This window comes from Paraburkholderia sediminicola (genome assembly GCF_046026855.1).
GTDB lineage: Bacteria > Pseudomonadota > Gammaproteobacteria > Burkholderiales > Burkholderiaceae > Paraburkholderia > Paraburkholderia sediminicola_A.
Window position 1 is genome coordinate 1 of sequence record NZ_JAQQET010000040.1, and the last position, 90,354, is coordinate 90,354.

The 90,354-nt window shown below is 61.2% G+C and carries 83 protein-coding genes and 4 pseudogenes; 38 read left to right on the forward strand and 49 right to left on the reverse strand.

What is annotated here, in order from left to right:
* From PQR40_RS32745 to PQR40_RS32775, 7 genes and pseudogenes are all read right to left on the reverse strand, one after another.
* Positions 1–934 (reverse strand): threonine aldolase family protein (locus tag PQR40_RS32745; protein WP_408510683.1); only part of this gene is annotated, 934 nt, incomplete at its 3' end.
* Positions 935–1,043: 109 nt separating this feature from the next.
* Positions 1,044–1,439 carry a helix-turn-helix transcriptional regulator gene (locus PQR40_RS32750; RefSeq protein WP_408510722.1) on the reverse strand — a complete coding sequence of 132 codons (396 nt, stop codon included), beginning with the start codon at positions 1,437–1,439 and terminating at the stop codon, positions 1,044–1,046.
* Positions 1,422–1,853 (reverse strand): annotated as a pseudogene (locus PQR40_RS32755) (AraC family ligand binding domain-containing protein); the annotation flags it as partial. The gene PQR40_RS32750 and the pseudogene PQR40_RS32755, both read right to left, overlap by 18 nt.
* Before the next feature lie 35 nt (positions 1,854–1,888).
* Complete coding sequence (locus PQR40_RS32760) at positions 1,889–2,227, reverse strand: Rid family hydrolase (protein ID WP_408510684.1); 339 nt, start codon at positions 2,225–2,227, stop codon at positions 1,889–1,891.
* Positions 2,228–2,406: 179 nt separating this feature from the next.
* Positions 2,407–3,414, reverse strand: a complete 1,008-nt coding sequence (gene lhpH, locus PQR40_RS32765; protein WP_408510685.1) for a trans-3-hydroxy-L-proline dehydratase — start codon at positions 3,412–3,414, stop codon at positions 2,407–2,409.
* Positions 3,415–3,511: 97 nt separating this feature from the next.
* Positions 3,512–4,249, reverse strand: coding sequence for a peptide-methionine (S)-S-oxide reductase MsrA (gene msrA / locus PQR40_RS32770; RefSeq protein WP_408232843.1), 738 nt, complete (start codon positions 4,247–4,249; stop codon positions 3,512–3,514).
* 47 nt (positions 4,250–4,296) lie between these two features.
* Positions 4,297–6,192, reverse strand: a complete 1,896-nt coding sequence (locus PQR40_RS32775) for a cytochrome c biogenesis protein DipZ (protein ID WP_408510686.1) — start codon at positions 6,190–6,192, stop codon at positions 4,297–4,299.
* A 206-nt stretch (positions 6,193–6,398) separates the two neighbouring features.
* On the opposite strand from PQR40_RS32775, the gene PQR40_RS32780 reads away from it, so the two are divergent.
* Complete coding sequence (locus tag PQR40_RS32780; protein ID WP_408510687.1) at positions 6,399–7,151, forward strand: response regulator transcription factor; 753 nt, start codon at positions 6,399–6,401, stop codon at positions 7,149–7,151.
* Positions 7,148–8,641, forward strand: coding sequence for a HAMP domain-containing sensor histidine kinase (locus tag PQR40_RS32785; protein WP_408232852.1), 1,494 nt, complete (start codon positions 7,148–7,150; stop codon positions 8,639–8,641). Before PQR40_RS32780 ends, PQR40_RS32785 begins: the two co-directional genes overlap by 4 nt.
* A gap of 52 nt (positions 8,642–8,693) precedes the next feature.
* Here the strand turns inward: PQR40_RS32785 and PQR40_RS32790 are convergent, their stop codons facing one another.
* Positions 8,694–9,353, reverse strand: coding sequence for a M24 family metallopeptidase (locus PQR40_RS32790; RefSeq protein WP_408232855.1), 660 nt, complete (start codon positions 9,351–9,353; stop codon positions 8,694–8,696).
* A gap of 428 nt (positions 9,354–9,781) precedes the next feature.
* Here PQR40_RS32790 and PQR40_RS32795 point away from each other — a divergent pair, with 428 nt between their 5' ends.
* Complete coding sequence (locus tag PQR40_RS32795; protein ID WP_408232858.1) at positions 9,782–10,945, forward strand: porin; 1,164 nt, start codon at positions 9,782–9,784, stop codon at positions 10,943–10,945.
* 165 nt (positions 10,946–11,110) lie between these two features.
* Here the strand turns inward: PQR40_RS32795 and PQR40_RS32800 are convergent, their stop codons facing one another.
* Genes PQR40_RS32800 through PQR40_RS32825 form a run of 6 tightly spaced genes read right to left on the reverse strand, consistent with a single transcriptional unit; the run spans position 11,111 to position 17,417 of the window.
* Complete coding sequence (locus tag PQR40_RS32800) at positions 11,111–11,692, reverse strand: c-type cytochrome (RefSeq protein WP_408389249.1); 582 nt, start codon at positions 11,690–11,692, stop codon at positions 11,111–11,113.
* A complete protein-coding gene (gene soxC / locus PQR40_RS32805; RefSeq protein WP_408233076.1) occupies positions 11,685–12,935 on the reverse strand; it encodes a sulfite dehydrogenase in 1,251 nt (416 codons plus the stop codon). Before soxC ends, PQR40_RS32800 begins: the two co-directional genes overlap by 8 nt.
* A 23-nt stretch (positions 12,936–12,958) precedes the next feature.
* Entirely contained in the window at positions 12,959–13,987 is a 1,029-nt protein-coding gene (locus tag PQR40_RS32810) for an ABC transporter substrate-binding protein (protein WP_408510688.1), read from the reverse strand.
* A 41-nt stretch (positions 13,988–14,028) separates the two neighbouring features.
* Positions 14,029–14,859, reverse strand: coding sequence for an ABC transporter ATP-binding protein (locus PQR40_RS32815; RefSeq protein ID WP_408232867.1), 831 nt, complete (start codon positions 14,857–14,859; stop codon positions 14,029–14,031).
* Entirely contained in the window at positions 14,853–15,911 is a 1,059-nt protein-coding gene (locus PQR40_RS32820) for an ABC transporter permease (RefSeq protein ID WP_408510689.1), read from the reverse strand. The genes PQR40_RS32815 and PQR40_RS32820 overlap by 7 nt, the downstream gene beginning before the upstream one ends.
* 57 nt (positions 15,912–15,968) lie before the next feature.
* A complete protein-coding gene (locus PQR40_RS32825) occupies positions 15,969–17,417 on the reverse strand; it encodes a SidA/IucD/PvdA family monooxygenase (protein ID WP_408510690.1) in 1,449 nt (482 codons plus the stop codon).
* A 313-nt stretch (positions 17,418–17,730) separates the two neighbouring features.
* Between PQR40_RS32825 and PQR40_RS32830 the strand changes: the two genes are divergently transcribed.
* From PQR40_RS32830 to PQR40_RS32870, 9 genes are all read left to right on the forward strand, one after another.
* Positions 17,731–18,798, forward strand: a complete 1,068-nt coding sequence (locus PQR40_RS32830) for an ABC transporter substrate-binding protein (RefSeq protein ID WP_408510691.1) — start codon at positions 17,731–17,733, stop codon at positions 18,796–18,798.
* Positions 18,799–18,814: 16 nt separating this feature from the next.
* Positions 18,815–19,675: an ABC transporter permease gene (locus PQR40_RS32835; RefSeq protein WP_408232879.1), complete on the forward strand. Its 861-nt coding sequence runs from the start codon at positions 18,815–18,817 to the stop codon at positions 19,673–19,675.
* A gap of 37 nt (positions 19,676–19,712) precedes the next feature.
* Entirely contained in the window at positions 19,713–20,582 is an 870-nt protein-coding gene (locus tag PQR40_RS32840) for an ABC transporter permease (protein ID WP_408232882.1), read from the forward strand.
* 49 nt (positions 20,583–20,631) lie between these two features.
* Entirely contained in the window at positions 20,632–21,498 is an 867-nt protein-coding gene (locus tag PQR40_RS32845) for an ABC transporter ATP-binding protein (protein ID WP_408389235.1), read from the forward strand.
* Between the two features lie 46 nt (positions 21,499–21,544).
* Complete coding sequence (locus PQR40_RS32850; protein ID WP_408389233.1) at positions 21,545–22,921, forward strand: LLM class flavin-dependent oxidoreductase; 1,377 nt, start codon at positions 21,545–21,547, stop codon at positions 22,919–22,921.
* A 30-nt stretch (positions 22,922–22,951) separates the two neighbouring features.
* On the forward strand, positions 22,952–23,899 hold the full coding sequence (locus PQR40_RS32855) for a TauD/TfdA dioxygenase family protein (RefSeq protein WP_408337991.1): 948 nt from the start codon (positions 22,952–22,954) through the stop codon (positions 23,897–23,899).
* A 101-nt stretch (positions 23,900–24,000) separates the two neighbouring features.
* Positions 24,001–25,221, forward strand: coding sequence for an LLM class flavin-dependent oxidoreductase (locus PQR40_RS32860; RefSeq protein ID WP_408232894.1), 1,221 nt, complete (start codon positions 24,001–24,003; stop codon positions 25,219–25,221).
* 13 nt (positions 25,222–25,234) lie between these two features.
* Entirely contained in the window at positions 25,235–26,854 is a 1,620-nt protein-coding gene (locus PQR40_RS32865; RefSeq protein WP_408510692.1) for an ABC transporter substrate-binding protein, read from the forward strand.
* 38 nt (positions 26,855–26,892) lie between these two features.
* Positions 26,893–27,939 (forward strand): aldo/keto reductase, encoded by a 1,047-nt coding sequence (locus PQR40_RS32870; protein ID WP_408510693.1) that lies wholly within the window; start codon positions 26,893–26,895, stop codon positions 27,937–27,939.
* 75 nt (positions 27,940–28,014) lie between these two features.
* Here the strand turns inward: PQR40_RS32870 and PQR40_RS32875 are convergent, their stop codons facing one another.
* From PQR40_RS32875 to PQR40_RS32895, 5 genes are all read right to left on the reverse strand, one after another.
* Entirely contained in the window at positions 28,015–29,730 is a 1,716-nt protein-coding gene (locus tag PQR40_RS32875; protein WP_408232903.1) for an ABC transporter ATP-binding protein, read from the reverse strand.
* A gap of 62 nt (positions 29,731–29,792) precedes the next feature.
* Positions 29,793–30,764, reverse strand: a complete 972-nt coding sequence (locus PQR40_RS32880) for an ABC transporter permease (protein ID WP_408510694.1) — start codon at positions 30,762–30,764, stop codon at positions 29,793–29,795.
* A 45-nt stretch (positions 30,765–30,809) separates the two neighbouring features.
* Positions 30,810–31,790, reverse strand: a complete 981-nt coding sequence (locus tag PQR40_RS32885; protein ID WP_408510695.1) for an ABC transporter permease — start codon at positions 31,788–31,790, stop codon at positions 30,810–30,812.
* Positions 31,791–31,803: 13 nt separating this feature from the next.
* Positions 31,804–33,408: an ABC transporter substrate-binding protein gene (locus tag PQR40_RS32890; RefSeq protein WP_408510696.1), complete on the reverse strand. Its 1,605-nt coding sequence runs from the start codon at positions 33,406–33,408 to the stop codon at positions 31,804–31,806.
* Between the two features lie 188 nt (positions 33,409–33,596).
* On the reverse strand, positions 33,597–35,231 hold the full coding sequence (locus tag PQR40_RS32895; protein ID WP_408510697.1) for an ABC transporter substrate-binding protein: 1,635 nt from the start codon (positions 35,229–35,231) through the stop codon (positions 33,597–33,599).
* Between the two features lie 312 nt (positions 35,232–35,543).
* On the opposite strand from PQR40_RS32895, the gene PQR40_RS32900 reads away from it, so the two are divergent.
* Positions 35,544–36,773 carry a porin gene (locus PQR40_RS32900; RefSeq protein ID WP_408232918.1) on the forward strand — a complete coding sequence of 410 codons (1,230 nt, stop codon included), beginning with the start codon at positions 35,544–35,546 and terminating at the stop codon, positions 36,771–36,773.
* Between the two features lie 140 nt (positions 36,774–36,913).
* On the opposite strand, the gene PQR40_RS32905 is transcribed toward PQR40_RS32900, so the two are convergent.
* Positions 36,914–38,131 (reverse strand): acyl-CoA dehydrogenase family protein, encoded by a 1,218-nt coding sequence (locus tag PQR40_RS32905; protein ID WP_408510698.1) that lies wholly within the window; start codon positions 38,129–38,131, stop codon positions 36,914–36,916.
* Positions 38,132–38,424: 293 nt separating this feature from the next.
* Between PQR40_RS32905 and PQR40_RS32910 the strand changes: the two genes are divergently transcribed.
* Together PQR40_RS32910 and groL are read left to right on the forward strand one after the other, a co-directional pair.
* Positions 38,425–38,715 carry a co-chaperone GroES gene (locus PQR40_RS32910; RefSeq protein ID WP_408232924.1) on the forward strand — a complete coding sequence of 97 codons (291 nt, stop codon included), beginning with the start codon at positions 38,425–38,427 and terminating at the stop codon, positions 38,713–38,715.
* 18 nt (positions 38,716–38,733) lie between these two features.
* Complete coding sequence (gene groL, locus PQR40_RS32915; RefSeq protein WP_408232927.1) at positions 38,734–40,374, forward strand: chaperonin GroEL; 1,641 nt, start codon at positions 38,734–38,736, stop codon at positions 40,372–40,374.
* Positions 40,375–40,495: 121 nt separating this feature from the next.
* Here groL and PQR40_RS32920 read toward each other — a convergent pair whose 3' ends face one another.
* From PQR40_RS32920 to PQR40_RS32930, 3 genes and pseudogenes are all read right to left on the reverse strand, one after another.
* Entirely contained in the window at positions 40,496–40,813 is a 318-nt protein-coding gene (locus PQR40_RS32920; protein ID WP_408232930.1) for a 4Fe-4S binding protein, read from the reverse strand.
* The gene (locus tag PQR40_RS32925; protein WP_408510699.1) at positions 40,810–42,459 is read right to left on the reverse strand and encodes an FAD-dependent oxidoreductase; all 1,650 of its coding nucleotides are present in this window, start codon (positions 42,457–42,459) and stop codon (positions 40,810–40,812) included. The genes PQR40_RS32920 and PQR40_RS32925 overlap by 4 nt, the downstream gene beginning before the upstream one ends.
* A 10-nt stretch (positions 42,460–42,469) precedes the next feature.
* Positions 42,470–42,607 (reverse strand): annotated as a pseudogene (locus tag PQR40_RS32930) (ATP-binding cassette domain-containing protein); the annotation flags it as partial.
* A gap of 421 nt (positions 42,608–43,028) precedes the next feature.
* Here PQR40_RS32930 and PQR40_RS32935 point away from each other — a divergent pair.
* The 4 genes from PQR40_RS32935 to PQR40_RS32950 are packed head-to-tail and all read left to right on the forward strand — an operon-like array spanning position 43,029 to position 46,296.
* Positions 43,029–43,886: a transporter substrate-binding domain-containing protein gene (locus tag PQR40_RS32935; protein ID WP_408232936.1), complete on the forward strand. Its 858-nt coding sequence runs from the start codon at positions 43,029–43,031 to the stop codon at positions 43,884–43,886.
* The gene (locus tag PQR40_RS32940) at positions 43,883–44,644 is read left to right on the forward strand and encodes an amino acid ABC transporter permease (protein WP_408232939.1); all 762 of its coding nucleotides are present in this window, start codon (positions 43,883–43,885) and stop codon (positions 44,642–44,644) included. The genes PQR40_RS32935 and PQR40_RS32940 overlap by 4 nt, the downstream gene beginning before the upstream one ends.
* Positions 44,634–45,440 carry an amino acid ABC transporter permease gene (locus PQR40_RS32945; protein WP_408232942.1) on the forward strand — a complete coding sequence of 269 codons (807 nt, stop codon included), beginning with the start codon at positions 44,634–44,636 and terminating at the stop codon, positions 45,438–45,440. Before PQR40_RS32940 ends, PQR40_RS32945 begins: the two co-directional genes overlap by 11 nt.
* On the forward strand, positions 45,427–46,296 hold the full coding sequence (locus PQR40_RS32950; protein WP_408510700.1) for an amino acid ABC transporter ATP-binding protein: 870 nt from the start codon (positions 45,427–45,429) through the stop codon (positions 46,294–46,296). Before PQR40_RS32945 ends, PQR40_RS32950 begins: the two co-directional genes overlap by 14 nt.
* A 98-nt stretch (positions 46,297–46,394) precedes the next feature.
* Here PQR40_RS32950 and PQR40_RS32955 read toward each other — a convergent pair whose 3' ends face one another.
* The 5 genes and pseudogenes from PQR40_RS32955 to PQR40_RS32975 all read right to left on the reverse strand — a co-directional run bounded on the left by PQR40_RS32955 (position 46,395) and on the right by PQR40_RS32975 (position 52,454).
* On the reverse strand, positions 46,395–47,723 hold the full coding sequence (locus PQR40_RS32955) for an LLM class flavin-dependent oxidoreductase (RefSeq protein WP_408510701.1): 1,329 nt from the start codon (positions 47,721–47,723) through the stop codon (positions 46,395–46,397).
* On the reverse strand, positions 47,720–49,093 hold the full coding sequence (locus PQR40_RS32960; protein WP_408510702.1) for an MmgE/PrpD family protein: 1,374 nt from the start codon (positions 49,091–49,093) through the stop codon (positions 47,720–47,722). The genes PQR40_RS32955 and PQR40_RS32960 overlap by 4 nt, the downstream gene beginning before the upstream one ends.
* 227 nt (positions 49,094–49,320) lie before the next feature.
* Positions 49,321–49,476, reverse strand: a pseudogene (locus PQR40_RS32965) (CmcJ/NvfI family oxidoreductase); the annotation flags it as partial.
* 5 nt (positions 49,477–49,481) lie between these two features.
* Positions 49,482–50,828, reverse strand: a complete 1,347-nt coding sequence (locus PQR40_RS32970) for an LLM class flavin-dependent oxidoreductase (protein WP_408510703.1) — start codon at positions 50,826–50,828, stop codon at positions 49,482–49,484.
* A 303-nt stretch (positions 50,829–51,131) separates the two neighbouring features.
* The gene (locus PQR40_RS32975; RefSeq protein ID WP_408232957.1) at positions 51,132–52,454 is read right to left on the reverse strand and encodes an LLM class flavin-dependent oxidoreductase; all 1,323 of its coding nucleotides are present in this window, start codon (positions 52,452–52,454) and stop codon (positions 51,132–51,134) included.
* A gap of 238 nt (positions 52,455–52,692) precedes the next feature.
* On the opposite strand from PQR40_RS32975, the gene PQR40_RS32980 reads away from it, so the two are divergent.
* From PQR40_RS32980 to PQR40_RS33015, 8 genes are all read left to right on the forward strand, one after another.
* Entirely contained in the window at positions 52,693–53,472 is a 780-nt protein-coding gene (locus tag PQR40_RS32980; protein WP_408510704.1) for a GntR family transcriptional regulator, read from the forward strand.
* Positions 53,469–55,202 carry a fumarate reductase/succinate dehydrogenase flavoprotein subunit gene (locus tag PQR40_RS32985; protein ID WP_408232963.1) on the forward strand — a complete coding sequence of 578 codons (1,734 nt, stop codon included), beginning with the start codon at positions 53,469–53,471 and terminating at the stop codon, positions 55,200–55,202. The genes PQR40_RS32980 and PQR40_RS32985 overlap by 4 nt, the downstream gene beginning before the upstream one ends.
* A 17-nt stretch (positions 55,203–55,219) precedes the next feature.
* Positions 55,220–55,465 carry a 4Fe-4S dicluster domain-containing protein gene (locus tag PQR40_RS32990; protein ID WP_030102639.1) on the forward strand — a complete coding sequence of 82 codons (246 nt, stop codon included), beginning with the start codon at positions 55,220–55,222 and terminating at the stop codon, positions 55,463–55,465.
* 53 nt (positions 55,466–55,518) lie between these two features.
* The gene (locus PQR40_RS32995; protein WP_408510705.1) at positions 55,519–56,949 is read left to right on the forward strand and encodes an ABC transporter substrate-binding protein; all 1,431 of its coding nucleotides are present in this window, start codon (positions 55,519–55,521) and stop codon (positions 56,947–56,949) included.
* 40 nt (positions 56,950–56,989) lie between these two features.
* Complete coding sequence (locus tag PQR40_RS33000; RefSeq protein ID WP_408389201.1) at positions 56,990–57,844, forward strand: ABC transporter permease; 855 nt, start codon at positions 56,990–56,992, stop codon at positions 57,842–57,844.
* A complete protein-coding gene (locus tag PQR40_RS33005; protein ID WP_408510706.1) occupies positions 57,841–58,629 on the forward strand; it encodes an ABC transporter ATP-binding protein in 789 nt (262 codons plus the stop codon). Before PQR40_RS33000 ends, PQR40_RS33005 begins: the two co-directional genes overlap by 4 nt.
* Positions 58,630–58,702: 73 nt before the next feature.
* Complete coding sequence (locus tag PQR40_RS33010; RefSeq protein WP_408233079.1) at positions 58,703–59,698, forward strand: HEAT repeat domain-containing protein; 996 nt, start codon at positions 58,703–58,705, stop codon at positions 59,696–59,698.
* Positions 59,695–59,976 (forward strand): DUF971 domain-containing protein, encoded by a 282-nt coding sequence (locus PQR40_RS33015; RefSeq protein ID WP_408232975.1) that lies wholly within the window; start codon positions 59,695–59,697, stop codon positions 59,974–59,976. The genes PQR40_RS33010 and PQR40_RS33015 overlap by 4 nt, the downstream gene beginning before the upstream one ends.
* A gap of 46 nt (positions 59,977–60,022) precedes the next feature.
* Here PQR40_RS33015 and PQR40_RS33020 read toward each other — a convergent pair whose 3' ends face one another.
* The 16 genes from PQR40_RS33020 to PQR40_RS33095 form a co-directional block, all read right to left on the reverse strand.
* Positions 60,023–62,092 carry a family 2A encapsulin nanocompartment cargo protein cysteine desulfurase gene (locus PQR40_RS33020; RefSeq protein ID WP_408510707.1) on the reverse strand — a complete coding sequence of 690 codons (2,070 nt, stop codon included), beginning with the start codon at positions 62,090–62,092 and terminating at the stop codon, positions 60,023–60,025.
* Positions 62,067–62,999 carry a family 2A encapsulin nanocompartment shell protein gene (locus tag PQR40_RS33025; protein WP_154560115.1) on the reverse strand — a complete coding sequence of 311 codons (933 nt, stop codon included), beginning with the start codon at positions 62,997–62,999 and terminating at the stop codon, positions 62,067–62,069. The genes PQR40_RS33020 and PQR40_RS33025 overlap by 26 nt, the downstream gene beginning before the upstream one ends.
* Positions 63,000–63,107: 108 nt before the next feature.
* Positions 63,108–63,383 (reverse strand): helix-turn-helix domain-containing protein, encoded by a 276-nt coding sequence (locus PQR40_RS33030; RefSeq protein WP_408510708.1) that lies wholly within the window; start codon positions 63,381–63,383, stop codon positions 63,108–63,110.
* The gene (gene epsC / locus PQR40_RS33035) at positions 63,380–64,357 is read right to left on the reverse strand and encodes a serine O-acetyltransferase EpsC (protein WP_408232984.1); all 978 of its coding nucleotides are present in this window, start codon (positions 64,355–64,357) and stop codon (positions 63,380–63,382) included. Before epsC ends, PQR40_RS33030 begins: the two co-directional genes overlap by 4 nt.
* Before the next feature lie 42 nt (positions 64,358–64,399).
* Positions 64,400–64,867 (reverse strand): rhodanese-like domain-containing protein, encoded by a 468-nt coding sequence (locus tag PQR40_RS33040; RefSeq protein WP_408510709.1) that lies wholly within the window; start codon positions 64,865–64,867, stop codon positions 64,400–64,402.
* A gap of 220 nt (positions 64,868–65,087) precedes the next feature.
* On the reverse strand, positions 65,088–65,339 hold the full coding sequence (locus PQR40_RS33045) for a hypothetical protein (RefSeq protein WP_408510710.1): 252 nt from the start codon (positions 65,337–65,339) through the stop codon (positions 65,088–65,090).
* Positions 65,340–65,533: 194 nt separating this feature from the next.
* Positions 65,534–67,126 (reverse strand): carboxylesterase/lipase family protein, encoded by a 1,593-nt coding sequence (locus tag PQR40_RS33050; RefSeq protein ID WP_408510711.1) that lies wholly within the window; start codon positions 67,124–67,126, stop codon positions 65,534–65,536.
* Between the two features lie 121 nt (positions 67,127–67,247).
* Positions 67,248–68,357, reverse strand: a complete 1,110-nt coding sequence (locus PQR40_RS33055) for a porin (RefSeq protein WP_408232997.1) — start codon at positions 68,355–68,357, stop codon at positions 67,248–67,250.
* A gap of 125 nt (positions 68,358–68,482) precedes the next feature.
* Positions 68,483–69,289: a COG4705 family protein gene (locus tag PQR40_RS33060; RefSeq protein ID WP_408510712.1), complete on the reverse strand. Its 807-nt coding sequence runs from the start codon at positions 69,287–69,289 to the stop codon at positions 68,483–68,485.
* Between the two features lie 132 nt (positions 69,290–69,421).
* On the reverse strand, positions 69,422–70,552 hold the full coding sequence (locus tag PQR40_RS33065) for a YncE family protein (protein WP_408510713.1): 1,131 nt from the start codon (positions 70,550–70,552) through the stop codon (positions 69,422–69,424).
* Positions 70,553–70,620: 68 nt separating this feature from the next.
* Positions 70,621–71,727 carry a porin gene (locus PQR40_RS33070; protein ID WP_408510714.1) on the reverse strand — a complete coding sequence of 369 codons (1,107 nt, stop codon included), beginning with the start codon at positions 71,725–71,727 and terminating at the stop codon, positions 70,621–70,623.
* 123 nt (positions 71,728–71,850) lie between these two features.
* Positions 71,851–72,957 (reverse strand): hypothetical protein, encoded by a 1,107-nt coding sequence (locus tag PQR40_RS33075; protein WP_408233000.1) that lies wholly within the window; start codon positions 72,955–72,957, stop codon positions 71,851–71,853.
* On the reverse strand, positions 72,944–74,263 hold the full coding sequence (locus PQR40_RS33080) for an MFS transporter (protein ID WP_408233003.1): 1,320 nt from the start codon (positions 74,261–74,263) through the stop codon (positions 72,944–72,946). The genes PQR40_RS33075 and PQR40_RS33080 overlap by 14 nt, the downstream gene beginning before the upstream one ends.
* 83 nt (positions 74,264–74,346) lie before the next feature.
* Positions 74,347–75,498, reverse strand: a complete 1,152-nt coding sequence (locus tag PQR40_RS33085) for a DUF5624 domain-containing protein (protein ID WP_408389182.1) — start codon at positions 75,496–75,498, stop codon at positions 74,347–74,349.
* Between the two features lie 51 nt (positions 75,499–75,549).
* Entirely contained in the window at positions 75,550–76,428 is an 879-nt protein-coding gene (locus PQR40_RS33090; RefSeq protein WP_408510715.1) for an amidohydrolase family protein, read from the reverse strand.
* 22 nt (positions 76,429–76,450) lie between these two features.
* Positions 76,451–77,227, reverse strand: a complete 777-nt coding sequence (locus PQR40_RS33095) for an HpcH/HpaI aldolase family protein (protein WP_408389178.1) — start codon at positions 77,225–77,227, stop codon at positions 76,451–76,453.
* 97 nt (positions 77,228–77,324) lie between these two features.
* Between PQR40_RS33095 and PQR40_RS33100 the strand changes: the two genes are divergently transcribed.
* Together PQR40_RS33100 and PQR40_RS33105 are read left to right on the forward strand one after the other, a co-directional pair.
* A complete protein-coding gene (locus PQR40_RS33100) occupies positions 77,325–78,233 on the forward strand; it encodes a LysR family transcriptional regulator (protein WP_408233015.1) in 909 nt (302 codons plus the stop codon).
* Between the two features lie 31 nt (positions 78,234–78,264).
* Positions 78,265–78,804: pseudogene (locus tag PQR40_RS33105) on the forward strand (ketopantoate reductase family protein); the annotation flags it as partial.
* A gap of 136 nt (positions 78,805–78,940) precedes the next feature.
* Here PQR40_RS33105 and PQR40_RS33110 read toward each other — a convergent pair.
* Positions 78,941–79,963: a LysR family transcriptional regulator gene (locus tag PQR40_RS33110; protein ID WP_408510716.1), complete on the reverse strand. Its 1,023-nt coding sequence runs from the start codon at positions 79,961–79,963 to the stop codon at positions 78,941–78,943.
* Between the two features lie 162 nt (positions 79,964–80,125).
* Between PQR40_RS33110 and PQR40_RS33115 the strand changes: the two genes are divergently transcribed.
* The 7 genes from PQR40_RS33115 to PQR40_RS33145 all read left to right on the forward strand — a co-directional run bounded on the left by PQR40_RS33115 (position 80,126) and on the right by PQR40_RS33145 (position 85,701).
* The gene (locus tag PQR40_RS33115) at positions 80,126–81,091 is read left to right on the forward strand and encodes an agmatinase (protein ID WP_408233021.1); all 966 of its coding nucleotides are present in this window, start codon (positions 80,126–80,128) and stop codon (positions 81,089–81,091) included.
* A 38-nt stretch (positions 81,092–81,129) separates the two neighbouring features.
* Positions 81,130–81,984 (forward strand): transporter substrate-binding domain-containing protein, encoded by an 855-nt coding sequence (locus tag PQR40_RS33120; protein ID WP_408389174.1) that lies wholly within the window; start codon positions 81,130–81,132, stop codon positions 81,982–81,984.
* 21 nt (positions 81,985–82,005) lie between these two features.
* The gene (locus PQR40_RS33125) at positions 82,006–82,662 is read left to right on the forward strand and encodes an amino acid ABC transporter permease (RefSeq protein ID WP_408233027.1); all 657 of its coding nucleotides are present in this window, start codon (positions 82,006–82,008) and stop codon (positions 82,660–82,662) included.
* A gap of 22 nt (positions 82,663–82,684) precedes the next feature.
* Positions 82,685–83,407, forward strand: coding sequence for an amino acid ABC transporter permease (locus tag PQR40_RS33130; protein WP_408510717.1), 723 nt, complete (start codon positions 82,685–82,687; stop codon positions 83,405–83,407).
* A gap of 59 nt (positions 83,408–83,466) precedes the next feature.
* Complete coding sequence (locus PQR40_RS33135) at positions 83,467–84,216, forward strand: amino acid ABC transporter ATP-binding protein (RefSeq protein WP_408233033.1); 750 nt, start codon at positions 83,467–83,469, stop codon at positions 84,214–84,216.
* 4 nt (positions 84,217–84,220) lie between these two features.
* The gene (locus tag PQR40_RS33140) at positions 84,221–85,240 is read left to right on the forward strand and encodes an arginase family protein (protein ID WP_408510718.1); all 1,020 of its coding nucleotides are present in this window, start codon (positions 84,221–84,223) and stop codon (positions 85,238–85,240) included.
* Positions 85,241–85,410: 170 nt separating this feature from the next.
* Complete coding sequence (locus tag PQR40_RS33145; RefSeq protein WP_408510719.1) at positions 85,411–85,701, forward strand: hypothetical protein; 291 nt, start codon at positions 85,411–85,413, stop codon at positions 85,699–85,701.
* 115 nt (positions 85,702–85,816) lie between these two features.
* Here the strand turns inward: PQR40_RS33145 and PQR40_RS33150 are convergent, their stop codons facing one another.
* The 4 genes from PQR40_RS33150 to PQR40_RS33165 all read right to left on the reverse strand — a co-directional run bounded on the left by PQR40_RS33150 (position 85,817) and on the right by PQR40_RS33165 (position 88,249).
* Positions 85,817–86,527, reverse strand: coding sequence for a lysophospholipid acyltransferase family protein (locus PQR40_RS33150; protein ID WP_408233040.1), 711 nt, complete (start codon positions 86,525–86,527; stop codon positions 85,817–85,819).
* A 732-nt stretch (positions 86,528–87,259) separates the two neighbouring features.
* Positions 87,260–87,427 carry a DUF2934 domain-containing protein gene (locus tag PQR40_RS33155; RefSeq protein WP_408233043.1) on the reverse strand — a complete coding sequence of 56 codons (168 nt, stop codon included), beginning with the start codon at positions 87,425–87,427 and terminating at the stop codon, positions 87,260–87,262.
* 143 nt (positions 87,428–87,570) lie between these two features.
* A complete protein-coding gene (locus PQR40_RS33160) occupies positions 87,571–87,930 on the reverse strand; it encodes a superinfection immunity protein (protein WP_408510720.1) in 360 nt (119 codons plus the stop codon).
* Between the two features lie 43 nt (positions 87,931–87,973).
* Positions 87,974–88,249 (reverse strand): hypothetical protein, encoded by a 276-nt coding sequence (locus PQR40_RS33165; protein ID WP_408389160.1) that lies wholly within the window; start codon positions 88,247–88,249, stop codon positions 87,974–87,976.
* A gap of 269 nt (positions 88,250–88,518) precedes the next feature.
* Here PQR40_RS33165 and PQR40_RS33170 point away from each other — a divergent pair, with 269 nt between their 5' ends.
* Together PQR40_RS33170 and PQR40_RS33175 are read left to right on the forward strand one after the other, a co-directional pair.
* A complete protein-coding gene (locus PQR40_RS33170; protein WP_408233052.1) occupies positions 88,519–89,403 on the forward strand; it encodes an SDR family oxidoreductase in 885 nt (294 codons plus the stop codon).
* Positions 89,404–89,502: 99 nt separating this feature from the next.
* On the forward strand, positions 89,503–90,201 hold the full coding sequence (locus tag PQR40_RS33175; protein WP_408510721.1) for an SDR family NAD(P)-dependent oxidoreductase: 699 nt from the start codon (positions 89,503–89,505) through the stop codon (positions 90,199–90,201).
* The last annotated feature ends 153 nt before the right edge of the window (positions 90,202–90,354 follow it).

Consider the following 90,354-nt stretch of genomic DNA (forward strand, 5'->3'; position numbering starts at 1 on the left):
AAACGTAGAAAGCAAAGTCTTGCTTCAAAGCGGAAATGACAGAATCGGGCAGTACAGGAAATACTTGATTCGTCGCCGTTTCCGCCTCGAGCACGTAACCGCTGGACACGATCCCTGAGGCGAGCTTTGCTGCCACGGCATTGGCGTGCTTTGCATTTTCGAAGAAGAGATTGTTGACGCCAAATAATTCCTGAAACTGGATACCCAGTAGCCGCCCCTTGGCCAACATGCCGCCGCGTTGCTTGACATGAAATGCAAAATCCTCCGTCAACGCCGGATTGCAAACAACAATGGCTTCACCCAGAAGCGCGCCTGCCTTGGTGCCACCGATCCAGAAAATGTCAACGAGGGAAGCAATATCGGCCAATGTCGCGTCGTTCCTGCTTGACGCCAATGCCGCGCCCAACCGCGCGCCATCGAGAAATAGAATCAGGCCTTGTTGCCTCGCGAGCGCCGATATCTCTCGCAGTTCCGCAAGGGAGTAGATGGTGCCTGTTTCGGTTGCATTCGACAGATAGATAAGCCGGGGCTTTGCCATGTGCGGAAAATGAGCATTGCTGGCAAGCGCGGCCTCAATACTGGCGGGCGTGAGCTTCCCGTCCACAGGGGCAACGACGATGAGCTTGTGGCCAGTTGCCTCAATCGCACCGGCCTCCCTGACGACGATATGTCCCGAACTCACGGCAATGACGGCTTCATGCGGACGCAGGCAGCTCGATATCGAAACGATGTTGGCCATGGTCCCGCTTGCGACGTAGTGGATCGTTCCGTCGAACGTGTCCCCCAAGCGAGCTCTGATTTGCGTCGTTGCCTCGATAGAGTACGAGTCTTCCCCGTAGGCTGCCTGTTGGACGTAGTTGGATTCCGTCAGGGCGCGCAGAATGTCTGGATGTGCGCCTTCGCTGTAGTCGTCAAGAAAGCTGAAAGTAGTCATTCGGTGCTTCTGCCTTAGAGGGAGGCCGCCCAGGATGGGCGCGAGGCCAAAAACCGAAGACTACCGATCTGTTACCACAACGCCTTGTAAAAAATTGCCACCCCAGCGGTCAGAAGCGCGCGGGCGTCACGCCGTACGCCTCGCGAAACGCCCGCGTGAAATGGCTTTGATCAAAGAAGCCGACGGCGTGCGCAATTTCAGTGATCGGCATGTTCCTGTTCGCGTTGATCAACGCCACTGCCTTTTCCAGCCGCATGCGCAGTAACCAGGCGTGAGGCGTCATGCCGATCGTGCGTTTAAACAGTTTCAAGAATCGGAATCGAGCGAGACCAACCAGCAGGGACAGGTCTTCCAGTACGATTTTATCGGCAATATGTGCCTCGACGAATTCCCGAACCAGTCGCAACTGCTGGGACGATAAGGCTCCGGCGATAGTTTGGGGGAAGGGTTGCTTCAACCGGGCGAACAGTGACTCCAGCAATTCCAGAACGTAGGTTTCGTTCATGATCGGATCGTTCATGCCCTGCCGAAGGGTTGAGTGCATGCAGAGCAACTGATCTGCGAGGCGGCTATCTTGCAGCACCACTGCGGCCTGTGAAGGGAAATAGTGCTTGCCCGTGATTTCCTCGCCGAAGCCATTCAGCAGCGCGGGTGAAAGTCGAAACGTTTGAAGCGTGTACGACTCGTCAGCATCGGCAACCCCGTCGTGAACCTAACCCGCAGGCATAAGCTGAATTGCGCCACGTGTGAGCAGCAGCGATTCCCCACGGAACGATTGACGTTGCACCCCGCTGGCAATGAGTGCGATATGGCAGTCGAGATGATAGTGCGGCTCAAAGCGAAACTCGGCAAACCGAGCGGTGCCAAGGGTCAAACCGGGGACGTCGGCTGAGTGACTATATTGGACTTCTTCGGGCATAACTCACCTCCGGTTCGCCGCCGACGCCTTGGAGACTAGCCCCAAAAGTTGCGCTGTGAGGCCTTCAGGGCGATCACATTGCTGTCGGGCCTTGCTTCATTGCCACGCACTTGATCCTCACCAGCAAGCCCGGACACACTGATTGCGGTCCATGCGCAGGTACTGCGTGGAAACACCCGATTCTTCACCTCACGGAATACAGACCTATGCGTGCTCATTTGCACATGGTACGTGGTCGTATCGACAACGTCCGCAAAAGTACGACCAACCGCGTCCAGCACATCCCACAGATTTTGCCAGCACGCCACAAATTGCGTTTCAGGATCGGTGATGACCTCTTTCGCAAAGCCGATGCCAGGCTTCCGGAATCGCATTAGGGGGCGAACCGGGTGAGCTGGCGAAGAAGGACATTCTGGTTTTCCTGCTACTGACGGGTCCACACGAAGGGACTGTTGAACGCGACGATGCCAGGACATCTCCCCGAGCACGTGTCGCTCATCAATTTCGCGCGAGGGCGGATCATCTGTGACGATGCACGGCGCGCGAGCCCTGCTCAACGTACCAGGAATCCATACTTGAGTGGATCGCGCTCGTCGATGATCCAGTTGGCGAATCCGCACACATGAGCCGAACCTTCAATCTCGGGGATCACGGCCGGAAACTTGCCAAGTTGCGTTTCAGCTACAACGCGTGCGCGAAACACGGTGCCAATCACCGATTCATTCACGAGCACGTCGTCTCGCCCGATCTCGCCACGCAGATACAGTTGCGCCACACGGCCTGCGGTGCCTGAACCCGTCGGAGAACGGTCCACCTCCCGATCCGCGAAAATGCAACAGTTCGCCTGAGTCGATTCGGGAAATCTTGGCACGCCGTGAATGATCGTGCCGTAAATATGGTTGATTTCCGGAATCTCCGGGTGCACGAGCGGGAACGCCTGATTGGCGGCAATCTTGACTTCCGCACCGAACTGTTTGAGCGCATCGACCGATGACTCGCGAATGGTGAGGCCATGCGGCGCGCCGTCTGTGTAGAAATAAAACGCCCCGCCGAATGCGATGTCGCCTGTCACGGTCCCGTAGGTCGGCGTCTCGACGCTCACGTCGCGCCGGTAAATGAACGAGGGCACGTTAATGAATCGCACACCGTTGGCGTGCATGCCGTCCCACTTGACGAATGCTTCAATAAAACCACACGGTGCGTCGATGCCGACACGCGTCTCGGGCGATTCGCGCTGCACCCAGCCGAGTTCCACCGCGGCCGTTGCCAGTGCGATCACGCCATGTCCGCAGTGGTCGCTATATCCTTCGTTGTGCAGGAAGATCACGCCGAAATCAGCCGTGGGTGAAACGGGCGGCGTGAGATAGCCCCCGTACATGTCCGCGTGTCCGCGGGGTTCGAACATCAGGGCCTGACGAATATTGTCCGCATGTTCGCGTACCCAGGCACGGCGCTCCACAATCGAGTTGCCCTGCAGGCGCGGAAGGCCCGACGTGACGATCCGGAACGGCTCGCCGCCGGTATGCACTTCAACGGTACTGATTGTGCGGCTGACCTGCATATCCGTATCTCCTCTGGATGGTGTCTGCGCACCATTATGGACGCCATGCGACGTGCCGCGTGCCGCGACGGGCTCAACCCTCTTTTCGTGCGAGACACTACGCGCTCACTTTCAGCAACACAGGATCATTACGATACAGATCGGGAAACATCCGCTTCAGTTCGCTCACCTTCGGCAGATCGTTAATCGCGATGTACGGGGAGTCGGGATGGAGAGCGAGGAAATTCTGGTGGTAGTTTTCCGCCGGATAGAAACCCTTGAAGTCCTCCACGCGAGTAACGATAGGCCCTGAAAATACGCGCGCTTTGCCAAGCTGCGCGATATACGCTTGCGCAACAACGCGCTGCTGAGGGTTGGCCGGGAAAATCGCTGAACGGTATTGCGTCCCGTGGTCGGGTCCCTGATAGTTCAGCTCGGTGGGGTCGTGCGCCACCGAGAAGAAAATCTGCAACAACCGTCCGTAGGTGATCTGAGTCGGGTCGTAGGTAATCTGCACCGACTCCGCGTGTCCCGTGTCGCCTTCGCTGACGGTTTCGTATTGCGCGGTGCCGGCCGCCCCGCCTGTGTAGCCCGAAGCAACCTGCTTCACGCCGCGCACGTGTTCGAATACACCCTGGACACCCCAGAAGCAGCCGCCCGCGAACACGGCCGTTTCACTATGCGTCGCACCAACTTTTTCATCCTGGGCAGGCGGTGGAATCCTGATCGCTGCTTCAGCCGAATTCGCGATGCGCTGCGCGGCGAAAACACTCGCCGCGATAGCAACGCAACCGGCAAGTCTGGCAAAGGCCGAACGCTTGCTTCGGGAAGTCTGACGGGTAGAAGTCGTGTGCATGACATCGGTCCTTCAAAGAGTAGTTGATTCACGCCGCCCGGCCCGGATTAGCCGAACGTAAATGCATACGCCTGCACGCCGGGATCCAGAAACTCGATCGAGAACGTGTGATCCGCGACATCGCCGGTTTGCCGCACGAGCTGGTAAAGACGCTGCTCCGTTACGGTGCCGCTGCCGTTGGCGGCAACGTCGGTACCATGTGCGGCGCCCGGTGCGGCGCCATCGACGCTCACGCGGAAGCGAACCGGCTTGCCGTCCTTGCCCGGACCCAGCACGAGGTGCAGATCGCGAGCATGAAAGCGATAGACGATGCGCCCCGACGCAGCCGCGAGCGTCGCATGTTCGGCGCCGACCTTCCATGCGCCGGCCAGTCCCCAATCATTGACGGCGGGCTGTGACGGCGCCGAATAGGTGTGCACCTTGTCCTGCGCCTCACCGCCGGGCGAAGCGAAATTCTCCGCACGTTGATAGCCGATATAGGTTTCCGGCGACTGCATATCGGCGTTGTCGGCCGCGGCCTGTACACCTTGTGCGCTGGTACTCGTGATGCCGAGCGCGACCTTCGACGCGCTTGCATGCCCCGCTTCCGCCAGCAGTTGCTGAATCACCTTTTCGGATTCCGCATAATCGCCTTCGCCAAAATGGTGATAGCGAATCTGCCCTTTCGCGTCGACGAAATAGTGCGCCGGCCAGTACTGATTGTTCAGCGCGCGCCAGATCGCATAGTTGTTGTCGATGGCAACGGGATACTCGACGCCGAGATCGTGAGTGGCCTTCTTCACGTTGTCGATATTGCGTTCGAACGCGAATTCCGGTGCATGCACGCCAATCACCACCAGGCCTTGATCCTTATATTTCTGCGCCCACGCCTTGACGTACGGCAGCGAACGCAGGCAGTTGATGCACGAGTACGTCCAGAAGTCGATCAGCACAACCTTGCCGCGCAGGCCCTGGACCGTCAGTGGCGGCGAATTCAACCATTGGACGGCGCCATCCAGCGTCGGCAATACGCCTTCGACCGGCAACGGAGCCGCGCCGCCCGGCATGCCTTGCGCGGCGCGCATCATCGCACCGGAGTCGGCAGAGGCGCTGGCGTCGGCGGCGGGGTTGGCCGTCATCACGGCATTGTTGTTCGCTGCATTGGCCGGCGCGTTAGACGCTGCATTGGCCACCGTATTGGCTGCACGAGCTGCTGCCACCCCATTGGCCGGCATCGCGCCGGGCGAAAGCTTGTCCACCAGTTTCTGTTCGATGCCTCCGGTGGCAATAGTCGATATGCGCGTCAACACCCCCGTGTCGAGGCCCAGCGCAATCGCCACCACGCCGCATAGCATCGCCGCACCGATCCCGCGGCGAATCCATTCGCCTGCCCCCAGCGAGCGCTTCATTGCCATGAACACGCGTCCACCGATCAGCAGCGCCACCGCAAGCGAAGTCGCGGCGCCGGCCGCATAGGCCACCAGCAACAGCGTGGTGCCGACACTGGCGCCTCGCAGTGCCGCGCCGGTCAGCACCAGACCAAGAATCGGGCCGGCACACGGCGCCCACAACAGACCCGTCGCAATGCCCAACAGAAATGACGAACCCGGGCGAACCTGCTGACCATCGCTCTGGGCGAAGTTCGACAGGCGATTGCCGGCGCTCACCAGCGGCCGCATCAGATGATCGGCGAAGCGTGGCAGCAACAGCGTCAGTCCGAAGACGGCAAGCAATACAATCGCGAGCCAACGGCCATACTGGTTGGCCTGGGTGACCCAGCCGCCACCCACGGCGGCAAGGGTCGCGACGATGGCGAACGTAAGGGCCATGCCCGCGAGCAAAGGCAGCCCGCTGCGCACGAACGGCTGATCGGCGCGCGCGAAAACAAACGGCAGCACCGGCAGGATGCACGGACTGAGAATCGTAAGGGCGCCGCCAAGATAGGCAAGAACGATAAGTAGCATGTCGGTTCCGGACGTGGGTGCAGGAATCTGCGGAAAGTGGCCCCATCCTAAAGCGCGGAGGATGTCGAAGTCCTCACGGAAAGTTAAATTAAATGTGATAACTCGCCACCCGAAAATTCTGCACAATGGCGCAACGGCCCGCTTTTGCCGGAGCGCGTTCTTTCCACCGTTCTGAACCACGCCCTAGCCCGCGTCTAAAGCCCTCCATGGACCACTCGAAGCGCATCCTGATCGTCGAAGACGACGTCGACATCGCCAACGTGCTGAGCCTTCATCTTCGCGACGAACGTTACGAAGTCGTGCACAGCGCGGACGGCAACGAAGGGCTGCGATTACTGGAGCAAGGCGGCTGGGACGCACTGATCCTCGACCTGATGCTGCCGGGCGTAGACGGCCTGGAAATCTGCCGGCGCGCCCGTGCAATGACGCGCTATACGCCGATCATCATCACCAGTGCGCGTTCGAGCGAAGTACACCGGATTCTCGGCCTCGAACTCGGCGCCGACGACTACCTGGCCAAGCCGTTCTCGGTGCTCGAACTGGTTGCACGCGTCAAGGCGTTGCTGCGGCGCGTCGAAGCCATGGCGAAAGACTCGCGAATCGACGCGGGCAGTCTGCAGATTGCCGGCCTGACGATCGATCCGCTCACCCGCGAGGCCGCCGTCGAGGGCAAGGCCATCGAACTGACGCCGCGTGAATTCGACCTGCTCTATTACTTCGCGCAGCATTCCGGCAAAGTGTTCTCGCGAATGGACCTGCTCAATGCCGTGTGGGGTTATCAGCACGAGGGCTATGAACACACGGTCAACACCCATATCAACCGGTTGCGCGCCAAGATCGAAGCCGATCCCGCCCAGCCCGAGCGCATCCTGACCGTCTGGGGACGCGGCTACAAGCTGGCTGTGCCAGGTCCAGGCGACGGGCCTGCGCCCGGCGGCGCACATCAGGACGCGCCGTGAACCTGACACTGACCCAGCGACTCTTGCTTGTTTTCGCCGCGCTCCTGCTGGCGTGCTGCGGCGCGTCGGCGTGGCTGCAGATCCGTTCGAGCGACCTGCACGAAAAGGAAGTCGTGCAGAGCCTGTCGCGCAGCCTCGCCGACCATATCGCGCACCGCACCACCCTGATGGATGCGAACGGCTTAAGGCCCGACGCAGTGCGCCAACTGTTCGGCCAGTTGATGATGGTGAATCCGAGCGTCGAGGTATACCTGCTCGATAACCGCGGGCGCATCCAGGGCGACGACGCTCCTGCGGGCCACGTCAAACGCGAGCAGGTGAATCTCGCGCCGATCCGGCAATTCATTGCTGGAGACGCATTACCGATCCTCGGCGACGACCCGCGCAGCCTCGACGGAAAAAAGGTGTTCAGCGCCGCACCGCTGCAGTTGAGCGGGCAGCAACCCTCCGGCTATATCTATGTCGTTCTGCTCGGCGAGGAGCACGACGCACTGGCTGCACGCGTCGCCGCCAGCTCGGTGCTGCGCACTACGCTGTGGTCGATGGCGCTGGTCGCGCTGCTCGGTTTGCTCGCGGGCCTGACGGCCTTCGGCCTGATCACGCGGCCGCTGCGCCGCCTGACCGACGCCATGCGCCGCTTCGACGCCGACGGCGAGCCCGACACGCAACCGGCCGTGCCGCGCTCGGCGCCGGCCGGACAGCGCGATGAAATCGCGGTGCTCGAAGCAACGTTTGCGCAGATGGCGAACCGCATCGGCGAGCAGTGGCGTGCGCTGACGAGACAGGACCAGCAACGGCGCGAGCTGATCGCCAATATTTCGCACGACCTGCGCACCCCACTCACTTCCTTGCACGGCTACCTCGAGACGCTATCGCTCAAGGCCGACACGCTCGGCGAAACAGAGCGCAAACGCTATCTCGCGATTGCGCTCGCACAAAGCGTCAAGGTCGGGCGGCTCGCACAAGCGCTATTCGAATTGGCCCGGCTCGAACACGGCAACGTGCAACTCGCACTCGAGCAATTCTCGCTGGTCGATCTGGTCCAGGACGTCTTCCAGAAATTCGAGTTGCCGGCCGAGGCACGGCACATCCGGCTGCGAGCCGGTATTCCGCCTCGGCTGCCAAACGTCTGCGCCGATCTCGGCATGATCGAGCGTGTCCTGACGAACCTGCTCGATAACGCGATTCGCCACACGCCCGCCAACGGGGTAATCGACGTCGATCTCGCGCACAAGGACGACCGCGTATCGGTCACGGTGAGCGACACCGGTCCCGGCATTCCAGCGGAGCAGCGCGCGGGATTGTTCGAACGTCCATTCAGCTCAGGCGGCGCGCATCGCGGCGGCGGACTCGGCTTACTGATCGTGCAGCGCATGCTGCAATTGCATCACAGCCAGATACGCCTGCTCGAACATGCGGGACCCGGCACGACATTCCGCTTCGACCTGCCGACAAACGAGAAGCCGACTGTCGCCAGCATTCCGCTCTGATCGAGCGTCTGGCGCGGCACCGGGGTGACGGGTTGCCGCGTAAGGAGCGCGATCAGATCAGCAAGTCCTCATAGAACGAGCCGAACGGCCGGGTCGGATGGGCGAGCTGGATTTCAAGAATCCAGAGGCCGGTGTCCGGACAATCCGCGAAATCGCCCAGATCGCCCGCCTTATAGATGGCGTGCGGAAAGTCGCTGACGCGATGACCCTTGATGTCGAGGTTCAGACGCCACCCGAGCGCCGTCGCACGCCGTTCGGCAAAGTCATACAACGCTTTACCGCCCGCGCGCGTCGACCGCCAATGCTGCTCCACTTCGTCGAACACGGTCTTCGCGGCATCCGCGCAGGCCTTCATCTGCGCATCGTTGCCGACCACAAAGGTCGCGCCCGCATCGCCCTCATGCTGATCCCAGACCACGCCCAGATCGACGAAGAAAATATCGTCGTCCTTGAGTTGCGGGTCGCCGTCCGATCGCTCCTTGAAAGTCTTCAGCGTGTTCTCGCCGAAGCGCACCAGCATCGGATGCCAGATACGGTCCATGCCCAACTCGTTCAGCACAGTCTTGCATAAGGCCGTCGCCTCCGACTCAAGCATGCCGGGCTGGATCCGCTCTGCCAATCGGTCCACCACTTCCCATGTTTTGCCCCGAGCGTATTTCATCGACTCGAGCACGTATTTGCTTCCGACCGCCTGCTTTGCCACGCTGTCCATCCATCCTCTCCGGTTATATCCCTTTGAATATAGCGAGAGGGAGGTCCGGTGTCCACGGCGCACCTCGGCTTACTGTGTGTCATAAAGACTACAACTTCATGCAAACTTGTTTACGGATAGACAACGGGCCGATATATTTCGAAATATATAACGGAATAAGACGTCGCGGTTCGCCCGAAACGCTTATACGCCTGACAGATTCGTCGTTGCTCCGACGCTTTTGTCGCCAGGCGGCGAGTACCGTCCACAACGCGGTTTTCGTCCCGCCCCCGTTCAATCGCATCCTCCAGACATTGATCTCTTTCCTGCGCGGCCTCGTGCGGCTTTGCCGTGGGTGCTCGATCAATGCCTGTATCGCTTGCCAACCTGGTTCGCGTAGCGCGTGACAACCACGCACCGCGCGGCCACCCTAAAAGAAGAAGGAAAAAATGAAAAAGACCCTCCTCGCCACCGCAGTTCTCGGAAGCGTCACGCTCAGCGCCCATGCACAGAGCAGCGTCACGCTCTACGGCCTGATCGATGCGGGTATCAGCTACGTGAACAACGCGCGTGCCGGCACGGGCCATGGCAGCCTCGTCAAATACGACGACGGCGTCGCATCGGGCAGCCGCTGGGGCCTGCGTGGCACGGAAGATCTCGGTGGCGGCCTGAAGGCGCTGTTCGTGCTGGAAAGCGGCTTTAACAGCGGCAACGGCACGCTCGGCCAGGGTGGTGCGATGTTCGGCCGCCAGGCCTTCGTGGGCCTGTCGCAGAACGGTGTCGGTTCGCTGACGTTCGGTCGCCAGTACTCGTTTTCGACGGATTACCTGGGCGGCACGTATTCGACCGGTAGCCAGACCGTTGCAGGTAACTACGCCTATCACATCAACGATGTCGATCAACTGACTTCCAGCCGCATCAACAACGCGGTCAAGTTCAGCAGCGCGAACTTCTCGGGTTTCACGTTCGGCGCGTTGTACGGCTTCTCGAATCAGGCTGGCGCATTCGCCGGCTCGCCGGCTAGCGGCACGACCGCTGCACCGGTCGCGGGTTCGTCGCGCGCCTACAGCTTCGGCGCAAACTACGCGAACGGCCCGATCAGCGTCGGCGCAGCGTACACGGACATTCGTTACCCGAGCCAGGCTGTGCCGACCTTCTCGAGCACGATCGCCAACGTGTCGGCAGGCAATGTGCGCGACCTGCGCACGTACGGTATCGGCGGACGCTACGCGATCGGCGCGGCCACGCTGTGGGCCCTGTACACCAATACGCGTTTCGAAACGCTGACGGGTGCTGCGACGACGTTCACGGCCTATGACGCAGGCGCAAAGTACGCATTCACTGCGGCGTTGACCGTCGGTGCCGGCTATACGTATATGCATCTGGGCAACGCAAACAAGGGCCACTGGAATCAGGGCGACCTGAGCGTCGACTACGCGCTGAGCAAGCGTACCGACGTGTACGCACTGGGCATTTATCAGATCGCTTCGGGTCGCAACGGTACGCAGGACGTGCAGGCCCAGATCGGTTCCAGCACGAGCTTCTTCGGTCCGTCCGGTTCAGGTGCGGACAACCAGTTGGCATTCCGTCTCGGCGTGCGTCACCGTTTCTAAAAGTCGGATTTCTGGCGACAGCACGCTGCGTTCGGATTTGAGCAGCGCGTTGCGTTGAAACTGAAAACATGCCGGCCGCCTGATCCTCGGCCGGCATGTCGTTCAAACCGGCCTGCCAGGCCGTCAATGATCGGGCACGAGATGCGGCGACCCCGCGCGCACGCCTCACAGTCGTCCCGGACGCGGATCAATCACGAAACCACCACGATTAGGCATCACTACACGCGGCAGCGAGGCCTCGTCGAGCGTCGTATTCGCCGGCACGATGCCGTTCCGGTTGAGCAGAAATGCGCTGACCGCGTACACCTCATCGGCGGAAAGCGATTCGGGCGCGTTGTAAGGCATCGCGCGGCGGATATAGTCGAACAGCGTCGTCGCATAGGGCCAGTAGCTGCCCACCGTTCGCTTCGGTTTCGCGCCCGTCAGCGTACCCTGTCCACCTACCAGTTGATCGCCAAGACCGCCCTCGCCCTGCGCCCCATGGCACGCCGAGCATTTCGCGGCGAATACGTGCGCGCCGGTCGCAACATCGCCGCTGCCCGCAGGCAGGCCACGGCCATCGGGTGCGACGTCGATATTCCACGCCGTGAGGTCCTGCTCCGTGAGCGGCGTGCCGATGTCGTGGGACACCTCCGTGTCCTGGCCGCCCGGCGCGATCGTTGAACATGATGCCAGCGCCGCGAGCGACAGCAGCGCGATCAGTGCCACTCGCGCTCGCATGCGTATCGGCGACCGGCCATCACGCATTGCGCACCTCGCCGCTGGCGTCGACACGCCATTGCTGGATCGCGTTGTAGTGGTACTGCGAATTCAGGCCGCGCGCGGCAACGAGTTCGGCACGCGTCGGTTGCACATAGCCGGTCGAATCGGTGGCGCGCGAGAGAATCGCGGCAGCGCCGCCGTCCCAGCGCCAGTCCGCCTGAAAACGCGTGAGCGCGCGATCGTGGATGGCGCCGTCCAGACGCGCGGGGCGCCACGTTGCACCGCCGTCGGTCGACACGTCCACCTTGCGGATCGTCCCGCGTCCTGACCAGGCCAGACCGGTGATCGGGTAATAACCGTGCGTCGTGAGGCGATGTCCCGGCGACGGCCGCGTAATCACCGACTTCGCGTCCATCTCGAACGCAAACTGACGCGCGGTGCCGTTCGCGAGCAGGCTGGTGTATTTCGACGTTTCTTCGCGCGTTTGCAATGGCGCATCGACCACTTTCAACCGACGCAGCCACTTGACGTTCGTATTGCCCTCGAAACCCGGAACGATCAGACGCAGCGGGTAGCCGTTTTCCGGGCGCAAGCGTTCGCCGTTTTGCGCGTAGACCACGAGCGCGCGATCGAGTATCCGTTCGAGCGGCAAACTGCGCGTCATCGCAGCGGCGTCCGCGCCTTCCGCCAGCAACCAGCCCCCGCCCGTTGTGTTACCGGATGCCGCGACGCCCCCCACCTCCTCCAGCAAAGTCGACAAACGCACGCCGGTCCATTCGCAGCACGACAGCAGCCCATGCGTGAGTTGCACCGGCATGCCGCTCGGGCCATTCCATTCGTTGCCGGTATTACCGGAGCATTCGAGAAAATGAATCCGCGATTCCGACGGCAGGCGCAGCAGGTCGTCCATCGTGAATAGCTTCGGGGTACGTACGAGGCCATGAATGGCCAGCCGATGCTGATCGGGATCGATGTCGGGCACGCCGCCGTGATGACGTTCGTAGACCAGCCCGTTGGGCGTGAGCGTGCCGTGCAGATCGGCGAGCGGCGTCATGGACGAAGCCGCGCCGGGCAACGGCCACGTGCGTGCACTCCGGCGTACTACATCGGCCTCGTGCGGCGACGGCACACCGTAGGGATGCTCGAGGATGGGCGCACCCGGCACGCGGCTCGATTGCGCCACCGCGAGCGGCTTAAGCAGTTCACTTGCCGTCGCGGCTTGCGAAGCAACGAGGCCGCCGGCCGCAAGGCGGCCAAGCAGCCGACGACGGCCGGGCGACGGCGGCATATCCACCGGGGAATGACGCACGCTCACGCCAGCACGTTGGAGAACACCCGATCCGCCAGACGGTTCGAATCGGTTCCGCTGTTGAGCACGCCAACCGCCTTCAGATCGTCGGCATACAGCGAGATCTCCTTCTTGAACGCATCGCCGACCGGATGATGGCGATCGGTATGGCTCTTGAGCATCGCCGTCAATTGGCCCACATCTGCGGACGGCGTATAGACCGAGAAAATGGCCGCCGCGTCGGCCGGATGATTGGCGGTCCACTCGGTCGCTTCAAGCAGCGCCTGCGTCAACGCCTGCGCGGTAGCGCGATCTTTTCGCACCAGCGAACCGCGCACGCCAAGCACACAGCATGAACGCGTCTGGTATTCGCCGCATAGATTGTTCGACACCTCATACAGGTGGTCGGACTCGCGGATCGACCAGATGGTCGGATCGCCATCCGCGATGGCCTGCACTTCGCCCTTCTTCAGCGCTTCGCCCAACAGGTTCGCCGGATACTGACGCCAGTTCACATCGCGCTCCGGATCGACGCCGATTTTCTTCAACACGATGGCAAAGAAATTCTTGGTCGGACTCGCCATATCGCTGACGCCGATCGTGCGGCCCTTCAGTCCGGCCACGTCGACGATGCCCGACGCGCGCGTGGCGAGCAAACGCATGCAGCCACCGTGAATCCCGGCGGTCAGTTTCACATCGAAGCCCTGCTCCAGCGGCTTGATCCAGCGCAGCGCCATACCGACGCCCGCGTCGGATTTGCCCGTCGCGATTGCCTCGAGCAACTGGTCGGTCGATCCCGAAAAATTCACGAGTTCCACCTGCAAACCGTGCCGCTCGAAAAAGCCCTGCTTCACCGCAACGGCCACAGGCGCAGTACAGATCGCGCCCGCGTTCCAGGAAAGCTTCAGCGGCTTGAGCGGCGTTTGAGCGAACGCGAGCGCCCCAGGCATCAGCGACGCACCACCGAGCGCCGCCGCTCCCGCAGTCCAGGCCGTCCTGCGCAACCACGCGCGGCGGGCCGGGCTCGGCGGAGATTCATCGTAGGGATTCATGGTTGACTATTCCTCAGGTCGTTATCGATTGTTTTAATCGTTCAGGTGTCGAGTCCGAGCTGGGCAAGCACCTCGCGGCGCAGCGCCACCAGTTTCGGATCGTCGCGATGGCGCGGATACGGCGCGTCGTTACGCACCTCGGCGACCACGCGCGCCGGCCGTTCACTGAAAACGATCACGCGATCGGCGAGCAACAGCGCCTCTTCCACGTCGTGTGTCACCAGCAGCACGGAAAAGCGGGCGTCCTGCCAGAGCCGCGCCAATTCACCCTGCATGCGGATACGCGTGAGGGAGTCGAGCTTGCCGAACGGTTCGTCCAGCACCAGCAGCGCCGGATCGTTGACGAGCGCGCGGGCCAGCGCGACCCGCTGCGCCATGCCACCCGACAATTGATGCGGAAACGCTTCCGCAAAATCACTCAGACCGACCAGTTCCAGCGCCGCGTCGATCCGTTGCTGCCCCCGTTCCTCTTGCGGACCGCTGCGCCGGGCGAAGCGTTTGCGCTGCGCCTGCGGACCGATTCCGACATTGCCGCGCACCGTACGCCACGGGTACAAGGTCGGATCCTGGAACACCACCACGCGCGACGGATCGGGGCCCGTGATCGCGGCGCCGTCCGCCTGCACGGTGCCCTGCGTCGGCGTGTCGAGGCCGGCGACGAGCCGCAGCAAGGTCGACTTGCCACAACCGCTAGGCCCGAGCAGCGCAACGAACTCGCCCGGCTCGACCGCGAAGCTGACGTCATGCAGTACCGGCAACGCCGCGCCGCGGAGCGCGAATTGATGACTGACATGGCGCACGTCGATGCGCGCGCCGTCACGAACCGCAGCCGCAGCGGCGGTCTGATTCAGCACTTCGGGTACGGCTACCATTTGAGTAATCCTTTTTGCCACGCCAGCAAGCGATCACGCAGGCGGAACAGCAACGTGATCAGACCCGAGCACATCAGCGCCATCACCAGCAACGCGGCATACATATTCGAATACGCGGCCCAGCCCTGCGCCCATTGCAGATACCAGCCGAGCCCCGCCTTCACGCCCATCATTTCCGCGACAATCAGCACGGAGAACGAAGCGCCAAGACCCATGAACAGCCCGACGAACACCGACGGCAGCGCCGCCGGAATCGCAACGCGCAGGATCAGAAAACCGGGTCTCGCGCCGAGCGTGCGTGCGATGTCGTAATAGGCCGGGTTGACGCCGGCCACACCCGACCAGGTCAGCACGGCAACCGGAAAGGCGGTCGCCAGCGCGATCAGGAACACACTGGCGCTGAAACTCGAGGGAAAGAAGAAGAACGCCAGCGGCAACCACGCGGTAGCCGGTAGCGGTCCGATCAGCCGCAGGACCGGATGGACCCAGTAGCTCACGGCCTGCGACCAGCCGATACTCACGCCCGTCACAAAACCCGCAGCCGCGCCCAATACATAGCCATAGGCGAGTAGTCCAAACGAATGCACGACGCTCGAACCGAGTCGCGGATAGTCTTCGGCGAATACACCGATCAGTGCTTGCGGTGGTGCGAAAAAGGGCCGTGGCAGCCATTCGAGTTGCGCCGTGACCGCTTCCCATGCGCTCACGCCGAGCGCCAGCGCGAGCAGCCACGGCATGGCCCCAAGCCATGCGTCGGTGCGCGTGGGCGTCGTCGCCTGGCTGGACGTGCTGCGCCATCCCGCGACGGCCGTCGCGACAGCGAATGCAGCGAGCACCAGTTTGAGCGCGATGAATTCTTTCGTATACGGCCAGTCGTCCAGACTCGGCCACCATTCGGTCAGCGCCGCGCTGCCGAACCACGCTATGGCAGCGAGGCCCGCAATCAGGACGCCACGTGAAAGCCCACGCTGTGTTACGGCACGCTTGACGCCGCCGGTTTCCGCGCCGATGGCCGGTGCTCGTGTCGCGATCGATACGAACTGAGTGGACATAACGGTTCCTGCCTCCTGCCTTGTTGACTTAGCGTGACGGCTTGCCTGAAGCCCATTTCATGCGACGTCGACCTTGTCGCGCTGCCAGACGCTGTGTGCGTAGACCGATTCGTCGAAATCGGCGGCGATGTCGCCATGAATACGTGTTTCATGCGCGTCCAGATCGGCGAGGAACAGATCGCGGCTGATTCGCTGCACTACTGCGGGAATGTCGCGCTTCATGCTCGGCACGTCGCCGACCGGCAGACCGAAACTGACGAAGGCCGCCGGGTTATAGACGTGGATATGCTTCAGGTAAGGCGCGTCGCCCTCCACCTTCTCGAGGTATTCGAGCGCGGCGCCGAGATACGGATGCGCACCAAGCGCATCGTCGCTATCGCTTGCGGCGGGCACGTATTGATCGCGCCACAGGCGAATATGCCCGGCGATCTGCGCCAGTTCCGGCCGCAGCGCGGGATCGACGACGTAGCCCGTGCCGGCAATCACGAAATCGAATGCAAACGACTCACCCGCCACGTCGGTCTCGACGTGCTCGTCCCTGACGCTGGCATGTGTCCACGACGTGCCGGGATGCAGAAGAAAGTTCGGAAAGCGTGTGACGCGCTCCACGGCATCGAGCGGCGGCGTCGAACCGGCGCGGCGGAAGCGTCGCGCTTGCGACCAGCGGATCGCGTCGGGTAAATGAAAATAGTTGTCATACGCACCGGGATAGGCGCGTGTGCGGGTCACCGGCACGGAAGCAATCCGTTCACGTCGTGCGAACAGATGCACCTGCCTTGCTCCGGCTTCGAGGGCCGTGGCCGCGGCATCGAATGCCGATGCCGCGCTGCCGATCACCGCCACGGATTTGCCGCTCAGTGCCGCGAAGTCGATTGCCTCGGAGGTGTGGGCAAGAAGCGTCGGCGGAAGGTTTTTCAGCACCGCGGGAATGTTCGGTCCGCCATTGCCCGCCACACCATTGCCGAGGACGATCTTGCGTGCCGTCTCCACGACGTTCCGGACCGTGGCGCCGTCGCGCACTTCCAGATGCAAACGAAAATGCTCACCCACGGGTTCAATCCGTGTGAGACGGGTGCCGTAGCGAATCGGAATCTCGAGGAAATGCCGGTACCACGCGAGGTATTCTGCCCAGCGCGTGCGAGGAATCCGGTCGATCTCCGCGTACGACGCGGCACCGAAGCGCGCCTCATACCACGCCTGAAAGCTCAGTCCGGGCAAGCCCGCCTCCGGACCAGCCAACGACTTCGGTGTACGCAATTTATTCATGCGGGCGCGATTCAACCAGACACCCGATTGGCCTTCGTCGGATGCGGCGTCGATCACACTAACCTGACCGATCCCTGCGCGTCTCAGAGCGAACGCGAACGCCGTGCCGGTTTGCCCGCCACCGACAATCACGACGTTATGGTCGATGCCATCGCGCGGCGGAACCCAGTTCTCGGGCGACGGACCGATCAGCCGTAATGTATCTAGCGCATGTTGATCGGGGTGGATGGATTGCGTCATGGTGTCGGGGTCAGCCAGGATATTGGTAAGCAGGCGTATACGTCGAAATCGGATGGCACGGCCATCGGACAATCAAGTATCCCGGTGCCACCGGCTTACCCAAACCAACAAATTTCGCTTTGCTTATTTGTTTTTCCAGGGTGTCACGATTGCGCCCTCATAGCCAGCCAGATGGCAGGTTCGAACTCCCGCAGATTTTCTTATCAGCAATGATTGGTTGGATTCGAACGCACGCGAATCTAACGTGTAGTGCCAGCTATCGGCTCATCCGAGCATTTGCACCTCGTTCCCTCCCCTCGATTGGACTTGCCGCATGCGCTATTTCCGTTTGCTGAAATCTTTCGTCGCTGTGGCGACCCTGTCGCTCGCTGCGGTTCACGCCTACGCCGACAAACCGGCAGTGATACGCATCGGTGTTGCGCAGCAAGGTACGGGCGATCCTCCCACCTTTGGCGGATCACCCGCAGCAACCGTGCAATTGCAGCAGTCGCTCGAAAAAGAATTCGCCGCCGACGGTATCAAGGTCGAATGGCTGTTCTTCAAAGGCGCCGGCCCCGCAGTCAACGAAGCAATCGCCGACAAGTCGCTCGACTTCGCCTATCAGGGCGATCTGCCCGCCGTGCTCGGGCGCGCCAACGGCCTGAAAACGCGCCTGCTGCTCGCCTCGGGTGTCCGCGCCGGCGTCAAGATCGCCGTTCCTGCAGATTCGGACATTCGTTCGATCAAAGACCTGAAGGGCCGGCGCGTGTCGATCTTTCGCGGCACCAATCTGCAACTCGTCACCGACAATGCGCTCGCCGCCAATCAACTCGACGAGCGGGATCTGCGTGTGATCAATCTCGACTCCGCGAGCTCGCTTGCCGCGCTGGCGTCCAAAGGGATTGATGCATCGGTCAACGATTACCACCTGTACAAACTGCGCGACCAGGGTCTCGCGAAAATCGTCTACGAATCGCAGAACGACGGCCCGCAATTCACACGTGAGGCGCATCTGTTAGTACTCGACGACTTCGATCGCGCGCATCCGGATATCGTGCAACGCGTCGTCAACGTGCTCGTCAAAGGTGCGCAATGGTCGTCCGATGAGACGAACCGCGACGCGCTCTTCAAGCTGTGGGCCCAAAGCGGTGTGTCCTATTCCTCGTGGCAGGCCGAGTTTGCGAATCAAAGCCTGAAAGACCGCAATTCGCCGTTGATCGACCCGTTCATCGTCGCGCGCTACAAGGCCGTCGCGGCGGATGCGCTGAAACTCAAACTGATCCGTCAGCCCGTCGAGGTCGATAACTGGTTCGAGACGAAATATCTCGACAACGCGCTGCGCACACAAAAACTCGACCATTACTGGACGCGCTACGACGCCGCCGGCAAGCCGCTCAGCTAAAACCGGAGCAATCACGATGAGCGAAACCGCATTTCCGGTCGAGAGCGAACAGCTCGGCCACGCCGCCGCGCCCGAGGTGCCTGAGGCGCCGCTGCATCGCAATCCTCGGCTGCGCGCACTCGCCTGGCAGCTCGCGCCATGGGTATTGCCGGCCGTACTGCTCCTCTTATGGATGACGGGTTGCGAGCGCGGCTGGATCGCGCCGCAAATTCTGCCGCCGCCCGAGCGCGTGTTCGACACCTTCATCGAACTGGCGAAGAGCGGCGATCTCGTGAGCAACACGCTGATCAGTCTGCAACGGGTGCTGCTCGGCTTCGGTGCCGGCACGCTACTCGGCTTCGTGCTCGGCGCGGCGCTCGGCCTGTCACGCACGTTTGAAGCCTATGTATTGCCGAGCTTCAATGCGCTCGTGCAGATTCCGGTACTCGGCTGGCTGCCGTTTCTGTTGCTGCTCGTCGGCGTTGGGGAGCCGCTCAAATACATTCTGATCGCGCATGCCGCGCTTGTTCCGGTGACCTTGAGCACGCTGCAAGGATTCCGGCAGACACCTGCCACGCTCGATGAGGTCGCGCGCGTATTCCAATACAACGGCTGGCAACGGATCGTCTATCTCGTTCTGCCCGCTGCCGTGCCGACGCTCGCCACCGGCGTACGGCTCGCATTCACCAAAGCCTGGCTCGCACTGGTGGTCGTCGAACTGGTGGCGTCGTCCGAAGGGCTCGGCTATCTGATCGTCTACGGCCGCCAACTGTTTCAGCTCGACCTGGTGATGGCGTCGGTGGTCGTGGTGGGAGCCATTGGTTACGCGGTGAACCGTTCGCTGGACGCACTCGAAGCGCGCTTGCGGCGCGGACAGCCCTCGGCGTTTCGCGAGTGACCGCGCCCACTGCTACGCCGCACATGAGGAATCTACGATGAGTCTCTTCTCCTTCCACCAGTCGAAGCCGCCCGCCGACACGTCCTGCGATTGCAACGTGCCCGCCGCCTTCCGCCGCGCGGCGCAACCGCGCCGGCCGCTGCTCACGCGCGTCGACTGGCGCGGCGCCGTATTGCCGCTCATCGCGATTGCGATCTGGTGGGCCGTCTCGGAGGCGCACGTCGTCAAAAGCGGTTTGCTGGTGAGTCCCGCACAAGTGCTCACCACAGCGTGGCAACAGATTGTCAGCGGCGCGCTTTTCAAGGCCCTCTCCGCGTCGCTCGTGCGTGAAGCGAGCGGTTTTGTGATCGGCACACTGGGTGGCCTGCTGCTCGGCAGTGTGCTGGGTTTCTCGCGGCTCGCCACACGCATGATCGGTCCGAGCTTCGACACCTTCAAGCAGATTTCGCTGTTCGCATGGATCCCCTTGATCTCGGTGTGGTTCGGTCTTGGCGATGTGGCAAAAGTCGTATTCCTGTCGCTCGCCGCGTTGCTGCCGGTCGCCGCTCACACGTGCGACGGCATCCACGCGGTGCCGCGCGCCTATATCGAAGTCGCGCGCGCCTTCCGCTACACGCGATGGCAACTCATCAGCACCGTCATTCTGCCGGCCGCGTTGCCGTCGATTTTCACCGGTATCTACCTCGCGCTGATCTATTCGTGGCTCGCCACACTCGGTGCCGAATATCTGCTGGTGGCCGGCAGCGGCATCGGTAACACGCTGATCGACGGCAGCGAGCAGTTCCGCATGGATCTGGTGCTGTTCGGCGTGATCGTGGTCGGTCTGACCGGCTGGGCGCTGAACGCGTTGGCACGCGCCGTGGAGCGTGCGGTTTTTGCACGCCGTTCCCCTGCCGCCGCACGATAAACATGCACTGAATACGCACCGGACACGAACGAAAAGGACAGGACCGCACATGACATCTTCCACGCTTTCCGAAAGCATCGACATTCTCCGTGTCAGCAAGCGCTATGCACAGCAGGACGGCACGCCACTCGCGGTGCTCGACGACATCAGCCTGCGCGTGCGTCCCGGCGAGTTTGTCAGCGTGGTCGGCTCCAGCGGCTGCGGCAAATCAACGTTGCTGAGGCTGATCGCGGGACTGGACACGGACTACACGGGCGACATCGTCGTCGCGGGCGAAAAGGTGCGCGACACGTCGCTCGAACGAGGGATCGTGTTTCAGGACCACCGCCTGTTCCCGTGGCTCACGGCGTCGCAAAACATTCTCGCTGCGTTGCGTAATGCTCCACTGTCAGCGCTCGAAAAGCGTGACGCCGTTGCGCAACATATCGCGCTCGTCGGCCTGAACGGCTTTGAACATGCGTATCCACACCAGCTCTCGGGCGGTATGGCGCAACGTGTCGCGATTGCACGCGGTCTCGTGAACCGTCCACGCGTACTCCTGCTCGACGAACCGTTCGGCGCGCTGGACGCGCTCACACGCGGCCGCTTGCAAAACGAATTGCAACGCATCTGGGAACGCGAACGCATCACGATGATTCTCGTGACGCACGACGTCGACGAAGCACTCTATCTCGGCGATCGGGTTGTCACGATGGCGCCGCGCCCGGGACGCATCAAACGGATCGTCGACGTCGCTTTGCCGCGTCCACGCGAACGTAACGATCCCCGTTTCATCCGTTTGCGCGACGAGGTGCTGGCCGATTTCGCGGAGCAGGATGGCGAGCGCCGCGAACCTCACGGAGACGATACGCCCGACGGTGGTACGCGAATCCCAGTGGCTAGTCCGCCGATCACCGAATGGCGGCTCGCATGGTGATGCGCACGGCTTCCCGCCAACACACAAAACATTTACGGAGCGCACGATGAGCAGTGAAAACCGGCAGAAGCGGCAGATCAGACTGGGCGCGTTCCTGATGGAGACAGGCCATCATATCGCCGCATGGCGGCATCCGGATGCGCACGCGAGCGGCGGACTCGACTTCGCGCACTACGCGGAACTTGCGCAGATCGCCGAACGCGCCAAATTCGACGCAGTGTTTTTTGCCGACAGCGTGAGCGTGCGCGACAGCAATCTGCCATCGCTATCGCGCACCGCGCGCGCCGATCATTTCGAGCCGTTGACGCTGCTGTCGGCGCTGTCGGTCGTGACGAAACACGTCGGCCTGATCGCGACCGTCTCCACGACGTTCAACGAACCGTACAACCTGGCGCGCAAGTTCGCGTCGCTCGATCATCTGAGCGGTGGACGCTCGGGCTGGAATCTCGTCACGTCGAGCACCGAGTCCGAGGCGCTCAATTTCAGCTTCGACCGGCACCCGGATCACGCGATCCGCTACGAGCGCGCGCGCGAGTTCTACGACGTGGTGGCAGGCCTGTGGGATAGCTGGGAAGACGACGCATTTATCCGCGACAAGGAAAGTGGCGTCTATTTCGACCCGGACAAGCTGCACGTGTTGGGCCACACCGGCAAGCACTTCAAGGTGCGCGGACCGTTGAACGTCGCGCGTTCGCCGCAGGGATGGCCGGTCGTCGTACAGGCCGGCGCGTCGGAAGCGGGACGTGAACTCGCGGCGCAAACCGCAGAGGTGATCTTTGTCGCGCATCAAACGCTCGACGAAGCGCAGTCGTTCTATCGCGACGTCAAAGGACGCCTCGCGAAATACGGGCGCGCGCCGGATCATCTGAAGATCATGCCGGGCATTTTCCCGATTGTCGGCCGCACGCAGGAAGAGGCTGAAGCGAAGTTCGCCGCGCTGCAGGACCTGATTCATCCGACCGTGGGTCTGTCGCTGCTGTCGAACATGTCGGGCGGCGTGGACCTGTCCCAATACCCCGTCGACGGGCCATTGCCCGAATTGCCGGAGACCAACGGCGGCAAGAGCCGTCAACGCCTGCTATTCGATCTCGCGCGGCGCGAAAACCTGACGATCCGCGATCTGTATCTGCGCATTGCCGGCGCTCGCGGCCATCAGCAGGTCGTCGGCACGCCGCACAGCATCGCGGACCAACTACAGCAGTGGTTTGAAGAGGAAGGCGCAGATGGCTTCAACATCATGTCGCCATGGTTGCCGGGCGGGTTGACCGAATTCGCCGATCTGGTGGTACCGGAGCTGCAACGGCGTGGACTTTTTCGCACCGAATACGAGGGACGCACGCTACGTGAAAATCTCGGACTCCCACGACCCGCGAACCGATATACCGCCGAGACAAAGCAGGTATCCGCAGTAGCGGGTTACTGACCCGAAGCATTCTCTTCCCAAGGAACCCCCATGAGCGCAGCCGCATTGCAGGAACTACAGTCGATCCAGATCAACCCGCTTTCCGCGCACATCGGCGCTGAAATTCATGGTGTGGATCTCACGCAGAAACTGGACGCGCGCCAGATCGCGGACATTCGTTCGGCGCTTCTGAAATGGCGTGTCGTGTTTTTTCGCGAGCAATTCCTGACGCACGAACAGCACGTCGCGTTCTCGGCACAGTTCGGTGAGCTGACCTTGGGGCATCCGGTGTTCGGCCATGTCGACGGCTATCCGGAGGTCTATTCGATCTCGAAGTACCGCAAGGCGACACGTTTCGAGGGACAGCCGCTGCTGCGGCCCTGGACCGGCTGGCACACCGATGTGACGGCCGCGGTCAATCCGCCCTGGGCGTCGATCCTGCGCGGCGTGACGATTCCGCCTTACGGCGGCGATACGCAGTGGACCGACCTGGTGACCGCTTATCAGACGCTTTCCGCACCGTTGCGCGCGTTCGTCGACGGTCTGCGGGGACTTCATCGCTTTACGCCGCCAGCGGGTGCGAGTGGAACGCAAGCGTTTGCCAAGGCCGTCGAACAACGCATTCTCGTCACCGAACACCCACTCGTGAGAGTTCATCCGGAAACGGGCGAGCGGGCACTCTATGTGAGCCCGAGTTTCCTGAAGTCGATCGTCGGCGTCACGCCGCGCGAAAGCCAGGCGCTGCTCGAACTGCTCTGGGAACATGTCACGCGACCGGAGTTCACCGTGCGCTTCAAATGGGAAGCCGGCAGCATTGCCTTCTGGGACAACCGCGCGACGGCTCACCTCGCACCCACGGATATTTTCGATCTCGACTTCGACCGGCAACTGTATCGCACGACGCTTGTCGGCGACGTACCCGTCGGCCCGGACGGAGTGCAATCAGTGGCAATCGAGGGCTCGCCGGTGAGCGCCGCGGCGGCAGTCGCGTTGAACTGAGAACTGGGAGCTGCGCTACAGCGCAGACCCGCGCGCCGGAAAATTTCAGGCGTCTGCATCGAACACACAACCATTCATACCGATCGGCTCGGATACTCACTGTGACTCACTCAACTCTGGCTGCGCCCTCGCCCGCCTCGACGATTTCTGCCGAAGCTCCGCGTGACGCTTCCCCCTTCGTTCCGGTCCGCTCGCCCACTGCGTTCGCGGATAGCCCGGTATCGCGCGCATTGGAACAGCCCCTGCTGCTCGGACTGTTTCTGCCGATTCAGGCGGGCGGCTGGAGCGCGTCGACGCTGCCACGCACCACGGACTGGTCATTCGACTACAACCTCGCGCTGGTGCAGAAGGCCGAGGCATTCGGTTTCGATCTCGTGTTCGCCTTGTCGCAATGGTTGCCGAAAGGCGGCTACGGCGGCGTGTTCAATGGCGAAGCGCTCGACTCCTTCATGTCGCTCGCCGCGATGACCGCGCGCACTGAACGCATCATTCTGGTAGCGACCAGCCATGTGCTGTACGGCCCCTGGCATCCGCTTCATTTCGCCAAATTCACCGCCACGCTGGATCACATCTCGAAGGGCCGCTGGGGCATCAACGTTGTCACCGGTCATCGCGCGATCGAGCATGAGATGTTCGGCTGGCACCGTATCGAACATGACCGGCGCTACGAACTTGCCGCTGAATTTCTCGATGCCGTACAGCAACTATGGGCGCAACCGGACAACTTCAGCTTTGCGCCCGAGCTTTCGACGTGGAAGCTGGACAAGGCGTTTGTAACGCCCAAGCCACGCTATGGGCGTCCGTTGCTCGTGAATGCGACCGGCTCCGACGCCGGCATCGACTTCGCGGCCCGCTACTCCGACATCGTATTCATCACGAGTCCCGCCGGCTCCGAGATCGAGGCCGCACTGACCGCATTGCCCGCGCACACTGCACGCGTGAAGGCCGCAGCAGCGAAGCACGGGCGTGCAATCCGTACGCTGATCAATCCGATGGTGATCTGCCGCGAGACAGCCGCCGAGGCACACGCCTATCACGACGCCATCGTGGCGCATGGCGACGAAGCCGGTTTCCATCGTTTCGATAGCGACGCTCATGCATGGCGCGGCAATGCCGAACAGCGCAATCAGGCCGCGGCGCGCGCGGTGGGGGGCAACATCTCGATCGTCGGCTCGCCGCAGCAGATCGCGGATTACATCGTGCGGCTGCATCAGGCCGGTGTCGACGGCGTGCAGCTGAGTTTCTTCGATTTCCAGCCCGACCTGGATTTCTTCGGCGAGCGCGTCCTGCCGTTACTGCGCGAAGCAGGCTTGCGGTACTGACGACTGGTTACTGATGACACATGTCACATCGCAGGCGGCGTTGCGCCGCCACCGCAAGCGCCTCTTCAGCGGCGCACCCGGATTGGCCGTCACGCTCATCATCGCGCTGTCAGGCCTGCCGTCGCAGGCACAGACTCGCGGCGGCACACTCAATTTCATCGTCACACCGGAGCCGACTGCGCTGGTCGATCTGGCAACTACCGCGACCAACGTGCTGAAGGTCAGCCCGAAAGTGGTCGAAGGGCTGCTCGAATACGACTTCAGGTTCCAACCCAGGCCATCGCTCGCCACGTCCTGGGAAGTCAGCGACGACAGCCGCAAATACGTTTTCCATCTGCGCCACGGTGTGAAATGGCACGATGGCAAGCCCTTCACTTCCGCTGATGTCGCGTACTCCATCCAGACGCTCAGACAGGTCCACCCGCGTGCGAAGACCACCTTCGCCAATGTCACCGAAGTCGCGACGCCGGACCCTTATACCGTCGTCATTACGTTATCGAAACCGGCGCCGTATCTGATCAAGGCGTTTTCCTCGTCGGAAACGCCGATTGTGCCGAAGCATATCTACGGCGGCACCGACGTGCTAACCAATCCCGCCAATAACGCACCGATCGGCACCGGGCCGTTTCGCTTCGTCAAATGGGTGCGCGGCAGCTATATCGAATACGTGCGTAACGACGACTACTGGGACAAAGGCAAACCGTGGCTCGATCGCATTGTCGTCAAGGTGATCAACGATCCCGCCGCCCGCACCGTTGCATTCGAAGACGGCTCCGCGGATCTGAGCGGCGACACGCCCGTCCCCCTGTCCGACCTGGAACGCCTGAAAGGCAACCCGAAGCTCGGCCTCGAAACACGCGGCTACGAATTCCAGGCCGGCGTGGCGCGCATCGAGTTCAATCTCGACAACCCCGTGCTGAAGAATCCGAAAGTGCGTCAGGCGATCGCGTCGGCGCTGGATCGCGAAGTGATCCGCAAGGTGATCTACTACGGCTATGCGACGCCACTCGCGAGCCCGATCATTCCGTCGAATCCCTACTACGATCCGGCACCTACACCCTATCCGTTCAACGTGGAGCGCGCCAACGCGTTACTTGACGAAGCCGGCTATCCGCGCAAAGCCGACGGCACACGTTTCGCCCTCACTGTGGATCCGTTACCGATCGGCGATCTGCCGGCGCGCACTGCCGCTTACGTCAAATCCGCACTGGCACGCGTCGGCATTGCCATCACCGTACGCAGCCAGGATCTGCCTGCGTATCTGAAGCGCATCTACACCGATCGCGATTTCGATTTCAGCATCAACGGCATGAGCAATCTGTTTGACCCGGTGGTCGGCGTCGCTCGCCTATACACGACCCAAAACTTCCGGCGTGGTGTGCCCTTTACCAACGGCTCCCACTACAGTAATCCGGAGATCGATCAACTGTTCGTGCAGGTGGCCGAAGAAACCGACGAGGCCAAACGTAAGCAGCTGTTCTCACAGATTCAGCGCATTCTCGAACGCGATCTGCCGGACATCAACCTCGTGGCGCCGCAGTTCCTGACGGTCTATTCACGCGCGGTGCACAACCATACGACTTCGCCCGACGGGGTCTCGGCAAGTTTCGCCGACGTCTGGCTGCAACGCTAAGCCTCTTTCGATTCACACTTTCACGGAACCCAACTCAGATGGAATACAGACAACTCGGCCGTAGCGGTATCAAGGTCTCGACGCTAACGCTCGGCACGATGATGTTCGGCGGCCCCACCGACGAAGCGACCTCGGCCCGCATCATCGATCAGGCCCAAGAGCATGGCGTCAATTCGATCGATACTGCGGACGCCTATGGCAAAGGCGAGTCCGAGCGCGTGGTCGGCCGCAGCATCGCCGCGCAACGCGAGCGCTGGGTGCTCGCGACCAAGTTCGCCAACCCGCTCGACAGCAGCGATATCAATGCACGCGGCGCATCGCGCAAACACATTGTGCGAGCGGTCGATGCGAGCCTGAAACGCCTGAACACCGATTACATCGATCTGCTCTACATTCATCGCGAAGACCACGAGACGCCGGTCGAAGAAACGGTACGCGCACTCAACGATTTGATTCAGGCTGGCAAACTGCGCTACTACGGGCTGTCGAACCATCGCGCGTGGAAGATTGCCGAGTTCAGCCATACCGCGCAGGCGCTCGGGCTCGATGCGCCAGTAGCGAGCCAGCCGCTCTACAACATTGCCAATCGTCAGGCCGAAGCAGAGCAATTGACTGCGGCGCACCGCTACGGACTCGGCGTGATTTCGTATAGCCCGCTCGCGCGCGGCGTGCTGACGGGTAAGTACGAGCCGGGTGCCACGCCCGCTTCCGACACGCGCGCGGGCCGCAGCGACCGCCGCCTGCAGCAGACCGAATGGCGTCCTGAATCGCTCGAACTGGCGCGGCGCGTGCGCGAGCATGCAGAGACGCGGGGGCTTTCCGCTGGGCAATTCGCGCTCGCCTGGGTACTGAATAGCCGCTACATCAGTTCGACGATCGGCGGCCCGCGTACGGAAGCGCAATGGCAGGACTATCTCCCCGCGTTGCGCTATCAGCTGACGCCTGAAGACGAAGCCTTTGTCGACTCGCTCGTCACGAGCGGCCATCCGTCGACACCGGGTTTCAACGATCCGGGTCATCCGTTCTTTGGGCGGATTGCACGGCACGGGGCACCGGCGGCGCCGATAGCCCCCGGTACACGTTAAGGCTGCGGGCGGCGTAAGTGGCATGACGGCGAGAACTTCATATCAACCGACGTGTTTTCGCGCCGCTGTCGCGAGCTAGGCTGCCTGCGCGTCGAAGCTTCTGCCTGGAATAGCGTCGAGCAGCGTGCGCGTATACGCATGCTGCGGCGCACGCCAGATATCCCGGTGGTGTCCGCTTTCGACAATCCGTCCGGCCTGCATCACGTGCACCCGATCGGCGATATAGCGCACCACCGAAAGGTCGTGCGAGATGAACAGATACGCCAGCCCCAGATCGCGCTTCAGATCGACCAGCAGATTCAGGATCTGCGCCTGAATCGACACGTCGAGCGCGGACACCGGCTCATCGCAGATCAGCAGATCCGGCTCGAGCACCAACGCCCGTGCAATGCCAATGCGTTGCCGTTGTCCACCTGAGAACTCGTGGGGAAAGCGGCTGAGCGCCGAACTCGGCAGACCAACCCGATCGAGCATGCCGGCGATACGCGAGCGGCGTTGCTGCGCGTTGCCCACGCCGTTCACCACCAGCACCGTATCGAGAATCTCCGCCACTGTGCGGCGTGGATTGAGCGACGCATACGGGTCCTGGAACACCATCTGCACGTGCCGCCGTAGCGGCCGCAGTGCGCGCTCGCCCAGCGGCACGAGATCGGTCCCGCGCAAACGGATTTCACCGCTTGCGGTCGGCAGGAGCCGCAGGATCGCTTTGGAGAGCGTCGATTTCCCGCAACCGGATTCGCCGACGAGACCGACCGTCTCTCCGCGCGCAATTTGCAGCGATACGCCATCGACGGCGCGAAGCGTCGTTTTGCCATGACGCTGTGGATAATCGATCCGCACGTCCCGTAGTTCGAGCAACGGCGCTTCGCTAGCTGCGCTAACACGTTGTGCGGGATCCGCATCCGCCACATATTGACCGGTGCGCACTGAACGCGGCGTCACGGTGAAACCCGGCTTCCCGTCTTCGTCGATACCGTGACGGATTTCCGGCAGTTTCCAGCCGCGATAGTGCAGATCGTCCGCGAGATTCAGCGATGCGCCGAGCAAACCACGTGTGTACGGATGCTGCGGTTGTGTGAAAAGTCGCGCAACCGGCGCCTCCTCGACCTTCTCGCCCGCGAGCATGACCGCGACGCGATCCGCGTGCGTGGCGACGATGCCGAGGTCGTGCGTGATCAGCAGTAAGGACATCGACAACTCGCGGCGCAAACCGTCGAGCAATTCGAGAATGCGCGCCTGAATCGTGACGTCGAGCGCTGTGGTCGGCTCATCCGCGATCAGCAGACGCGGCCGGCAGGCCACTGCCATTGCGATCATCACGCGCTGCCGCTGACCGCCGGAAAGCTCGTGCGGAAAATCGAACACACGCCGCTGCGGTTCGGGAATCTGCACCAGTTCGAGCAGTTCGACCGCACGCTTCCATGCTGCCGCTTTCGACAGATGCTCATGCTGCCGCAACGTCTCGACGATCTGCGCTCCGATCGATAGCACGGGATTGAGCGATGTCATCGGCTCCTGAAAGATCATCGAAATCTGTTGCCCGCGAATCGCCCGGATCTCGCGCGTCGACAAATCGAGTAGTTCGCGGCCGTCGAAGCGCAGGCTTCCCGTCACACGCCCAGGCGCAGGGACGAGGCGCATCAACGAAAGCGCCGTCGCGGATTTGCCGCAACCCGATTCACCGACCAGCGCCAGCGTCTCGCCTTGCGCGATATCGAAGCTCAGACCGCGCACGGCTTCATGCGCGCCGAAACTGACGCGCAGGTCGCGTACTTCAAGCAGATTTGCCACTGTCCTTCCTCGGATACATTATCGGCCGCGTCTTTGGCCAGGTGGTGGTCAGCGAAGTGTTGTCAAACCCGTTCGCGCAAGCGCGGATTAAGCGCGTCGTTCAGACCGTCACCGAGCAGGTTCAACGCGAGCACCGCGAGCACGATCGCCGCGCCGGGAACCGCAGTCAGATACCATGCGGTGCGCAGCGAATCGCGGCCGGCGCCGATCATGCCGCCCCAACTGACCACGTTGGGATCGCCCATGCCAAGAAACGACAGCGACGACTCGATCAGGATCGCGCTCGCCACCATCACCGAGGCCGTTACGATGACCGGCGGCAACGCGTTCGGCAAAATCTCGCCAAAGATAATGCGTGCATTACTGAAGCCCTGGCTGCGCGCGGCGAGCACGAAATCGGACTGGCGCAGCGTACGGAACTCGGCACGCACGATCCGCGCGACGGTTGGCCATGAAGCGATGCCAATCGCCAGCGCGATGATCGTCACGCTCGGCCGGCCGATCGCCACAATCACGATCACCAGCAGAAACGAGGGCACGGTTTGAAAGAGTTCGGTCACGCGTACGAGTAGATCGTCGATCACGCCCCCGAAGAACCCCCCTATTGCACCGACCAGCGTGCCGATTACGAGGCCGATGCCCGCCGACGCCGCGCCGATCAGCAGCGAAACGCGCGTGCCGTGCGCAATACCCGCAGCCACATCGCGTCCTAGCGAATCGGTGCCGAGCCAGTATTGCGGGTCGGCACCCGGCCATTCGAATGGCGCCGCCACCATATCGAGCGGATCGCCTGGAAACAGGTGCCCCGCGCTGAGCGCAAGCGCAATGAAGGCTGCCAGCAGCACGAGCCCAGCGAGCGCCGACGGATTGCGCAACAGCGCGCGCCAGACTCCGCGCCCCGCTCCGCTGTGGCCCGGCGGCGCGGCCGTGCTGCCGCGGCGCAGACCGAACAGCGTCCCGGACAACTGGCGCCGCCATGGCGATGCCGCCACCTCAGGCGTTGTCGAAATCAGATTGGAAGAGTCTGAAGCCATGTCATCCCTCTGAGAAGAAACCGATCGGCGTAAGCTTGAAAGCCATCACGCCACGCGCGGGTCGAGCCACGCTTGCAGCAGATCGACCAGAACATTGGCGACGATCACGAGCAGCGACGATAGCAACAGCACGCCGAGCAGCACACTGAAATCGCGCGCCATCACGGCGTCGAGCGCGAGACGTCCAAGGCCTGGCCAGCTGAATACCGTCTCGGTCACCGCGGCGCCACCTAGCAGCGTGCCGAAATGAATACCGATGATCGTCGTGAGTGGCATCAGCGCGTTGCGCAATACGTGCCGCACCGTCACACGCCAGGGATGCAGGCCCTTCGCCTGTGCGGTCCGCACGAAGTCCTGGCGCTGCACTTCCAGCATTGCGGCCCGTGTGAGCCGTGCATAGATCGCGACGAAGAATGTCGCCAGCGTCGCAGCAGGCAGGAGTACGTGTCTGGCCGCATCGGCGAAATACGCGAAGCCGTGCAGTGGTACGCCGAGCGTGATGTTGCCCCCACTCGGCAACCAGCCCAGATGCACCGAAAAAAGCACGATCGCGAGCAGGCCGATCCAGAAGCCTGGCGTCGAATAGAACAGCAAGGCCAGTACGGACAGCACCCGGTCCGGCCACTTGCCGGCCCAGTGGGCCATTACTGCGCCGAGCACCACGCCCACCACGATCGCGAACGACAACGCCACGCCCATCAACAGCAACGTATTGGGCAGACGCGACAGGATCAGTTGCATCACCGGCATGTCGTAGCGCGGCGAATAACCGAGACTGAAATGCGCCAGATGCGTCAGGTACGACCACAACTGGTGCAGCACCGGCTGATCGAGCCCGAACTTCGCGCGCAGTATCTGCATCGTCTCTGCCGTGGCGGAGCCGGATTCGCCGGCGAGCACGTCGGCGGCGTCGCCCGGCATCAGCTTCAGCAGGAAGAAATTGAGGATCACGATGCCGATCATCGTCGGCAGCGCCTGCCACGCGGTACGCCGCGCAATCGCACCGAAACGCAAACCTCGACTCATCGTGTCTCTCCTGTCATGCGCTCAGATAGACATCCGCGAGGTTGCCTTCGAGGCCTTGCGCGGAAACCGTATGGTTGTGAACGCGACGGTTCGCGAGCGTGACCATGCGTGGCGCGACCAGATTGAGAATTGGCAGATCGCGATAGACGATCTGCTGGAACTGCTGGTACAGCGCAACGCGTTTGCTTTCGTCGGTTTCGATCGATGCGCTTTCGAGCAACCTGTCGACCTCAGGATTGCTGTAGTGCGGTGCATTCGAAAACGGCACACCGGGGCGGATATTCTTCGACCAGTAGAGGCGCTGAACCCCCACGCTCGGATCGAACAGTGTGTTGACGCCAATGCTGGTGAAATCGAACTGACGATCCGCGTACACGCGCTTCAGGAACGCCGGCAAATCCTGCGAGCGCACCGTGACGTCGATACCCACCTTCGCCAGCGCCGATTTCACATAGTCCGCCTGGCGACGGTACATATCGCCATAAGGCAGAAAATCGTGCGTCAGGCCAAAGCGTACGCCACCGTCTTTGCGCGGATAACCCGCCGCATCGAGCAGTTTTTCGGCGTTGCCGATATCGAATGCATAGGGCGCGAGCCTGGCGTCGTGATACGGAGACCCCGGCGTGATCGGCGTGGGTGACAGATCGGCATAGCCATATGCCACCGTACGCTGTACAACCTGCGGATTGATGGCGTGAGCAATCGCCTGGCGCACCCGGAGGTCTTTGAGAATCGGGTGTTCGAGATTGAAGTCGATCTCCGCGAGCGGTTCCAGAAAGCGATAGCCGCGTGTTTCAACGGCCAGTTGCGGCAATTGCGTGAGACGCGGCAGATCGGTGAGCGGCACCGGGTTCTCACCGCCCAGATCGAGCGCACCCGTTTCGAATGCGGCGGAACGCGCGGCAGCGTCGGGGATGACCTTGAACACGAGACCGTCGATATAAGGTTTGCCAGCGTCCCAGTAGTCCGGATTGCGTTCGTAGACGATATTGGCGCCGCGCGTCCACGATTTGAAGCGGAACGGCCCCGTGCCGATCGGCGCATTGTTGTGCGGATTGGACAGCGGATCGCCTGATGCATACAGGTGCTTGGGAACGATCGGCGATTCACCTGCGGACAACGCCTTCAGCAGATAGGGTGCCGGCTTCGACAATTCAATCACCGCGGTGCGCGCGTCCGGCGTGGCGACTCGTGTCACGTTGGCGAAGGTGCTGCGGCCGCGCGGATGGACCGCTTTCAGTAAGTCGATCGAGAAAGCGACGTCGGCAGAACTGAACGGCTGCCCGTCGTGCCATTTAACATTCTGCCGTAGTGTGAAGGTGTACTTCAGGCCATCCGGACTGACCGTCCATGCGGTAGCCAATTGTGGTTTCGGACGCAGGTCGAAGTCGTAGGCGAGCAGGCCTTCAAGTACCTTGGAGCTCGCGACGAGTGCCGGGCCCGTGGTCTGAAAGATCGATACGAGTACCGGCGGCTCCGGATTGATCAACATGTTCAGCGTGCCGCCGCGCTTCGGTACGGCAGCCTCACCTTGTGCGAACGCCAGTACCGGCATGCCGGCCGCCGCGAGTGCTGCGCCCGATGAAATCAGAAAATCGCGTCGATTCAGCCCTGCCATGTGATCCAGATCCTTTTTGCCGATGGGCCGGCTTGTAATAGCCGACTGGAATGTCGTAATGATGAGGTCGGCAATACTGCTGCCGCAGCGCTTACGATAAAGCCGCTGCGGCAGCAAAAGAACCAATGGTTAGGTATATGCAAAGCACGGCGCGGACAAAAGGCGACGCACCCGTTGCAAGCGTCGCGTCATGCAAGGAACACGTCAGCCAGATTCCCGTCGAGACCGTCCGCCGTAACGGTGTGGTTGTGCACGCGCCTGTTGTAGAGAGTGACCTGCCTGAGCGTGACCAGATCGATGATCGGCAGATCGCGCCCCACCACCTGCTGGAATTTCCGGAAGTAGTCGACCCGTGCGCGCGGATCGTTCTCCACCGCAGCCGCTTCGAGCAGACGGTCGACCTCGGGGTTGTCGTAATGCGACGCATTGGAGAACGGCACGCCTTTCCTGAAGTTGCGCGACCAGTAAAGCCGTTGCACGCCCACGGTCGGATCGAAGGTATTGCCGAGAAAGTTTGCGTCCAGATCGAAATCGCGATCGGTGTAAATCCGCTTCACATACGTGCCGAAATCCTGTGAGCGCACGGTCGATTCGATCCCCACACGACGCAACGTTTGCCGCAGATATTCGGCAAGGCGCGCGAAAGTCGGATCGTAGGGGTTGTAGTCGATCGTCAGCGGAAAACGAAAACCGCCGGACTGACGCGGCAAACCCGCCTCATCGAGCAATTGCCCGGCTTTGGCGAGATCGTACGGCAAGGTCGGCACGCTCGGATCGTAGAACTGGGTCAGCAGCGGACTGATCGGCGATGGCGCAACGATCCCATATCCGTACCAGACTGACTTCAGGATTGCTTGCCGATCGATGCTGTGCGCAATCGCCTCGCGGACCTTCTGCTTCGACAGATAGCGATTGTCGAGATTGAACTGCAATTGCGTTTGCGCCGCGTCGTAGCTGTATCCGCGTGTTTCCAGCGCGAGATGAGGCAAGGCCTGCAAACGCTGGATGTCGAGCAAAGGTACCGGATTCTCACCGGCCAGATCCAGTTCACCCGTCTCGAGCGCAACGGCACGTGCCGCCGGATCGCCGATGAAGCGCACGACCAGTTCGTCGATATACGGCTTCGGTGCGTCCCAGTAATCAGGGTTGCGCACGAATACCGCATGACTGCCCCGCTCCCAATGCTTGAACCGATAGGGTCCCGTGCCCACTGGGTCGATGTTATGGGGATTGTCGAGTGGATTGCCACTGTCGTAGAGATGCGCGGGCACGATCGGCGACTCCGACGCAGCAAGCGCATAGATCAGATACGGTGCAGGCTTCGATAACTTCAGTAACGCCGTGTGCGGGCCGGGTGTCAGCACTTCCACGACGTTGGCAAAGGTCGAGCGGCCGCGCGAATGGTACTGCTTCAGCAGTCCGATTGACACCGCAACGTCTTTCGACGTAAACAGCTGACCGTCGTGCCAGTGCACGCCCTCTCGCAACCTGAATGTGTACTGCAAACCGTCAGGGCTGATCGACCAGGCGGTCGCGAGTTGCGCGCGCGGCTGCACGTTGAAGTCGTAAGCCAGCAAACCTTCGGTGACCTTGGAGCTGATCTTCTGTTCCGCGCCCGCCGTGGTAGCGAAATTGATCAGTACGTTCGGCTCCGGATTCACGAGTAGCGTCAAGCGGCCGCCATGTCGAGGCGACACGGAGCTGCCCTGCGACGCAGCGTGCGCCAGCGGTGCGAAAGGACCGAGTGCGATGCCGGCCGCGCTGCCTGCGAGTCCCAGCAAAGCGTGGCGACGCCCGGAATGAAATCCCCTGCGATGGTTCATGCGTACTCCCTTCGGATGCGAGCGTCATACCGACCGGCAAAGCCTCGCAATGTCTATCGGATGCGCCGCACGATATCAATCGTCGCGCGACAAAAGAACGAATGAATTGAGGATTGCATATCTAATCCCGATGGTTGTCGTTATTGCTTAAAGATCGCCGTTCAAGCGCATTTTCGATGGAAACAATCGATATCCATATCGACTTTTCTTGTTTGTTCAATAAGTTCGTTTTGCTTATCGTGACTGCTCGCTTCACCGCGAACCTCGACGCAGCACTTCTCTTGCGCTCCCTCAATATTGATTCCAGAAACCATGAAAAAACTGCTTTTCGCATTTGGCGTTTCGTCTTTAGTGGCTGGCACAGCAAGTGCCCAAAGCAGCGTCACGCTGTATGGGATCGTCACGGGCAACCTCACGTATACGAACAACACACAAACCGCTGCAACCTCCGCTTCCGGCAAACCTAAGGGCGGAAGCCAGGTGTCGCAGTTCGACAGCGGCTCATCAGGCCTGTCGTCGAGCCGCTGGGGGCTGAAAGGTGTGGAAGACCTGGGTGGCGGATTGAAGGCTGTGTTCCAGATTGAGAGCGGGCTCAGTGTGAATAACGGCACACTGGGACAAGGGGGCACCGAGTTCGGCCGCCAGGCGTGGGTGGGTGTCAGCGCCGACCGCTACGGCACGTTCACGTTGGGACGTCAGGGCGATACGTCGGTGGATTTCGTATCGCCACTGCTCTACGTCTGGTTTGGGGGCAATCTTTCGATCCATCCGGCCGACTATGACAATCTGAACTTCACGCACCGCATCAACAATTCGATCAAGTACCAGTCGGATTCTTTCAACGGGTTCCGTTTCGGCGCGCTGTACAGCGTCGGCGGTGTGGCGGGCAATGTCACGCAGAATCAGCTATGGTCCACAGGCGCCAGCTACACCGGCGGCGCATTCGCAATCGCCGCGTCGATCGTCAATGCACGCAATCCGAATACGTCGCTCTACGGCACCAACGCCAATGCGAGCGCCACGGGCAATAATCTGGGCTCCGCCGGGTCGGCCACCACCCCCGAGTCCAATCCGGCGATTGCCGGCTTCGCATCGGCACGCACGCAGCAGACCGTTTCGGTTGCGACAACCTATACGAGCGGCGGTGCGATCTTCGGCGCGGCCTACTCGAATACGCAGTTCCGCGGACTAGGCTCGAACGCGTCGCTCAATCCGCTCAACTACAGCGGCTCGACGACGCTCAGTACCGTTAGTGCGAGCTTGCGTTATCAGGCCACACCGTTCCTGCGCCTCGGTACATCGTTCGACTATACGGAAGGAGGAAGCGTCGGCGGTAAGGGCAGCGCGAAATACGAGCAGTTGAATCTCACGACTGCGTACTCACTATCGAAAGGCACCGATCTGTACTTGACCGGCGCCTATCAGCACGCCAGTGGTACGGACTCGCTCGGCCGATCCGCGGTCGCTGCGATCGGCTACCTCACACCGTCCGCCACCGACAAACAGGTGGCTGTCTCGGCAGGTATCAAGCATCAGTTCTGATGGAGGCGGCGCCCGATGAGAATCGGGTGCCCGTTGTTTCTGAACCGCGCAAGACGATACGCGTCAGAATCAGCAGACACCCGCCAGGCGATCACTTCGTCAAGGCACTTTGGGGGAAACCGTGGTGCATTTCAGGATACTCAGAAAACGCGCCCTTCGGTGAGATGCGTGGTCACACCGTTCAACTCGTAGTCGCCGATCACGCGTGCTTTGTGCAGCAATGGATTGTGGCTGAAAATCGTGCGCAGATTACGCCAGTGACGGTCGAAATTGTGAGCTCGCCCAGTGGCCGATGCGCCGCCGATTTCAAACAGGCGCTCGCCCGCATGGAGCGCCAGCTTGCTGACCACCAGTTGAGTTTTGGCGGTAGCCAGCGATCCTTCCAGCACGAGGTCTTCCGCATTGGCCGCGCCGCTGCGGATTGCATTGGCCGAACGGTCCAGGGTGCGTGCGTTCTGATTCACCAGCGCGTCGATCGACAGGCTGTGCGCCGCGAGATCGCCGACCACCTGCTGCACGAAACCGTCCTCGCGTGCCGAGGGGGCCGGGCTATGGAGCACCGGGCGCCCGTATTGCGTCACGTAGCGTCGCGCATCCGCAAGAATGTTACGCACGATACCTGCCGCAACCGTCACCAGATGCAACTGCCGCAATGCGCTGCCGTGCCGGCCTGCGAGACTCGTATAGCCACGCGTGGCAATTTCATGCGAGAGGACCTGTACGTTGTCGAGTACCAGGCTGCCACTCGCCGTCATGCGTTGCCCCATCCCATCCCAGTCGTCGAGTACCTGCAGACCTTCGCGGGACACCGGAATCACGATCGACACCTTCTCGTCGTTTTCATCCTGCACGTTGATACGCGCATAGTCGGAGAACGCCGTGCCGGTCGAATAGTATTTCTTGCCCGTTACGCGAAAGTGCTCACCGTCGCGCACCAGTTTAGTGACGATTTCACCGGGCCTGGACGTGCCGAGTTCCGTCGACGCCCCACCGAAGATTGCCCCTGCCCGTACCCGTTCGATCTGCGTATCGTTGAAAGCGGAACGCGGTGACAACAGCAATTGCTCGGTCAGATCGAAATGAATCCGCAATGCATGCGCGACATTCGATTCATGCGCGGCCAGAGTGGCTATCACATGAAAAAGATCTTCTAGCGAACCACCGAGGCCACCCCATTCGACCGGAAAACGGAGCACGCCCAGCCCCGATTCGCGAAACAACGCGAAGCGGTCGAACGGCAACTCGCGCCGCACTTCACGTTGCGCGGCATCTTCGCCGATCGCTTTAGCGAGTGCCGGCAACCCGGTCAGTGCCGCGTGAAGCCGCGCATGCGCTGCGCCTTCCTGAGAGACCTGCATGCCTTCATTCCTTGTTTGTAAGAGCGCACGGATCAGGCTTGATCCAGCTATGTGCCGTGGGAGCACGAACAGCGTCCGCATGGGACGTGCCGATGCGACAGGCCAGTATAGGGATGCGGCACGCAGCGTAAAACCAGCGATTCAAGCTATGGATATGCGCGTTTCTGAAATGCCATTTGCCGATAAGGATCGATGAATCCGTTATTGGAGCGTCGCACGGCATATTTCTATACTCGATTCCGGTCAGCACTCACCAACGACGAGTGCCAAATTTCAACTGCGGAAGTCGAACCATGAGCCTACGTCCCTTGCATGACCGCTTGATCGTCAAGCGTCTCGACCAGGAAACCAAAACTGCTTCAGGCATTGTCATTCCTGAGAGCGCCGCGGAAAAACCCGACCAGGGCGAAGTCATTGCCATTGGACCGGGCAAGCGCGATAACGACGGCAAACGTATCGAGCCCGACCTGAAAGTCGGCGAGCGTGTTCTGTTCGGCAAGTACGCCGGTCAGTCGGTCAAAGTCGACGGCAACGAATTGCTCGTACTGCGCGAAGAAGATGTCGTCGCAGTCGTCACTCAATAACGAACGGAGCGTTACAACATGGCAGCAAAAGAAATCATTTTTAGCGACGTCGCCCGCTCGAAACTGGTCGAAGGCGTCAACATCCTGGCCAACGCGGTCAAGGTCACACTCGGTCCGAAGGGACGTAACGTGGTTCTGGAGCGCAGCTTCGGCTCGCCGGTGGTGACGAAAGACGGCGTCTCGGTCGCCAAGGAAATCGAATTGTCGGACCGCGTGCAGAACATCGGCGCGCAACTGGTGAAGGAAGTCGCGTCGCGCACCAGCGACGCCGCCGGTGACGGCACCACCACCGCGACGGTGCTCGCGCAAGCCATCGTGCGTGAAGGTCAGAAATACGTCGCGGCGGGTCTCAATCCACTGGACCTGAAGCGCGGCATCGATAAAGCCGTGGTGGCCGCCATCGACGAGTTGAAGAAGATCAGCAAGCCGACCACGACCAGCAAGGAAATCGCCCAGGTCGCCACGATTTCGGCCAACGGCGAGGAGTCTATCGGTCAGCGCATTGCCGAAGCGATCGACCGGGTCGGCAAGGAAGGCGTCATCACCGTTGAAGACGGCAAGTCGCTCGACGATGAACTCGACGTGGTGGAAGGCCTGCAGTTCGACCGTGGCTATCTTTCGCCGTATTTCATCAACGATCAGGACAAGCAGGTTGCCGTGCTCGACAACCCGTTCGTGCTGCTGCACGACAAGAAGGTGTCGAACATCCGTGATCTGCTGCCGATTCTGGAGCAGGTCGCGAAAGCCGGCCGGCCGCTTCTGATCATCGCGGAAGACGTGGAAGGCGAAGCGCTGGCTACGCTCGTAGTCAACAACATTCGTGGCATTCTGAAGACCGTCGCGGTCAAGGCGCCGGGTTTCGGCGACCGCCGCAAAGCGCTGCTCGAAGACATCGCGATTCTGACCGGCGGCCAGGTGATCGCTGAAGAGACCGGACTGTCGCTCGAGAAGGCGACGCTCGCGGAACTCGGTCAGGCCAAGCGCATCGAGGTGGGCAAGGAGAACACCACGGTCATCGACGGCGCGGGCGACAGCAAGACCATCGAAGCGCGTGTGAAACAGATCCGCACCCAGATCGAGGAAGCGAGCTCCGACTACGACCGCGAAAAACTGCAGGAACGAGTGGCGAAGCTGGCGGGTGGTGTCGCTGTCATCAAGGTCGGCGGAGCAACCGAGATCGAGGTCAAGGAAAAGAAAGACCGCGTCGACGACGCGCTGCATGCCACGCGCGCCGCAGTCGAAGAAGGGATCGTGCCGGGCGGTGGCGTCGCGTTGATTCGCGTGAAGCAGGCCATCAGCGGACTCAAAGGTTTGAACGCCGACCAGGACGCGGGCATCAAGATCGTGCTGCGCGCGCTTGAAGAGCCGCTGCGTCAGATCGTGACGAATGCCGGTGAAGAGGCTAGCGTGGTGGTCGCGAAAGTGGCTGAAGGCACGGGCAACTTCGGTTACAACGCGCAGACCGGCGAATATGGCGATCTCGTCGAATCGGGCGTACTCGATCCGACCAAGGTCACGCGTACAGCGCTGCAAAACGCGGCGTCGATTGCGGGTCTGCTGCTGACCACCGACGCCACGGTGCATGAAGCACCGAAGGATGCGCCGGCGGCAGGTCAGCCTGGCGGTCCGGGCGCAGGTGGACCGGGACTGGATTTCTGAGCGTCGGCACCATAGCAGGTCATGCCCGCCGGCGTGCTTTTTCAGCATGCCGGCGGGCGCTAACGGGACACATACGGGCCACACAGAACTGCACGTACCCATCCCACCGCGCTCATGTGTCTCAATGCGAGCGAATCAGCAACTCGTAGCTCGCATCCTGGCTCGCGGTTGACTGTCTTTCACGTCCCCAGCCGATCGCGAGCCGGTAGTTTCCCAAGACAGGTTCATCTGATCCGGCGAGCGACGCAGGTTCGACTTGCGGTGCAACGAAGAGCGCGTCTTCGGGGCAATACAGTTCGCACATGAAGCAAGTCTGACAGTCGCCTTGACGCGCGATGCGCGGTGGGCCGTCGCGCACCACGTCGAACACGTTGGTCGGGCAGGCCCGCACGCAGATGTTGCAGCCCGTGCAGCGCGCAGCGTCGACGATCTCGATCATGCCGTCACTCCTTCCGTATCCGCGGCAACCCGAGGCACCGCCAAGCTCTCGATCCATACTTCGTCCAGGCCTCCGCTCAACAGGCGGTGTCCCTGCGATGGATCAAGTGCGGCATGCTCGAGCCGCCGATGCATACCGCGCGTCTCGGTACGTTGCTGCGCGCTGCGATACATCCAACGCGAGGTGGCGAGCATGGCCGCTGCTTCACGCGCGCGCACGGCGTCCAACGCGCTCTGCGCCGGAGCCGCACGGCGCACACGCTGCCACAGTGCGTCGAGCCGGGAAAGCGAGTCATCGAGTAACGCACCCTGGCGAGTCCAGTTACGCTGCGTAGGGAACACCTCCTGCTGCACGCCACGAATTACTTCGCCGCTGTCGTAAGGCGCCGTGCCGCCGCCGTCGCGAAGCCCTGCTCCTCCCGTACGCACCACTCTGCCCTGGCGCGCCGCGGGGCCTCGTGAACGCGCGTAATCCGAGGCGCCCGCACCGGCCCAGAATCCCGACGACATCGCCCACGCCGCGTTATGGCTACCGCCTCCGGTAAAGCCGCCGCAGATCAGTTCACGCGTCGCCGCATCGCCCGCTGCATACAATCCCTCGACCGAGGTGGCGCAGGTCGGGGCGACCAGATGCAGGCCGCCGGTTCCCCGCACGGTTCCTTCGAGACGCAGGGTGACCGGGAAATGTTGCGTGAATGGATCGATCCCGAGCCGGTCGAACGGCAAGAAGAAGTTCGGCTGCGCAGTGCGCATCCATGCGCGAATCTGCTCGTCGGCACGATCGAGGCACGCAAACACGGGCTGGGTCTGCAAGGTTTGCGCGATCACCCCGCGGCCATGCGCCGAGCCTGCGCCGGGAATCACCGATCCGTCACGGTAATAGAACGTCGCCCATTTATAGAACAGCGATTTCGTCACCGATGAAAACGCTGGACCCAGGCCATAGGCGTTCGAGAACTCCATACCTGAAAGCGCAGCCCCCGCTTCGGCGGCCATCAACTGGCCGTCACCGGTCAGGACGTTGCAGCCGAGCGCGTTGCTGAGAAACGCACAGCCGCCGGTCGCGATGACCACCGCGCCCGAGCGCACGATCCATGTGTCATCCGCCTGACGATCGACGCCCGCGGCCCCGGCCACCGCGCCCTGCTCATCCACTAGCAATTCGAGCGCCGGACTGTGGTCGAGGATGCGCACATGGGCTTCCTTGACGCGTTTGCGCATCAACCTCATATAGTCGGGGCCTTGCAACGATGTGCGCCGCTCTTCGCCGGATTCATCAACCGGAAATGGGTAGCCCCACTCGGCCAGTTGCTGCGCATTGATCCACGTCTGTTCGAGCACGCGATCCATCCACGTCTGATCGGCAAGCTCGCCGCCCAACTTGAAACGGCTCGCTTTCGCGAGACGCCGCGCTTCCGCATCGCGCGGCACGTGCCACACCGCAGTGCCGGCAGGCGCAGTCGCGCCGGAAGTCCCGCAGAAGCCTTTGTCTGCCAATATCACGCGGGCGCCGTTGGCAGCGGCGCTAATCGCCGCCCACGCCCCGGCCGGACCGCCGCCGATCACCAGCACGTCGGCGTCGTGCCGCACCCCGCCGTCCGCCGCCGTCACGGGAGGCCGCCCGTTTTTCTCTGAGTTATCCGCCATGAGCGGTTCCCCTTAAAATCGACACCCGATCTGCAATCCGGCGTAAATCGCCCATGCGATGCGACACGAGGAGAATCGCCGCACCCTCGCCGCGCAATTGATCGAGTAACGCGAACAGGCGCTCGGCTTCCGGAGCGGACAAGCTCGCCCCCATCAGTGCGACAACCTCGCCTGGATGAATCGACAGATCGAGTTTCGCCAGCGCCGTAGTTGGCCCGAAAGACTTCGATACGGAGGCGGCAGTCAGAATCGGCAATGGCATCGGAGAAGTCCCGGAAGCCTTGTTTCAGGAGTATGGCCGGCCATGTTAGCGTCGCGGTTCGGAGCGGCCAACGAAGCGTTGTTCATATCGTTAGGTGTCGCATGAATAGCGGCGCTTCATTCCCAATCGCTATCGGAACGCAATCAATGCCGTGGGAGTTGAATCCGCTATATCGTCAATTCCACTGCTTCAACGACGCTCGCGTCTGCATAAATGCGCGAATCAGATAACGGTATGAAAAATCCTTGGTTCTTTCCGGCGCCACACATGCCGAGAATAGGCGATCCCGTATTCAGCCTATCCTTCCATGTTCAGCCGACCGACCCGCCCCACCCTCCAGCGCGCCGCATTCCGCACATTGCGCGCCGTGATGCTTCTTGCAGCAATGGGCACCAGTGCCGCCCACGCCGACACGACGCTCGACCGGATTCATCAGCGGCACAAGATTGTCATTGGTGTGATCCTGTCAGGGCCGCCGTTCGGTTCGCTGGACCCGGCCACCCAGAAACCGCTCGGCTTTAATATCGATCTCGCGAACGACGTCGCGAAGCGCCTCGGTGTCGATGTAGAGCTGACGCCGGTCCAGCCGTCGAACCGTGTGCAGTTCCTGCAACAAGGCAAGGTCGACGCCCTGATCGCCAACATGGAAGTCACGAAGGAACGCGCGGAGATCTTCTCCTACCCGCCCACGCCCTTCGAGGAAATCGGCGGCGCTCTCATCACCCGCAAGGACAGTGGCATCAAGACGTGGAACGATGTGCGCGGCAAGCCCGTCTGCGTCTCGCAAGGCAGCAACTATACGAAGCCGCTCGCCGAAGAATACGGCGCACAGGTGAAAGCATTTCGCGGCCAGCCGGAGTCGTTGCTCGCGCTGCGTGGCAATAACTGCGTCGCCGCGGTCCACGTCGCGCCTACCCTGCGCCTGCTGGTCGCACGCAATCCGGACTGGAAGGACTACACCATCCCGGTATCGAACGAGCTGATTCCGTCGCCATCCGTGATCTGGGTTCGCAAGGGCGAAACGGACACGCAAAGCGCACTCGAAAAAATCGTGCAGGACTGGCATCGCAGCGGCTGGCTGATCGACACGGAGCGCAAGAACGGTATGCAGCCCTCGCAAGCCGTGCTCGATCTGCACGCGAAGTACAAGGCGCAAGGTGCATGAGCGCGTCGACTGAAGCGCTCATGCACGCCGCTGCGGCAGTGGTGGCTGCGATCGGCAAGATCGGGTTGAACTACAGTTTCGTACTCGCCCCCGACGAACTGGCGTCGTTCCTGCACGGCATGCTGGTCACGCTCGAACTGTCGCTTGTCACGATACTTGGCAGCCTTGTCGCCGGCATTGCGCTAGCGGCGCTGCTCACTTCGCCGCGTCCGGCGCTCGCGCGCCCCGCTCGCGTGTTCGTCGAAATCACACGCAATACACCGACGCTCGTGCAGCTTTTCTGTGCCTTTCTGGTAATCAATATGCTGATCAGCGAGGCACTGCGTAATCTGGGCGGCAATCCGCTGACGCCGTTTATCTGGAGCGCGATCGTGATTTCGCTGCATAAGGGAGCGTTTCATGCCGAAGCACTGCGCGCCGGCATTGAAGCGGTGCCGCGCGCCACGCTCGAAGCGGCGCAGTCGCTCGGTTTCAGCCGACGCCAGCGGCTTTTGGGCGTGCAGTTGCCGCTCGCGCTGCGCTTTGCCCTGCCCGCGCTCGTCAACAACATGGTCGATCTGGTGAAGATGACGACTGTCGCCTCGGCAATCGCCGTCGGCGACGTCACGTACGCGTCGATCATGATCTGGACGCAGCGCGACAACGTGCTCGAATTAATGATCCTGATCCTGCTGTTCTTCGGCCTGCTGACCTTTGCGGTCAATCGCGCGGGGCGCTGGCTTGAAGTCCGTCTGAGGATGCCCGGTTATGGCCACTGAATCCATCACCGTGCCCGTGCGGGACGGGCGGTACCGTTCCATCTTCGCGCTTGCCAGCGTGGTTGGCCTCGCCGCCCTGCTGGCTCTCGCCGAACACGAAATCGCTCACGGTCCACGCTATCCAGCGCTCGCCGCACTCATCACGTGGGCGCCGGCGCTCGGCAAGTCTCTGTGGGTCAACATCGAAATCAGCCTGCTAGCCATCGCGCTCGGCACACTCGCCGGTCTCGCGCTCGGCCCCTTGCTGCTGTCGCCGGTCCGGGGTGTTCGTCTGATTACCCGCAGCTATGTGCAGATGTTTCGAAATGCACCATTGCTCGTATTGATCTACTTTTCGACCTACGTGTTCCCATTCGAAATCGCGCTCGGCCAACACATCGTGCCGTTTCCCGACTGGTTCAAGGTCACGCTCGGCCTCGCGCTGCCTGCCAGCGCCAACTTCGCCGAGATCTTCCGCGGCGCGATCCAGTCGATCCCTCATGCGCAGTGGGACGCCGCGCGTTCACTTGCCTTCAGCCGAACCCAGGTGTTCCGTTGGATCATCCTGCCGCAATGCGTGAAGCGGATGCTGCCGCCATGGATGAATCTTTACGCCAGCATCACGATGGCGACCGCGCTCGCGTCGCTGGTGGGCGTACACGATCTGCTGGACACCGCGCAGGTTGCGAGCAATACCGTGGCGCGTGCGGATTTCACGGTCGTCGTCTATTTCACCGTGCTCGGGTTGTTCTTCGCTTACTGCTACCCGATCGCGCGCTTCACCCGTCTTCTTGAGAAACGCTATGCTTTCAGCTGATGTCTCGCTCGCCCCTGCCGCCGCTACGGCAGCCACTACGGCAGCCGTGCGCCCACTGGTCCGGTTGCGCGACGTGCATCTTTCATTCGGCTCGACGCCGGTACTCAAGGGTATCGACCTCGACGTGTTCCGCGGACAGGCCGTGTCGATCATCGGGCCGTCCGGGTCCGGCAAGTCGACGATCCTGCGCTGCATGACTGGACTGTTGCGTCCACAGCAAGGTGAAATCGAAGTCGACGGCACCCGCGTCGACCGGCTTGCCTCGGAACGCGATGAGATCGAATTGCGCAAGCGCGTCGGTTTCGTATTCCAGCAATACAACCTGTTTCCGCATCTGAGCGTACTGGACAATCTGGTTGTCGCGCCAGTGCGTATTCTAGGGCGCGACAAGGCCAGTGCCACCCGCACCGCTTACGATCTGTTGAAGAAAGTGCGCCTTGCAGACAAGGCCCATGCGTACCCGGGGGAACTGTCGGGCGGTCAACAACAGCGCGTGGCGATCGCACGCGCCCTCGCGATGCAACCGGATCTCATCCTCTTCGACGAGGTGACCTCGGCTCTCGACCCGGAGACCGTAGGCGAAGTGCTAACCGTGATCCGCGATCTGGTGAAAGACGGCATGACCTGCGTGCTCGTCACGCACGAGATGCGCTTTGCCGAAGAAGTCAGCGACACGGTGTATTTCACCGAGGCCGGCGTGATTGTCGAACACGGCCTAGCTAACGCGCTGTTCCGCGCGCCGGTCAGTCCGCGTACACGTGAGTTTCTGGCGCATACCCAATCTGCGCCGGAGGCCGCACGCGCGGCCCCGCCTCGCACGCCGCTAAAACTGGATCTGCACCACTTCGCGATCTAGGCCGGCGAATGCGGCGCAGTTGGCGATATAAGTTCGAATGACGCGGCGCCTGCCCTGCAGACGCCGCGTTTTACTTTCCGTGCTTTACTTTCCGTGCGTCACTGCCCCGCATACCGGCTCACGGGCCGCTGCAAACCGAGATGATCGCGCAACGTGGTCCCGCTATATTCGGTGCGGAATAACCCACGCCGCTGCAATTCCGGCACGACGAGTTCGACAAAGTCGTCGAGGCCGCCGGGGAAATATGGCGGCATGATATTGAAGCCGTCGGCCGCTTCGCCCGTGAACCACTCCTCGAGCGCGTCCGCCACCTGCGTAGGTGTGCCCCATACAATGCGGTGCCCACGCGCGCCGGCCACCAGGTAATACAGTTCGCGCAAGGTCAGATTCTCGCGGCGTGCGAGATCGGTCAGCAGTTTGGCGCGACTTTTCAGCTGATCGGATTCAGGTAGCTCCGGCAACGGACCATCGAGCGGATACTTCGACACGTCATGCCCGAGCCGGTCGGATAACAGTGACAATGCGCCGGACGTATCGGTCCACTCCTGCAATTGCGCGTACTTGTCTTTCGCTTCCTGTTCCGTTCTACCGATCACAGGAAACACGCCCGGCATCACATGCAGTTGCTCGCCTTCACGGCCAAATTTCGGCAGGCGGCCTTTCAGATCGCGATAGAAGACCTGCGCTTCTTCTATCGTCTGCTGCGCAGTGAACACTACCTCCGCCGTGCGCGCGGCCAGGTCCTGCCCCGGCCCGGACGAACCTGCCTGAATCACCACCGGATGCCCTTGTGGCGGGCGCGACGCATTCAATGGGCCTTTGACGGAGAAAAACTGACCCTTGTGGTCCAGCGTATGAACCTTGGCGGGATCGAAGTAGAGGCCGCGCGCTTTGTCCTTGAGCACCGCGTCGTCATCCCAGCTATCCCACAGCCCCTTGACGACATCGACGAATTCGCCCGCCATTTCATAGCGCAGCGCGTGATCCGGGTGATTGCCGCGCGTAAAGTTCGCGGCCGTACGATCGTACGAAGTCGTCACGACGTTCCAGGCCGCACGCCCGCTGCTCAGATGATCCAGCGAAGCAAACGCGCGCGCGACGTGATATGGCTCGCTATACGTGGTCGACGCTGTAGCAGCGAGGCCGATGTGGCGCGTGCCCATGGCGAGCGCCGACAGCAGGCACAGCGGTTCGAGCCGCATTGCCATCGACGGATGCGCATCGGGGCCGCTCGTGAGGCCATCGGCGAGAAAAACCATGTCGAACTTCGCGCGCTCGGCGGTCTGCGTGATGCGTTGCATCAGCGCCAGATTTTCGCTGCCTGCTTGCGCATCAGGATGCCGCCAACCGGCGACGTGGTGTCCCGCGCCCTGAATGAAGAGCCCGAGACGCATCTGCCTGCGGGTGCTGCCGTTATTCGTGCTCATACGTGGATCTGTGCGAAAACATTGAAAAGTGAAGCGAGGTCGGCCGTGCTCTGCATCGTGTCGATATGCGCAGGAATGAAAGCGAGGCGTTCGTCGTAGCCGGTGGCGTCCGCGAACTTCGCGTGCAGATCTTCTGCGCTGTAGAGGCGATCGGTCTTATGGCTCAGCACCGTGCCGTTACGCAATACGATCTCCACGGTCGAGAAACGGGTAGCGGGATCGGTCGACGCGCGCGCCGCGGTTTCATCGTGGCGGCTCGCCACGCGCCGCGCGAGCGCGATCAGGTCGTCGCGCACGGGTACATCGGCAAAGGTGGAGAGGCCGGGCGAACCATCCGTCAGCGCGGCCGCAACCGTGTAGGCGGCGCTGAAACGTGCTTCGAGGCCGGTGGAAGGTAACGCTATGGACAGCGGCGTGTCGCCGCCGGGCGGAAACGTCACCGTCACTTCGCCAATGTCATCCGGCGTGAGGCGGTACGTGTCACGCAATGTCAATGCGGCATGCACGGCGTAGTGTGTCGCGGTACAGCACGCCCACGGTTTGAAGTACAGGCCCGGCACCGCGATTTGCCAGGGCGCGCCCCAAGCTTCGAGCACGCGTTCGGGTTGTGCGACGCCGCCGCTGAACACGGCGAAAAACCCGACCGGCCCGTCCAACGCTTCCGGTGAGCCCTGCAATCCTGCCGCCGCGAGCTCAGCGGCGAACAGTCCGGCGCGCGCGGCGAGCCCCGCATGCAGGGGTTTCGCTTCGCTGCCGAACTGCAGGCGCAAACCGGCGGACTGCGTGGCGGCAAGACCTAGCGCGTTCTCGACGGACGCGGCATCGAGCTTCAGCAGATAAGACGCAGCGGCGGCCGCGCCAAGCGCGCCCAACGTCGCGGTGTTATGAAATCCCTGCTCGTAATGCCGGCTGCCGAGTGCGAGACCGAGGCGCGCCATCGTTTCCACCCCTACAACGTAGGCGTCGAGCAAATCGAGCGCACTGCTGCCTCGTGTCTGCGCCAGCGCGAACAGCGCGGGCAGCAATACCGTCGAGGGATGGCCTCTTACGCTGCTGTGCACGTCGTCGTAGTCGAGCGCGTGCCCGGCGTAACCGTTGAGCAATGCAGCCTGCTGCGCCGACACACGAGTGGCGCTACCGATCACCGCTGCTTCGCCTCGCGAGTCATTGGCGCTTACCGTCAGGAGTTTTCGATAGCCGCGGTCGCTCGCGCCGGCAAAAGCGGCAGCGAGGAAATCGAGAATGCCGCGTCTGGCTGCGGCTATCGCGCTGGCGTCCCGGGAAGGCGATGCCTGCGTGATTGCGGCGGCCAGCCGTCGTGTAATGCCGGCGGCCTGCTGGCCGACGCTGGGTGCATAAGGGCTTGGCATGTCGAAGGCGTGAGAGCTGTGGAATCGCACCGGGCTAGCGTTGCCTGCACTTCGCTCGACGACGGTTAAACGATGCGTCGACTCGAAAGGCAGCGTAACGACCCAAACGCCGCATGCTAACGAAACGCCATGTCACAAACAAACAAGAAATCACGCTTTCGATATCGCATATTCTGCGATGCTGCAGCAGACGCACACACTGCCTGCCTGTCAGCGCAACCCGTCACTCAAAAGAACAACAGCGCGCGCAGTTCAATGCTTCGGCGCGGCGGTGCCTCGGCCGGCGAAGTGGGGTCGTCGAATGCCGTATGGGCAGATAGACGCGCGATTCCGTCGCCCGCCGAATCGTAAATCTTCAGCAGCAGGAATTCATCGGGCGACATGTGCGTCAAGGCTGCGCATGGAACCTGTGTACAGGCCGCCGCAATCCCAGGTTCTCGCGCAGCGTGCGGCCTTCATAGTCCTCGCGGAATAGTCCGCGTCGCCGCAGCTCAGGCACCACCAGTTCGACGAAATCGGTTAAACCGTCCGGCAGTACCGGTGGCATCACGTTGAAACCGTCAGCGCCATGATTGACGAAGCGCTCTTCGAGTTGATCGACGATCTGGGCTGCGGTACCGACGAGTTGCCAATGGCCGCGCGCGCCCGCAACCCGCAAATACAGCTGGCGGATCGTGAGGTTCTCGCGGCGAGCCAGTTCGAGCGTCAACAACTGCCGGCTCTTGCTCGCATTCGTCTCCGGCAGTTCCGGGATCGGTCCGTCGAGCGGATAGTCCGAGAGATCGAACCCACCGGTCAGTCCGGATACCAGTGCAAGCCCAACCTTCGGATCGACGAGCGACTGCAACTGCTCGAACTTCTCCCTCGCCTCGCTTTCGGTCCGGCCGACAATCGGAAACACGCCGGGCATGATCTTCAGATCGTCCGGATCACGGCCATAGGTCTGCATGCGCCCCTTCACGTCTGCGTAAAAATCGACCGCGTCCTGCAGAGTTTGCTGCGCCGTGAAAATCACCTCGGCCGTCCTGGCAGCCAGATCCCGGCCTGCTTCGGACGACCCGGCCTGCACGACGACCGGATGCCCCTGCGGGGAACGGGCAACGTTCAGCGGCCCCTTGACCTGGAAGAAACGCCCCTTGTGATTCAGCACATGCCGTTTGACGGGGTCGAAGAAACGCCCTTCGGCCTTGTTGCGAACGAATGCGTCGTCCTCCCAACTGTCCCAGAGACCCTCTGCGACTTCCGCGAACTCGGCGGCACGCGCATAGCGCTCGGCGTGATCGAAATGCCTGTCGCGGTTGAAGTTCTTCGCTTCGTGCTCGCTCGACGAGGTGACCAGATTCCAACCGGCACGCCCTCCGCTAATGTGATCGAGCGACGCGAATTTTCGGGCAATGTGATACGGCTCGTTGAAGCTCGTCGAGGCCGTGCCGACCAGGCCAATGCGCTCAGTCACCGCCGCGAGTGCTGAAAGCAGCGTGATCGGCTCGAACTGAGCCACGTAGCTGTGCGCCGTGCGGCTGAGAAAGTCGACGTTGTCGCCGCGGGTACCCACACCGTCGGCGAGAAAGATCAGATCGAACTTCGCGGCTTCGGCCGCTTGCGCGAGGCGGACATAGTGACGAAAGTTAACGCCGGCGTCCGCCTGCGCCTCGGGATGCCGCCACGCCGCAATGTGGTGTCCGGAAGGATAGAGAAAAGCGCCGAGGCGCAGGTGCCCGTTACGTTTGCTCATGGAAGTTCGCGAAGGAGAATGGACGGGGAGATCCCGCACTGCGTCGCTCGGCCAGGTGAACGGATTGGGAGGGCCGGATGCCAGACAGGTCGACGTTAGCGCGCTGCGTGGCGCGCGGCAACCAAGCAAAGCTCATAACCTTATGAGCCTGGACAGGCGCGTTGCGTCAAAGGGAAACGGCCGCCACCGCGTAGCGTAAGCGCTTTGCTCGTCCCCGCTGCAAACCCGGCACACGGGCTTGCACTGCCTGTCGAACGCAGGTGAAATAAGCCGATTTATAAGCCGATTTCCGGTTCGGTTATCTCACACAGGAAAAAAACGGTTCTCAGGCCGTGGCAATCCCAGATTCTCACGCAGCGTCACCCCTTCGTATTCACGTCGGAACAAGCCTCGCTTCTGCAACTCGGGAATGACCTTGTCAACGAAGTCGTCGAGACCGCCGGGCAAATACGGGAACATCACGTTGAACCCGTCCGAACCCTCTTCCACCAACCATTGCTCCATCTGATCCGCGATCATCTTCGCCGTGCCCACCATTTCGAGTCCCGAGTATCCGCCAATACGCTGAGCGAGCTGGCGAATCGTCAGCCTGTCGCGCTGCGCCCATTCGACTACCCGTTGCCGCGCTGTCCGGCTCGCATTGGTCTCGGGGATTTCGGGCAGCGGGCCGTCCGGATCGAAACCGGACACGTCGTGCCCCAACGCAATCGACAACGAAGCGATTCCACTCTCGTAGTGAACGAATGTGTCGAGCCGCGCCCGTGTTTCCAGCGCCTGTTCCAGCGTATCGCCGACGACGACGAAGGCGGCCGGAAGTATCTTCATGTGATCGCGTTGACGGCCGATCTTTTCCATACGGCCTTTCACATCGGCATAGAAACGCTTGCCGTCAGCCAGCAGGCTTTGCGCGGTGAACACCACCTCCGCGGTTTCGGCCGCAATCTGGCGTCCGGCTTCCGACGAGCCGGCCTGCACAATGACGGGCCATCCCTGAACGGGGCGTGCAATGTTCAACGGACCGCGCACGGAAAAGTTCTCGCTCCTGTAGTTCAGCACATGCAGTTTCTGCGGATCGAAGAACGTGCCGCTTTCGATATCGCGGATAAACGCATCGTCGGCCCAACTGTCCCAGAGCCCGGTGACCACATCGAAGAACTCGCGGGCACGCCGGTATCGCTCGTCGTGTTCGACATGCTCGTCGAGACCGAAATTGAGCGCGGCATCGGGATTCGACGTCGTCACGAGATTCCATCCCGCACGGCCACCGCTGATGTGGTCGAGCGAGGCAAAACGCCTGGCCACGTGATAAGGCGCGTCGAACGTGGTGGACGCGGTTGCGATGAGCCCCAGCCTCTCAGTGACCGCGGCCAGCGCGGGCAGCAGCGTCAGCGGTTCGAACGACGTCACCGTGTGACTATGCTTGAGCGCATCGAGCGGCATGTTGAGCACCGCAAGGTGGTCAGCCATGAAGAACGCGTCGAAGCGGCCACGCTCGAGCGTCTGCGCGAAGCGCTTCAGATGCCCGAAATTGAAGTTGGCATCGGGCCATGCACCAGGATAGCGCCATGCGCCGGTATGAATCGTCGTAGGACGCATGAAAGCGCCGAGGCGAAGCTGACGTGACATGTGGCGAGGCTCCATCGCAAAGGTCAAAGCAGTTTAATCGTCCTTCGCCGACGTTGCTTGCCACCGCCCACTCGCTGCACCTAGCTGCTGAACCCGATGCGCCGGGGCGCCGGCGCTGATAGGAACGCCGAAAGCTCCCCCGCAGAAAAGCAAAGCACAAAATCTTCGTTCGCGCGTCAAGGCTCCATCACTAGACTGTGATTCAACTTGTTATAACAAGTACAGAAAACCCCACATCATGCTGAAACCCGACCCTGCCAACGTGCTTCCTCTGTCCGCGCCGCCGCTCTACGAGCAGATCAAGACGGCGTTGCGCTCACGTATTCTCAATGGCACGTATGCGGCCCATTCCCAGATGCCGTCTGAAAACGACCTCTGCGCGATGTTCAACGTCAGCCGCATCACCGTTCGGCAAGCGCTCGGCGATCTGCAAAAGGAAGGTCTCGTTTTCAAACTTCACGGCAAGGGTACTTTCGTCTCCAAGCCGAAAGCCTTCCAGAACGTCAGCGCGTTGCAAGGCTTCGCCGAAGCGATGTCGTCGATGGGATATGAAATCGTCAATCAGCTCAAGCACATTCACTTCATTCCGGCCACCGCGCACATCGCTGATCGTCTCAAGCTGCCCGAAGGCGCGAAAGTCGCCGAAATCCATCGTGTGCGCCTGCTGAATCGCGAACCTGTGTCGCTCGAAATCACGTGGGTTCCGGAAGCATTAGGCAAACGCCTCGCCAGCGCGGACCTCGTCACGCGCGACATCTTTCTCATTCTCGAGAACGATTGCGCGGTGCCGCTCGGCCACGCCGACGTCTCCATCGACGCGATTCTCGCCGACGATGAAATCGTCGAAGCACTGAACGTTGAAGAAGGCAGTCCGGTGCTTCGCATCGAACGTCTGACGCATAGCGCGGACGGCACGCCGATCGATTACGAATACCTCTATTTCCGCGGCGACGCATTCCAGTACCGTTTTCGCATCGACCGTCAGAAAGAGAAGAAGACCACAAGGAAGACGAAATGAATACGCACGTGATCGAGTACGACCTGGTCGTCGTGGGTGGTGGCACCGCCGGTCCAATGGCTGCCGTCAAGGCAAAGGAACAGAATCCGAACCTGAAGGTCCTGCTGCTGGAAAAGGCCAACGTCAAACGCAGCGGCGCGATTTCGATGGGCATGGACGGTTTGAATAACGCCATCATTCCCGGCCATGCGACGCCCGAGCAGTACACCAGGGAAATCACCATTGCCAACGACGGCATTGTCGATCAGGCAGCCGTCTACGCCTACGCTCAACACAGCTTCAAGACCATTGAAGAACTCGACCGCTGGGGTGTGAAGTTCGAAAAAGACGGCACGGGCGACTATGCGGTCAAGAAAGTGCATCACATGGGCTCATATGTGTTGCCGATGCCGGAAGGCCACGACATCAAGAAAGTGCTCTACCGGCAACTCAAACGCGCACGCATTGCGATCACCAATCGCATTGTCGTCACACGCGTTCTGACTGACGCGCAAGGGCGGGCCTGTGGCGTACTGGGCTTCGATTGCCGTACGGCGGATTTTTACGTGGTGCGCGCCAAGGCGGTGATTCTCTGCTGTGGAGCGGCGGGCCGGCTCGGATTGCCCTCCTCGGGATATCTGATGGGAACCTACGAGAACCCGACCAACGCCGGCGATGGCTACGCGATGGCCTATCACGCAGGCGCCGCGCTAGCGAACCTCGAATGCTTCCAGATCAATCCACTGATCAAGGACTACAACGGCCCCGCATGTGCCTACGTGACCGGCCCCCTCGGCGGCTTCACCGCGAACGGCAAGGGAGAACGCTTCATCGAGTGCGATTACTGGAGCGGCCAGATGATGTGGGAGTTCTATCAGGAACTCCAAAGCGGCAACGGGCCGGTGTTTCTGAAGCTCGACCACCTTGCCGAAGAAACCATTCAGACCATCGAACAGATTCTGCACACGAACGAGCGCCCGAGCCGCGGACGGTTTCATGCGGGACGCGGCACGGATTACCGGCAGCAGATGATCGAAATGCACATCTCGGAGATCGGGTTTTGCAGTGGCCACAGTGCGTCCGGGGTCTACGTCAACGAGCGTGCGGAGACCACCGTTGCCGGTCTTTACTCGGCTGGCGACATGGCTGCGGTGCCGCACAACTACATGCTTGGCGCGTTCACCTATGGCTGGTTCGCAGGTCAGAACGCGGCGCAATACATCGAGGGCCGCGAGCATGCAGCGCTCGATAACGAGCAGGTGGAAGCTGAGCGGGTACGGATCTATGCACCGCTTGAACGGGAGACGGGGCTTGCACCGGCGCAAGTCGAATACAAGCTGCGCCGGATGGTGAATGACTATCTTCAACCGCCGAAGGTCACGCGGAAAATGGAAATCGGCCTGCAACGTTTCGCGGAGATCGCCGCGGATATCGACCAGATCAAAGCCGACAATCCGCACGAACTGATGCGCGCCGCGGAAGTGCGGGCGATTCGCGACTGCGCCGAAATGGCGGCGCACGCGTCGCTGTATCGCACGGAGAGCCGTTGGGGCCTGTACCACCATCGTGTCGATTTCCCGCAACGCAACGACGCGGAGTGGTTTTGCCACACGCATCTGAAGAAAGACACAGCGGGCCGCATGGTCAGCGAAAAGCGTGCCGTTCAACCGTACGTGGTGCCGCTCGACAACCGCGACAGTCAGGCCTATCAGAACCTGCGGATCGGCGAGCCCACGCTCGCCGACGCTTAAGGAGTCACGGAGCCACCATGTCTACGACACCGCACAACATTTTTCAGCGCAGCGCAGCGCCCGTCACGATCGACGAAGACAAATGCATCGCCGACAAGGGCTGCACGGTCTGCGTGGATGTATGCCCGCTCGACCTGCTTGCGATCGACCTGACCAAGGGCAAGGCCTACATGAAGTTCGACGAATGCTGGTACTGCATGCCATGCGAGAAAGACTGTCCGACCGATGCGGTCAGGGTCGACATTCCTTATCTGCTGCGCTAGTGGCGAGCCATCCAGACTAAAGCGCTGCTTCCCTATCAATCGGGGTTTAACTCATGACTATCCGTCGTTTGCTTGCCGCAACGCTCTTCGCGAGCGGCCTGTTTTCACTCACAGCCATCCCGGCGCATGCTGAGACGATCCGCATCGCAATCGGCACTCAGGACACGACGATCAATTGCGCAACCGGTGGCCTGCTGATCCGCGAGTTGAATCTACTCGATAAATATCTGCCGCATGACGGCAAATACAAGGACGTCAAATACGACGTGCAGTGGAAAGATTTCACGTCCGGTGCGCCGATGACCAACGAAATGGTGGCGGGCAAACTCGACTTCGGATCGATGGCGGAGTTTCCCGGCTCGTTGAACGGCGTGGCCTTCCAGAAGGCCGGCAAGAAGAGCGTATTTATCACGGTTCTCTCGGGCAGTATCGACGGTAGCGGCAACGGCATCGTGGTGCCGGGCGATTCATCGATTCGTTCGATCGCCGACCTGAAAGGCAAAACGATCTCGGTACCCTTCGCTTCGGCGGCGCACGGTATGTTGCTGCGGGCAATCAAGGCTCAAGGCTGGAATCCCGACACCGACGTGAACATCATCACGCAGTCGCCCGAAGTGGCGGGTAGCGCGTTGAAAGCGCATAAGATCGACGCGCACGCCGACTTTGTGCCGTTCGCCGAGCTTTTTCCCTTCCGCGGCTTTGCGCGCAAGATTTACGACGGTGCGCAAACTCACGCACCCACCTTCCACGGCACGCTCGTGGATGCGGACTATGCGAAGCGCTATCCGGAAGTTGTGGTGGCGTATTTGCGCGCGGTGATCGAGGCGAACCAGTTGTTTGCGCAAGACCCCGAGAAATACAGCCAGCTGATTCAGAAGGTGACCGGCATCGACGCCGAAGTCAATTACCTGTTCCACGGCCCACTCGGTCTGCAGACGCGCGATCTGACATGGAAGCCTGAATACCGGCAAGCGACCGTCACGGCCATCAGCACGCTCAAGCTGCTGAAAAAGACCGACGTCGATCTGGATGTCAACACGTTCATCGACGATCGCTATATCCGCGAAGCGTTCAGGCAATCCGGTCTGAACTACGACGCCGCACTCAGGAATTACGCGAAACAACCTCTCGTCGCCAATGATGCGCAAACGGGCAAACGCATCACCGATTTCCGCAGCGCGACACAAATCTGGGTCGACGGTGAAGGCAAGGTACGCAACTATGCCTCGACCCAGGAAGCATTCGCCGCACTCAATACGCTCGAGCAAAGCGGCAAGAAGGCACGCGTCGTGTATGTCCAGGATCGTTCGAGCGGACTGAAACTGTTCGCCAATCAGGCGTGGTACGTGAAGGACGCCAAGGGCGGCATCAGCGCATTCCTGCTGAAAGAAAGCGCCGATAGCTACGCGAAACAGGTGGACGGCAGCGTCGTGGATTTCGCCTCTGCGAAGACCGATGCAACGCAAGCCGTTGCGGCGCGCTAACAGATCATCCAGCGGCGTTCATCAATCACGGGAGTTCCCGATGTCAGCCATTCTCGAAGCCACGGAAAGCGCCAGCATCCGGCGCGCCGCCGCCATCCAGCGCATCTGGAATCCAGCACGTCTCGCACGCGTGCTGACCAGACTCGTATCGGTTCTGACGTGCGTCGGTATCTGGCAAATGCTCGCCGAGCATCATGTCTCGTTCGGTGTGGTGACGTTCGCGAACGTGCCGGCACCAAGCGACGTCGTGCCCGCGGCCTGGGCCCTGCTCCACTCACCCAAACTGCCGATGCACCTTTTTTCCAGCCTCATGCGCGTGCTGGTGGGCTTTGCCGCGGCGAGCATTGTGGGCATCGGCTTGGGACTCGCCATCGGGCGCTATCGGGCATTCGAAGACGCGGTCCTGCCTCCGCTCGAAGTGTTGCGGCCGATTCCGGCGGTTGCGTGGATCCCGCTTGCCATCCTGATGTTTCCTTCGTCGGAAATGAGCATGATGTTCATCACGTTCATCGGCGCGTTGTTTCCGATTCTGCTCAACACGATCCACGGCGTGGAAGGTGTCGATCCGCGGCTTGTCGCCACCGCGCGCTCGCTCGGCACGCGTGGCGGTGCATTGTTTAGCGAGGTGATCCTGCCGGGCGCGGCGCCTGCCATCGTCACGGGTTTGTCGATCGGAATGGGTACCGCGTGGTTCTGTCTCGTCACCGCCGAAATGATCGCTGGCCAATACGGCATCGGCTATTTCACATGGGAGTCGTACACCTTGCAGAATTATGCGGACATCGTCGTCGGCATGCTGCTGATCGGCGCGTTGGGGATGGGCAGCAGCGTGCTGGTGCGGCGAGCCGGGCTGGCGCTGATACCGTGGTACCGGATGGAGGCGTCGCAGCGATGAGCACCGAATTGCAATCGAAACCGCTGGGCCGCATCGACGTGCGTGCGCTGAGTGTCGAAGTCGGCGTGCGCGAGCAGCGGTTCACTGCACTCGACCAGTTGGATTTCACCGTCGAACCGGGCGAGTTCGTCTGCGTACTGGGACCGTCGGGATGCGGAAAATCCACGCTGCTGGCAGCGCTCGCCGGCCATGTGACGGCCAGCGCGGGCGAGATTGTCGTCGACGGTGAGCGGGTCATGCGCCCACATCCGGAGCGCGGCCTCGTGTTTCAACAGCACACGCTCTTTCCGTGGAAGCGCGTGATCGACAACGTCGCGTTCGGCCTGAAGATGAAGGGCCTCGCCGCCGACGAGCGACGTCGGCAAGCCGGCGAACTGCTCGATCTGGTCGGATTGAACGGCTTCGGCACACGCTATCCGGCGCAGTTGTCAGGCGGCATGCAACAACGTGTGGAAATCGCGCGCGCGCTGATCAACCGGCCACGCGTGCTGTTGATGGACGAACCGTTCGGCGCGCTCGACGCGCAAACGCGCCGCATGATGCAAACGTTGCTGCTCGACGTATGGACGAAAATCCGCACCACGGTGCTGTTCGTCACGCACGATATCGACGAAGCGCTGTTTCTCGCCGACCGCATCCTGGTGCTGTCGCAGCGGCCCGCGCGTATCGTCGCTGATCTGCGCATCACATTCGAGCGCCCTCGCGACGACGAAACCACGACCGAAGCGCAATTCATCGAGATCAAGCGCCACTGCCTGGCGCTGCTGCGCGCGGCGGCGGCATAACGCGCTTTGCGTGCTTGACGTTCTTGACCTGCGCATCGAACGCATCTGTTTCAATCCAGACACCATTCAACTCATGACCGATATTTCGCTTCCGCTTACGTTCGACCCCAATTCACTCGACCCGGAAGCCGCCGAGATCCTGCCGCGCCTGGCGTCCGTGGATGCCGCCGTGCGCCGCATCGCCCTCCTCGCGCTCGCCGACCTTGAAGACGAAGCCGTACTCGGACCGATTGTCGCCGCCTTGCGCGCCGACGCGTCATCCGACGTTCGCGCTCAGGCCGCCGAGATACTCGGTGCGTGGGAGCGCGCCGACGCGGTGGAGGCGCTGTGCGAAGCCCTGGCGGATCCTGCGAAAAATGTCCGCGACGCGGCCGCGCAGAGCCTGTCCAGTCTGAAAAGTCCGGATTCGGGACCGCTGCTCGCACCGTGGACCACGCATTGCGATCCGTTTGTGCGCCAGGCTGCGCTGCGTGGTCTGCGCGAATTACGCTACGCGGGCGCACTGGAACCCGCGCTGACTGCGCTGACGGCAAGCGAAGACGTCGTGCGGCTCGAAGCCGTGAGTGTGCTCGGCTGGTTGAAGAGCGAGCGCGCAGTTGGCCCGCTTACTGCCATCGCCGCACACGATCCCAACGCCGCCGTACGGCGCGCGGCAATCGGCGCGCTGGGCATTGGAGCAGCGACGACGGAAGAAACCGTCGTCGCATTGTTGAGCGCGTTACGCGACGCCGCGTGGCAGGTCCGTGAAGAAGCGGCGGCCACGCTCGGCAAACTACGCGCGCAAGGCTCGCGGGATGCGCTGATCGCAGCGCTTGATGACGACTACTGGCAAGTCCGTTTGCAGGCGGTCCGCGCGTTAGGCAAACTCGGCAACGCAACCGCGAGCACAGCGGTCGCCGCGCTGCTCACGCATGCGATCAGCAACTTGCGCAAGGAAGCGGCCTTGTCGCTCGGTGAACTGGGCGACAAGGCGTCATTGCCCGCCTTGCACGCAGCCGCGACCGATGCCGATCCGGAAGTACGCAAGGCTGCACGTATAGCCTTGACGCAAATTGAAAAAGCGCAATGATGAACACGCCCGAACACATCACGGTGCACGCGGCGAGCGGGCGATTGTCCCTGACGTGGAATAGCGGACACACGCAATGGATCGACAACGCGACGCTAAGGGCTCGCTGCCCTTGCTCGACCTGCCGCCGCTTGACGCATTCGGGCCAAGCGGCGCGAATCGAACCGTGCGTCGCGATCGTCGACGTGCAGCCGATGGGTTACGGTGTACAGATCGTGTTCAGCGATGGGCACGCGCAGGGCATCTATCCGTGGGACTATCTGGCGGGTATTGCCTGAACCCAGGCATAGGAAAGCGGCGGCCGTAGTCGGCCGCCGCTTGTCGTCAGCGTCGTGAAGACAGCCGCCGCACCACCGACACCAGCGCATCGACTTCATCGCAGGTGTTGTAGAACGCGAGTGACGGCCTCACCGTGGCTTCGACACCGAAGCGACGCAGGATCGGCTGCGCACAATGATGCCCCGAGCGCACGGCGATGCCCTCTTCGTTCAGCGCCTGTCCCACTTCCTCGGTCTCGTAGCCCTTCAACACGAAAGACAACACACTGGCTTTGTCCCGCGCCGTGCCAATCAGCCGCACGCCGGGCACCGGCTGCAGCACGCTCGTCGCATAAGCCAGCAGATCGTGTTCATAGCGCGCGATATTCTCGATACCCACCCGTTGAACGTAATCGATCGCCGCACCGAGACCCACGGCATCGGCAATATTGCCCGTGCCCGCTTCGAAGCGATTGGGCGGCGGCTGGAACACGGTGCGCTCGAACGTGACGTCCGCAATCATGTTGCCGCCACCCTGCCAGGGCGGCATATCGTCGAGAATCGCGCGCTTTCCGTAGACCACGCCGATGCCGGTGGGGCCGAACACTTTATGGCCTGAGAACACGAAGAAATCAGCATCGAGCGCCTGTACGTCCACACGCATGTGCGACACGGATTGCGCGCCGTCGACGAGTGCCTTCGCTCCTGCGCGATGCGCCAGTTCGATGATTTCCTTGACCGGCACCACCGTTCCTAGCGCGTTCGACACCTGCGTGACCGACACGATCTTCGTCCGGTCATTGAGAAGCCGCCTGTATTCATCGAGCAATACCTGGCCGTTGTCGTCGACCGGAATCACACGCAACGTGGCGCCGGTTTGCGCGGCAAGCTGCTGCCACGGCACGATGTTCGCGTGGTGCTCCAGGTGCGAGACGATGATCTCGTCGCCCTCGCCGACATGCTTCACGCCCCACGTCTTCGCGATCAGGTTGATCGCTTCGGTGGTGCCGCGAACAAAGATGATTTCTTCCGGCGACGCCGCGCCGATGAAGCGCTGCACCTTGCTGCGTGCGGCTTCGTACGCATCGGTAGCGCGGCCGGCCAGCGCATGGGCAGCCCGATGAATGTTCGAGTTCTCATGCGCGTAGAAATACGCCAGCCGATCGATGACCGCCTGCGGTTTGTGCGTGGTCGCGGCATTGTCGAACCACACCAGCTGACGGCCGTTGACGCGCTCCTGCAGAATCGGAAAGTCGCGGCGAATCGCATTGACATCGAATGGCGGATGGGCTGACGGCCCGGCATGCGGCACGCTGTCCGTCGCACTGGGTGTCTGCCCAGGAAAACGCGACACCTCATTCAGATTCAGAAAATAATGCGCGTCACTGCCGCGTTCTGCCTGCGTTGTGCCCGGCACTGCTTGTGAGACGTTCGGCCGGTCATGCGGGAAACGTTGCTCCGCAAGCGGTTCATCGACACCTGGCAGACCGAGCGATTGCGCGCTCACGTCGTTCCATCCTGGCACCACGATATCCGACGATGCCACGTTGGATGTCCGAGCATGTCCCGTTTCGCCCAGGAAATAGTAAGGCGCCGTGGATGCCGGTGACACTGGCGACGCTGGCGATGCGCCGCCCCCAGACGGACGCTGTGCGCCCTGCCCCTCAGGCACGCCAAGCGCGGCTCCGCCAAAGCGCGGATCGAGCGCCGGCGCAACAGTCACTATGCTATCGGGCAAGCCGTTCTGTGCAGCAGCATGGGGCGCAAGCGCAGGTGCCCGATTCCCCAGCGACAGCACGTGCGTAGGCGCCGACGGCAGCAGGTTGCCGCCGGGCACATGTCCCTGCGGCAAGGCTGCGCCAGGCACACCGGTACCCGCGCCACCCGGACCCGCGAGCGGCGAACCCGCCGGTGCCGGGTTGCTGATCTCGTTGAGTACAGGTGCCGTGAGCGGCAACGTGGCGGCCGAGCCAGGCGTGCTGCCCGCCTGTGGCGTGTGACCCGGCAGCGCGGAAAAAAATGCATTGGCCAGCGACGCTAACGTCGCCGGATCAGGCAAACCCGCGGGCGGACCGGTCGGCACATCGTGCGGCAGAACGCTATCCATGGGCTTACTTGTAGGTGTCTGGGTAGTCATGGTACTTGCCGATCTCCACGTCATCGAGAACTGCCAGCGCGTCCGGCGAATGCACCGCGAGCGAGCAATAGAGCGAGATCAGGTACGACGCGATCGCATGATTGTTGATGCCCATGAAGCGGACCGACAGACCCGGACCCTGCTCGCCGGCCACGCCCGGCTGGAACAGGCCGACCACGCCCTGGCGCTTGTCGCCTACGCGCAGCAGCAGAATCTTGGTCTTGCCATCGGCAACCGGCACCTTGTCCGACGGAATCAGCGGAACGCCACGCCACGTCAGGAACTGCGAGCCGAACAGGCTGACGGTCGGCGGCGGCACACCACGGCGCGTACATTCACGACCGAAGGCGGCGATCGCGAGCGGATGCGTCAGGAAAAACGCCGGCTCTTTCCATACCTTGGTCAGCAATTCGTCGAGATCGTCGGGCGTCGGTGCGCCGGTCAGCGGAAACACGCGCTGCTCTTCAGCCACATTCGCGAGCAGGCCGTAGTCCGGGTTGTTGATCAGTTGGCTTTCCTGCAGCTCCTTGATCGTTTCGATCGTGAGCCGCAATTGTTCCTTGATCTGATCGTGCGGGCTGCTGTACAGATCCGAGATCCGCGTGTGCACGTCGAGCACCGTGCTGACCGCATTCAGGAAGTACTCGCGCGGTTGCTCTTCGTAGGGCACGAAGGTGCGCGGCAAAATGCTTTCATCTTCGCGCGCGGTACACGCCGCCTTCACGGCTTCGGGATTCTTCACCTGGTTCAGACGATAGATGCCCGCCTCGACCGGCAGCCATTGCAGCAGATGGGTAAGCCACCGGGGCGTAATCGTCGCGAGTTGCGGAACGGTTTTGGTGGCATTGGCTAGTTGCCGTGCTGCGGTATCGCCGAGCGCCGTCAGGCCGCCCACTGTTGCTGTCATCTGAAGCTCCGGGTTTGATAGAAGAAAAACAGGAAAGCTTATGAACGAAAGTGATTATCGGAAGGTGCCCCCGGCCGTTCAACATGCTATAGACGGCAACGGGGAGGTCTAACCGACGGACGCCGGATCGACGAGAGCGGAATGCGCGAGCGTGGCGATGCCCAGGTCGCCGGGCGAATGGTTGAGCAAGCGTTCAACCGGCACGTTGAAAGCACGGGCAAGCTTGTCGAGCGTGACAATCGACGCGATAGCAGAACCGCGCTCGATCTCGCCAACATAAGAGCGGTTGAGGCCGGCGTACTCGGCTAATTGCTCCTGAGACCAGCCGGACGCCGCACGAAAGCGCCGCACCGCGGCGCCGAAGTCTCTGACGAACACGCTCATCGGGCCGCTCCGGCGACGGCGGGCTCCGCGGCGGCAGACTCACGCGGCGTGCGATCGCGGAGCGCAGCGGCGCCGGTGCCTTCGTTGCGCGACACGGCCTGCGTCACATGCGAACCTGGCGCGACATCCTGCGTAAGCCACACATTGCCGCCGATCACCGAACCCTGCCCGAGCGTGACGCGCCCAAGAATCGTGGCGCCCGCGTAAATCACGACGTCGTCTTCGACGATCGGATGACGCGCATGGCCCTTTTCCAGATGCCCCTGCGCGTCGCGCGGAAAACGCTTCGCACCCAGCGTAACGGCCTGATAGACCCGGACGCGTTCGCCGATAATGGCCGTTTCACCGATCACCACGCCCGTTCCATGATCGATGAAAAACCCCGCGCCGATCCGTGCCCCAGGATGGAGGTCGATGCCGGTTTGCGCATGCGCGAGCTCGGCGATGATTCGCGCCAGCAGCGGCAACCCCAGTCCATAAAGCTCATGCGCAAGCCGATGGTGGATCATCGCCAGCACGCCGGGGTAGCACAGCAAGACTTCATCCACACTGCCCGCCGCAGGGTCGCCGTGAAACGCGGCCAATACGTCGCTGTCGAGCAAGGTGCGAATTGCCGGCAGCCGCGCCGCGAAAGCACGTACCGCGATGCCGGCCTGAGCCTCGATCGTGGCGGCGGGCGGCGGTTGGTGACGGCTGCGGTAGTGAAGCTCCAGACGCGCCTGGCTTAGCAGTGCATGCAGCGCGGCGTCGAGCGCGTGCCCAACATAGAAGTTTTCACTTTCCTGACGCAGATCGGGCGGTCCGAGCCGCATCGGAAAAAGCACGCCTTTCAGCGTGTCGATGACCTCCGAGAGCGCTTCGCGCCCCGGTAATTCGCGCCCGCCCGGCTCGAGCGAGCGTTTCTGCACTTCGCGCCATTGCTGGCGGACCGTCTGAAGCGCGTGAACAATCTCATCGACATCAAACACAGCCACAGCGGTTACTCCCCGAAAAGTGCAGCGTTGACTATCAGGCTGTCAGTCCTGAATCCACGGCAGTCCATGAAAACGCCAGCCATTGCTGGCGCCGCGCCGTTGCGCGCCGTCCAGCTCCCCTTCAAAACCTTCCAGAACATTGAACACCTGCGTGAAACCGGCTTTCGCCGCGGCCTCGGCGGCCAGTGCCGAACGGTTGCCGCTGCGGCATAGCAGCAGCACGACCGCATCCTTGCCGGTCTTCGCTTCCAGTTCACGCACGAAACGCGGATTGCGCGTCAGGCTCGTGCCGGTCGCCCACGCGACATGTAGACTGTCCGGCACAAGTCCGACGAATTTGCGTTCTTCGGCGGTGCGCACATCCACCAGCGCGGCGTTGCCGGCCTTGACGAGCGCCCACGCATCCTGCGGCGGCAGGCCGCCGGCGTACGGCAGACCGGCTTCTGCGGCGGCCGAACGGGCAGCTTCAAGCAGCGCGTGGGTGGGTCGTTCTGCGAGTTCAAGCGTCATGACGTCTCCTTCGATATCGCGCGATTCACTACGCGCTGGTCAAAGCCATCTGCGAATGCAACCGCCTATAGCCATCAGGAGACACTATGAAAGAGAGCCGGCCGAAGCCGAACCAATTAATTGTGATTTCTAAAGAAGCATCGGTTCGGTCGCTCCGGCTTGCAGTTGACCTGCTATGCCGGCTCGCCGCGGATTTGCCGCGCCACCGCCGATCCGCCGATTATTCCGGCGGGATCTTGAGCGGCACGACAAACATGCCAGCGGTGTATTCCATATGGAAATAGCCGCAGCGCGCGTAAGTGGCAATGCGTTCGAGCTGCTCGGGCGATTGGGCGGTGTAGGTAGCGGCAGTCGCCGCCTTGTCTGAGGATTGCTCGGACAAAACGGGCACGCGTTTTGAAAATTGCTTCTGCAGGCTTCGCACCGGATGCCGAAGTCCGCCCCAGATAAGCGTCGCTGAAAGTGTGGCCATACGGCCTCCGTCGATCCATTGCTATACGAATGAATCTAGCGACCTGGATACGGAATCGCAAACAAGCTTTTGTGGATTGGTTTTCGGAGAATGGTTCAAACCGTAATCAGTGTTGGCGCTGTTCGCAGTGCATCCGTGTGCCGCGAACAGCGTGCTTCCTTGCGTCCTGGAAGCCCTATGGGCAGGTATAGCCGTTATAGGCCGTGCGACGGCGCTTCGCCATACCAGTAGCTGCACTGGTGCGCAGTGTACGCATCGTAGGTGTTCGAGATCGGGTAACCGAAGTCGAGCGTTTGCCGGGTCGCCGAGGTGTACAGCGGCCAGTTCGCCACCGAGCTGCCGGAATTTGGATTACCGGAATGGGCGAAACCTGCCAGCGCCACCGTCATCGCCGTGGATAGGGTGGACTGGTTCGCCGTCGGGCTCGGGATCAGTTGCCACCAATAGTCGAGATCCGACGAATGGAAGGCGCCATAGTTCATGGTGGTCGGCGGCAGGAATGAAATCAGGCTGTGTACGCTGTATGGCGCCGGATCGGAAAAGCGATACAGGTACACCGCGGGAGAATACTTCGCGAGGTTGTCGGCGTCCTGCATTTCGCTGCAGGTGAACAGGTAGTCGCCGGTGACTTTGGCCAGCGCCTGGCTCGGTGACGAAAACTGGCTCGCCGGATAAAGCGCGGCAGTAGCTGCGCCGGGAACGCCGAGGAAGTTCTGGATCGCCGTTTGGTAACCCGAAGCGGTGACGGGATTGCCCTGTGCGTCGAAGGCCGCGGCGACGAAATATGTCCCTTCATCTTCGGTGAAGCCCGATATCACCGGCACCCGGTTGTACTGGCCACTGGCGAATGCGGCGCTCGTCGAACTCGGCAGTACCTTGCCGTCGATCGTTGCGTACCATGCCGACGGATTGCCCTGCAACAGCGCGGCCGCGGGCAGATTGCGCAAACACGCGGTACTCGCCGGATCTGTGCAGCCCCACGTTTTGGCATAGCCAACACCGTCCGTCTCAGCCTGCTGCAAGGTCTCCTGTTGCCGGTTGAAGCCGCCGCTCTGTGCAACGGCCTTCGCAAACAAACCCGCTGAACCCGGCGAAGCCAGTTGCACGTACACCGAATGGCCGCCCGCCGAATCGCCGAAGATCGTCACATTCGCGGGATCGCCACCGAACGCGGCGACATTCTTCTGGAGCCACGCGAGTGCAGCGGTCTGATCCATGATGCCGTAATCGCCGGTGGCGCCGTTGGGATCTTCCGCCGCAAGCGCCGGGTGAGCCAGAAAGCCAAGCGCATTGAGACGGTAGTTGATTGTCACCACAATCGCGTTCGCCTTCAGGGCTAGCGCGCTGCCGTCAGTTGCGGCGCCGGAACCAACAATGAAGCCACCACCGTGAATCCAGAACAGCACGGGTAACTTCGTTATGCTTGCGGTAGTACCCGGCACATAAACGTTGATGAAGAGACAGTCCTCACTTCCGGTGGGGGCCGTCGCCGTGCCCTGCAAACATGCAGAACCGACGTGCGATGCGTCGTACACGCTCGTCGTGTAAGCCGCGGCAGCAACGGGCGGTTTCCAACGCAGCGCGCCGGTCGGCGGCGCTGCATACCGCAAGCCGAGAAACTCGCGCACGCCGTTGACGATAACGCCCTTGACCTGTCCTTGCTGGGTCGCGACGACGGTAGGGTCGGCGGGCGACGCGGTGTGGACGCTGCCGCCGCAACCCAGCATGACGAGTGGGACCGCTACTGCGATGAGCCAGCCAATGGCTCGTTGGCGATAGGTATTCATGCTTGTCTCCTGTAACCCAGGGAACGCAACCGCCTGGCGCTTAACCCGGATTGGATTCAACTGGCGGTTTGAGATGGACGGCGATCGATACGCTGCGCATTCGCGCCTGGCGTGCCAGGGGCTAGAACAGCGTGCGGATCCCTACCCGCACAGCAGTCGACGATTGACCTGTTCCGACATACACGCCATTGGTAAACACCGGCGCTGCTCCCCCACCCAGGAAAACCGGCGCCGCGCCACCCGATGCGCGCAGATAGGTCGCGCTCGTATAGACATCGGTGCGCTTCGAAAGCGCGTAGTCGAGCAGGAGCGTCGCGTTCTGCCACTTCTGCGAGCCGAGCTTGCTGTACCAGTAGCCGCCCATTAGCGTGGTGGCAGGCGTGAACTGAAACACTTCGTTCACTTCATAGGTCGGCATCGAGCCGTTGTCGTGACCGATGCGGAAGTGCGTGTCGGTGAACAACAGCCGCGTCAGGCTCCGGCCGAAACGATAGCTGCCGCCTACACCGAAGCTGCTAACACTATTCGCCAGCACCGGCGTGGCGGGAAGATCGGGGAAGAAGGTCGTACCGGCCTGGCTCGGTCCATTCAGGCCGAGATCATGTGTATCGGTATACGCAGCGCCGAGGTTCAGCGGACCATTCGAATAACGCAGTCCAAATGCAATCACGCGCCCTGTTCCGGCTGATACGGATTGCGAAGGAAAGGCATACAGCGCGCCCGCTTGCAATCCCGCGTAGTTCGGCGACGTGTACTTGATCGCGTTATTGATGTGCAGCGTGCCCGCAAGGTGATCGAAGTCGCCCGGATGCCACGAGTACTGGCCAGCAACTTGCCCCATGGCAAATTGCGTGAGGTTGTCCCAGAAGAAGTCGTACTGCTTGCCGAGCGTGAAGCGGCCGTAGGTTTGATTTTCAACACCCAACCATGCCTGGCGGCTAAACAGCACACCCGATTGCACCATCGTGCCCGAGTAGAGATTGAAACCGTTCTCCAGGTCGAATATAACCCGCGTGCCGCCGCCGATATCCTCCACACCGCGCAAGCCCCAGCGATTCGACTGGATCGAGCCGTCGTTGGCGACGAAAGTCGAATGGCCATTCAGGTTGCTGAAGTAAGTAATACCCGCATCGATAATGCCGTACAGCGTCACGCTGCTTTGTGCATGCGCAATCGGACTGCTCAAAGCCAGTACTGCGGTTGCGCTTAAGCTCAAGGCAAACTTTTTCATTGCTAGTCTCCTATATATATTTTTCCACGTAAAAACTCCCCCTCCCCAAGGGGAATATCTGGTCGCTGACTGGTACGCCGTACGGACCATCCGGTACTTCCGCTATCCGGGCGTTTGTGATTGGCTCAGTCCAACAGGGCCTGGCCCGATCGAACGGCACGCCGTTGCCGACTTCTCGACATCAAGACAATCCCCACGACCATGAAAGCCGCAATGACCAGCGAAGAAGTGATTCGGCCCAGTTCCAGCCCACCTTCGCTATAGGGTTTGGTGAGCGTATCGCCGAGGGTGGCGCCAAGGGGGCGAGTGAGGATGTACGCAATCCAGAAAAGCGCACTGGGCGGGACCTTCTTTAGCCAGAAGTGCGCCGCGGCCACGACGACGATCAGACCGGCGAACACCAGCGCGCCGCCGTCGAATCCCAGGCCTGCACTGGTTGCGACGAAATCGCCTAGTGCAGTCCCGAGCGTGTTTGAAATCAGAATCGTTAGCCAGTAAAAGACTTCTTCCTTCCGCGTCGCAATGTTCTCGAACTCGACCCTTCCGACGACGCGGCGCCAGATGTAAAGGATCAACAGAACACCGCAAAACAGCATGACGGATGATTTCACGTAGCCAAGGCCGACGGTGCGATCAAGGTAATCCGAAGTCGTCGTGCCGACGGTCGTTGTGGCGACCACCACGAGCCAATAGACGAAAGGGCGATACCGTTTAGACGCGATCTGGGCCGTCAATGTGACGAAGAAAAATCCGAGGAGGATGATGCTGCTGATCGCATAACCGAGCTTCAACGTCATCGAAAGGGCGTCGCCGCCGGTCTCGCCAACCGTGGTCGCGAGAATCTTGACTGCCCAGAACATCAAGGTGATCTGAGGGACTTTACTGGCTGGATCAGTTTCACGACGCTGATCTGAATCTTGAATGCTGGTCATCACATGGTTCCTTTGTCAGGTGCCTTGACGCGTATATCAACATGACGGCACATAGCCGGTGCAACCCCTTCAGGCCGATCGGATGACCACGCCCCCTGAATAGAGAGCGGGCGGCCTTTGCCGGGCACGCGCTTACTGCGTGGCAAATACCGATACGCCTGGGTTGGAAAATTCAGCCGACGCGCCGCCCGCGTGCGGCACGAACACACGGTGTAACTCACCATCTACCGCGACCGAGTGCGCGTGAATTCCGACGGGGACGCTACCAAGGAAGTGCCGTGTGGTCGCGTCGACGACGCCGAGCGCCGAGTCGAATTTCGCGTCTTTCCGACCGACCTGAGAAATACCGTCAGCAGAGTGGTGGCCAGCGGGAAGGAAATAGCGCTTCGAAACCGGGTCATAGGCGACCTGGTCTGCACCGCCGAATGGCAATTCGGCAAGTGTCTTGCCGTTGCTACGGTCGATGATCAACGTCAACTGCTTGCTCCCCTCATCGGGATCGCACCCAATCAGCGCATCGTTGCCCGGTCCGATTGCGATGCCGGTTGGCGCGTCGCACCCTTTGAGCGCAAACACCTTCGAAACAGCGGGCTTTCCTGCAAGAACGGACGCAACAGGAATGACATCGACTTCGCCTTTCGGATTCGCCTTCGTTCCATCGTTGTTCAACACGAAGTTCCTGTTCTTCGGGTCGTACGCGCACGCCTCGAGGCCGGTGGAGTCGGCGAGAGAAAGTTTGCCGACCACCGCTTGAGTCTGGGTATCGATGAAGGTCGAAAACGGCGGCTTTTCGCCGCCGCTCGAGTACATCACGATGTGGTGCTCCGGGTCGAGGCAACCTTCGTCGGCGCGAATCCCTGACGTGCTGACCGCGATCGTCTTGACCAGTTTCTTTTCTGACACGTCGATCAGTTTGACCGAATTGACGTCCCCCACGTAGACCAACGACGTGCCCGGGACCGGCGTCACACCAGCCGGCGCGGAGGTATCGAAGCTCTTGCCAACGCCGGCAAAATCCCCGGGAATCTGCGCAAGCAGCGTCATGGTCCTGGCGTCGAATACGTCTAGTGCAACGTTCGATCCGTCGGCGAGGTAGTACTTTCCGTCTGCGATCGCGCTTGTGTCGAAGGCAAAGTGCGTCGCGACTTTAATCGGGATATTAGCGGTCCACTTCGGCAGACTGTCCGCCGATCCGGTACCCCAGGCGCAAACGCCAAACACCATCGCCCCTGCAACCACCATCCCGGCATATGCTCGTTTCATTTGTTGACTTCTCCATCAGTTGTTAAGGTTTCGATACGCATCACGGCTGAATCTGACAATCGACGCAATTAAAAGGAGTGGACGATACCGATGCGAACGTCGGCTTGCTGACCTGTCGACGACGGCGCAAATGCCTCGCCAAGAACTGCATCGACGCCGGCCGATGCTTTCACGTAGTCCGACGAGATATAAATCTGCGTCCTCTTGGAGAGGGCATAGTTAGCCGCTGCCGTCACCTGATTCCATTTGTAGCCCTGAAAACCGGTGTGTTGGTAGCCGACGACAAACTGCAAGAAAGGATTAGCCTGATACGTCGCCCCACCCTCATAGACGTGCATCACAGAGGCCTCGCCCTGGTACTTCAGCGTCGTGTCGGTAAAGTTGCCGTAAAGGGTGAAATCGCCGATCGCATACGAAGCGCCGATGCCGAACGTGGCCAACGAATGGAGCGTGAAGGCCGGCTGGAGGTCGGTGGCCGAATTGCCGGTTCCCGTCACGGTCGGTATGCCGAAGAAGGTGCGCAAACCGATCTGCGCGTACGGGTCCAGCGTCGGCGTGGCCTCGAACGTATAGTCCGCGCCAATCGTCAGGGGTCCGTTTGCGTACTGTCCGCCGACGCTCCACGCGCTGCCGTTATGGAAGTTTCCCGCCGTATTACTGAAGCCATACATCGCGGCGAACTGGAATCCTTTGATGGTCGGGCTGGTGTACTTGACGGAGTTTGGCATCCGGTCGTTGTTGGTGTGGTCGAAGTCCCCTTGATGGACCGCATAGCCACTGCCGAGCGCGCTAACGTTGAACTGGTTAAAAAAATCGAAGGCCATGTCGTACTGGTAACCCATGGTGATCCTGCCGTAATCCGTCTCCAGGCCAATCAAGGCCTGGTGCGCGAATTCCGTATTGGCGGGAAGCATTTTCCCGCTGTTCAGATCGAACAGACCTTCAAGCTTGAACACCACCGTGTTACCGCCACCGAGATCCTCGTGACCGGCGAGGCCCCATACGTTCGGGTACAGCACACCACTATCGAGCTTCGTGTTATGACCGCCTCCCTCGTTGTCCACGAACGTCAGGCCTTCGTCGATTCTGCCGTACAGCGTGAGGGTGCTTTGAGCGTGAGCAGCCTGGCTCATTAACGCAAACAACGTTGCTGCACTCAGGGCGAGCTTATTCATTCATCGTCTCCACTCTTTATTTTTCTAAGGCAAAACGGCGCCCTCCCTCGCAGGAGGGATCGCTGTTCCCGAAAGGGAATGCCCGGCGGGCCGCCGGACGCAGGTGATACGGGGGTCTAGCCGCTAACCGTCGAACCGGTATAACGTCGAATCCGTGCGAAAGCGGATCTCGTCGCTCAGACTGTTGCTGACTACCAGATAGCGCTGACCGTTATCGACAAAGCTGGTGGCGTCGGTTGCACCGGACGTCGCGAACTCACCCACCCGTTCGAAGCGCGCATCCCGCCACTGGAAAATCTCCGATTGCTGCACGACAACCGGTGCTTTAGGCGTTCCGGTGATAAAGCACACGCGCACCAGATAGCGCCCCTCCTTGCCGTCGATCAGACACAGCTCGCGTCCACCCGGGCCGCCCAGCATTTGCATATCGACAAACCGTGCGCCGTCGAATCGATAAAGCGTGGTGTGTTTAATCAGGTTCGCGTGCACCAGCCATAACGCGCCCTCTGCTTCGAAAAAGCGGAATGCACGGCCGCCGTTTTCGTCGAACGTCTGCAGTGGCACAAACTTCTCGCCATCCCAGCGATTCACTGACGATCCGCTGACATGGTCCGCATACGCGAGATAGTGCTCACCGCCGAATGACACGAACGCGAAGTTGTAGCCCCACTGTCCATTGAAAGTCTGAAACGGCACGAAGCGCTCGCCATTCCATTCGAACAGGCACGATTCGCGTGGATGTTTCGGCACGACACCGTCGATCACCACGCCTTGCGCCAAAGCGAGGAAATGACGCGAGTCGAACGAAAAGGCAATCCACTGCTTCGCCGCGAATACCGGAAAGTTTTGCAGAGGCACCCATGCGCCGGCGACGCGTTCATACACCACCGCGTCGGTATCGAGATCGTACGGTCCCTTGCCGCTGCGAATGCCGGCCGCGGCGAGAAAGCGCCGGCCGTCGATCTCGAAGTACTCGAGGTCTTCGCCGCCGGGCAATGACAGCGCTTCATGCTCGATGAACCGGCCGTCCTGCCAGCGGTAGATCGGCGCTTCAATGTCGCTGTCGCCAGCATTCATGTAGGGCGCCTCACCCGGTACATCGCGTGCGAGTTGTGGCACGCCGAGAAAGGTGCCCTCGTCCGTCGTAAAGACTTCGACCGCGCGCGCACCGCTGGTGGGCAGTTGCTGCAGTGTCGTAAGCAGGCCCCCGCCCAATTCAGTTTTTGCCATGACCCGCTTCTCCCAGCTCCGAACCCGTGATCGCAAAAGACGCAGTCGGCGTGACCGGTCCACTCTCGTTTTCGCGCGGCCGCAGCACATTGGCGAGACACAGGCCTAGCGCCGCGCCTACCGCGAGAATCGCCGCCAGCATGAAAAGTGTTTCGAACGACAGATGCTGCGAAAGAAGCATGCCGCCGACCACCGGCCCGACGATCGAACCAATACGTCCGATCGCCAATGTCCAACCGACACCGGCCGCCCGCACATTGGCGGGGAAGAGATAGCTGGCGATCGCCGGAAACGTCAACTGCCCGCCGACCAGAAACGCGCCGACTGCAAACAGCATCGCCAGCGCGATATTCCCCGCACCGATGATCTGGCCAAGAGCCACCGTCAATACCGCGCCACCAAGAAAGGAAATGGCCACCGGCAAAAAAGGCCCACGTTTGCTGACCAGGGTCGAAATCACCAGCGCGCCACCGATGGCGCCTAAATTGAGCAACACCGAACCGAGCGCAGCGCGGCCCGGTTCGACGCCGTTCATGTTGAGGATGGTCGGCATGAAGCTGACCAGGAAGCCCGACAGGATCATGCTCGACAACACGCTGACCCACAGTGCCAGCGTCGCCGGGAGCCGGCCGCCGGTAAACATGCTGCCGACCACGTTCAGACCGCGCGCCGCCGCTTGCTGTCGTGCTGCCGCCCGTTCGGCGCGGCTGACGGTTTGCGCCGGAATTACGAGGAGCACCGGGATCAGCGCGAGCAACGCGAAGGTGCCGCCCATCAGAAACACGAACGGCCAGCCGAAGCGCACCATCAACGCCGCGGTGATCGCACCGCCCACCACCGCGCCAAGCGGAAAGCCGATGAACATCAGAATCACCAGCGAAGAGCGGCGCTGCGGTGAACTGCTCTCAGCCGTGATCGCCGCGACCGGCGGAATGGCGCCACCCATGCCGAGGCCGCCGAGAAAGCGGAGCGCGGCCAGCATCGTCGCCGAGGTGGAAAAAGCACAGCCAAGCGTGAAAATGCCCGTTACGGCGAGCGCCAGCAGTAGCATCGGGCGTCGGCCGAAACGGTCTGCCAGCGGCCCGATAATCAGCGAGCCGAGCACCGTGCCGATGAAGCCGGCGCCAAACACGCGCCCCAGTGTTGCGTGATCGATCTGCAACGACTTCGCCAGCAACGGCGCGACGAATGACAACATCAGCGTGTCGAAGCCATCGATCATCGACACCGCGAAGCACACCAGCGTGATGCGCAGCACGTTGCTGAGCGGCGGACCCGCCGACGGCTCTTGTGCAAGTGAGTTCATGAAGCCTGTCTCCTTCATCAAGGGCGTTTTTTTATGGCCCGCGCGGATGCCCTTGCGCGCAGGTATTGATCCAGCGGCCGTCGCTATGACTGCACGGTGCTCGGGAAAGTCACATTCGTAAAACCAGGAATCTCAACTTTTTGCGGCTGATTGCCGTTGCGGTACAACTGATCGACGATGTAATCGGCGACGCAGTTGGACAGCAGTTGCGTCGGATCTTCCATGATGCGGCGCAGGCGAGCCGCGGTCGCATCGTGATCGTCGACTGATGTGATGGGCGGCATGCCGTCGGCCGGCGCCGGATCGAACCGATACGGTTGCTGCCCGGGAAACAGCGAGCGCGCGACATCGATACTCGAACGGGTGTTGAGCCACAACGCCCGATACGTGCGTTCCAGTTCCGCGAGGCCTGCGGCGTCCGGCAATTCGGCGACCGAGAACGACGGTGCGTGCGGCGCGACGAACACGCGTTCGGGCAGCAACACGCGATTCGACGCGCACCACACCAGATAGCACATGTTGTTCGACGCCCACGTCACACCGGCAGTCGGCCTGCCCGAGCGGCCGCTGACGAGCACCATCAGGCGGTTCCAGTCGAGCGCTTGCGCGCGCAACCAGTTGCCGATGCGGTAGACGATGTCGAGAAACGCGAGCCCGAAGGTCGCGAACATCACGTCGTTCATCGGCACAGGAAACGCGCTCGTACGCGGCGCGGCAAAGTACTCGTCGTTCAGGCGCGCGAAGGTCAGCAGCGAATGATCTTGCTCGGCCCGCTCGAGCAGATCGATCGTCACGCCACAGGTATAGTCGACGAGATCGGCAATCTTCTGCTCGTGGCCCGCGAAACTCTCTACCGCGACGTGATCGCGCCAAAGCGCAAGCGAGTTCGCCGCGCGGGTTTCCTGTGCGTGGTTTCGCAGGTTCGACGCGTCGTGTTGCCACGTGTCGTCGTGCGGCGACAGTTCACGCATCCGCGCAAGGTAAGCCAGCGCCAGCGGCAGATGCGATACCGCCGTCAACTCGATGAAGCCACGCGTCGATTTGCGAAAACTCTCGATCGTCGGCGCACGCCCCGCGCCGGGAAACAGCACGATGTCGCTGCCGGTCGACACGAGCAACGGGTCGTCCGCTTGCTGCTGCGCCATCTGCTCTGTCAGATGCGCGCCGATGCTCTGCGGGTCCGACGTGAACGCGCGAAAGAGACCGGCAAACGCTGCGTTGGGTTGATAGGGCATAGTGAGTGGGTGTCGCCTCAATAATCGTTCAGTTGCCGCTCAAACTGTCGCTCAGTAATCGAACAACCGTGCGGGGTTGTCGGACAGGATCATCTTGTGCACCGCCGGATCGTCGGTCCACGCACCGAGCAGATTCAGCAATTCGCCGGTGTCGCGCGTCGAATCGGGAATGTGCGGCCAGTCCGAACCCCAGATCACTTTCTGCGGCGCAGCCTTGATGATCGCTTCGGCCATCGGCGCCACGGCTTCATAGCCGCGATGTTTGGCGATCCGGTACGGCGCACTGAGTTTAAGCCAGCAGCTACCATCTTTCAGCAAGCTGAGCAGACGGTCGAAATCCGCTTGCGTGAGGCCGTCTTCTTCGAGCATGTAGCCCATGTGATCGATGACGAAATCGGTCTGTACGTCGGCGAGAAACGGAATCAGATTGCGCACGACCCAGCCCGGCGCATAGAACTGCACGTGCCAGCCGAGGCTTGAGCACAAGCGCGCCATCCGTGTGATGTACTGCTGGATCTCGACGGTCGGCAGCCCGGAACGCGCAAACAGATCGAGGCGCACCGCGCGAACACCGGACTGATGGAAGCTGTCGAGCGTCACCGCGTCCGTGCCCTCCTCGATCATCACGACACCGCGTGCGATCGACCCTGCCACATGCAGCGCGTCGATCAGACAACGGTTGTCCGTACCGTAAAAACTCGGCTGCACGATCACGAAACGCTTCAGGTGCAGCACGCTCATCATCTGGAGATAGTGCGAGAGCTTGCCGTCCGGCAGCGTGTAGTGCGGATGCTCGACTTTCGGGTATTTGTCCTCGGGGCCGAACACGTGCATGTGCGCGTCGCAAGCGAGCGGCGGCATCGTGAACGACGGGCGCGACAAGGTTTCATAGTCACGCATCGGCGTGGAAATCAGCGGGGTTTCTGCCATGATCTGAAAATAAGAGTTCGAATTAAAGTTGACGTGCCTGCTCGACGCGCTCGCGCAACGCCGCCAGATAAACATCGCTGTCGATGCCGGCGAAGATGAAAGGCGCGGCGCCCTCGCGGCGCAATTCGTTGAGCGCCTCGCACTCCGGCATTCCGCCCACGATCACCACCTTGCCGTGCCGCTGTGCCGCTGCAATCACCTTGCGGCACGCCGCCACGACTTCGGGATGCGCCGATTCGCCGGTGTGGCCCAGATCGGCGGAGAGATCGTTGCAACCTAGCGCGAGCACGTCGACGCCTTCGATCGCCGCGATCGCATCAGCGGCTTCGACGCCGGCCCGGCTTTCGATCAGCACCTTGAGCACGGTCGCCTCGTTCAGACGCCGGTTGAGTTCGTGAGCGGGAAGTTTCTCGAAGTTGACGTAGGGCAGCGTCGCCAGTTGCGAACGCTGGCCGAGCGGCGGAAAGCGCGTGGCGATCACCGCATCGCGCGCCTGTTCGGCGGTCTCGACGCGCGGCACGATGATGCCGAGCGCGCCGCCATCCAGCACGCGGTTGATGGTGCCGTAGTCGCGCTCCGGCACGCGCACCCACGGCATCAGGCCGAGGTCGACCGCACAGGAGCACAGTTGCGACACGGTGTCGACCGGCAGCGAACTGTGTTCCATATCCACCCAGATCGTGTCGTAGCCGGCCGCTTTGGCCCAGCGGACCACATCCGTCGTGCGCGAGGCGCGAATTCCCAGCGCAATGATCTTGTGTCGTGCTCGCAGGCGTTCGACCAGTTCCGCACCGTTCATGCTGTCTCCGTCGTTGTGTTGGTGGAAGACAGTATCGCCCCGGAAACAGTTTTGATTTATTCTCCAAATCAAGCTTATTGATTTACAGAGCAAATCAATGAATATCCGTCATCTGGAATTTTTCGTGGTGCTGGCGCAGGAGCTGCATTTCCGGCGCAGTGCCGAGCGGCTGGGCATTACGCAGGCGCCGTTGAGTCTTGCGATCCAGTCGCTTGAGGCGGAACTGGGCGCGCGGCTCTTCCATCGCACGCGCCGCACTGTCGCGCTGACCGAGGCGGGGCTCGCGTTGCTGGACGACGCACGGGCGATCCTCGCGCGGATCGAACACGCGAAGGAAAGCGTCTGGGAGACGGTCAGCGGCGAGGTTGGGCGTTTGCGGGTCGGTTTTACCAATGCTTCAACGCTGTCACCGTTTTTCCCGCGGCTGATTCACGCGTACCGGACGCAACGTCCAAAGGTCAACATCACGCTGCTGGAGTTGTCGTCGTCCCGGCAGATTGAGGCGATCGAGCAGCGCGAAATTGACGTCGGTTTGCTGCGGATGCCCGAAAGCGCGCCACCCACCGATCTGGTGTTCACGCCTCTGATGGAAGAGCCGCTACTGCTCGCCATGCATGCGCGGCATCGGCTCGTCAGTGCCCCATCGATCAAGCTTAACGATCTGCGCGACGAGCCGTTCATCGCCTATCCGCGGCAAGCAGGGGTCGCGGTTTACGAAAAGATTGTCGCGTTGTGCGCAAAGCGCGGATTCAAACCCCAGGTCGTCCAGGAGGCCCAACAGGCGTCCACCCTGATCGGACTGACCGCCACCGGTCTCGGGATTTCGCTCGTGCCGTCGACGCTGCAGACCATCGCGGTGCCGGGCGTTGTGTTCAGACACCTGGACGAAACCGACACCATCACCACGCTATACATCGTTCACCGCCATGGGGACGCCAACGCCCGGGCGATGCAATTTGTGGAGTTGGCGCGGGGTCTTCGGGACGAAACTTCATATCGCACATAATGGCATCCCCACTCACGCGAGATTTTCATGGCGACGATTACCCCTCACTCTGCATGCGGATATCCTGCCAGTGCAATGGGCGAAACTCCTGCTCAACCTCAACAACGCGATCAACGCACTGTCGAACCGGCCGCTGAAAGAAGAGCTCTCACAGCGTGCGTATCGGCATTGCCAGGCTCTCGCACAAACCGAAGCGCTCGCACTACTCACCCTATCCGGCATACGGCCGGCCAGGTTGACATCACTCCCCGCCAACTGGATCCCCCGTCTCCTGAACACACCCGATGCACTGTTCGAACGACTCGCCGGGAAGATGCTGGCAATCGATCCGTTGGCGCGCTCCTCAATGTCTGATGACCTGGCAGAAGGACGCGTGACGGAAATCGACTGGATCAACGGCGAAGTGCTGCGTCTGGCCGAACGCTGCGGACAGCGCGCGCCGGTGAATGCGCGTCTGTGCGCGCTGGTGCGCGCGGCCGAACAGCGTGCAGTTCGTCCGGCGTGGTCAGGAGAAGCGTTGCTGACGGAACTGCTTGCGGCCCGGGACGATCGGACTGACCTTTCTCCATGACAGGCATGAGGCCAAACCTGGCGGCATCATCGCCGCGCGACTGTCGCGACAAAGCCTGCGCCCCTAAGGGCTACTGCAGATTCCGTGTGCGGGCGCATTGGAGTCACGGTGGCCAGGAGACGGTCGGGGCCGGCGACTACGCCGTGACTACGATGTTTTCGTTCTCTACGCCTAAATGTGTTTCCTGCAAAAGGCGCACGAACAGGTCCGTGCTCGGCGCAAGTTGCCTGTCTTCGACTTGTACAAGTGAAAAGAGCGTTGTGTAGTTGAGTTCCTCCGCGTCTTGAACAGGCACGAATCGCCATCGCGCGTCTAGCGACTCCGCATAGTGCGTTGGGAGAAATCCTGCAAAACAGCCGCTCGCTAAAAGCGTTGCGACCGCCTCCAGGCCTACAGATACGCCATGCCGTGCGATGCCGAGACATTCCACCAGGCGAGACGTGTGAGGGTCCCGTTCACGCACAATCAACTCGTAGCCATGCGCCAGCAGGCTGCTGAGAGTTGGCGGTGGGTCATCGGTCTGAGCAACGTACAGCTTGAACACTTCTTTAAAGAGTGCCATGCATCGAAGGTGCACGTCACCGACCATGGTACCGGTCACACCACGTGTGGTCCCCGTAATGGCAAGTTGAAGTTGTCGATCGGCGAGTTTCGCAAGAAGGTCAGACGGGAGGTGTATCGACAAATGGACGGTTACGTCTGGCGCAAGCTGTCTGAACCTGGTCAGTGTTGTCACAAGTTTGCATTCGGGATTGGTCAGGCAGTTATCGGCGATACCGATATGCAAGCTGCCTGTCATCACGCTGCGCGCACGATTGAGTTCGTGGCCAATCATCTGCAGGGTATCGTGCGCGTTAATTGCGGCTCGCAGCACCGCGCGCCCGAATTCTGTTAATTCAAAGCCACCGGGGCCCCTGAAGCACAATCGCGCGCTAAGTCGGGCCTCCAGCGCAGCCAGTTGACGGCTAATCGTCGACCTGTCCATTCCCAATTCCGTCTCGGCAGCAGCGAGACCGCCAGCCTCAGCGACCGCGCGGAAGATTCTAAAGAGCCGCAAGTCGCCCTCGCCAATCGAAACGCCGTTAGCCGATGTGTCGGGCTTTGACCCAACATTGAACGCAGCTGCACTGGAGTGGTGCGAATCATGGACGAGTTTCATGCGTTCCTCCCTACTTCCCGCAGATGCAAAGACAATGCCAGAGAGCACTGCGGTTTGAAGGTTGCGCGACTTGCACGCATGGTTATTTTGGCGGCACTCCTTCGCATTTATTCGACCTCCTAGACTGGGTTCACTTCTCAATCGCCATCTCCAGGAGAGAACATGAACCTGCCGCTCACCGTACCACCCCGCGCTGCACATCAAAGTTTTCTGTATTCGCCTATCCAGACCGACCTTGACAAGCTTGAAGCACATGTTGCAATCATGGGGCTGCCCTTCGGGAGCGCCTACGATGCCAGAGCCATCTCAAATGACCAGATTCACGCACCCGACGCTGTGCGGTCAGTCACGGACCGAGTGTGCCGGTCACTAGAGCGCTACGACTACGATGTCGGCGGCCCAATCTACGACGGACGCGCGCTGAAAGTGGTCGATGTCGGCAATGTCCCAGCCGACTTCAATGACCTCCGCAGCCACTATGCACGCGCCGAACAGGCAATTCGCAAGATTCTCGCAAAAGGCGCGCTGCCCATCACCATCGGAGGCGACCACGGCATCACGACGCCGGTGCTGCGCGGGTTCGCGGACGAAGGCCCAATCACCATCGTGCACGTGGATGCACATCTCGACTGGCGCGACAACGTGAACGGCGTGCGCGATGGTTTGTCGAGCCCGATTCGTCGCGCGTCGGAGATGCCGCACGTCAAGGACATCTTTCAGATTGGCATGCGCGCACAAGGCAGCGCGCGTCCTGAAGAAGTTGCCGCGGCCGCCGCATATGGCTCGCATATCGTGCCCGCTTTCCAGGTGCACGACGAAGGCATCGACTCCGTTCTCGCAATGATTCCGGACGGAGGCCGCTACTACCTCACTATCGACGCCGACGGGCTCGACCCGACCGTCATGCCGGCTGTCGAAGGTCCGGCGCCAGGAGGTCTCACCTTCCACCAGGTACGCAAGCTCATTCACGGCCTGGTGCGCAAGGGGCGCGTCGTGGGCATGGACATCGTCGAAATTACGCCCTCAATCGACGTGAACATGATTTCCTGCATCACTGCAGGACGTCTTATCGTCAATCTGATTGGAGCCGCGGTCCGAGCCGACTACTTCGATGTGCCGCGCGTCTGAGCAAACACCTTCTTCGCCACAATACCCCCGGGAATATCATGATGCATATTTCAAGAAAGGCTCGTGCGAGCATCGCAGCCACACTTTGCACAGCCTTGCTGGCGATGTCGCATAGCGCGCTCGCCGAAACGACACTGGAAAAGATCCGGCGCACAGGGACGGTGACGGTCGGTACCGAAGCCGCGTATCCACCCTTTGAGTTTGTGCAGAATGGCAAAATTGTAGGATACGGGTCCGACATTCTTGCCGAGGTCGTCAAGGAACTGCACGCCAGACTGGTTCAGATGGACCTTCCGTTCCAAGGCATTCTGCCCGGTGTGCTGGCCGGCAAGTTCGATTTCGTCGCTACGACAGTAGGCATCAACGAGGAGCGCGCGAAGCGGTACGCGTACACGCTACCGATTGCCGACGGCATGCCCTATCTCCTGGACCGAAAGGGGGAGTCTCTGAAGGCGGCCGACCTGAACGGCAAGGTGGTCGCGACGCAGCTTGCCTCGTCGACCGAACCCGTCGCTCGAGCGCTGGATGCAAAGCTCAAGGCTGCAGGAGGCAGCGGGTTCAAGCAACTCAAACTCTACACATCGTTCCCTGATACCTACGTCGCCTTGTCGAATGGCGAGGTCGATAGCGTTGTCCAGTCGTTGCCGAATCTCGCGGTGCTCGTCAAGCAACATCCGGATGATTTCAGGCTCGGCGGTCCTGTCCAACTCGACGGCGCCTACACCTATCTCGCGTGGGTGACGCGTCCCGAAGACAAGGACTTGCGCGACTTCATTTCGGGCGTCATTCGCAAGATGCGTGACGACGGCCGCCTCGGCGCACTACAGAAAAAGTGGTTCGGCTACGAGATGAAGATTCCCGACAGTGGCTACCTGCCGCCCGGCGCAATTTAGTCCTCGCAGAGGAGCAGTGCGATGAAATTTCACATCGACTATCTGTGGTCCGTGCTGCCCGCGCTCGCTTCGGCGGCGCTGACGAATCTTCGCCTCGCTGCAATTGCTATTTTGATGGCCCTTGTGCTCGGCACAGCTTTGACCATATTGCGAGCAGCCAAAATTGGCTGGATAAACAGTGTCATTGCTGTAGTCATTAGCTTTGTGCGTGGCACGCCATTGCTCATCCAGATTTTCATCTTCTTCTATGTACTGCCCGCGGCGGGCCTGAATCTAAGCGCACCGACCGCCGGCGTCGCAGCGTTGGCCTTCAATAGCATGGTGTTCGTCAGCGAGATTTTGCGCGCCGGCCTTGGAACGCTCGACCCGGGTCAAGTCGAGGCGGCGACGGCCCTTGGGCTGCGCCCAGCATCAATCTGGCGATACATCGTCCTGCCGCAGGTGCTGCGCCGTGCACTGCCCGTTCTCGTTAATGAAGCGTCGATTGTCGTTAAGGGCACGGCACTACTGTCGGTTATTACCGTCGTGGATGTTCTGCGCACCGCGCAGCAAATCGCGGCCGAATCGTTCCGTCCTTTTGAAACCCTGCTCGGTGCTGCGTTGATGTTCGTGCTCATCAATCTGATGCTCAACGCGGGCGCGCACATCATCGAGCACAAGGTCGCATTGCGCTCCTGAGCGCGCCACCGGGATTGCACCCATGAAATTCGACCCGTCTATTATTGTCGACAATGCGCCGCTCTTTCTGCATGGCGCATTACTGACGCTTGAAATCTGCGTCTGCGCGCTCCTGATCGGCTACTTGATGGGAATACTGCTGGCGCTCATGCGTATTGCCCCACAACGGCTGCTGCGTCTGCTTGCGGGTGGGTGGATTACGCTTATTCGCGGTGTGCCTTTCATCATTCTGCTGTTCGTCGTGCACTACGGACTGCCGTTCGCCGGCGTGCGTTTGCCGTCAATCGTCACCGGCACTGTCTCGCTCGCAACATTTGCGAGCGTGTATTACGCCGAGGTTATTCGCGCGGCCGTGGAGGCTCTGCCAACGGGACAGTATCAGTCAGCGCGTGCAATCGGCATGTCGCCATTCCAGGCCACGCGCCATGTAATCGTGCCGCAAATCCTGCGCGCGCTCGTGCCGCCGTCCACAAACGTGACACTGACGATGATGAAGGAGTCTGCCGTGCTCTCGTCGGTGACGGTACCTGAACTCAGCTACCAGGGCTTAATCGTGCAAGGAAACACCTTTGCACCATTCGAAGTGTTCGCCGCTGTTGCTGGACTCTACTGGCTTATAGCCATTGCCACCGCGGAAGCAGCTCGATGGCTGGAACGCCACACGGGCGGAGCGCAAGACGTCCGCATCGCACGAAACGCGCTTGCCGAGCGCTACCTATCTCTCGAAAAACGGGGCGTGCAATGAGTGCAGGCGGAATTGCGCTACGTCTATCAGCGCTTCAAAAACGATATGGCAACACGACTGTGCTCGACGACTTCTATCTCGACGTGCGGGAGGGTGAAATTGTCGCCTTGCTTGGACCGAGCGGTTGCGGCAAGAGCACCCTGCTGCGCTGTGTGACCTGGTTGGAACCGCCCGACGACGGCTTCATCGAGGTCGGCGGCAAGCCGTTCGGACGAACGCGCGTAGGCGCTGGCGTTATCGAAAATCAGTCGCGCACGGCGATCGACAGGATGCGGCCAAGCATCGGGCTTGTCTTTCAGCAACTGAACTTGTGGCCGCATATGACGGCGTTGGAGAACGTCGTCCGTGCGCAGTGCGTGGTGCTCGGCCGGCCGCGGGCAGAAGCAGAGCGCCGCGGAGAATCACTGCTGTCACGGCTGGGACTTGGGGCGTTCGCAAAACGGCCAGTCCATTCACTTTCGGGAGGACAGCGTCAGCGTGTGGCAATAGCGCGTGCGCTCGCGATGGACCCCGCCGTGATGCTGTTCGACGAGCCGACTTCCGCGCTCGACCCCGAACTCGTCGGCGAAGTGCTGGCATTGTTGAAGACCCTTGCTAGTCAAGGGACGACGATGCTTGTCGTCACACACAGCGTCGGATTCGCGGCAGCGCTGGCAAATCGAATCGCGTTTATGGAGGGCGGGCGCATTGTCGAGGAAGGTGCGCCTCAATCATTGCTTGCCTCGCCCCGCACCGAACGTCTGCGCGCGTTCCTTCAACATGCCGCGCCAGAGCGCCTCGGGACTGTCGCTCCAGTGGCGGCCGGGTAGCCCTTTGCCCTACCTCATCACTCAATCGAAACCTCGGGTTCACAGGAGCCGTTCAGCTATGCAGCGTGTAAATCGACCCTATGTCGGAATTCCGTCCTTCCTTCGCTCGCGGATTTGCGAGGACCTGACTAAACTTGATGCGGCGATAGCCGTGTTCGGCGTGCCCTTCGACGAAGGTTCGCCGTTCTTTCCTGGTTCGCGGATGGCGCCACGGTCGCTGAGAGAACACTCACTGCGTTTTGGCGGAGGCGAGGGTGGCTATTTCGACCCGCGCACCCGCAAGCAGTATCTCGTCGAAGAAATGCGCAATGGGCTAATCGCCGACGTCGGCGATGTCGACATCCATCCGACTAACGTCGAGCGTACCTTCGAGAACATCACCGGGATGACGCGCGGGATTCTCGAGCGTGGCGCCATGCCTGTGGCGCTAGGTGGCGACCACTCAATCACCGACTCAATCTTCCGTGCTTTCGACGAGAAGCTGCACGTCATTCACTTCGACGCGCACACTGATTTCGCGACCTTCGAACATGATATGGAGCACACAAACGGTCACGCGTTCCGACATGTCGCCGCGTTGCCCAACACGTTGAGCCTGACGCAGGTAGGCATCCGCAGTCTTCGGCACGCGCCCGCCCACATCGAAGATGTGTTCGCCTCAGGCAACCGCGTTGTTCCCATTAACGAGTTCCGTGACCTCGGACCGGAAGGCATCGCGGCGCTGCTGCCGGAGGGGTCCCGCGTATATGTCAGCATCGATGTCGACGTCATGGATATGTCGTTGACGCCAGGCTGCGTCTCTGCGGAACCGGACGGCATGTCGTACGCCGACTTGCGGGACTCCTTGAAAGCCATTGCAGTACGTCACGATGTCGCAGGTTTTGACTTTGTCGAGGTCAACCCGCTGCTCGACGCGCGCACAGGCGTCACTTCATATCTCGGTGCACTGACGGTCGTCGAGTTTCTCGGCAACATATGTGCGCAACCCCGTTGGGCTGCAAGGCGGCTGTCGCGCCCACGCTGATTTCGACGAAATCGCGCCGTAAAACTGCTGAGACTGTCGGGCGAATGTGGGGTCGCGGGGAACCAGCGCCCGCTAGCAGTTACCGGCTCAACCGCAAACGAGGTTGCTTTGGCGCCAGGGATGGCCATATTCAACGCTTCCTTTTTACGCATGATGCCCGGAGAAGGTGCGTGCTCCTGAATCCATTCACTGATGCGGTGCTTGGTCGTCGTTCATGCGGACTCGCGGCAGCGGAAACTCTGCTGGTTCCCAACTTGCTTGTTATGAGCATCGGAGGACACGCCATGCATCTAGCCCCTTTTGTAACGCCAGAACTTCTTCTAATCGAGCAGTCGATGAATAGAGAGTTTCTTGACGACATGCATGGCGCGCAGCAAGTCTCCGAGCCAGGAATAACGAAACGAGAAACAGTAGGAAACGCGAGATGGTACGCTCGCGCTTTTTCATGGCTGAAGCTGTAAGGTCTATCTTGACAGCAGAAACGGCCTCCTTCGCAGCCGGAGACTTCGTCGCGACAGCCTTCTTTCCCGCAACCCCGGCGGTACAGAATGAAGAAGCCTCACGGCACTGAAGCCATCAAAGCCGGAGCAACTCTGCTTTCATCCAGTCGTGAACTGCGCGACTCAATTCCTGTTGCGACGTGTCCTGGGACGGGAATGCTGGACCGATGACAACGTCGATGTGCCCCACCCCAACGGGCCACCCTTTCGCTGGCCAGACTTTTCCGGCGTTGTGGACGACTGGGACGACCGGAGCGCCAGTCGCGCAGGCGAGACGAATACCGCCCGACGTCAGTCTCAACGGCGCACCGTGCTGCACCCGGGTGCCCTCCGGGAATATGACCACAACGTCGCCCTTTGCCAGCCGCCCGGCACACTCCTGTGTCACGGCCAGGTGAGCCTGGCGGGGCGAGCCACGATTCAGGCTGACCATATCGAGGCCGCGCAGCACCCATCCGAAGAACGGAATACGCAGAAGGTCTTCCTTAAAAACAAAGCTGATGCGTCGCGGCAATAGCGCGAGAAATGCAAGCGTCTCCCATGTGGATTCGTGACGGCACAAGATGATGGAAGGACCTTCCGGAAGGTGCTCGAGTCCTTCCACCGAGCATGTGATGCCGGGTAACCACCGCATCACGGCAACCATCGCACGACACCACTGCACAGCAAGCCAATAACGGCCGGCCCTCCCGACGAATGGGAAGAGCGCCAGTATCCCTATTGAATAAAGTGTCCCACTGCCGAGAAGGTAGACAATGAAAAGCCATTTGATGAGCGTGGGGCGCATGGGAAGCAGAATAAAGGGGGGGGGCTGGCAGCGGGAGGTCCCGCCGCTATGAATAGAGACTGCGCGGCAGCGCGATACGTTCGCGCGTTGGCATCGCTCCAGTGGCCTCGCGTAGCAGAAAGCGCCACTGCGGTTTGACAGACTAATAATATCTGACTCGTGGATGATTGAGCGGGAGAACAGCGATACTGCCGGTGCGGGAACTGTCAGCATCTGTGACGGTCCTCTTATGTAAGCAAAACGCTTGTTCAGAAAAAAGCGTCTACCTCAATCTGCTCACGCTAGCGGCGCAACGCTCGATTTTTCATTGGAGATTTATGTACAAAGGCATACTGGCCACTTTGTTGGTCGCAACCACGATTCTGGCGCTGCCCACCGAGGCCAGCGCGCGTCCGCGCATGGAATGCCGGCGTGTCTGGGTTCACGGCCATCTTGTTCGCAGATGCAGGCCGCTGCCGCCGCCTCGGCGACATCATCGACCGCCCCCAAATCGTCGGCCGCCGCCGCCTCGCTACTGATTACCGATATGCCGTGCAGGAACGCCGTGCAGCTGACTTTGATGGTGGGCCCGTCGAGTTTCGACGGCAAGACGACCTCGTGCTAATAGCAGTCCCGGAGAGTGACTGTGCGTTGGCACTCGAACTCTATCGCTGCATTAAACGCAGGGAGGACGAACGTCGGTGAGACTAGAGCGTCGAATATTTGCGCGGGACCTCCGCTTAGCCGCTCCAGTCACACCGAGCCAGTATCTGAATCCAACGCTGCCAGCGAGCCATCTGCGCCTAGCTGCTGCCATGCCTTTTCCCAATACTCCTGGGAACGCCCGTCGGGACTTCCTTCTTTCTCCCAAAGATAGAACGCGAGCGTACGAATTTGCACTTCGGTAACAGGTACATCCATTTTCAATCTCCAAAAAAATACCTTCAACTGGTCAGGGCATTTTCGCCGTGCTCAATCGAGTCGACCGTTCGAAAAGGAATCACCGCACGGTGCCCGGCTTCCGAATGCCAAACCACCCATTCATGCGTGATCTGCGACAACGGCTAACCTCTTTGCTGGCGACGACTGCTTGCTGCGATTCGCGCGACCATGGGAACCAGGCGAGGGTTGAACACAGGAATTGAACCAGCACGACTTCCCGCTCGAGCAACTATTGCATCAATGGTGACTCGTGCGACCGCGCGTTGTGCCTGCCTGGCGAAGTGTTTCATCCGCCGGTCGCTGACCGGATGCCGCGCCCATACTAGCGCTGCGAACCAACCGATAACCGTCCATCCCAGCAGGATGTTCACCATGGTCACCGCAAAGGCGTCTTCGCGTTCTCTCGCGTCTGCAATCATTGCAGGCACCAGATACAGCATCAGCGCACCCAGGAACACTGCGCCCTCGATAATCTTCAACATTTCGACACCTCGCTACACCCTCTGTCAGCAGACGACCTTCAGATTAGTGGCCTGCGTACACACGACCAATAGACTCGGAAGGTTGACGGCTGCCAGATTCCGAAGATGACGCAACTACGCCGCCGTACGAATCATTAACGGAGCCAACCGCATCGTTGCGTTCGGCTGCAACGGTTTGCGCATTCTGGCCTCGCTGTGACGCTGGCGCGCCCACCGAAGGGCGGTAGAAAGGTGCCGGGCCATAGCCGCTGGCAAATGCAGGCGCAGCGATAGTGGTAGTAGCTGCGATGAGCAGAGCTGCAAGAAGTTTGCTTTTCATGACGAATCCCAAATGCGATTTATAGGAGCGCCACAAGTCGGATAAGACCCGCGCCGCTGACAAGACTCAGTTTAGGCGGCGCCTATCTTTTTTCTATGCCAATAGCGTGAAATCACAATTGCTACAGTGCGAACAATACGGCCCCGCTACGCCCATGCTGGGTTCGCGGGTATCCCTGTTGAAGGAGGTCTACGACGGAAGTCCGCGCTGCCCTCTGCGCGCCAATGAACGCAGAAGCGTATGCTGCTTTAAATCATCAGGAGACGACCATGAGCCTTGCAGGCAAGACACTATTCATGTCCGGTGGCAGTCGCGGCATCGGACTCGCGATTGCACTCAGAGCCGCACGCGACGGCGCGAATATCGTGATTTGCGCAAAGACCGCGGAGCCAGACCCGCGTCTCGAGGGTACGATTCATACGGCGGCTGCCGCTGTTGAAGCGGCTGGCGGCAAGGCGCTCCCACTTGTTGTGGATATCCGCGACGAAGAACGCGTGAAAGCGGCAGTTGCCGAGGCCGTTGATTTGTTCGGTGGCATCGATATCCTCGTGAACAATGCCAGCGCCATTCGACTGACTGGCACGCTCGACACCCCCGTCAAACGATACGACCTGATGCATGGGGTCAATGGCAGAGGCACGTTCGTATGCGCACAAGCCTGCCTGCCTCACCTCCTCAATTCGTCGAACCCGCACATCCTCACGCTGTCGCCTCCGTTGGTCCAGGACGCAAAATGGTTTAGCGACTTTCCGGCATACACCATTGCCAAATACACGATGAGCCTGTTCACACTAGCTCTTGCCGGAGAGTTCAAAGACCGGGGTGTCGCTGTCAATTCGCTATGGCCTCGAACAGCTATTGCAACCGCTGCTGTGCGAAATGAGATTGGCGGTAAGGACATGATTGCAGCATGTCGCACGCCTGAGATAGTCGCCGACGCGGCCCACTTTATCCTGACGCGCCCGGCCACAGAATGCTCGGGAAACTTCTTCCTCGACGACGAAGTTCTGCTGGCAGCCGGTGTGCGCGACTTTGCACAGTACGACGTGCAGGCTGGGGCCGCATTGCAAGCGGATTTCTTTGTGGAGGCCCTGCCGGGCATGTTGCCGGCGGACAATATGACGAAGCGTGCATCGCGTAACCCACTCCGCTAAAAAGTTAGAGTGTGCCGATACGGATGCAGTCACACGCGCTGGAATTGCTAACTTCGTTCATACGTAGCAGATCCAGTCCCTGTTGAATCCGGAGGAACCATGAGTCGAACCGAGACAGCTTTGATTGTGGGCGCGGGAATGGGATTGAGTGCTTCGCTCGCGCGACTGTTTGCAGCAGAGGGTATGCAGGTTGCGCTCGCTGCCCGGGACACCAGCAAGCTGACCGACCTCGTCGACGAAACGGGGGCTCTCGCCTTGAATTGCGACGCGAGTCGACCGGACGATGTTAAAGCACTCTTTAACCGCGTAGAGAACGCCTTCGGCGCTCCCGACCTCGTTGTCTACAACGCGAGTGGCCGCTATCGCGCGGCAGTCGAAGACATCGACGCAGAGAAACTTGAGGATGCGCTTAAAGTGACCGCAGTCGGTGGCTTTCTCGTAGCCCAGGCCGCAGCCGTTCGAATGCTGGCGCGCGGCAGCGGCACCATCCTCCTGACCGGCGCTACGGCAAGTGTGAAGGGGTTACCTGGTTCGACGCCATTCGCGATGGGCAAATTCGCGTTGCGAGGGATGGCCCAATCTATGGCCCGCGAACTCGCCCCACGGAATATTCACGTTGCCCACTTTGTCATCGACGGCGGTATCGCCAGTGGCCGGACGCAACCGGACAACGGCGGCACTGACGACAAATGGCTGGACCCTGACGCCATAGCCAGGGAATACCTCCATATTCATCGTCAACATCGCAGCGCGTGGACATGGGAGGTCGAGCTGCGTCCTTGGGTAGAAAAGTTTTGACGAACGTGCCGGCTGAAGAACAGGGAAGGCTCCCCGATACCTTGGACGCATTGGCGCGCGTGGTAGGCGTTGAGACTTGGCAACTGCCGACTTTGTTGCACGCGAAGGGGCGTTTAGTGAATGCCGCAGACCGTGTTGTGCGCCCATAGGACG

Bases quoted from the DNA above. Each gene is read 5' to 3' on its own strand.
- PQR40_RS32750 (WP_408510722.1), bottom strand. From the start codon at position 1,439: ATGAACGAAACCTACGTTCTGGAATTGCTGGAGTCACTGTTCGCCCGG.
- PQR40_RS32760 (WP_408510684.1), bottom strand. From the start codon at position 2,227: ATGCGATTCCGGAAGCCTGGCATCGGCTTTGCGAAAGAGGTCATCACC.
- lhpH (WP_408510685.1), bottom strand. From the start codon at position 3,414: ATGCAGGTCAGCCGCACAATCAGTACCGTTGAAGTGCATACCGGCGGC.
- msrA (WP_408232843.1), bottom strand. From the start codon at position 4,249: ATGCACACGACTTCTACCCGTCAGACTTCCCGAAGCAAGCGTTCGGCC.
- PQR40_RS32775 (WP_408510686.1), bottom strand. From the start codon at position 6,192: ATGCTACTTATCGTTCTTGCCTATCTTGGCGGCGCCCTTACGATTCTC.
- PQR40_RS32780 (WP_408510687.1), top strand. From the start codon at position 6,399: ATGGACCACTCGAAGCGCATCCTGATCGTCGAAGACGACGTCGACATC.
- PQR40_RS32790 (WP_408232855.1), bottom strand. From the start codon at position 9,353: ATGGACAGCGTGGCAAAGCAGGCGGTCGGAAGCAAATACGTGCTCGAG.
- PQR40_RS32795 (WP_408232858.1), top strand. From the start codon at position 9,782: ATGAAAAAGACCCTCCTCGCCACCGCAGTTCTCGGAAGCGTCACGCTC.
- PQR40_RS32800 (WP_408389249.1), bottom strand. From the start codon at position 11,692: ATGCGTGATGGCCGGTCGCCGATACGCATGCGAGCGCGAGTGGCACTG.
- soxC (WP_408233076.1), bottom strand. From the start codon at position 12,935: ATGCCGCCGTCGCCCGGCCGTCGTCGGCTGCTTGGCCGCCTTGCGGCC.
- PQR40_RS32810 (WP_408510688.1), bottom strand. From the start codon at position 13,987: ATGAATCCCTACGATGAATCTCCGCCGAGCCCGGCCCGCCGCGCGTGG.
- PQR40_RS32815 (WP_408232867.1), bottom strand. From the start codon at position 14,859: ATGGTAGCCGTACCCGAAGTGCTGAATCAGACCGCCGCTGCGGCTGCG.
- PQR40_RS32820 (WP_408510689.1), bottom strand. From the start codon at position 15,911: ATGTCCACTCAGTTCGTATCGATCGCGACACGAGCACCGGCCATCGGC.
- PQR40_RS32825 (WP_408510690.1), bottom strand. From the start codon at position 17,417: ATGACGCAATCCATCCACCCCGATCAACATGCGCTAGATACATTACGG.
- PQR40_RS32830 (WP_408510691.1), top strand. From the start codon at position 17,731: ATGCGCTATTTCCGTTTGCTGAAATCTTTCGTCGCTGTGGCGACCCTG.
- PQR40_RS32835 (WP_408232879.1), top strand. From the start codon at position 18,815: ATGAGCGAAACCGCATTTCCGGTCGAGAGCGAACAGCTCGGCCACGCC.
- PQR40_RS32840 (WP_408232882.1), top strand. From the start codon at position 19,713: ATGAGTCTCTTCTCCTTCCACCAGTCGAAGCCGCCCGCCGACACGTCC.
- PQR40_RS32845 (WP_408389235.1), top strand. From the start codon at position 20,632: ATGACATCTTCCACGCTTTCCGAAAGCATCGACATTCTCCGTGTCAGC.
- PQR40_RS32850 (WP_408389233.1), top strand. From the start codon at position 21,545: ATGAGCAGTGAAAACCGGCAGAAGCGGCAGATCAGACTGGGCGCGTTC.
- PQR40_RS32855 (WP_408337991.1), top strand. From the start codon at position 22,952: ATGAGCGCAGCCGCATTGCAGGAACTACAGTCGATCCAGATCAACCCG.
- PQR40_RS32865 (WP_408510692.1), top strand. From the start codon at position 25,235: ATGACACATGTCACATCGCAGGCGGCGTTGCGCCGCCACCGCAAGCGC.
- PQR40_RS32870 (WP_408510693.1), top strand. From the start codon at position 26,893: ATGGAATACAGACAACTCGGCCGTAGCGGTATCAAGGTCTCGACGCTA.
- PQR40_RS32880 (WP_408510694.1), bottom strand. From the start codon at position 30,764: ATGGCTTCAGACTCTTCCAATCTGATTTCGACAACGCCTGAGGTGGCG.
- PQR40_RS32885 (WP_408510695.1), bottom strand. From the start codon at position 31,790: ATGAGTCGAGGTTTGCGTTTCGGTGCGATTGCGCGGCGTACCGCGTGG.
- PQR40_RS32890 (WP_408510696.1), bottom strand. From the start codon at position 33,408: ATGGCAGGGCTGAATCGACGCGATTTTCTGATTTCATCGGGCGCAGCA.
- PQR40_RS32895 (WP_408510697.1), bottom strand. From the start codon at position 35,231: ATGAACCATCGCAGGGGATTTCATTCCGGGCGTCGCCACGCTTTGCTG.
- PQR40_RS32900 (WP_408232918.1), top strand. From the start codon at position 35,544: ATGAAAAAACTGCTTTTCGCATTTGGCGTTTCGTCTTTAGTGGCTGGC.
- PQR40_RS32905 (WP_408510698.1), bottom strand. From the start codon at position 38,131: ATGCAGGTCTCTCAGGAAGGCGCAGCGCATGCGCGGCTTCACGCGGCA.
- PQR40_RS32910 (WP_408232924.1), top strand. From the start codon at position 38,425: ATGAGCCTACGTCCCTTGCATGACCGCTTGATCGTCAAGCGTCTCGAC.
- groL (WP_408232927.1), top strand. From the start codon at position 38,734: ATGGCAGCAAAAGAAATCATTTTTAGCGACGTCGCCCGCTCGAAACTG.
- PQR40_RS32920 (WP_408232930.1), bottom strand. From the start codon at position 40,813: ATGATCGAGATCGTCGACGCTGCGCGCTGCACGGGCTGCAACATCTGC.
- PQR40_RS32925 (WP_408510699.1), bottom strand. From the start codon at position 42,459: ATGGCGGATAACTCAGAGAAAAACGGGCGGCCTCCCGTGACGGCGGCG.
- PQR40_RS32935 (WP_408232936.1), top strand. From the start codon at position 43,029: ATGTTCAGCCGACCGACCCGCCCCACCCTCCAGCGCGCCGCATTCCGC.
- PQR40_RS32940 (WP_408232939.1), top strand. From the start codon at position 43,883: ATGAGCGCGTCGACTGAAGCGCTCATGCACGCCGCTGCGGCAGTGGTG.
- PQR40_RS32945 (WP_408232942.1), top strand. From the start codon at position 44,634: ATGGCCACTGAATCCATCACCGTGCCCGTGCGGGACGGGCGGTACCGT.
- PQR40_RS32950 (WP_408510700.1), top strand. From the start codon at position 45,427: ATGCTTTCAGCTGATGTCTCGCTCGCCCCTGCCGCCGCTACGGCAGCC.
- PQR40_RS32955 (WP_408510701.1), bottom strand. From the start codon at position 47,723: ATGAGCACGAATAACGGCAGCACCCGCAGGCAGATGCGTCTCGGGCTC.
- PQR40_RS32960 (WP_408510702.1), bottom strand. From the start codon at position 49,093: ATGCCAAGCCCTTATGCACCCAGCGTCGGCCAGCAGGCCGCCGGCATT.
- PQR40_RS32970 (WP_408510703.1), bottom strand. From the start codon at position 50,828: ATGAGCAAACGTAACGGGCACCTGCGCCTCGGCGCTTTTCTCTATCCT.
- PQR40_RS32975 (WP_408232957.1), bottom strand. From the start codon at position 52,454: ATGTCACGTCAGCTTCGCCTCGGCGCTTTCATGCGTCCTACGACGATT.
- PQR40_RS32980 (WP_408510704.1), top strand. From the start codon at position 52,693: ATGCTGAAACCCGACCCTGCCAACGTGCTTCCTCTGTCCGCGCCGCCG.
- PQR40_RS32985 (WP_408232963.1), top strand. From the start codon at position 53,469: ATGAATACGCACGTGATCGAGTACGACCTGGTCGTCGTGGGTGGTGGC.
- PQR40_RS32990 (WP_030102639.1), top strand. From the start codon at position 55,220: ATGTCTACGACACCGCACAACATTTTTCAGCGCAGCGCAGCGCCCGTC.
- PQR40_RS32995 (WP_408510705.1), top strand. From the start codon at position 55,519: ATGACTATCCGTCGTTTGCTTGCCGCAACGCTCTTCGCGAGCGGCCTG.
- PQR40_RS33000 (WP_408389201.1), top strand. From the start codon at position 56,990: ATGTCAGCCATTCTCGAAGCCACGGAAAGCGCCAGCATCCGGCGCGCC.
- PQR40_RS33005 (WP_408510706.1), top strand. From the start codon at position 57,841: ATGAGCACCGAATTGCAATCGAAACCGCTGGGCCGCATCGACGTGCGT.
- PQR40_RS33010 (WP_408233079.1), top strand. From the start codon at position 58,703: ATGACCGATATTTCGCTTCCGCTTACGTTCGACCCCAATTCACTCGAC.
- PQR40_RS33015 (WP_408232975.1), top strand. From the start codon at position 59,695: ATGATGAACACGCCCGAACACATCACGGTGCACGCGGCGAGCGGGCGA.
- PQR40_RS33020 (WP_408510707.1), bottom strand. From the start codon at position 62,092: ATGACTACCCAGACACCTACAAGTAAGCCCATGGATAGCGTTCTGCCG.
- PQR40_RS33025 (WP_154560115.1), bottom strand. From the start codon at position 62,999: ATGACAGCAACAGTGGGCGGCCTGACGGCGCTCGGCGATACCGCAGCA.
- PQR40_RS33030 (WP_408510708.1), bottom strand. From the start codon at position 63,383: ATGAGCGTGTTCGTCAGAGACTTCGGCGCCGCGGTGCGGCGCTTTCGT.
- PQR40_RS33040 (WP_408510709.1), bottom strand. From the start codon at position 64,867: ATGACGCTTGAACTCGCAGAACGACCCACCCACGCGCTGCTTGAAGCT.
- PQR40_RS33045 (WP_408510710.1), bottom strand. From the start codon at position 65,339: ATGGCCACACTTTCAGCGACGCTTATCTGGGGCGGACTTCGGCATCCG.
- PQR40_RS33050 (WP_408510711.1), bottom strand. From the start codon at position 67,126: ATGAATACCTATCGCCAACGAGCCATTGGCTGGCTCATCGCAGTAGCG.
- PQR40_RS33055 (WP_408232997.1), bottom strand. From the start codon at position 68,357: ATGAAAAAGTTTGCCTTGAGCTTAAGCGCAACCGCAGTACTGGCTTTG.
- PQR40_RS33060 (WP_408510712.1), bottom strand. From the start codon at position 69,289: ATGACCAGCATTCAAGATTCAGATCAGCGTCGTGAAACTGATCCAGCC.
- PQR40_RS33065 (WP_408510713.1), bottom strand. From the start codon at position 70,552: ATGAAACGAGCATATGCCGGGATGGTGGTTGCAGGGGCGATGGTGTTT.
- PQR40_RS33070 (WP_408510714.1), bottom strand. From the start codon at position 71,727: ATGAATAAGCTCGCCCTGAGTGCAGCAACGTTGTTTGCGTTAATGAGC.
- PQR40_RS33075 (WP_408233000.1), bottom strand. From the start codon at position 72,957: ATGGCAAAAACTGAATTGGGCGGGGGCCTGCTTACGACACTGCAGCAA.
- PQR40_RS33080 (WP_408233003.1), bottom strand. From the start codon at position 74,263: ATGAACTCACTTGCACAAGAGCCGTCGGCGGGTCCGCCGCTCAGCAAC.
- PQR40_RS33085 (WP_408389182.1), bottom strand. From the start codon at position 75,498: ATGCCCTATCAACCCAACGCAGCGTTTGCCGGTCTCTTTCGCGCGTTC.
- PQR40_RS33090 (WP_408510715.1), bottom strand. From the start codon at position 76,428: ATGGCAGAAACCCCGCTGATTTCCACGCCGATGCGTGACTATGAAACC.
- PQR40_RS33095 (WP_408389178.1), bottom strand. From the start codon at position 77,227: ATGAACGGTGCGGAACTGGTCGAACGCCTGCGAGCACGACACAAGATC.
- PQR40_RS33100 (WP_408233015.1), top strand. From the start codon at position 77,325: ATGAATATCCGTCATCTGGAATTTTTCGTGGTGCTGGCGCAGGAGCTG.
- PQR40_RS33110 (WP_408510716.1), bottom strand. From the start codon at position 79,963: ATGAAACTCGTCCATGATTCGCACCACTCCAGTGCAGCTGCGTTCAAT.
- PQR40_RS33115 (WP_408233021.1), top strand. From the start codon at position 80,126: ATGAACCTGCCGCTCACCGTACCACCCCGCGCTGCACATCAAAGTTTT.
- PQR40_RS33120 (WP_408389174.1), top strand. From the start codon at position 81,130: ATGATGCATATTTCAAGAAAGGCTCGTGCGAGCATCGCAGCCACACTT.
- PQR40_RS33125 (WP_408233027.1), top strand. From the start codon at position 82,006: ATGAAATTTCACATCGACTATCTGTGGTCCGTGCTGCCCGCGCTCGCT.
- PQR40_RS33130 (WP_408510717.1), top strand. From the start codon at position 82,685: ATGAAATTCGACCCGTCTATTATTGTCGACAATGCGCCGCTCTTTCTG.
- PQR40_RS33150 (WP_408233040.1), bottom strand. From the start codon at position 86,527: ATGCGCCCCACGCTCATCAAATGGCTTTTCATTGTCTACCTTCTCGGC.
- PQR40_RS33155 (WP_408233043.1), bottom strand. From the start codon at position 87,427: ATGGATGTACCTGTTACCGAAGTGCAAATTCGTACGCTCGCGTTCTAT.
- PQR40_RS33160 (WP_408510720.1), bottom strand. From the start codon at position 87,930: ATGTTGAAGATTATCGAGGGCGCAGTGTTCCTGGGTGCGCTGATGCTG.
- PQR40_RS33165 (WP_408389160.1), bottom strand. From the start codon at position 88,249: ATGAAAAGCAAACTTCTTGCAGCTCTGCTCATCGCAGCTACTACCACT.
- PQR40_RS33170 (WP_408233052.1), top strand. From the start codon at position 88,519: ATGAGCCTTGCAGGCAAGACACTATTCATGTCCGGTGGCAGTCGCGGC.
- PQR40_RS33175 (WP_408510721.1), top strand. From the start codon at position 89,503: ATGAGTCGAACCGAGACAGCTTTGATTGTGGGCGCGGGAATGGGATTG.